General features: G+C 60.9%; 116 protein-coding genes, 2 tRNA genes, 1 pseudogene and 1 riboswitch (2 of these 120 cut by a window edge). Of the genes and pseudogenes, 54 read left to right on the plus strand and 65 right to left on the minus strand.

What is annotated here, in order from left to right; genetic code table 11:
* From ABK249_RS02480 to ABK249_RS02490, 3 genes are all read right to left on the minus strand, one after another.
* A protein-coding gene (locus tag ABK249_RS02480; RefSeq protein ID WP_348862102.1) for an FAD-dependent oxidoreductase crosses the window boundary here: on the minus strand, positions 1-1,685 show its 5' portion. 532 nt of this gene lie to the left of the window's left edge; the window shows 1,685 of its 2,217 coding nt (coding positions 1-1,685); it begins with the start codon at positions 1,683-1,685; its stop codon lies beyond the left edge, outside the window.
* 132 nt (positions 1,686-1,817) lie between these two features.
* A complete protein-coding gene (locus ABK249_RS02485) occupies positions 1,818-3,026 on the minus strand; it encodes an acetyl-CoA C-acetyltransferase (protein ID WP_348862103.1) in 1,209 nt (402 codons plus the stop codon).
* A 189-nt stretch (positions 3,027-3,215) separates the two neighbouring features.
* Positions 3,216-5,009, minus strand: coding sequence for an acyl-CoA dehydrogenase C-terminal domain-containing protein (locus ABK249_RS02490; RefSeq protein WP_348862104.1), 1,794 nt, complete (start codon positions 5,007-5,009; stop codon positions 3,216-3,218).
* A gap of 492 nt (positions 5,010-5,501) precedes the next feature.
* Here ABK249_RS02490 and ABK249_RS02495 point away from each other — a divergent pair, with 492 nt between their 5' ends.
* The 3 genes from ABK249_RS02495 to ABK249_RS02505 all read left to right on the plus strand — a co-directional run bounded on the left by ABK249_RS02495 (position 5,502) and on the right by ABK249_RS02505 (position 11,354).
* Positions 5,502-9,371, plus strand: coding sequence for a peptidoglycan-binding protein (locus ABK249_RS02495; RefSeq protein ID WP_348862105.1), 3,870 nt, complete (start codon positions 5,502-5,504; stop codon positions 9,369-9,371).
* A gap of 253 nt (positions 9,372-9,624) precedes the next feature.
* Positions 9,625-10,551: a sulfite exporter TauE/SafE family protein gene (locus tag ABK249_RS02500; protein ID WP_037159984.1), complete on the plus strand. Its 927-nt coding sequence runs from the start codon at positions 9,625-9,627 to the stop codon at positions 10,549-10,551.
* Positions 10,551-11,354 (plus strand): TIGR02186 family protein, encoded by an 804-nt coding sequence (locus tag ABK249_RS02505; protein ID WP_227701870.1) that lies wholly within the window; start codon positions 10,551-10,553, stop codon positions 11,352-11,354. The genes ABK249_RS02500 and ABK249_RS02505 overlap by 1 nt, the downstream gene beginning before the upstream one ends.
* A gap of 27 nt (positions 11,355-11,381) precedes the next feature.
* On the opposite strand, the gene ABK249_RS02510 is transcribed toward ABK249_RS02505, so the two are convergent.
* Positions 11,382-11,888, minus strand: coding sequence for a winged helix-turn-helix transcriptional regulator (locus ABK249_RS02510; protein WP_037158953.1), 507 nt, complete (start codon positions 11,886-11,888; stop codon positions 11,382-11,384).
* Between the two features lie 95 nt (positions 11,889-11,983).
* Between ABK249_RS02510 and ABK249_RS02515 the strand changes: the two genes are divergently transcribed.
* From ABK249_RS02515 to ABK249_RS02525, 3 genes are all read left to right on the plus strand, one after another.
* Positions 11,984-12,544, plus strand: a complete 561-nt coding sequence (locus ABK249_RS02515) for a dihydrofolate reductase family protein (protein WP_037158955.1) — start codon at positions 11,984-11,986, stop codon at positions 12,542-12,544.
* 96 nt (positions 12,545-12,640) lie between these two features.
* Entirely contained in the window at positions 12,641-14,428 is a 1,788-nt protein-coding gene (locus tag ABK249_RS02520; RefSeq protein ID WP_348862106.1) for a chloride channel protein, read from the plus strand.
* Between the two features lie 83 nt (positions 14,429-14,511).
* Complete coding sequence (locus ABK249_RS02525) at positions 14,512-14,949, plus strand: universal stress protein (RefSeq protein WP_348862107.1); 438 nt, start codon at positions 14,512-14,514, stop codon at positions 14,947-14,949.
* On the opposite strand, the gene pdeM is transcribed toward ABK249_RS02525, so the two are convergent.
* Positions 14,950-15,684, minus strand: coding sequence for a ligase-associated DNA damage response endonuclease PdeM (gene pdeM, locus ABK249_RS02530; protein ID WP_407720661.1), 735 nt, complete (start codon positions 15,682-15,684; stop codon positions 14,950-14,952). It abuts the gene before it with no gap.
* Between the two features lie 153 nt (positions 15,685-15,837).
* Entirely contained in the window at positions 15,838-18,414 is a 2,577-nt protein-coding gene (locus ABK249_RS02535; RefSeq protein ID WP_348862317.1) for a ligase-associated DNA damage response DEXH box helicase, read from the minus strand.
* Between the two features lie 95 nt (positions 18,415-18,509).
* Between ABK249_RS02535 and ABK249_RS02540 the strand changes: the two genes are divergently transcribed.
* Entirely contained in the window at positions 18,510-19,010 is a 501-nt protein-coding gene (locus tag ABK249_RS02540) for an RrF2 family transcriptional regulator (RefSeq protein WP_348862108.1), read from the plus strand.
* 45 nt (positions 19,011-19,055) lie between these two features.
* Complete coding sequence (locus ABK249_RS02545; protein ID WP_348862109.1) at positions 19,056-19,517, plus strand: carboxymuconolactone decarboxylase family protein; 462 nt, start codon at positions 19,056-19,058, stop codon at positions 19,515-19,517.
* A gap of 71 nt (positions 19,518-19,588) precedes the next feature.
* Here ABK249_RS02545 and ABK249_RS02550 read toward each other — a convergent pair whose 3' ends face one another.
* The 3 genes from ABK249_RS02550 to ABK249_RS02560 all read right to left on the minus strand — a co-directional run bounded on the left by ABK249_RS02550 (position 19,589) and on the right by ABK249_RS02560 (position 21,919).
* Positions 19,589-20,233, minus strand: a complete 645-nt coding sequence (locus tag ABK249_RS02550; protein ID WP_227701864.1) for a YitT family protein — start codon at positions 20,231-20,233, stop codon at positions 19,589-19,591.
* Entirely contained in the window at positions 20,233-20,886 is a 654-nt protein-coding gene (locus tag ABK249_RS02555; protein WP_227701863.1) for a YitT family protein, read from the minus strand. Before ABK249_RS02555 ends, ABK249_RS02550 begins: the two co-directional genes overlap by 1 nt.
* Before the next feature lie 103 nt (positions 20,887-20,989).
* The gene (locus ABK249_RS02560; protein ID WP_348862110.1) at positions 20,990-21,919 is read right to left on the minus strand and encodes a class I SAM-dependent DNA methyltransferase; all 930 of its coding nucleotides are present in this window, start codon (positions 21,917-21,919) and stop codon (positions 20,990-20,992) included.
* 136 nt (positions 21,920-22,055) lie between these two features.
* Here ABK249_RS02560 and ABK249_RS02565 point away from each other — a divergent pair, with 136 nt between their 5' ends.
* From ABK249_RS02565 to ABK249_RS02575, 3 genes are read left to right on the plus strand one after another with little or no spacing between them, the layout of a single operon-like run.
* Positions 22,056-22,322, plus strand: a complete 267-nt coding sequence (locus ABK249_RS02565; RefSeq protein WP_037158979.1) for a DUF6460 domain-containing protein — start codon at positions 22,056-22,058, stop codon at positions 22,320-22,322.
* A 1-nt stretch (position 22,323) separates the two neighbouring features.
* On the plus strand, positions 22,324-22,812 hold the full coding sequence (locus ABK249_RS02570; RefSeq protein WP_348862111.1) for a CAP domain-containing protein: 489 nt from the start codon (positions 22,324-22,326) through the stop codon (positions 22,810-22,812).
* A gap of 2 nt (positions 22,813-22,814) precedes the next feature.
* A complete protein-coding gene (locus ABK249_RS02575) occupies positions 22,815-24,158 on the plus strand; it encodes an MATE family efflux transporter (RefSeq protein WP_348862112.1) in 1,344 nt (447 codons plus the stop codon).
* Here ABK249_RS02575 and ABK249_RS02580 read toward each other — a convergent pair.
* The gene (locus ABK249_RS02580; protein ID WP_348862113.1) at positions 24,134-25,225 is read right to left on the minus strand and encodes a quinone-dependent dihydroorotate dehydrogenase; all 1,092 of its coding nucleotides are present in this window, start codon (positions 25,223-25,225) and stop codon (positions 24,134-24,136) included. The genes ABK249_RS02575 and ABK249_RS02580 overlap by 25 nt on opposite strands.
* Complete coding sequence (locus tag ABK249_RS02585) at positions 25,222-25,572, minus strand: DUF952 domain-containing protein (protein WP_415926416.1); 351 nt, start codon at positions 25,570-25,572, stop codon at positions 25,222-25,224. Before ABK249_RS02585 ends, ABK249_RS02580 begins: the two co-directional genes overlap by 4 nt.
* 76 nt (positions 25,573-25,648) lie before the next feature.
* On the opposite strand from ABK249_RS02585, the gene ABK249_RS02590 reads away from it, so the two are divergent.
* The 3 genes from ABK249_RS02590 to ABK249_RS02600 all read left to right on the plus strand — a co-directional run bounded on the left by ABK249_RS02590 (position 25,649) and on the right by ABK249_RS02600 (position 27,651).
* Positions 25,649-26,056, plus strand: a complete 408-nt coding sequence (locus ABK249_RS02590) for a hypothetical protein (protein WP_348862114.1) — start codon at positions 25,649-25,651, stop codon at positions 26,054-26,056.
* A gap of 88 nt (positions 26,057-26,144) precedes the next feature.
* Positions 26,145-26,792, plus strand: coding sequence for a response regulator transcription factor (locus ABK249_RS02595; protein ID WP_348862115.1), 648 nt, complete (start codon positions 26,145-26,147; stop codon positions 26,790-26,792).
* A gap of 193 nt (positions 26,793-26,985) precedes the next feature.
* The gene (locus tag ABK249_RS02600; RefSeq protein WP_037159993.1) at positions 26,986-27,651 is read left to right on the plus strand and encodes a S24 family peptidase; all 666 of its coding nucleotides are present in this window, start codon (positions 26,986-26,988) and stop codon (positions 27,649-27,651) included.
* Positions 27,652-27,749: 98 nt separating this feature from the next.
* Here the strand turns inward: ABK249_RS02600 and ABK249_RS02605 are convergent, their stop codons facing one another.
* Positions 27,750-28,634 carry a transporter substrate-binding domain-containing protein gene (locus ABK249_RS02605; protein WP_348862116.1) on the minus strand — a complete coding sequence of 295 codons (885 nt, stop codon included), beginning with the start codon at positions 28,632-28,634 and terminating at the stop codon, positions 27,750-27,752.
* Between the two features lie 60 nt (positions 28,635-28,694).
* Between ABK249_RS02605 and ABK249_RS02610 the strand changes: the two genes are divergently transcribed.
* The 4 genes and pseudogenes from ABK249_RS02610 (at position 28,695) to ABK249_RS02625 (ending at position 33,707) form a co-directional block, all read left to right on the plus strand.
* Complete coding sequence (locus tag ABK249_RS02610) at positions 28,695-30,620, plus strand: glycosyltransferase family 2 protein (protein WP_348862117.1); 1,926 nt, start codon at positions 28,695-28,697, stop codon at positions 30,618-30,620.
* A 186-nt stretch (positions 30,621-30,806) separates the two neighbouring features.
* Positions 30,807-32,798, plus strand: a complete 1,992-nt coding sequence (locus ABK249_RS02615; RefSeq protein WP_348862118.1) for a methyl-accepting chemotaxis protein — start codon at positions 30,807-30,809, stop codon at positions 32,796-32,798.
* Between the two features lie 128 nt (positions 32,799-32,926).
* Positions 32,927-33,195: pseudogene (locus ABK249_RS02620) on the plus strand (hypothetical protein).
* A 257-nt stretch (positions 33,196-33,452) separates the two neighbouring features.
* Positions 33,453-33,707: a hypothetical protein gene (locus tag ABK249_RS02625; RefSeq protein ID WP_348862119.1), complete on the plus strand. Its 255-nt coding sequence runs from the start codon at positions 33,453-33,455 to the stop codon at positions 33,705-33,707.
* A gap of 65 nt (positions 33,708-33,772) precedes the next feature.
* On the opposite strand, the gene ABK249_RS02630 is transcribed toward ABK249_RS02625, so the two are convergent.
* The 3 genes from ABK249_RS02630 to ABK249_RS02640 all read right to left on the minus strand — a co-directional run bounded on the left by ABK249_RS02630 (position 33,773) and on the right by ABK249_RS02640 (position 35,584).
* Entirely contained in the window at positions 33,773-34,192 is a 420-nt protein-coding gene (locus tag ABK249_RS02630; RefSeq protein ID WP_227701846.1) for a hypothetical protein, read from the minus strand.
* A gap of 132 nt (positions 34,193-34,324) precedes the next feature.
* Positions 34,325-34,576, minus strand: a complete 252-nt coding sequence (locus ABK249_RS02635) for a hypothetical protein (RefSeq protein ID WP_348862120.1) — start codon at positions 34,574-34,576, stop codon at positions 34,325-34,327.
* Between the two features lie 171 nt (positions 34,577-34,747).
* A complete protein-coding gene (locus tag ABK249_RS02640; protein WP_348862121.1) occupies positions 34,748-35,584 on the minus strand; it encodes a glycoside hydrolase family 108 protein in 837 nt (278 codons plus the stop codon).
* A 145-nt stretch (positions 35,585-35,729) separates the two neighbouring features.
* Between ABK249_RS02640 and ABK249_RS02645 the strand changes: the two genes are divergently transcribed.
* The 3 genes from ABK249_RS02645 (at position 35,730) to ABK249_RS02655 (ending at position 37,677) form a co-directional block, all read left to right on the plus strand.
* The gene (locus ABK249_RS02645) at positions 35,730-36,599 is read left to right on the plus strand and encodes a hypothetical protein (protein WP_348862122.1); all 870 of its coding nucleotides are present in this window, start codon (positions 35,730-35,732) and stop codon (positions 36,597-36,599) included.
* Positions 36,600-36,704: 105 nt separating this feature from the next.
* Positions 36,705-37,457, plus strand: coding sequence for an FkbM family methyltransferase (locus ABK249_RS02650; protein WP_348862123.1), 753 nt, complete (start codon positions 36,705-36,707; stop codon positions 37,455-37,457).
* A 7-nt stretch (positions 37,458-37,464) separates the two neighbouring features.
* Positions 37,465-37,677 (plus strand): hypothetical protein, encoded by a 213-nt coding sequence (locus ABK249_RS02655; protein ID WP_348862124.1) that lies wholly within the window; start codon positions 37,465-37,467, stop codon positions 37,675-37,677.
* On the opposite strand, the gene ABK249_RS02660 is transcribed toward ABK249_RS02655, so the two are convergent.
* A complete protein-coding gene (locus ABK249_RS02660) occupies positions 37,678-38,712 on the minus strand; it encodes an acyltransferase (RefSeq protein WP_348862125.1) in 1,035 nt (344 codons plus the stop codon).
* An 846-nt stretch (positions 38,713-39,558) separates the two neighbouring features.
* Here ABK249_RS02660 and ABK249_RS02665 point away from each other — a divergent pair.
* Entirely contained in the window at positions 39,559-39,762 is a 204-nt protein-coding gene (locus ABK249_RS02665; RefSeq protein WP_348862126.1) for a hypothetical protein, read from the plus strand.
* 2 nt (positions 39,763-39,764) lie between these two features.
* Here the strand turns inward: ABK249_RS02665 and ABK249_RS02670 are convergent, their stop codons facing one another.
* The 37 genes from ABK249_RS02670 to ABK249_RS02850 all read right to left on the minus strand — a co-directional run bounded on the left by ABK249_RS02670 (position 39,765) and on the right by ABK249_RS02850 (position 69,808).
* A complete protein-coding gene (locus ABK249_RS02670; RefSeq protein ID WP_348862127.1) occupies positions 39,765-41,834 on the minus strand; it encodes an SGNH/GDSL hydrolase family protein in 2,070 nt (689 codons plus the stop codon).
* Positions 41,835-41,881: 47 nt separating this feature from the next.
* Positions 41,882-44,146, minus strand: coding sequence for a phage tail protein (locus tag ABK249_RS02675; protein WP_348862128.1), 2,265 nt, complete (start codon positions 44,144-44,146; stop codon positions 41,882-41,884).
* Positions 44,068-44,475 (minus strand): DUF6950 family protein, encoded by a 408-nt coding sequence (locus ABK249_RS02680; RefSeq protein ID WP_348862129.1) that lies wholly within the window; start codon positions 44,473-44,475, stop codon positions 44,068-44,070. Before ABK249_RS02680 ends, ABK249_RS02675 begins: the two co-directional genes overlap by 79 nt.
* On the minus strand, positions 44,472-45,053 hold the full coding sequence (locus ABK249_RS02685; protein ID WP_348862130.1) for a transcriptional regulator: 582 nt from the start codon (positions 45,051-45,053) through the stop codon (positions 44,472-44,474). The genes ABK249_RS02680 and ABK249_RS02685 overlap by 4 nt, the downstream gene beginning before the upstream one ends.
* Position 45,054: 1 nt before the next feature.
* Complete coding sequence (locus ABK249_RS02690; protein WP_348862131.1) at positions 45,055-45,270, minus strand: hypothetical protein; 216 nt, start codon at positions 45,268-45,270, stop codon at positions 45,055-45,057.
* Positions 45,271-45,272: 2 nt separating this feature from the next.
* Positions 45,273-45,995 carry a hypothetical protein gene (locus ABK249_RS02695; RefSeq protein ID WP_348862132.1) on the minus strand — a complete coding sequence of 241 codons (723 nt, stop codon included), beginning with the start codon at positions 45,993-45,995 and terminating at the stop codon, positions 45,273-45,275.
* Positions 45,995-48,193 (minus strand): tape measure protein, encoded by a 2,199-nt coding sequence (locus ABK249_RS02700; protein WP_348862133.1) that lies wholly within the window; start codon positions 48,191-48,193, stop codon positions 45,995-45,997. Before ABK249_RS02700 ends, ABK249_RS02695 begins: the two co-directional genes overlap by 1 nt.
* The gene (locus ABK249_RS02705; protein WP_348862134.1) at positions 48,193-48,315 is read right to left on the minus strand and encodes a hypothetical protein; all 123 of its coding nucleotides are present in this window, start codon (positions 48,313-48,315) and stop codon (positions 48,193-48,195) included. The genes ABK249_RS02700 and ABK249_RS02705 overlap by 1 nt, the downstream gene beginning before the upstream one ends.
* Positions 48,312-48,740, minus strand: a complete 429-nt coding sequence (locus ABK249_RS02710; RefSeq protein ID WP_348862135.1) for a gene transfer agent family protein — start codon at positions 48,738-48,740, stop codon at positions 48,312-48,314. The genes ABK249_RS02705 and ABK249_RS02710 overlap by 4 nt, the downstream gene beginning before the upstream one ends.
* Entirely contained in the window at positions 48,740-49,192 is a 453-nt protein-coding gene (locus tag ABK249_RS02715) for a phage tail tube protein (protein WP_348862136.1), read from the minus strand. Before ABK249_RS02715 ends, ABK249_RS02710 begins: the two co-directional genes overlap by 1 nt.
* 76 nt (positions 49,193-49,268) lie before the next feature.
* The gene (locus ABK249_RS02720) at positions 49,269-49,460 is read right to left on the minus strand and encodes a hypothetical protein (protein WP_348862137.1); all 192 of its coding nucleotides are present in this window, start codon (positions 49,458-49,460) and stop codon (positions 49,269-49,271) included.
* Positions 49,460-49,876 (minus strand): DUF3168 domain-containing protein, encoded by a 417-nt coding sequence (locus ABK249_RS02725; protein WP_348862138.1) that lies wholly within the window; start codon positions 49,874-49,876, stop codon positions 49,460-49,462. The genes ABK249_RS02720 and ABK249_RS02725 overlap by 1 nt, the downstream gene beginning before the upstream one ends.
* Entirely contained in the window at positions 49,873-50,328 is a 456-nt protein-coding gene (locus ABK249_RS02730) for an HK97-gp10 family putative phage morphogenesis protein (protein WP_348862139.1), read from the minus strand. Before ABK249_RS02730 ends, ABK249_RS02725 begins: the two co-directional genes overlap by 4 nt.
* The gene (locus ABK249_RS02735; RefSeq protein WP_348862140.1) at positions 50,325-50,711 is read right to left on the minus strand and encodes a head-tail adaptor protein; all 387 of its coding nucleotides are present in this window, start codon (positions 50,709-50,711) and stop codon (positions 50,325-50,327) included. Before ABK249_RS02735 ends, ABK249_RS02730 begins: the two co-directional genes overlap by 4 nt.
* Entirely contained in the window at positions 50,711-51,274 is a 564-nt protein-coding gene (locus ABK249_RS02740; protein ID WP_348862141.1) for a class I SAM-dependent methyltransferase, read from the minus strand. The genes ABK249_RS02735 and ABK249_RS02740 overlap by 1 nt, the downstream gene beginning before the upstream one ends.
* Positions 51,261-51,491 carry a hypothetical protein gene (locus tag ABK249_RS02745; RefSeq protein WP_348862142.1) on the minus strand — a complete coding sequence of 77 codons (231 nt, stop codon included), beginning with the start codon at positions 51,489-51,491 and terminating at the stop codon, positions 51,261-51,263. Before ABK249_RS02745 ends, ABK249_RS02740 begins: the two co-directional genes overlap by 14 nt.
* Positions 51,485-51,883, minus strand: coding sequence for a hypothetical protein (locus ABK249_RS02750; RefSeq protein ID WP_348862143.1), 399 nt, complete (start codon positions 51,881-51,883; stop codon positions 51,485-51,487). The genes ABK249_RS02745 and ABK249_RS02750 overlap by 7 nt, the downstream gene beginning before the upstream one ends.
* Before the next feature lie 221 nt (positions 51,884-52,104).
* Complete coding sequence (locus tag ABK249_RS02755; RefSeq protein ID WP_348862144.1) at positions 52,105-52,446, minus strand: head-tail connector protein; 342 nt, start codon at positions 52,444-52,446, stop codon at positions 52,105-52,107.
* Positions 52,430-52,909, minus strand: a complete 480-nt coding sequence (locus ABK249_RS02760) for a hypothetical protein (protein WP_348862145.1) — start codon at positions 52,907-52,909, stop codon at positions 52,430-52,432. The genes ABK249_RS02755 and ABK249_RS02760 overlap by 17 nt, the downstream gene beginning before the upstream one ends.
* Before the next feature lie 375 nt (positions 52,910-53,284).
* Complete coding sequence (locus tag ABK249_RS02765) at positions 53,285-54,766, minus strand: phage major capsid protein (protein WP_348862146.1); 1,482 nt, start codon at positions 54,764-54,766, stop codon at positions 53,285-53,287.
* A gap of 34 nt (positions 54,767-54,800) precedes the next feature.
* A complete protein-coding gene (locus ABK249_RS02770; RefSeq protein ID WP_348862147.1) occupies positions 54,801-55,706 on the minus strand; it encodes a head maturation protease, ClpP-related in 906 nt (301 codons plus the stop codon).
* Positions 55,630-56,958, minus strand: a complete 1,329-nt coding sequence (locus tag ABK249_RS02775; RefSeq protein WP_348862148.1) for a phage portal protein — start codon at positions 56,956-56,958, stop codon at positions 55,630-55,632. Before ABK249_RS02775 ends, ABK249_RS02770 begins: the two co-directional genes overlap by 77 nt.
* Complete coding sequence (locus tag ABK249_RS02780; protein WP_348862149.1) at positions 56,958-58,709, minus strand: terminase large subunit; 1,752 nt, start codon at positions 58,707-58,709, stop codon at positions 56,958-56,960. Before ABK249_RS02780 ends, ABK249_RS02775 begins: the two co-directional genes overlap by 1 nt.
* Positions 58,688-59,158, minus strand: coding sequence for a hypothetical protein (locus ABK249_RS02785; RefSeq protein ID WP_348862150.1), 471 nt, complete (start codon positions 59,156-59,158; stop codon positions 58,688-58,690). Before ABK249_RS02785 ends, ABK249_RS02780 begins: the two co-directional genes overlap by 22 nt.
* Before the next feature lie 359 nt (positions 59,159-59,517).
* On the minus strand, positions 59,518-59,886 hold the full coding sequence (locus ABK249_RS02790) for an HNH endonuclease (RefSeq protein WP_348862151.1): 369 nt from the start codon (positions 59,884-59,886) through the stop codon (positions 59,518-59,520).
* Positions 59,887-60,014: 128 nt separating this feature from the next.
* The gene (locus ABK249_RS02795) at positions 60,015-60,815 is read right to left on the minus strand and encodes a hypothetical protein (protein WP_348862152.1); all 801 of its coding nucleotides are present in this window, start codon (positions 60,813-60,815) and stop codon (positions 60,015-60,017) included.
* A gap of 285 nt (positions 60,816-61,100) precedes the next feature.
* On the minus strand, positions 61,101-62,906 hold the full coding sequence (locus tag ABK249_RS02800) for a DNA primase family protein (protein ID WP_348862153.1): 1,806 nt from the start codon (positions 62,904-62,906) through the stop codon (positions 61,101-61,103).
* Positions 62,907-62,908: 2 nt separating this feature from the next.
* A complete protein-coding gene (locus ABK249_RS02805; RefSeq protein ID WP_348862154.1) occupies positions 62,909-64,150 on the minus strand; it encodes a primase-helicase zinc-binding domain-containing protein in 1,242 nt (413 codons plus the stop codon).
* Positions 64,147-65,025, minus strand: a complete 879-nt coding sequence (locus tag ABK249_RS02810) for a hypothetical protein (protein ID WP_348862155.1) — start codon at positions 65,023-65,025, stop codon at positions 64,147-64,149. The genes ABK249_RS02805 and ABK249_RS02810 overlap by 4 nt, the downstream gene beginning before the upstream one ends.
* Positions 65,022-65,360 (minus strand): hypothetical protein, encoded by a 339-nt coding sequence (locus ABK249_RS02815; RefSeq protein ID WP_348862156.1) that lies wholly within the window; start codon positions 65,358-65,360, stop codon positions 65,022-65,024. Before ABK249_RS02815 ends, ABK249_RS02810 begins: the two co-directional genes overlap by 4 nt.
* Positions 65,360-65,779, minus strand: coding sequence for a hypothetical protein (locus ABK249_RS02820; protein ID WP_348862157.1), 420 nt, complete (start codon positions 65,777-65,779; stop codon positions 65,360-65,362). Before ABK249_RS02820 ends, ABK249_RS02815 begins: the two co-directional genes overlap by 1 nt.
* Positions 65,772-66,749 carry a DNA-methyltransferase gene (locus ABK249_RS02825; protein ID WP_415926422.1) on the minus strand — a complete coding sequence of 326 codons (978 nt, stop codon included), beginning with the start codon at positions 66,747-66,749 and terminating at the stop codon, positions 65,772-65,774. Before ABK249_RS02825 ends, ABK249_RS02820 begins: the two co-directional genes overlap by 8 nt.
* Before the next feature lie 113 nt (positions 66,750-66,862).
* Positions 66,863-68,245 (minus strand): DEAD/DEAH box helicase, encoded by a 1,383-nt coding sequence (locus ABK249_RS02830; RefSeq protein ID WP_348862159.1) that lies wholly within the window; start codon positions 68,243-68,245, stop codon positions 66,863-66,865.
* Positions 68,245-68,778: a GcrA family cell cycle regulator gene (locus ABK249_RS02835; protein ID WP_348862160.1), complete on the minus strand. Its 534-nt coding sequence runs from the start codon at positions 68,776-68,778 to the stop codon at positions 68,245-68,247. The genes ABK249_RS02830 and ABK249_RS02835 overlap by 1 nt, the downstream gene beginning before the upstream one ends.
* Positions 68,778-69,008 (minus strand): hypothetical protein, encoded by a 231-nt coding sequence (locus ABK249_RS02840; protein WP_348862161.1) that lies wholly within the window; start codon positions 69,006-69,008, stop codon positions 68,778-68,780. The genes ABK249_RS02835 and ABK249_RS02840 overlap by 1 nt, the downstream gene beginning before the upstream one ends.
* Positions 69,008-69,475, minus strand: a complete 468-nt coding sequence (locus tag ABK249_RS02845; protein ID WP_348862162.1) for a phage regulatory CII family protein — start codon at positions 69,473-69,475, stop codon at positions 69,008-69,010. Before ABK249_RS02845 ends, ABK249_RS02840 begins: the two co-directional genes overlap by 1 nt.
* Before the next feature lie 120 nt (positions 69,476-69,595).
* Positions 69,596-69,808, minus strand: coding sequence for a transcriptional regulator (locus ABK249_RS02850; RefSeq protein WP_348862163.1), 213 nt, complete (start codon positions 69,806-69,808; stop codon positions 69,596-69,598).
* Between the two features lie 82 nt (positions 69,809-69,890).
* On the opposite strand from ABK249_RS02850, the gene ABK249_RS02855 reads away from it, so the two are divergent.
* The 13 genes from ABK249_RS02855 to ABK249_RS02915 all read left to right on the plus strand — a co-directional run bounded on the left by ABK249_RS02855 (position 69,891) and on the right by ABK249_RS02915 (position 77,396).
* Positions 69,891-70,583, plus strand: coding sequence for an XRE family transcriptional regulator (locus ABK249_RS02855; RefSeq protein WP_348862164.1), 693 nt, complete (start codon positions 69,891-69,893; stop codon positions 70,581-70,583).
* 408 nt (positions 70,584-70,991) lie between these two features.
* Complete coding sequence (locus ABK249_RS02860; RefSeq protein WP_348862165.1) at positions 70,992-71,222, plus strand: hypothetical protein; 231 nt, start codon at positions 70,992-70,994, stop codon at positions 71,220-71,222.
* Positions 71,219-71,458, plus strand: a complete 240-nt coding sequence (locus ABK249_RS02865) for a hypothetical protein (protein ID WP_348862166.1) — start codon at positions 71,219-71,221, stop codon at positions 71,456-71,458. The genes ABK249_RS02860 and ABK249_RS02865 overlap by 4 nt, the downstream gene beginning before the upstream one ends.
* Positions 71,459-71,460: 2 nt before the next feature.
* Complete coding sequence (locus tag ABK249_RS02870; protein ID WP_348862167.1) at positions 71,461-72,129, plus strand: hypothetical protein; 669 nt, start codon at positions 71,461-71,463, stop codon at positions 72,127-72,129.
* Positions 72,129-72,650 carry a single-stranded DNA-binding protein gene (locus ABK249_RS02875; protein ID WP_348862168.1) on the plus strand — a complete coding sequence of 174 codons (522 nt, stop codon included), beginning with the start codon at positions 72,129-72,131 and terminating at the stop codon, positions 72,648-72,650. The genes ABK249_RS02870 and ABK249_RS02875 overlap by 1 nt, the downstream gene beginning before the upstream one ends.
* 8 nt (positions 72,651-72,658) lie before the next feature.
* On the plus strand, positions 72,659-73,030 hold the full coding sequence (locus tag ABK249_RS02880; RefSeq protein WP_348862169.1) for a hypothetical protein: 372 nt from the start codon (positions 72,659-72,661) through the stop codon (positions 73,028-73,030).
* Positions 73,017-74,132 carry a DNA polymerase III subunit beta gene (dnaN, locus tag ABK249_RS02885; RefSeq protein WP_348862170.1) on the plus strand — a complete coding sequence of 372 codons (1,116 nt, stop codon included), beginning with the start codon at positions 73,017-73,019 and terminating at the stop codon, positions 74,130-74,132. Before ABK249_RS02880 ends, dnaN begins: the two co-directional genes overlap by 14 nt.
* On the plus strand, positions 74,132-74,815 hold the full coding sequence (locus tag ABK249_RS02890) for a hypothetical protein (protein WP_348862171.1): 684 nt from the start codon (positions 74,132-74,134) through the stop codon (positions 74,813-74,815). Before dnaN ends, ABK249_RS02890 begins: the two co-directional genes overlap by 1 nt.
* A complete protein-coding gene (locus ABK249_RS02895) occupies positions 74,812-75,534 on the plus strand; it encodes a hypothetical protein (RefSeq protein ID WP_348862172.1) in 723 nt (240 codons plus the stop codon). The genes ABK249_RS02890 and ABK249_RS02895 overlap by 4 nt, the downstream gene beginning before the upstream one ends.
* Positions 75,534-75,812, plus strand: a complete 279-nt coding sequence (locus tag ABK249_RS02900; protein ID WP_348862173.1) for a hypothetical protein — start codon at positions 75,534-75,536, stop codon at positions 75,810-75,812. Before ABK249_RS02895 ends, ABK249_RS02900 begins: the two co-directional genes overlap by 1 nt.
* Positions 75,809-76,150 (plus strand): HNH endonuclease signature motif containing protein, encoded by a 342-nt coding sequence (locus ABK249_RS02905; RefSeq protein WP_348862174.1) that lies wholly within the window; start codon positions 75,809-75,811, stop codon positions 76,148-76,150. Before ABK249_RS02900 ends, ABK249_RS02905 begins: the two co-directional genes overlap by 4 nt.
* The gene (locus ABK249_RS02910; protein ID WP_348862175.1) at positions 76,150-76,353 is read left to right on the plus strand and encodes a hypothetical protein; all 204 of its coding nucleotides are present in this window, start codon (positions 76,150-76,152) and stop codon (positions 76,351-76,353) included. Before ABK249_RS02905 ends, ABK249_RS02910 begins: the two co-directional genes overlap by 1 nt.
* Positions 76,335-77,396, plus strand: a complete 1,062-nt coding sequence (locus ABK249_RS02915) for a tyrosine-type recombinase/integrase (protein ID WP_348862176.1) — start codon at positions 76,335-76,337, stop codon at positions 77,394-77,396. Before ABK249_RS02910 ends, ABK249_RS02915 begins: the two co-directional genes overlap by 19 nt.
* A gap of 80 nt (positions 77,397-77,476) precedes the next feature.
* Here the strand turns inward: ABK249_RS02915 and ABK249_RS02920 are convergent.
* Positions 77,477-77,550, minus strand: a tRNA-Gly gene (locus ABK249_RS02920).
* 56 nt (positions 77,551-77,606) lie between these two features.
* Positions 77,607-78,701 carry a 2'-deoxycytidine 5'-triphosphate deaminase gene (locus tag ABK249_RS02925; RefSeq protein ID WP_348862177.1) on the minus strand — a complete coding sequence of 365 codons (1,095 nt, stop codon included), beginning with the start codon at positions 78,699-78,701 and terminating at the stop codon, positions 77,607-77,609.
* A 71-nt stretch (positions 78,702-78,772) separates the two neighbouring features.
* Positions 78,773-78,851, plus strand: a riboswitch (SAM riboswitch).
* A gap of 46 nt (positions 78,852-78,897) precedes the next feature.
* Here ABK249_RS02925 and ABK249_RS02930 point away from each other — a divergent pair.
* From ABK249_RS02930 to ABK249_RS02940, 3 genes are all read left to right on the plus strand, one after another.
* Positions 78,898-80,082, plus strand: coding sequence for an O-succinylhomoserine sulfhydrylase (locus ABK249_RS02930; protein ID WP_348862178.1), 1,185 nt, complete (start codon positions 78,898-78,900; stop codon positions 80,080-80,082).
* A 318-nt stretch (positions 80,083-80,400) separates the two neighbouring features.
* Positions 80,401-80,793: a Co2+/Mg2+ efflux protein ApaG gene (gene apaG, locus ABK249_RS02935; RefSeq protein ID WP_037159018.1), complete on the plus strand. Its 393-nt coding sequence runs from the start codon at positions 80,401-80,403 to the stop codon at positions 80,791-80,793.
* Positions 80,794-80,909: 116 nt separating this feature from the next.
* A complete protein-coding gene (locus ABK249_RS02940) occupies positions 80,910-82,484 on the plus strand; it encodes a tannase/feruloyl esterase family alpha/beta hydrolase (protein ID WP_348862179.1) in 1,575 nt (524 codons plus the stop codon).
* Between the two features lie 36 nt (positions 82,485-82,520).
* Here ABK249_RS02940 and ABK249_RS02945 read toward each other — a convergent pair whose 3' ends face one another.
* From ABK249_RS02945 to ABK249_RS02955, 3 genes are all read right to left on the minus strand, one after another.
* The gene (locus ABK249_RS02945; RefSeq protein ID WP_348862180.1) at positions 82,521-83,510 is read right to left on the minus strand and encodes an Hsp33 family molecular chaperone; all 990 of its coding nucleotides are present in this window, start codon (positions 83,508-83,510) and stop codon (positions 82,521-82,523) included.
* 176 nt (positions 83,511-83,686) lie between these two features.
* Positions 83,687-84,604 (minus strand): ornithine carbamoyltransferase, encoded by a 918-nt coding sequence (gene argF / locus ABK249_RS02950; RefSeq protein WP_037159027.1) that lies wholly within the window; start codon positions 84,602-84,604, stop codon positions 83,687-83,689.
* A gap of 52 nt (positions 84,605-84,656) precedes the next feature.
* Complete coding sequence (locus tag ABK249_RS02955; RefSeq protein ID WP_348862181.1) at positions 84,657-85,853, minus strand: aspartate aminotransferase family protein; 1,197 nt, start codon at positions 85,851-85,853, stop codon at positions 84,657-84,659.
* Between the two features lie 405 nt (positions 85,854-86,258).
* Here ABK249_RS02955 and ABK249_RS02960 point away from each other — a divergent pair, with 405 nt between their 5' ends.
* Positions 86,259-86,792 carry a GcrA family cell cycle regulator gene (locus ABK249_RS02960; protein WP_037159029.1) on the plus strand — a complete coding sequence of 178 codons (534 nt, stop codon included), beginning with the start codon at positions 86,259-86,261 and terminating at the stop codon, positions 86,790-86,792.
* A 186-nt stretch (positions 86,793-86,978) separates the two neighbouring features.
* Positions 86,979-87,413: a PACE efflux transporter gene (locus tag ABK249_RS02965; RefSeq protein WP_348862182.1), complete on the plus strand. Its 435-nt coding sequence runs from the start codon at positions 86,979-86,981 to the stop codon at positions 87,411-87,413.
* An 88-nt stretch (positions 87,414-87,501) separates the two neighbouring features.
* Here the strand turns inward: ABK249_RS02965 and phoR are convergent, their stop codons facing one another.
* Positions 87,502-88,740 (minus strand): phosphate regulon sensor histidine kinase PhoR, encoded by a 1,239-nt coding sequence (gene phoR, locus ABK249_RS02970; RefSeq protein WP_348862183.1) that lies wholly within the window; start codon positions 88,738-88,740, stop codon positions 87,502-87,504.
* Between the two features lie 218 nt (positions 88,741-88,958).
* Here phoR and ppk2 point away from each other — a divergent pair, with 218 nt between their 5' ends.
* A complete protein-coding gene (ppk2, locus tag ABK249_RS02975) occupies positions 88,959-89,840 on the plus strand; it encodes a polyphosphate kinase 2 (RefSeq protein WP_348862184.1) in 882 nt (293 codons plus the stop codon).
* A 2-nt stretch (positions 89,841-89,842) separates the two neighbouring features.
* Here the strand turns inward: ppk2 and ABK249_RS02980 are convergent, their stop codons facing one another.
* On the minus strand, positions 89,843-91,075 hold the full coding sequence (locus ABK249_RS02980; protein ID WP_348862185.1) for a hypothetical protein: 1,233 nt from the start codon (positions 91,073-91,075) through the stop codon (positions 89,843-89,845).
* 249 nt (positions 91,076-91,324) lie between these two features.
* Between ABK249_RS02980 and ABK249_RS02985 the strand changes: the two genes are divergently transcribed.
* On the plus strand, positions 91,325-92,281 hold the full coding sequence (locus tag ABK249_RS02985; protein WP_348862186.1) for an NAD(P)H-dependent flavin oxidoreductase: 957 nt from the start codon (positions 91,325-91,327) through the stop codon (positions 92,279-92,281).
* 129 nt (positions 92,282-92,410) lie between these two features.
* A tRNA-Thr gene (locus ABK249_RS02990) sits at positions 92,411-92,486 on the plus strand.
* Positions 92,487-92,554: 68 nt separating this feature from the next.
* Here the strand turns inward: ABK249_RS02990 and ABK249_RS02995 are convergent.
* Positions 92,555-92,809, minus strand: coding sequence for a DUF6074 family protein (locus ABK249_RS02995; protein WP_037159996.1), 255 nt, complete (start codon positions 92,807-92,809; stop codon positions 92,555-92,557).
* Between the two features lie 302 nt (positions 92,810-93,111).
* Between ABK249_RS02995 and ABK249_RS03000 the strand changes: the two genes are divergently transcribed.
* The 3 genes from ABK249_RS03000 (at position 93,112) to ABK249_RS03010 (ending at position 97,037) form a co-directional block, all read left to right on the plus strand.
* Positions 93,112-94,860, plus strand: a complete 1,749-nt coding sequence (locus tag ABK249_RS03000; RefSeq protein WP_348862187.1) for an acyltransferase family protein — start codon at positions 93,112-93,114, stop codon at positions 94,858-94,860.
* Positions 94,861-95,406: 546 nt separating this feature from the next.
* A complete protein-coding gene (locus ABK249_RS03005) occupies positions 95,407-96,114 on the plus strand; it encodes a ribonuclease activity regulator RraA (protein ID WP_348862188.1) in 708 nt (235 codons plus the stop codon).
* Positions 96,111-97,037, plus strand: coding sequence for a dihydrodipicolinate synthase family protein (locus tag ABK249_RS03010; RefSeq protein ID WP_348862189.1), 927 nt, complete (start codon positions 96,111-96,113; stop codon positions 97,035-97,037). Before ABK249_RS03005 ends, ABK249_RS03010 begins: the two co-directional genes overlap by 4 nt.
* A gap of 18 nt (positions 97,038-97,055) precedes the next feature.
* Here ABK249_RS03010 and ABK249_RS03015 read toward each other — a convergent pair whose 3' ends face one another.
* A complete protein-coding gene (locus ABK249_RS03015) occupies positions 97,056-98,168 on the minus strand; it encodes an NAD(P)/FAD-dependent oxidoreductase (RefSeq protein WP_348862190.1) in 1,113 nt (370 codons plus the stop codon).
* 106 nt (positions 98,169-98,274) lie between these two features.
* Here ABK249_RS03015 and ABK249_RS03020 point away from each other — a divergent pair, with 106 nt between their 5' ends.
* The 5 genes from ABK249_RS03020 (at position 98,275) to nadE (ending at position 103,060) form a co-directional block, all read left to right on the plus strand.
* Positions 98,275-99,225, plus strand: a complete 951-nt coding sequence (locus tag ABK249_RS03020) for a D-2-hydroxyacid dehydrogenase (RefSeq protein ID WP_037159044.1) — start codon at positions 98,275-98,277, stop codon at positions 99,223-99,225.
* 29 nt (positions 99,226-99,254) lie between these two features.
* Positions 99,255-100,100 (plus strand): GNAT family N-acetyltransferase, encoded by an 846-nt coding sequence (locus ABK249_RS03025; protein ID WP_348862191.1) that lies wholly within the window; start codon positions 99,255-99,257, stop codon positions 100,098-100,100.
* Between the two features lie 134 nt (positions 100,101-100,234).
* Positions 100,235-100,492 (plus strand): acyl carrier protein, encoded by a 258-nt coding sequence (locus ABK249_RS03030; protein ID WP_037160005.1) that lies wholly within the window; start codon positions 100,235-100,237, stop codon positions 100,490-100,492.
* A gap of 19 nt (positions 100,493-100,511) precedes the next feature.
* Positions 100,512-102,065, plus strand: a complete 1,554-nt coding sequence (locus ABK249_RS03035) for a class I adenylate-forming enzyme family protein (protein ID WP_348862192.1) — start codon at positions 100,512-100,514, stop codon at positions 102,063-102,065.
* Positions 102,062-103,060, plus strand: a complete 999-nt coding sequence (gene nadE / locus ABK249_RS03040; RefSeq protein ID WP_348862193.1) for an NAD(+) synthase — start codon at positions 102,062-102,064, stop codon at positions 103,058-103,060. Before ABK249_RS03035 ends, nadE begins: the two co-directional genes overlap by 4 nt.
* A gap of 6 nt (positions 103,061-103,066) precedes the next feature.
* On the opposite strand, the gene ABK249_RS03045 is transcribed toward nadE, so the two are convergent.
* A complete protein-coding gene (locus ABK249_RS03045; RefSeq protein WP_348862194.1) occupies positions 103,067-104,173 on the minus strand; it encodes a hypothetical protein in 1,107 nt (368 codons plus the stop codon).
* 100 nt (positions 104,174-104,273) lie between these two features.
* Positions 104,274-104,663 (minus strand): PRC-barrel domain-containing protein, encoded by a 390-nt coding sequence (locus tag ABK249_RS03050; protein ID WP_227701779.1) that lies wholly within the window; start codon positions 104,661-104,663, stop codon positions 104,274-104,276.
* 264 nt (positions 104,664-104,927) lie between these two features.
* Here ABK249_RS03050 and ABK249_RS03055 point away from each other — a divergent pair, with 264 nt between their 5' ends.
* The 3 genes from ABK249_RS03055 to pgi all read left to right on the plus strand — a co-directional run bounded on the left by ABK249_RS03055 (position 104,928) and on the right by pgi (position 109,738).
* On the plus strand, positions 104,928-106,625 hold the full coding sequence (locus ABK249_RS03055) for a long-chain fatty acid--CoA ligase (RefSeq protein ID WP_348862195.1): 1,698 nt from the start codon (positions 104,928-104,930) through the stop codon (positions 106,623-106,625).
* 141 nt (positions 106,626-106,766) lie between these two features.
* Positions 106,767-108,011 carry an alpha/beta hydrolase gene (locus ABK249_RS03060; protein ID WP_227701777.1) on the plus strand — a complete coding sequence of 415 codons (1,245 nt, stop codon included), beginning with the start codon at positions 106,767-106,769 and terminating at the stop codon, positions 108,009-108,011.
* 101 nt (positions 108,012-108,112) lie between these two features.
* On the plus strand, positions 108,113-109,738 hold the full coding sequence (gene pgi / locus ABK249_RS03065; protein WP_348862196.1) for a glucose-6-phosphate isomerase: 1,626 nt from the start codon (positions 108,113-108,115) through the stop codon (positions 109,736-109,738).
* Positions 109,739-109,802: 64 nt separating this feature from the next.
* Here pgi and ABK249_RS03070 read toward each other — a convergent pair whose 3' ends face one another.
* A protein-coding gene (locus ABK249_RS03070) for a carbohydrate kinase family protein (RefSeq protein WP_348862197.1) crosses the window boundary here: on the minus strand, positions 109,803-110,692 show its 3' portion. Its footprint extends 37 nt past the window's final position; the window shows 890 of its 927 coding nt (coding positions 38-927); the start codon falls outside the window, past its right edge; its stop codon occupies positions 109,803-109,805.

Consider the following 110,692-nt stretch of genomic DNA (forward strand, 5'->3'; position numbering starts at 1 on the left):
GAGAGATCGACGGCGACCTCGTCGTTCAGCGACAGCGGGCCGACCGGCATGCCGGCCATTTTCGCGGCGTTCTCGATCATCGCCGCCGGCACGCCCTCGATCAGCATGTCATAGGCTTCGTTGATGTAACGGAAGACGCAACGGTTGACATAAAAGCCGCGGGTGTCGTTGACGACGATCGGGGTTTTCCTGATCGCCGCGACGTAATCGAGTGCGGCGGCGAGCGCCCTGTCGCCCGATTTTTCACCGAGGATGACCTCGGTCAGCATCATCTTTTCGACCGGCGAGAAGAAATGCACGCCGATGAACTGATCGGGGCGCTTCGAATTTTCCGCAAGGCCGGTGATCGGCAGGGTCGAGGTGTTGGAGGCGAAAATGGTGGTTTCCGGGATCACCGCTTCCACCTGTTCGATGACCGCCTTCTTGACGGCGCGGTCCTCGAAGACCGCCTCGACGACGAGCGAAGCATCGGAAAGTGCAGCATAATCCGGCGTGGGCGTGATCAGCGAGAGCAGCTTTTCGCCCTCTTCCTTTGTCATCCTTCCCTTACCGATGGAATCCGCCACCAGCTTTTCGGAGACGGCCTTGCCCTTGTCCGCGGCTTCCTGATCCCGATCGATCAGGGTGACGGGGATGCCGGCGGCGGCCGTGACATAGGCGATCGAGGCGCCCATGAAGCCCGCCCCGACGACACCGACCTTTTTGAACTCCGTCTTCGGGATACCGGCAGGACGGCGGGCGCCCTTGCCGAGTTCCTGCATGGAGACGAAGAGCGAGCGGATCATCGAGAAGGCCTCGGTGGTCTGCAGAACCTGCGTGAAATAACGCTGCTCGACCTTCAGGGCCGTGTCGAAGGGAAGCTGCAGGCCTTCATAGACGCATTTGAGGATCGCCAGCGCGCCCGGATAATTGCCGCCGGTCTCGCGGCGCAGGATCGCGGGGGCTGCCGGGAAGAGCTGGGCCGCGGCAGGGGTCCATACGCCGCCGCCCGGCGCCTTGAAGCCCTTCTCGTCCCAGGGGGCGACGGGTTTCAGGCCGTCCTTGATCATCTGCTTCGCGGCCGGAACGAGCTGGTCCGGCTCGACCACCTGATGGACGAGGCCCATGGCCTTGGCGCGCTGGGCCGTCAGCGAGGAGCCGGTGGTCATCATCTGCAGGGCGTCCTGGGCGTTCGCCAGACGCGGCACGCGCTGGGTGCCGCCGGCGCCCGGGAAGATGCCGACCTTGACTTCCGGAAGCGCAATCTTGACCGATTTCGAATTGGCGGCGACGCGGCCATGGCAGGACAGCGCAAGCTCGAAGGCGCCGCCCATGCAGGTGCCGTTGACGGCGGCAACCCAGGGCTTGCCGCAGGTCTCGACCTTGCGCCACAGCCAGGACATGCGGCCGGCGGCATCGAAGAGCTTTTTCACCGCGGCTTGCGGGTCCCTCGCCTTTTCCTCGGCGAGCATCGAGAACATCGACTTGATCATGGTGAGATCGGCGCCGCCGGAGAAGGACGATTTTCCGGACGTGAAGACCACGCCCTTGACGGCGCTATCCGCGACCGTGGCGTCGACGATCTGTTCGATCTCGTCCATCACCTCCTGGGTGAAGACGTTCATCGACTTTTCCGGCATGTCCCAGGTGACGAGTGCAATGCCGTCGGCGTCGGTTTCGACGGTGAAGTTGTTGTAGGTGCTCATGGCGGGATTTCCTCTTCCCTTGAAATCTATCGGCCGTTCCGCTTCCTTCGTCATGCTCGGGCTTGTCCCGAGGATCCACCACCGTGGTTAGATGCTCGACAAGCCCGAGCATGACGGAGGGGCTGTTGCGGCTCAAACCCGTTCGATAATCGTCGCCGTGCCCATGCCGGCGCCGATGCAGAGTGTCACGAGCGCGGTGTTCAGGTCGCGCCGTTCCAGCTCGTCCAGCACTGTGCCCAATATCATCGCGCCGGTGGCGCCGAGCGGATGGCCCATGGCGATCGCGCCGCCGTTGACGTTGATCCGGTCGTGGCTGATCCCGAAAGCCTGCATGTAGCGCAGCACGACGGCGGCGAAGGCCTCGTTGAGTTCGAAGAGGTCGATATCGGAAAGCTGCATGCCGGAACGCGCAAGCAGCTTTTCCGTGACATCGACCGGGCCGGTCAGCATCAGCGCCGGTTCGGAGCCGATATTGGCGAAGGCGCGGATGCGGGCACGCGGTTTGATGCCCATCGATTCGCCGCCGGCCCTGGAGCCGAGGAGGACCGCACCGGCGCCATCGACGATGCCCGACGAATTGCCGGCGTGGTGGACGTAATTGATGCGCTCGACTTCCGGATGGGCCTGGATGCCGACGGCTTCGAAACCGCCCATCTCGCCCGGCATCTGGAAGGACGGATTGAGGGAGGCCAGCGCCTGCATGTCGGTTTCCGGGCGCATGTGCTCGTCGCGGTCGAGGATCGTGAGCCCGTTCTGGTCCTTCACCGGGATGACCGACTTCGAGAAATAACCGTTCTTCCAGGCATTTGCGGCGCGCTTCTGGCTCTCGACCGCATAGGCATCCACATCGTCGCGGGTAAAGCCGTATTTCGTGGCGATCAGATCGGCCGAGACGCCTTGCGGCATGAAATACGCGGGGAAGTTGACGGAAGGGTCCATGTACCAGGACCCGCCGGACATGCCCATGCCGACGCGCGACATGCTCTCCACCCCGCCGGCGATCACGATATCGTCGGAACCGGCGATGATCTTGCCGGCGGCGAGGTTCACCGCATCGAGCGCTGAGGCGCAGAAGCGGGAAATCTGCATGCCGGGCGCCCTGAAGGAGTAGCCGGCCTCGAAGGCGGCGGCCTTCGGGATGACGGCGCCGGCATCCATGACCGGATCGACGCAGCCCATGATGATGTCGTCGACCTCAGTCGTGTCGAGGCCGTTACGGTCGCGCAGCGCTTCCAGCGTCTTGGCGGCGAGGCGGACGGAGGGCACTTCGTGGAGGCTGCCATCCTTCTTGCCGCGCCCGCGCGGTGTGCGCACATGGTCGTAGATAAAGGCTTCGGTCATGGTGTCATCTCCCTATCGGCGTACGGACGCCGTTGAATTCCTGTTTCCTTCTCCCCAGCGGGGAGAAGTGCCGAGCGAATGCGAGGCGATGAGGGCTCCGGCGAAAGCCGTAGCTAAAAAAGACGCCTCGTCATTGGCGGCCCCCTCATCCGGCCCTTCGGGCCACCTTCTCCCCGGAGGGAGGGGAAATCAAAACGCTTCCGCCGCCAGTTCCATCAGGCTGTCGGCACCCGCCTCGATCCGGGCCTTGCGCAGCGCCGTTTCCGGCATGACCTTTTCCATGAAGAATTTCGCCGTGACCAGCTTGTTCTTCAGGTAATCGGCGCGGGCATCGCCGGCGGAAAGCCTCTCCTGCGCGGTCTTCGCCATCTTCGCCCACATGTAGCCGAGTGTCACGAGGCCGAAGAGATGCATGTAATCGGTCGCGCCGGCGCCGGCATTGTCAGGTTTGGCCATGGCGTTCTGCATGAACCACATGGTCGCCGCCTGCAGGTCGTTCAGGCCCTTCTTGAGAGCCTTGGTGAACAGGACCATGTTCTCGTCGGCGCGGTTCTCCTCGCAGAAATCGCCGATTTCCTTGAACATCGCCATGGCGGCGCGGCCGCCGTTCAGCGCCAGCTTGCGGCCGACCAGATCGAGCGCCTGGATGCCGTTGGCCCCCTCATAGATCATGGTGATGCGGGCATCGCGCACATACTGGCTCATGCCGTGCTCTTCGATATAGCCGTGGCCGCCGAAGACCTGCTGGGCCATGACGGCGTGTTCGAAGCCCTTGTCGGTCAGGACGCCCTTGAGGATGGGGGTCGCGAGGCCGAGCAGGTCGTCGGCGTTCTGGCGTTCCTTCTCATCTTCCGAGCGGTGAGCGATGTCGGATTTCAGCGCGGTCCACAATAGGAAGGCGCGGCCGGCCTCGTTGAAGGCGCGGATGGTCATCAGCGAACGGCGGATATCGGCATGCACGATGATCGGGTCGGCCTTGCCGGCGGGGTTCTTCGGGCCTGAGAGCGAGCGGCCCTGAAGACGCTCGTTGGCATAGGCGACAGCGTTCTGGTAGGCCGTCTCGGCGACCGCCAACCCCTGCAGGCCGACACCGAGGCGCGCCTCGTTCATCATCACGAACATGGCGGCGAGGCCCTTGTTTTCCGCGCCGATCAGGTAGCCCACCGCATCGTCGTAGTTCATGACGCAGGTGGCATTGCCGTGAATGCCCATCTTGCGCTCGATCGCGCCGCAGGCAACCCCGTTGCGATCACCAAGAGAACCGTCCCCCTTGACCAGGAATTTCGGCACGATGAAGAGCGAAATGCCCTTGGTGCCCTCCGGCGCACCCTCGATGCGGGCAAGCACCAGATGCACGATATTGTCGGTCATGCCGTGCTCGCCGGCGGAGATGAAGATTTTCTGACCGGAGATCTTGTAAGTGCCATCACCTTGAGGCACCGCCCTGGTGCGCAGCAGGCCAAGATCGGTGCCGCAATGGGGCTCGGTCAGGTTCATGGTGCCGGACCAGGTACCTTCCACCATCTTCGGCAGATAAGTCTGCTTCTGCTCATCGGAACCGTGCACGAGGATCGCGGCGATGGCGCCCTGGGTCAGGCCCGGATACATCATCAGCGACATGTTGGCCGACGACATGTATTCGCCGACCGCGGCATGCAGCGTGTAGGGAAGTCCCTGTCCGCCGAATTCCGGCGGTACGGCAAGGCCGATCCAGCCGGACTGGCAATACTGGTCATAGGCTTCCTTGAAGCCCCCGGGCACGGAAACGGTGCCATCGTCGTGGCGGGTACAGCCCTCCTGATCTCCGAAGAGATTGAGCGGAAAAAGCACGTCTTCCGCGACCTTGGCGGCCTCTCCGACGATCGCTTCCAGCATGTCCGGCGAAGCATCGGCAAAGCCCGGCAGGTTGCCGTAGCGTTCCAGCCCCAGCACATCGTTCAAGATGAAAAGCGTGTCGTTTACCGGCGCCTTGTACACTGGCATGGTCGAGCTTCCTCCTATCCTCGTCTGAATCCTCGCTCCGGCGCCTTCGGCTCCGCGGCAAGATCCGTATCCTGCTCCCATGAATAATTGACGTTTGCGTAAACGTCAAATGTGCTGGAAACGAAATTTTCCATCCACCGGCCGCCTCTTCTTCCCCGTTCAAGCCGACGCATCAACACGCGGAACAGATCCAGGCTCAAGACAAGCGGGAAGACTGCGCTCGCCAATCGAACGTCATGCCACATAAGAGCCCGAACCTGCCGGAAAAGGTTAAAATTTTCACTCCGGTTAACGACTTGTTTACCACGTTTCGGGAAATAGTGGGGCCTGGAGCGACGCAGAGCATTTACTTCAGAAATGCCGCGCCCGCCGGAAATGGCAAGTCTTGTGTAGGGGTATCCCAATAAACGGCCGATTTTGCGGGAGAAGCAGGCTCTCTCAACCTGGCCTTGGACGAGAGCCTACCGGACCAACGTCGAAACGAGCGAGCAAATGAACGGATCACGATCGACCCCTTACCGTCATGGCGACCGCTCTTCCCTGGATGCGCTGAACCGCACCATCGAAGGTCTCGAGGCGCGGATCGAGGGACTGATGTCGGGCGCCAGCCGCGAAGCTCGTCCGAGCGATCAGCGTCACGAACGCCGCGCCGTGCCGGCGGCAGGCGCTCATCGCGTCACCGATTTCTCCAGCGATCCGCTTGCCGAGATTCGGGAGCGCCAACGCGTGCTGGACTCCGACCGCGACCGCAGCACGCGAACCGAACCTTCGCGCATATCCGAGATGCGTCGCGGAGAGCCGCGTTACGGGGAAGCCCGCCGCAACGACGTGCGCCCGCCGGAAGCCTTGAGGCCGGAGGAACGCCCGGCCCCGTCTCACCTTGAAATGCCCCGTTATGCAGAAGCCCGCCGCACGGCTCCGCCGCACCGCGAAGACCTTCGCCGTCCGGTGGTGCAGGCACCTCAGCCTCCGCAGCCCGACGGCGGTGTGCAGGACATAGCCATGGCGCTGGTAAACCTGCGCCAGGAGCTGAAGCAGGACATTTCCGAAGGTGTGGCGAGAGAAATGAACGCGCTGCGCGCGGAAATCCGTTCGATCAAGTCGATTGCCGAGGACCAGCGCTTCACCGACGACCTGCGCAGCGATCTTGCCCGCCTCGCCGAAGGCATCGACCAGCTCGGCCATCAATCGACGCCGGAAGCGGCCGGCCTGCGCGCCGACTTCGAGGAATTGCGCACCGCCATGGACGGCCTTGCGCGGGAAGATTCCGTGCAGCGCATGGAAAGCCGGTGGCAGGGCCTGGCAGAACGGATGGGTGACCTCGATTCGGCGGCGCTGCGCGAGGAACTCGTCTCGCTCGCCTACCGCATCGACGAGATCAAGAGCCAGCTCGGCGAGATGAGCGACAGCCCCGTCATCCGGGCGCTCGAACAGAAGCTGATCGCCGTCGCCAGCGCCATGGAACAGCTCGGTTCTCGCATGCAGCCGAACGACGCAGCGATCGCCGAGCAGTTTGCGACCCTCGACCACCGGCTGGATGAAATCAGCCGGGCGATCGCCGCCGGCAGCCGCGCCGCCGCCTCGGCCTCGCTCGACCAGTCGTTCCTGCAAAGGCTGGAAGGCCGGATCGGCGTGCTTGCCGACCAGATCGACGCCATGAGCCAGGCAGCCCATCGACAAATCGATCCGACAGAGGCGCTATCGGCCCGCATCGAAGCCCTGACAGGCCGTATCGAGGAGCTGACCGACGAACAGGCAGCCATGCGCCTGGAAGAGCGACTGGAACAGCTCTCGCTCATCCTCGAACAGGCTCAGAAGCCTGTTCCGCAATCCGACCTCTCCGACCATCTCGCCGACATTTCCCGCAAGATCGACGGGCTTGAACATGGTGCGGTCAATGACCTGCTCGCCGAGCGCCTCGACTATCTTGCCCGGCGGATCGACGAGATGGATTTCCAGCCGCCGATCCAGCCGGTCATCGACCAGAACGCCTTCGGCCGCATCGAGGACCGCCTGGGCGATATCGCCACCCGCCTGGACGAGGCAGCGGCAGCACCGCGCAGCGACGAAAGCGCATTGCGCAACCTGGAAGACCAGATCGCGCATCTTTCGACCCTGATCAGCCAGCCGCAGCCAGCGGCCAGCGCGCTTCCCGCCGAATTCGAAAGCCGCATGACGGCGATCGAGAACTATATGGCGACCAATGACGAATACATCATCGAGGCCGCCCGCCAGGCGGCTGAAGCAGTGGTCGAGGCCTATTCCCGCGACACAGCCGCCGGCACTCCGGTCGCCGCTGCCGACATGGCGGTACTTTCCGCGCTTGCCGACGATCTCCGTCATCTCGAAGACCTGACGCGCAGTTCCGAAGAACGGACGCACCAGACCTTCGAGGCCTTGCACGGCACGCTGGTGAAGATCGCCGATCGTCTCGACGGAATGGAGGGGCGGATCACCGCCTCCGCCCATATCGAGCGCCACTACAGCGAGCCGGAGCGGCAAGAGTTGCATCGTCCGGCCCCTGCCATGCCGGTTGCCGCGCAGCTTTCCGCCTCTTCGCTTGAAGAGGCAATGCATGAGGAGAGCGCTGCCCTGGAAGCACCGGTCGCGACGTTCGGCACCCGCAACGAGCCGGCCAATGCCATGCAGGATACCGGCGAACTGTTTTCGGCAGCCCCTGCCGACACCCAGGCCCTTTCCAGGGCGAAGGTCGCCAAACCCAGCCTTCTCACCGAGCTGTCGCGCCGCTTCCTGCCGGGCGGCAAGGGAGACACGACCGCCGGCCGCACAATCGTGGAGCCGGCGCCGTCGATCGACCCGTCCGACGTCCTGCCGCCCGACCATGAAAACGACCTGCTGGAGCCCGGTTCCGGTGCGCCCGATGTGAAGAAGATCCTGGAACGGGTCCGTGCCAGCCAGGCGGCCGGCGAATTCGATAGCGACCGGACAGCGGGGGCGACGAAAGCGGACTATATCGCAGCCGCGCGCCGTGCCGCCAAGGCGGCCGCCCAGGAAACCGATCCGTCGCAGACCACCTCGTCGGCTAGGGACATGCGGAAAGCCGCCGCCACCGGCAAGGGCCTCGGCGCCATGCTCTCGAGCCATCGCCGGCCGATCCTGATGGCCGTCGGCGCCGTGCTTCTGGCTCTGATGGCCATGCCGCTTGCCAAGACGCTCATCAGCGGCGACAAGGCTCCGTCTGCGCCCCCTGCCGCGATCGAAGCACCGGCCGAGCCCTCCGCCCCCCCGGCCGACGAGACCGGCGAGCGCGAAACTCCGGCAATCGACAACCAGGCCGCGACCGACGGCGTCGACAGCAATGCGGACGTGGCAGGCACGCAGGCTGCTCCGCCCGCAGAGCCGCCGAGACAGATCAGCCCCGGCGATCACCTGACCGATCCGACACCGGGCGCAGGCGAGATTTCCGCCATGGAGCCGGCCGGAAGCGCCACCCAGGCTCAGGACGATTTCGTGCCCGCGCAGCAGGTGGATGCCCCTGCCCAGATCACCGTTCCGGCCGGCATCGAGCCAAAATCGCTCGCCGATGCTGCCGCGGCCGGCGATCCGAACGCGCTGTTCGAGATCGGCGCCCGCTTCACCGAGGGACGCGGTGTGGCGCCGGACCTGTCGGAAGCCGCAAACTGGTACAAGCTTGCCGCCGATCGCGGCTTGCCCCCGGCGCAATACCGGCTCGCCAACCTCTTCGAGAAGGGTTCAGGCATCACGCGTGACCTCACAAAGGCCATGACCTACTATAAACAGGCTGCCGAAGCGGGTAATGCGAGCGCCATGCACAATCTCGCCGTACTCTACGCTTCAGGCGCCGCCGGCCAGCCGGATTACACCGCCGCCGTCGAATGGTTCGGAAAGGCCGCCGATTTCGGCGTTGCCGACAGCCAGTTCAACCTCGCGATCCTCTATGCCCGCGGCAATGGGGTGAAGCAGGATCTGGAGGAGTCCTACAAGTGGTTTGCGATCGCGGCCAAGAGCGGCGACAAGGACGCTGCGCAGAAACGGGACGAAGTGGCGAACGCCATGCGCAAGGAACAGCTCGAAAGCGCCCGCGCCAAGGTGGACCTCTGGAAAGTGAAGCCGCTCGACCCGAAGGCCAATTCCATCAACCTGCCGGACGAATGGGCTTCGGGCAAGCCGCTGACCACGGCCTCCGTCGACATGGAAAAGGCGATCCGCAACATCCAGGCGATCCTCAACAAGAACGGTTTCGACGCCGGCCAGCCGGACGGCAGGATGGGCGCCAAGACGGTCGGCGCGATCAAGGCCTTCCAGACTTCCGTCGGCCAGGAGCCGACCGGCAAGATCAACGATGCGCTGGTGAAAGAACTGCTCGCCCGCAACAAGTAAGTAAGGCGACTTACCCGACCGATATTAGGGAGAAGCGGCATATTAATCACGCCGTCACAAAAAGGGTAAAATCGTCGCTTTATCTGACACTTGCGATTTGACTCGGCAGATGCCCGGGCGCATGACGGTATAACCCTTCATGCCCTGTTCAGGCGGCATGTGAGAATCATTTCCCATCACCGCAGTGGGCGGATCAGAGACATCGCGAACCGCCCGCGACGGTGTCGCTTTTTGCCTTTTTCGGGGTTCGATCGTGACTGTCTACCTGCCGATCGCAGAGCTTTCGGTGAACATCTTCATCATTCTCGGCATGGGTGCGGCCGTCGGCTTCCTGTCCGGCATGTTCGGGGTGGGCGGCGGCTTCCTCATCACGCCTCTGCTGATATTCTACAACATCCCTCCGGTCGTGGCGGTGGCGACCGGCGCCAATCAGGTCGTCGCCTCCTCGATTTCCGGCGCGATTACCCATTTCCGGCGTGGCACGCTGGATATGAAACTCGGCACCGTGCTGCTGGTCGGCGGTCTGGCGGGCGCCTCGGTCGGCATATGGATTTTCTCCTGGCTGCGCCGTCTCGGACAACTCGACCTCCTCATCTCGATCCTCTACGTCGTGCTGCTCAGCACCATCGGCGCCCTCATGCTGCAGGAAAGCCTGCGAGCCATGCGCCGTGCGAAACAGAACCAGCCGGTGGCGCTGAAGCGCCCGGGACAACACATCTGGGTGCACCGGCTGCCCCTGAAGATGCGGTTCAAGAAATCGAAGATCTACCTCTCCGCCATTCCTGTCGTGGCGCTCGGCTTCGCCATCGGCGTGCTCACCTCGATCATGGGTGTCGGCGGCGGCTTCATCATGGTGCCGGCGATGATCTATCTCCTGCGCATCCCGACGAATGTCGTTGTCGGGACCTCGCTCTTCCAGATCATCTTCGTGACCGCCTATACGACCATGGTGCAGGCGGCGACGAACTATTCCGTCGATATCGTGCTGGCAACGATCCTGATGGTGGCCGGCGTCATCGGCGCGCAATACGGGGTACGCGTCGGGCAGAAGCTGCGCGGCGAGCAGCTCCGCGCACTCCTGGCGCTCCTCGTGCTTGCGGTCGGCATCCGCCTCGCGATCGGGCTCGTGGTGACGCCCGACGACATCTATTCCGTTGCGGTGGGAGGCCTGTCCTACTGATGCGCCTGCTCCTCCACACCGCCTTCCTCGCTTTTCTCCTCGGCCTTTGCCAGCCGGCCCTGGCGCAGGTGCCGCTCGGGCAGGCATCGACGGTGAAGGAGGGGCTGGAAATCGGCGCCTCGACCAGTGAAATCGCCATCACCTCGGATTTCCGCGGTGCCGATCTGACGATCTTCGGGGCGCTCAACAACGCCGACGAGCTGTTCCTGGCGATCGGGCAATACGACGTGGTCGTCACGCTCGAAGGCCCGAAGGATTATGCGACGGTTCGCAAGAAGGAGCGGGTCCTCGGCATCTGGATGAACACACAGTCGATGACCTTCGAACAGGTGCCGGAAAGCTATTCGCTGGCCAGCACCCGCCAGATCGACAACATCGACCAGCCCACAAGCCTCAACAATATCGGCGTCGGCATCGATCACCTGGCGCTCAATCCGGTCGGCTACATTCCGAATTCCGGCCTGATCGGCGAATTCCGCGAGGCTTATCGGCGCCTCAAGCTGTCGAACGGGCTTTATCAGCGCGACACGGACGGCGTGCGCTTCGTCTCCACCAGCCTGTTCCGTGCCTCGCTGAGATTGCCCGCCAACATTCCGGACGGCATACACATGGTGCGCGCCTATCTCTTCAAGAGCGGCCAGCTCATCGTGCAGCGGGAGCTGCCGCTTCGGGTCGTCAAGACCGGCATCGAGCAGGCGATTACCGATGCGGCACATGAACGACCGATCGCTTACGGTTTCTTCTGCGTGCTGATCGCGGTCATCACCGGCTGGGGGGCCAGCCTGATCTTCCGCAAGGATTGATCACCGGAAACCGAGTATCAGGGCTGATCATTCGGCGGCTGCCTTTCGCGCTACCACTTCAAGGTAGGCGGCGTGCAGCCGATCGAAGACCGAAGGTTTCGAGGGATCGCGCGGGACGTGCAGATGCAGGACGCGCAGTTCCTGCATGAAATCCTCCCAGAGCGGCCGCCCGCCCTCCTCCAGCAGCTCGGCGCGGATCGAAAGCTCCTCCGAAACGGGAAGGAAACGGCGTCCCCAGGCCCCCATTTCCGCGAAGATCGGCACCAGCCTGATCGACATTTCCGTCAGGCTGTAAATCGCTTTCTGCTTGTGGCTCGGGTCGTCCTCACGGGTGAGCAGGCCCCTTTCCAGAAGCCGCTTCAGGCGGTCGGCAAGGATGTTGGAAGCAATGCCCTCCTCCGAATTCTGCAGGAGTTCGCGAAAGTGGCGGCGGTTGCCGAACATGATGTCGCGGATGACGATCAGGCTCCAGCGGTCACCCAGGACTTCCAGCGTGAGATTGATCGGGCAACCCGACCGATGCGCGTCTTCCATTTTTTTCTCCAAAAACCGCTTGCATTATAAAATCAGTTTCGCTAGCTTTCAACTGCTTGTTTATTGCAACTGGTTTCGACGTGATGGAGGATGACATGAGAAAGCTGGTAGCCTGGAACCTGATGACGCTGGACGGCTATTTCGAAGGCGAGAAGCCGTGGGACCTCGCCTTCCACAATTATGCCTGGGGACCGGAGCTCAAGAAGCTCTCGGAGCAGTTCGGCGAGGAGAGTGATCTTCTCGTCTTCGGCCGCAAGACCTACGAGGGCATGGCCGCCTATTGGCCAACCGCCGAAGGAGAGGGCAAGGTCAAGGATTACATGAACAGCTTCGCCAAGATCGCCGTCTCGAAGACGATGAAGGAGGCAGCATGGAACAATACGCGCGTCGTCAGCGATCCGGTCGCGGAACTCAACAAGTTGAAGGCTGAGGACGGCAAGACGATCCTCGTCTTCGGTAGTGCCGAGCTGATAGCATCGCTGATGCAGGAAGGCCTGGTCGACGAATACCGAATCTGCATCGCTCCGGTGCTGCTCGGCTCCGGCAATCCGCTTTTCAAGAAGGCGGCGCAGCAGACGACGCTGAAGCTCGTAAATTCCACCATCGCTGCGAATGGTGCGGTGATCCTCACCTATGAGGTGGGCAAGGCGGTCTGAGACCGCTTGCCGAAGACCAGAAAAACACCGCTGACGGTTGGACTGACAGGACATTTGCGCTAGACACGCGCTACCCCTCATTTCCGCAAGATGTCCATGTTCCGCCGGTTGCTTTCCCATCTGCCCTCCGCCCGTATTCTCCTCGATCCGGGTGGGCTGCGGGTGCTCATACGGCGCACGGAGTTCGGCCTCATCATCGCCGCCGCGATGGTCGGCATCCTGGCCGGCTTCGCCGTTGCGCTCATGAGCTGGATCTCCCAGCAACTGCACTGGTCCATTTTCCGGCTCGATGCCGGCGAAAGACTGAGTTCGGCCGCCGAGATCGACCGCATCCTGATTCTCACCGCACCGATTGCCGGCGGCATTCTCATGGGTGCGGTCTTCCTCATCCTGCGGAAATGGCGCAAGAAGCCGATGGTCGACCCGATCGAGGCCAATGCGCTGCACGGCGGCCGGCTTTCGCTGACCGACAGCATCATCGTCGCCATCCAGAACCTCATCTCCAACGGCTTCGGCGCCTCCGTCGGCCTGGAGGCCGGCTACACCCAGCTCTCCTCCGGCCTTGCCTCGAAAATCGGCCTCCTGCTGCAGTTACGCCGTTCCGATCTCAGGATCCTCGTCGGCTGCGGCGCAGCGGCGGCGATCGCCGCCGCCTTCAATGCTCCGCTGACCGGCGCGTTCTACGCATTCGAACTGATCATCGGCACCTACACGATCCTCAGCCTGGCGCCGGTCGTGGTCTCGGCACTGATCGCCGCGATCATCACCCGCCTGTTCGGCGATGCTACCATGATCGACGTCAGCCAGTTCGGCGCGGTCGTCCCGGCCGACTACGTGCCCGCGATCGTGCTCGGCATATTCTGCGCTTTCGCAGGCATACTTCTCATGCAAGGCGTAACCTTCGTGGAGGAACTGGCGCGCAGGAGTTCGATCTCGCCGGTCTTCAGGCCGGCACTCGGCGGCATCGTTGTCGGCCTGCTCGCGCTGGCGGATGCGCAGGTGCTGGGGGCCGGCCACGGCGCACTGCATCTCAATCTCGACCTCAACCTGACCATCCCGGCACTGCTGACGATCCTCGCCCTGAAATTCCTCGCCTGCGCGGTGTCGATCGGCTCCGGCTTTCGCGGCGGGCTCTTCTTCGCATCGCTGTTCATGGGCGCATTGCTCGGCAAGCTGTTTGCCTTCAGCACGCCCTATATTTTCGCCCACGCCACCGTAACACCCGTCATCTACGCCGTGGTCGGCATGAGCGCACTTGCGGTCGCCGTCATCGGCGGCCCGCTCACCATGACGTTCCTGGCGCTGGAAGTCACCGGCGACTTTCCCATCACCGTTCTTGCGCTGGCCGCCGTCATCACCTCCTCGGTGACGGTCCGCACCACCTTCGGCTACTCGTTCGCGACCTGGCGTTTTCATCTGCGCGGTGAAAGCATCCGCAGCGCCCACGATATCGGCTGGATCCGCAACCTCACCGTCGAGCGGATGATGCGCGCAGACGTGCGGACGGCATCCGCCAGCATGAGCCTCAGCGAGTTCCGTAAGGATTTTCCACTCGGCTCCACCCAGCGGGTCATCCTCACCGACGAGGCAGGAAAATATGCCGGCATCATTCTTCTTCCGGATATCTATGCGGCGCCTCTGGAAGATTCCGCCGAGCCGCGCACCCTCGCCTCCTTCGCGAAATACCACAACGATGTTCTGCTCGGCACGATGAACGCCAAGCAGGCCGCAGCGATCTTCGACAAGCTGGAGGCGGAAGCACTCGCCGTCGTCAACAACCAGATCGAACGCAAGGTCGTCGGGCTCCTAACGGAGAGCCACACGCTCAGGCGCTACAGCGAGGAACTCGACCGGCGGCGGCGCGAAATGTCCGGTGAAATCTGAGCGTTTCATCACGCAGTCTTGACGCATGTCAATGACCGCTTGCGCTACACGGCAAAGATGGTTGTCAGATATTGGAGGTACCCATGTACAAGCATATCCTGATCCCGACGGACGGATCGCCCATTTCCACCGAGGCGCTCAAGAAAGCCCTGGACTTTGCTCGTGAAATTGGCGCGAAAGCCACGATATTGGTGGTCATGGAGCCTCTGCAGGTCATGACGCTCAATCCGACCGGCATGGAAGTCGCCTACGCGGAATACGATCGTTTCAACAACGAAGCGGCCGACCGGATTCTTGCCGATGCCAAGGAAGCGGCAAAGCAGCGCATGGTCGCCTGCGAGGCGGTGAAACTCGACAGCGGCGACGTAGCGAAGACGATCGTCGAGACTGCAGAGAAGAACAATTGCGACCTGATCGCCATGGCCTCGCACGGCCGCTCCGGCTTCAAGGCCTTCATGCTCGGAAGCGTGACAATGAAGGTGCTGGCGAACTCCAAGACGCCGGTGCTGGTCTATCGCTGATTAGCCGATAAGATTGTTATAGCGAACGGAATAGATGCGGTCGCGGCCAAGCAGGTGCGCGACCAGCTTTTCATGGTCGAAGAGGCCGCGCATCGCCTTGTGGCGGAGATCGAGGCCGCCTGCCAGAACGCCGAAAGCGGGCATCAGGAGGCGCGAACCGTCACTCGCAAAACACGGACGGCGGACAGATTTCTCCCGCCGGCGGACGGTGGCTGCCGGATGCAGGTGCCCGGCGATCTCGCCCTTTCCGGAAATCAGGCTCGGCTCATGGCGGAAGGCAAGGCCTCCGTAAAACAGTTCATCGGCGCAGGTGCCCGGCAGATCGACGGTGCCATCCGGATCGTGGTTGCCGTTGATCCAGATCCAGTCGCGGCCACGCGCCATGGCGGTGATCAGCGAGCGTAGTTCTTCCGGCAGATGTTCCGAGCCCTTTCGGTCATGAAAATTGTCGCCGAGCGAGACGACGATCTTCGGATCGTAGCGGTTGACCACGGCAGCCAAGATATTGAGGGTGGCGATCGTGTCATAGGGCGGCAGCAGCATGCCGCGCCGGGCGAAGGCCGCCCCTTTTTCCAGATGCAGGTCGGAGACGACGAGCATGCCGGTTTCCGGCAAATAGAGACTGCCCAGCGGATCGCAGACGGCGACGACGCCGTTCACGACGATTTCTTCCGCCCCGCTGGCGGCTCCGGTCATCGATGTCGAGCGGGCGGCAAGCCCGAGGCGGTGCATCAAGTTCGTTTCGTCTTTCCGTTCCGGGCAAAAGCCCGGCATGATGTCTGTTGTATGTGGTCAGATCCTCGGGACAAGCCCGAGGATGACGACAGATGACGAAGAGCAGATGCCCAAAAACGCCGCAGCAAGCCGCAACAGTTCTTTTGGCAGATCTTAAACCCCAGGTTCGTCATCCTCGGGCTTGTCCCGAGGATCTAACCACGCATCTGATAGTCCGGCCTCCGCGATCAGTTCCTCGGCGGCTTCCTTCAGCACCGCATCCTGTGCCTCGCCCGGCACCGGCTCCTTGCCGATCTCCAGCATGATCGGGATGGCGAGCGGTGAGACGCGGTCGAGATCGCGGTGGGTGATGTGCCCCCTGATTCGCTTCAGCATATCGCCTAACCGGCCGAGATCCAAAAGCCCGGATGCCGCATCCCGCCTCGTCGCCTCCAGAAGCACATGGTCCGGCTCGTGGGTTCTGAGAACATCGTAGATGAGGTCAGTCGAGACCGTCACCTGCCTTCCGGTCTTTTCCTTGCCCGGATGGCGGCGCTCGATCAAACCGGAAATCACGGCGCAATTGCGGAACGTGCGCTTCAGCATATAACTTTCGTTCAGCCAGGCCTCCAGGTCGTCGCCCAGCATGTCCTCGTCGAAAAGATCGGAAAGGCTGAGGCGGCCGGAGCGGATCATCATGCCCATGTCATCGAGCCCCCAGATGGCGAGCGAATAATCCGTCGCGACGAAGCCGAGCGGATGGGCGCCGATGCGATCCAGCCTGCGGGTGAGCAGCATGCCGAGCGTCTGGTGCGCCAGCCTGCCCTCGAAGCAATAGGCGATCAGGAAAAAGCGCTTTCCCCTGGGGAATGTCTCGATCAGAAGTTCGTCCTGCTTCGGCACGATGGAGCGCTCCCGCTGGATGCTCAGCCAGTCGCGCACCTGATCCGGCAGGCCCCGCCAGCGATCCGGGTCGGCGAGCATGGAGCGGACCTGCGCGGCCAGATAGGTGGTCAACGGAAACTTGCCGCCGGCATAGGCCGGGATCTTCGGATCGAGCGAAAAGGCGTTGGAGACGAGGCATTCGTTTTCCCGGATGCCCTCGAAGCGCAGCACCTTGCCGGCGAACAGGAACGTATCGCCCTGCACCAGTTGTTCGAGAAAATATTCCTCGACCTTGCCGAGCGACAGCCCTCCCCGGCCGAGCGAACCGTTGTTGTTGCGCCGGACGAGCCGGACGTTGAGCTCGGTCGCTTCGACGATCGTGCCGAGGTTCAGGCGGTATTGCTGCGCGACCTGCGGATTGGAGATGCGCCAGCGGCCATCCTTGGTTTTCCTGATTTTCGCATAGCGCTCGTAGGAGCGCAGCGCATAGCCGCCGGTTGCGACGAAATCGACGATCCGCTCGAACATTTCCCAGGAGAGACCGGCATAGGGCAAAGCGGTGCGGATTTCCTCGTAGAGTTCGACCGGATCGAAGGGTTCGGCGCAGGCCATGCCGAGCACGTGCTGGGCGAGCACGTCGAGCGCGCCTTCGCCGACCGGCGGCGTATCCTGCGCGCCGAGATAATTGGCGTCGAGGGCTGCCTGACACTCCAGGACCTCGAAACGATTGGCGGGCACGAGGATCGCCTTCGAAGGCTCGTCCATGCGGTGGTTCGACCGGCCGATGCGCTGGGCAAGCCTGGAGGCCCCTTTCGGCGCACCCACGTGAACCACCAGATCGACGTCTCCCCAGTCGATGCCCATGTCGAGCGTCGATGTGGCGACGACGGCGCGCAATTTGTTGGCGGCCATGGCGGCCTCCACCTTGCGGCGCTGGCCGGCATCGAGCGAGCCGTGATGCAGCGCGATGGCCAAGTTGTCGTCGTTGATCGTCCAGAGCGTCTGGAACAGAAGCTCCGCCTGGAAGCGTGTGTTGACGAAGATCAGCGTCGTCCTGTGGCGCCTGATCTCATCGTAGACTTCCGGCATCGCATAGGTCGAAACGTGACCCGACCAGGGAATTCGGTCATCGGTCTTCATGATGGTGATGTTCGGCGCCGCACCGCCCGTGACATGCACGAGGCCGGCCGGCGGCGCCGGGTTCTCGCCTTGGGGCACCAGCCAGCGCTGCAGGTCCATCGGATCGGCGACAGTGGCCGACAGACCAATGGTCTGCGCCCGTGGAGCGTGCCTTCGGATGCGGGCGAGATCGAGAGACAGAAGATGGCCGCGTTTCGAGGTCACCAGCGAATGCAATTCATCGAAGACGACGTATTTCAGGTCCTTGAAGAAGCGCTCCGCCTCCTTGTTGGCGAGCAGCAGCGCTACCTGTTCCGGCGTCGTCAGCAGGATATCCGGCGGATTGAGCTTCTGGCGCTGGCGCTTGGCCTGCGGCGTGTCGCCGGTGCGATTCTCGACGGTGACGGACAGCCCCATTTCCGTCACCGGCTTCATCAGGTTGCGCTCGATATCGACCGTCAGCGCCTTCAACGGCGAGACGTAGAGCGTATGGATGCCCACAAAAGCGGAGCCCGGCGGGATCTTTCCGCGGCGCGTGAGATCGGTGAGCGACGGCAGGAAGCCGGCAAGCGTCTTGCCGGCGCCGGTCGGCGCAATCAGAAGCATGTTCTCGCCGGCCGTGGCGCGGGAAAGCAGCTCCAGCTGATGGGCGCGCGGCTGCCAGCCCTTTTCGGCGAACCATTTCAGGAACGGCCGGGGCAGGAGCGCGGCATCTCGGCCGGGAGGCTGGGTTTCGATCACATCCACGCCGCTCAAGATAAGCGGAAACAGCCGAAAAAGAAGAGCACTTGACGGCCGGATATAATCATGGATAAATACTATCCGCGATTAGGAGATGATTGATGAAACTCGGCGACGGCGTCGAACAGGCGATCCACTGTGTGACCATGCTTTCGCGCGTTTCGGAAGACGGCGTACTCTCGGCTGCGGCACTGGCGGAGTTTCACGGCGTCTCAACGAGCTATCTCCTGAAACACCTGCAGGCGCTTTCGGGCGCCGGTCTGCTTGGCACCGTGCCGGGGCCGAAGGGCGGCTATCGGCTGGCGAAGCAGCCGGAAGAGATCTCGCTGCTCGATATCGTGCTCGCCGTCGAAGGACCGGCTCCCGCCTTCCGCTGCGCGGAAATCCGCCAGCGCGGGCCGAACCCCTTGCCCGGGCGCTATTTCGCAAAACCCTGCGGCATCAATGCCGCGATGCTGAAGGCCGAAAGGGCCTATCGCGCCGAACTCGCCAAGGTGTCGATCGCCGACATCCTGGCGGACCTGGAGGCTACCGACGACGGCGGGATTGCCGCCCGCGGCTGCGCCTTCCTCGACATCCACGAACGCAAGACGGCCCGCTGAAGGTTGAAAGCTCAACCTATAGGCCACACCCCAAGGAGAAGATCGATGCAGCCACGCCTGAATTTCTACAAGGCCTCGCAGGAAGCCTACAATGCCGTCAAGAACCTCGAAAACTACGTCCAGGGGTGCGGCCTCGAACCTCGCCACATCCACCTCATCAAGCTGCGCGCCTCGATCATCAACCACTGCGCCTACTGCATCGACATGCATGTGAAGGAAAGCCGGCATGACGGTCTTTCCGAGCAGTGGATCAACCTGATGAGCGCGTGGGAAGAATCGCCGATCTACGACGAAAAGGAACGCGCGCTCTTAACCTGGGTGGATGCGGTCACCCGCGTTGCCGATACCCATGTTCCCGACAGCGCTTACGAGACGCTGAAGGCGCATTTCACCGAAGAGGACATGGTCAAGATCACAGTCGCGATCGGCGTGATCAACATCTGGAACCGGCTCTGCGTCGGCTTCCGCGTCATGCATTCGATCGACCAGCCGGCAAAGGCTGCGTGAAGAGGCCGGTTGATCTTTTTGTTTGGCGCAATTCCGGACGGAAACCCGCCAGGCACTTTCCCTGGAACTGCTCACCGGACGATGTAACGGTCCGTGCGGTGGTTGATGGCGAGCGTCAGGTTGAGCGTCACCGCGGCAAGGATCGAGCACAAGATGACATAGGGGCTGGCGACGAAGAAGGAGAGCGCCAGCACCACGCCGTCGAGGCCGAGCTGGACGAAGCCAGCCCGCCAGCCGAACCGATCCTGCAGATAAAGAGCAAGGATGCCGAAGCCGCCGAGGCTTGCCCGGTGGCGGAAGAGGGCCAGCATGCCGGTGCCGATCAGCAGGCCGCCGAACAGGGCCGCCACGACCGGATGGATATGGTCGAAGGCAATCAGGCCGGGCAGGAATTCCGTCAGTACCGAGGTGAACGCCACGGCCGCGAAGGTCTTGATCGTGAAGGCAAGGCCGAGCCGCTTGTAGGCAATCCAATAGAACGGCAGGTTGAGCGCGAAAAAGACGAGGCCGAAGCTCAAGCCGGTCGAATAGCGGATCAGGAAGCCGAGACCTGCCGTGCCGCCGATCAGGAGATGCGCCGACGAGAGCATGGTGACGCCGAGTGCCGCGAGCATGCTGCCGGCGGCGATCCCCTGCATGTCCTCCAGCGGGGAATGGCGGTCCGAACTGGAGGACCAGAAGCCGACCGGGCTTTTCTTCGCAGCAGCATCCGCCATCAGCGCACCACGATATAGCGGTCCGAGCGATGGTTGATCGCCAGGAACAGGTTGAGGACGACAGCACCGACCACCGACCACGCCACCGTCACGGGACTGACCACCGCGAAGGCGCAGAGCATGACGCAGAGATCGAAGGCAAGCTGGATCAATCCGGCCTGGATGCCGAAACGGTCCTGGATATAGATCGCCAGGATGCCTACACCGCCGAGGCTCGCCCGGTGACGGTAGAGCGCCAGCAATCCGTAACCGAGCAAGAGGCCGCCGAGCAGTGCTGCCCAGAATGGATGAAGATAATCGATCAGGAAAAAACGGCTCTCGATTTCCGAGATCACCGAAACGAGGCCGATGGCGATGAAGGTCTTCAGCGAGAAGGCCAGGCCGAGGCGGCGGAAGGAAAGATAATAGAACGGCAGGTTGACGATGAAGAACAGCAGGCCGAAGGAAATGCCGAAGGCGTAATGCAGCAGGAAGGCGACGCCCGCCGTGCCGCCGGTCAAAAGCCCGACCTTGTTCAGGAAGTAGAAGCCGAGAGCCGCAACCATCGCGCCGGTGACCAACCCCTGCGCGTCTTCAAGCAATGTGTGCTTCGACGGATCGATGCTGTAGAAGCCAAGGCTTCTTTTCTGAACCTGCTTCGGCTGTCCAGCCAACGTTTGCCCCTTTATTTTCGATAATATTGCACTGCAATAAAACCGTCATCAAGAGGGTTCAAGCCGCGATGAGCCGGCAAGGAAAAAAGCAAGAAATGGTCAATCAGGCGGGCTTGCGCGACAGAAACAGAATGCCGTGGACGGGTTTTCCGGCATCCAGACGAATTACGGTCTTCCGCATGTCCAGAAGCGCCAGGCCGTAACGGGCAAGCAGCGAGCGGATATAGGCCTCGGAATGAGCGTAGCGGAGGGTTTCCCGCAACAGGTAAGCTTCACCGTCGCCCGCGTCCTCGACTGAGAAAGCGAAGAAGCCGCCCGGCGCCAGAAGCTCCAGCACAAGCGGGAAGACGGTCTCCAGCGAACCGAGATACATCAGCACGTCGGCGGCGGAAACGAGATCGGCGCGATGTTTGGGAAGAGCATCGGAGAAGAGACCGGCTTCCTCGGAGAGTCGGCTGAGATCGGATTGGCCGAGATGGTCGTAAAGACCTTTCGCCTCGGCTCTCGCCAGCATGTTCAGGGAAAGATCGAAGCCTTCGAGATGGCCTGCCTTTCCGCGGATTTCCGCGCCGAACAGGCCGGTTCCGCAGCCGAGATCGACCACGTTGCGGAACGGCGCATGAGGCGCAACCAAGGCGGCGAGCTTGCCGGGCACGGAATAATCGAGCTTTTCGACCAGCGCCGTATCGAACCGGTCGGCATAGTCGTCGAACAGGCCTTCGACATAACGGCTCGGAGGCTGATCCGGTATTGCCTCCACGCCGAGCAGCGCAAGCTTCAAACGAGCACCGAAGACGTCTTCCGGTTCGAGCGCCAGCGCCTGCCGGTAGGCTTCATCGGCGGTTTCGAGGCCTGCCTTTTCCCGGAACTCGCCGAGACGGAACCAGCCGGCCGCCCAAGCGGGCACCAGTTCGAGGGCCTGCTCCATCAGTTCGGCGGCTGCGCCGAAATCACCCGCCTCCGACAGCATGCGGGCATAGTCGGCGCGGCGGTCGGCGATCACATCGCCGGAAGAAAACTGGCTGGGCAGCATTGGCGCATCTCAAGAGGGTGCGGGTTATTGGCCGAAGTCACAAAAAAACTCAAGTTCTATTTGAGGGAACCCAAAAGACTTGCGGCGGCTGCGGCTGCCGACTATCTCTCAGGGTGCAATTCGGAGAAGGAAAAGGATGGCGGACGGGGTCAACAGGTTCCTGGGCGACACACCAGGCCGCACGATCGTGAAGCTGATCGTCGTGTGCCTGATCGTGGGTTTTGTTCTCGCATTCTTCGGCTTCACGCCGGACAATATCGTGGACAGCATCCGCTATCACGTTCTCGACTTATGGTATAACGGCTTCAGGGCGCTCGGACGGGTGGGAAGCTACCTTCTGCTCGGCGCAATCGTCGTCATCCCGGTCTTCATCATCCTGCGCATCTTCAGTTACCGCCGCTGACATGACCGCCTTCCAGACTTCTTCGCGACGGGGTTTTCTCGTGCTTTCCGGAATGGGCCTGCTGCTCGCCGGCTGTTCCACCACGTCGGTTCTGACACCGACGGCAGGTGCGGAGGACGAGACGGAAGCCGCACTTCCAATGGTCAACACGCTGCGCCAAGGCCGCGGCCTGCCCACCCTGGCGCTCAATTCGCCTGCCCGCAGGGCAGCCGTCCAACAGGCGGTGCGCATGGCGAAAGCAAACGAGATGAAGCACCTGATCGGCTTCGGCGACGATTTCGGCGTGAGGATGAAGAAGAACGACGTGGTACTGCCGGCCGCTGAGAACATCGCCAGCGGCCAGAACACGGTCGAGGCCGCAGTCCGGGCCTGGATCGATTCCCCCAAACATCTTGAAAACATGCTCGGCTCCTACAGGGGTCTTGGCGTCGCCATGGCCCGCACATCAACCGGTGCCCCACCCTATTGGGCCATGGTCCTGTCGGGCTGACCATGGATAGCCGGGGGCAGGAGGTTCGGCCTTTCGACGTGACGCACCGGCTGGTGCTCGGCATCGCGATCCCCATGACACTCGGGTTCCTGACGACGCCTCTCCTCGGCCTGACCGATACCGCCGTGGTCGGCCGGCTGGGGCAAGCGGAGGCACTGGCCGGGCTGGCGATCGGCGCCATCCTGTTCGACCTGATCTATGGCAGCCTCAGTTTCCTGCGCACCTCGACCACCGGCCTGGTCGCGCAGGCCTTCGGGCGCGGCGACAATCGGGAACAGCAGGCGGTCTTCTGGAGGGCACTCCTCAGCGCGCTCTGTCTCGGGTTCGTCATGCTGGGGCTGTCGCCGCTTATCCTCGCCTTCGCGCCCGAACTCATGACCAGCGACCCGGCCGTCGCCGAGGTGACGCGGCAATATTTCGGCATCCGGGTGCTGACGAGCCCGGCGACCTTCGCCAATTTCGCCATTCTCGGCTTCGTGCTCGGGCGAGGCCAGGGTGTGCTGGGCCTGACCCTGCAGATCATCCTCAACGGGACCAACATCTGCCTGTCGATCTTTCTCGGCCTTGGTCTCGGCTGGGGGATCGTGGGGGTCGCTTGGGGAACGGCGCTTGCGGAAGTCACTGGTGCGGTGATCGGCTTTCTCGTCGTCAGCCGGCAGTTTTCGGCCGCATACCAGCCAAGCCGTGCGGATATTTTCGATACGGCCAAGCTGAAGCAGCTCTTCCATCTCAATGCGGACATCCTGATCCGCTCGCTCATCCTCAACGGCGCGTTTGCGCTGCTGACCCGCGTCGGATCGAGCTTCGGGGCGGTGACGCTTGCGGCCAATGCCGTGCTGATGAATGTCTTCATGCTGTCGGCCTTCTTTCTGGACGGACTGGCAGGGGCCGCCGAACAGCTCGCCGGCAGAGCGGTTGGCGCGCAGTACCGGCCCTCCTTCGACCGGACGCTGAAGCTTACCGGCTTCTGGTCCTTTGCCATGGCCGCCTTGGTCGGACTGTTCTTCATCAGCTTCGGCCAGCCGATCATCCATCTTCTCACGACCTCCGAAGAGGTACGGCAGGAGGCCTATACCTATCTCGCCTGGGCCGCGCTGACGGGGCTTGCCGGCGCGCTCGCCTTCCAGATGGACGGCGTTTTCATCGGTGCCACCTGGTCACGCGAGATGCGCAACATGATGCTCGTGTCGTTTGCGTGCTATTGCGCAAGCCTTGCCGTGTTCGTGCCGATGATCGGCAACCACGGGCTCTGGCTGTCGCTCAACCTGTTCCTGATGATGCGCGGCTTCTTCCTGGCGGCCATGGTGCCGCGCAAGGCGCGTCAGAGCTTCGTGTCAACCCACTGATCAAGCCGCGTGTCACGCAACTCCCGGATCGAGGAGACCTTTTCCCGGTCGAGAAGCGAGGACAAGCCCCTGACGATCGTCGCGGGCAGGCCCGGACCTTCATAGACCATGCAGGAATAGAGCTGCACGAGATCGGCGCCGGCGCGGATCTTTTCCAGCGCGTCCCCGGCGCTCGACACGCCGCCGACGCCGATGATCGGCAGGCCCGGGCCGACGCGACTGCGCATCTTCGCAAGAACCGCAGTGGAGCGCCTGAAGAGCGGCGCGCCGGACAGGCCGCCGGCCTCCTTCGCCTGGACCTGATCCTTCAGCCCGTCGCGGGAAAGCGTGGTGTTGGACACGATCAATCCGTCGAGCGGGTGGGAGGTCGCTTCCGCCGCGATATCGTCGAGCCCCTCCTCCGTCAGGTCCGGCGCGATCTTCAGAAAGACCGGCACGGATTTCCCGTGGCGCATCGCCTCCTCCATGCGCGCAGCGAGCACTGCATCGAGCAGTACCTTCAGGCTGCCGCGCGCCTGGAGGTCCCTGAGGCCCGGGGTATTCGGCGAGGAAATGTTGACGGTGAAATAGGTGGCGAGGCCGTAGAACTTGCGGATGCCGAGGACATAATCGGCGACGCGATCGGCCGTGTCCTTGTTCGCACCGATATTGACGCCCACAATCCCCCGGGCATTGCGCCGCGCGGAAAGCCTGGCAAAGGCGGCCTCGTGACCCTCGTTGTTGAAACCGAGCCGGTTGATGACGCCGCGGTCGTCCACCAGCCGGAAGATGCGGGGCTTGTCGTTGCCCGCCTGAGGCTTCGGCGTCACCGTGCCGACCTCGGTGAAACCGAAACCGAGCTTCAGGATCGCATCCGGCACCTCGGCGTTCTTGTCATAGCCGGCGGCAAGGCCGATCGGATTCGGGAAGGGGATGCCGGCAACCGTTTGCGCAAGCCGCGGGTCGGCAGGCACCCGGCAGGCAGGCACGACGCCGGTCTTCAGCGCGGCGATCGAAAGTCCGTGGGCGGTTTCCGGATCGAAAACGAAGAGGCTGCGGGAGGCAAGCCCGGCAAACGGGCCGATCATGGCATCTTCTCCGGAAAGGCGTGGAGGCCGTCGACGCCGATCAAGAGCGGCATTTCCCAAAGGACGGCGGAGAAAGGCAGCGTCCCATAGAGATGCGGGAAGAGATCGCCGCCACGCGAAGGCTCGTATTTCAGCGCTTCGCCAAGCGTCAGTGCGTTGACCGCGACGAGCAGCAGGCCTGCGACGCCTGAAAAATGCAGCCGCGCCGTTTCGCGCGCCTGTGTGCTGGTCGAGAAATGGATATAACCGTCCTTGAGGTCGATCTCGGCCCCTTCGAAAACGCCTTTTTCCTTGGCCCGACGCCAGAGCGTTTCCGGCACGATCTTGTACACTATATCCGTCATCATGGACTCTCGATGATCTGTTACTCTTCGAGAGTTTGCCGCAAAGCTCGCCACTTGTCCACCGTGGGAGGACGATAAGATGAAGGTTCTTGCATTAGCGACTTCGGCGCTTTTCGTCGCCGGCCCGGCCCTGACGCAGCAGCCGCAACCTAATCGTTTCCAGCTCGAGCGCACCGAAAGCGGCATCGTCCGGCTCGATACCCAGACCGGCGCAATGACGCTCTGTCACGACGAGAATGGCACGCTCGCCTGCCGCATGCAGCCGGATGAAAGGGCAGCCTACGAACAGGAACTCGACCGGCTCGAGAAACGCGTGACCGCACTGGAGGAAAGGCTGAGCCATACGCCGCCGAACACGCTGCCCAGCGACGAGGAAGTGGACCGGTCCCTCTCCATCATGGAGAGATTCATGCGGCGCTTCATGGCAATTGTCGGCGAATTCATAGACGAGCGGGAAGACAATAAGCCGCAACCCAATCGTACGTAAAATCCAGCACTTGTTTCCGCCTCTCGAGAGGTTTACAACTTTCAAAGATTTGAAAGGCACGACTATGCTCTTGGGAGGGAGCGTGGAAATGCAGACACTGACAATCATCATCGCAGACGATCATCCGCTCTTTCGCGGAGCTCTCAGCCAGGCGGTCAAAGGCATTGCGGAAGAGCTCGTCATCATCGAGGCGGGTGATTTCGAAGTCGCGCGGCTTGCCGCCGAGAAGACCCCCGATGTCGACCTGATGCTGCTCGATCTTGCCATGCCGGGTGTCAGCGGCTTTTCCGGACTAATGTCGCTCCGCGCGGAGTTCCCCAGCCTGCCAATCGTCATCGTCTCGGCAAGCGACGACGGCGCCACGATCCGCCGGGCACTGGAACTCGGCGCTTCCGGTTTCATTTCAAAATCTTCTGGACTCGACGATATCCGCGCCGGCATCCAGGCGGTGCTGGATGGCGACATCTGGGTGCCGAAGGGCGACTTCACCGCGCCAGAGGAAGATCCGGGACTTGCGGAACTCATCGACCGGCTGAAGACGCTCACTCCGCAGCAGAGCCGGGTGCTGAGCATGCTCGGAGAGGGCCTGCTCAACAAACAGATCGCCTATGAGCTCGGCGTCTCCGAGGCGACCATAAAGGCACATGTCTCGGCGATCCTTTTGAAGCTCAATGTCGACAGCCGCACCCAGGCCGTGATCAAGCTCAGCAAGATCAACATGGCCCTGGTGGCCTGAACGCAGAGCCGGAACAGGATTTTATTCCTCTCCTCTCTTTACGTGAGGTCGCGATTCCGTTAAAATTAGGGGGTGTCTGCGCGGGCTTGATGATGCTTGAAAGCTGCGCGAAAGGGGTTTCGATCGAAGGGTGCCGCCGAGCGCCGGGGCTGTCCGGCTTCCGTCTCGCGCGCCGGTCACGGGTACGGGCAAGATGCTGTCACATGAAACGATCTGGAACGCGATCGACACGCTCGCCGAACGCCATCAACTGACGCCCTCCGGGCTTGCGCGTCGCGCCGGTCTTGATCCCACCTCCTTCAACAAGTCGAAGCGGCTGGGGCCGGACGGGCGGCTGCGCTGGCCTTCGACGGAGTCCATCGCCAAGGTGCTGGAGGCGACAGGTGCCACGGTCGACCAGTTCATGAGCTATCTTCCCGCCTCCTCCAGTCGCTCGACGCTTCCGGAAGGCAATTTCCCGCCGCAGGGCGGAACCATCCCGCTGCTTGGTTTCGCACAGGCTGGTGCCGGAGGTTTTTTCGATGATGGAGGCTTTCCGGCCGGACAGGGCTGGGATGTGGTGGAATTTCCGGTCGACCCGTCCCGCAAAGCCGGGGTCTATGCACTGGAGGTCCAGGGCGATTCGATGCTACCGCTCTATCGCGACGGCGACGTGCTGATCGTCGAGCCCGGCGCGCAGGTGCGGCGCGGCGACCGTGTCGTGCTCAAGACCAAGGAGGGCGAGGTGATGGCCAAGGTGCTTGCCCGCCAGAGTGCCCGGACGGTGGAACTGACGTCGCTCAATCCCGACCACCCCAACCGGGCCTTCGACATCGCAGACGTCGAATGGATCGCGCGGATCATCTGGGCGAGCCAGTGAGCGGGAAATAGCGAATAGCGAATAGCGAATAGCGAATAGCGAATAGCGAATAGCGAATAGCGAATAGCGAATAGGAAAGAATTCGTAATCCACGAAGGTCAGTAAAGGCCGTTCGGGAAATAACGCAGGTAGATATCCTGCAGGCGGCCATTGCGTGACAAAGCGCTGAGCGCCTGGTCGAAAGCGGCAACGAGTATCGGATCGCCCTTGCGCAGCATGACGGACAGGCCCTCGCCCAGGAATTTTTCCGAAAGATAAGGGCCGTCGAAGAGCGCGCAGCATTTTGCGGCGTCCTCGCCCGCCACCCAGAAGGGAAGCCGCAATCCATCGGAGAAGACGGCATCCACCTTGCCCGTCTTCAGCGCCTCCAGCATGGCGTCGTAGCTATCGAGGGGTGTGGCGGATACATTCGGAAAAAAGGCCTTCAGCATCAGCTCATGGGCTGTGCCCCTGACGACGCCAACCGGCCTGCCGGCAAGCGCTGCGGCCGTATCGCCATCGATCTTTGCGGTGAGATTGCGGGCAAAACGGGCCGGGACACCGAGATACGGCCTTGAAAAGGCAAAACGCTGGCGCCGTTCCTGTGTCACCGCAATGCCGGCCATCGCCGCCTCGCCGGCGCCGCTTTCCAACGCCTTTTCCAGTTCATCGAACGGAAGCGCCTGGATCTGGCACTTCGCCTCGATCTCCAGTTCGGCGCAGATCTCGCGGGCGAGGTCGACATTGAAGCCTGAAAGCCGGCCGGTCTGATCGGCAAAATTGAAGGGCGGAAAATCGACCGTCGTCAGAATCCGCACGCGTATGATCGCCGAGAGATCTGGCCGCGACAATCGCTCGCGGGCATCGAATGTCAAAGGGAACGCATTGTCGCTGCCGGCCGCCTGTCCCGGCACAGCGCCAGCAAGCAGCCCGCCTGTCACAAGGCAAAGCTGCAGAAGGTTGAAAAACCCCTTGATTCTCGGGGATGCAATCAGAAGACGCATCGCTATGATCCAAATCGGGACAGGTTGGGGACATCCGCTTGCGGGCGGTGTAGCAGAGTCATGCGTTTAGGGGAATATCCGCCGGCATCGCCGACGGCGCAAGATGATGCGTGGCAAACGCCGGCCCCACCCGGAACCGGGCCGCAAGAACATGTCCGCGATCCCGTCGATGATCCGGAACTGGCCGCCCTTGCCGCGCTTGGTTTCTCCAAACCGTTGCTGTCCATGCTCTCCGACAGGGCGCGGCGAAACGGCACCCGCGCCGAAAGCGAACTGTTGCATAGCGGTCAGGTCAGCGAGGCCGCCTACTACGGTGCAATCGCCCGCTTCCTGCGCCTGCCTTTCGTCGAGACGATCGATCCGACCCTTATCACCGACGCACCCCTACTCGACATGCAGTTGCAACGTCCGAACCAGATCCGCATCAACCACCGGCATCGGGCTCCGCAGGTGGCCGTGGTGCCGGAAGCCGCCAGGCTTGCCGATCTCGGGGCGGCCCTCTCCGCCATGCCGCAGCTTGGCCGGGATCTTGCGATCACGACACCTTCGGCAATCCGCCGGGCGGTCTGGCAGGCCGGAGCCGGACGGCGCGTGCGCGATACGGTCAACGAACTCTTCGACCGCTTCCCTTCCTTCTCGGCGCGCATCGTCCTTTCGGGTCACCAGGGTTTCTATGCCGGGCTCGGGCTCGCAGCGCTCCTCTCCGCACTGATCATCGTGCCTTCGACAACGCTGATTTTCCTTCATGTCCTGCTGTCGCTCATCTATCTGGCGTCCCTGCTTCTCAGATTTGCAGCGTTCACCCGACAGCATTTCGGGCAGCCTATGCGGCCGGCCTTGCCGGCACCAGAGGGAACGCTTCCCTGTTATACGGTCATGGTGGCGCTTTACCGCGAGGCGGCGGTGGCCGAGCAACTGATCGCCAGCCTGAAGCGGCTCGACTGGCCGGACGCCCTGCTCGACATCAAGCTTGTCTGCGAAGCTGACGACCACGAGACCATCGCGGCGCTGAAGGCGCTCTCCCCCGGCGCCCATTTCGAAATCATCGAAGTGCCACCTTCGAGCCCGCGCACCAAGCCCAAGGCGCTCACCTATGCGCTCGGCGCTGCGCGCGGAGAATTCCTGGCGATCTACGACGCGGAGGACCGGCCGCATCCGCAACAATTGCGCGAGGCCTATGCACGCTTCAGGGCGATGCCCGCCGAACTCGCCTGCCTGCAGGCGCCGCTGATCATCACCAATGCGAAGGAGTCCTGGATCAGTGCGCTGTTCTCGCTGGAGTATTCCGGCCTTTTCCGCGGATTGCTGCCGATGCTGGCAAGAGTGCGAATGCCGCTGCCGCTCGGAGGCACTTCCAATCACTTCCGCACCCGATCCCTGCGAGAGGCCGGCGGCTGGGATCCCTTCAATGTCACCGAGGATGCAGACCTCGGGCTGCGCCTCTATCGCCTCGGTTACCGGTCCGATGTCATCGCAAGGCAGACACTGGAGGACGCGCCGACCACCATCCACATCTGGATGGGGCAGCGCAGCCGGTGGTTCAAGGGCTGGCTGCAGACCTGGCTGGTGTTGATGCGCGATCCGCGCCGGCTCATCCGCGAGATGGGCCTGCTGGCCTTCTGTACCTTCCAGCTCATGATCGGCGGCATGCTGATTTCCTCACTCCTGCATCCGCTGATCATCATCTTCATGGGCATCGGCGTCTACTCCATGCTGGAGGCGCCTGCCGATGACGTCCCCGCCGGCGTGCTCTCGCTATTCGTCATCGACAGCATCAACATCCTTGGCAGCTATCTGATCTTCCTGGGACTTGGGATGGGTTCGATGATCCATCACGAAAAGCGGCAGATCGGCTGGCGCTGGACCGGTGTCGCCCTCTACTGGCTGATGACCTCGGCTGCCGCATGGCGGGCGGTGCTGGAGCTGCGCTCGAAGCCTTTCTTCTGGAACAAGACGCCGCATGTCCCCGCCCGCAGAAGGACATGATCCCCTCCGCTCATGCGATTTGCCGCCGTCCGATGTTAGCCCTACGTTAAACTTTCTGCAATTTTATAGTATTGTATGACAAAGGTCGATTAAGACCGGCCACATGATGCGGGCTGTCGCACCTCTCAAGCATTTCCCCCTCTCACTTCCACAAGGCGGCGGTAGACCCGGCGCGGGCAGGACTCCATGTTGCAGAATATGAAAATCCGGACGAAGATCCTTTCGGTCGTCGTTCTTCTCGGGCTCGTTTCGGTGGCGGGCCTGATCTACATCGTGCAGGAATTCAAACACGCCGACGGGAGCTACAGCACGTTCATCGACCATGAAGCGTCGGCCGCCATGCAGGCTTCCCGCGCAAACGCATCTGTGCTGTCGTCGGTCCTTCAGGCGAGCTTCTCGCTGAACATGCCGGCCGGATCGAAGGAGGCGGAGACGGCCGCCAAGGCGGCATCGAAGTTCGGTCAGGCCCGGGAACGCCTGCAGCAGGCGGCCGAGCTCGTGCCGAGCCGGAAAGCGGCGGCGGATGAGCTCATCGCGGATGTCACCGCTCTCGAGCAGGTGACCAAGAAAGCGCTCGACCTGCACAGAGCCGGCGATGAAAAAGGTGCAGCGGACGCAATGGCGCAGATCAGTGCGGGTATCGCCGCCATTACGCCGAAGATGATCGCCAACAACGACGCATTGATGAAGCTTCTGGACGACGGCGGCGATGCGCTCTCCGATACGGTCAACCAGCGCATCAATCTCTGCTTCGCCATCATCGGCATTGCTACCCTCGCGCTGATCGGATTCGGCATCTACGTCGCCCAGGTCGGCCTTGCGGCACCGATCAATAAGCTGAGCGAGCGAATGAAGCTGCTGGCGGAGGGTGATACGGTCAGCGACATCATCGGCCTCGATCGCCGGGACGAAATCGGTTTCATGGCGCAAGCAGTACAGGTCTTCCGCAGCAACGAAATCGAACGCGTCAATCTAGAAGTGCGCGCCACCGCCGATCGCGACCTCAGCGACCGTGAACGCCAGGAGCGCGACGCACAGCGTGCGGCGGAAGCCGGCGAACTGGAACGTGCCATGCGCTCGCTCGGCGAAGGCCTGCGGCGCCTCGCCTCCGGCGACCTCATCTCGCGCCTGGAAACGCCCTTCGCTCCGCATCTCGATTCGCTGCGTGTCGACTTCAACAATTCGGTCGGCACGCTCAACGAGACGATGATCGCGGTCGGCGCGAACGCCACGGCGATCAATGCCGGCGCCAGCGAGATCCGCTCCTCCGCCGATGCGCTTTCCAAACGCACCGAGCAACAGGCCGCTTCGGTCGAGGAGACTGCAGCCGCGCTCGAGGAAATCACAACAACCGTGAAGGACGCGGCAAAGCGGGCCGCGGAAGTGAGCCAGCTTGTGACCCGCACCCGCACCGGCGCCGAAAAATCCAGCGACGTGGTGCGCAAGGCGGTCAATGCGATGCAGGAGATCGAAAAATCGTCCGGTGAGATCTCCAATATCATCGGCGTGATCGACGACATCGCCTTCCAGACCAATCTTCTGGCACTCAATGCCGGTGTGGAGGCGGCCCGCGCGGGTGACGCCGGCAAGGGTTTTGCGGTCGTGGCCCAGGAAGTGCGCGAACTCGCCCAACGTTCGGCCCATGCGGCGAAGGAGATCAAGGCGCTGATCACCACGTCCGGCACGCATGTCCAGACCGGTGTCGCGCTCGTCGATGAAACGGGCAAGGCGCTCGAAACCATCCTTCACGAAGTGCAGGAGATCAACGGCCACGTCCATGCCATCGCGGACGCCTCGCGGGAGCAGTCCATCGGCCTGCAGGAGATCAACACTTCGGTGAACGCGATGGACCAGGGCACGCAGCAGAACGCAGCCATGGTCGAGGAAACGACCGCAGCGAGCCATAGTCTGGCGACCGAAGCGACGGCACTCACCAATCTGCTCGGCCAGTTCAAGCTGACCGGCACGGGCGGATATGCAGCAGCGGCGGCGTCCTTGACCCCGCAGCCGGCTTCGCCGACCACCGCGGCGGCAGCCAAGCCGGCAGTCCGGGCTGCTTCCGATAGCGAGCCATGTCCGGCTGCATCGCCAGCGCGGGCGCTTGCTCAGACCCTTGCCGGCGCCTTCGGCGGCGGTTCGACAGCAGCAAGCCAGAAAGCCGGATGGACGGAACTCTGAACCGAAGTACGGCAAAGCATCAGTCAGCACGATCAAGGGCGACCCAAGGGCCGCCCTTCCTCTAGAAATACAGGGAACATTTCACACTTCCGCAGGTCAGGTAGAGGTACTGACAATGGAGGGAAAAAATGCACACTTATTATCGTTACCGCGGCGGCGAACCGGCGCCCGGCGCCTTGATCATCAGGTTCTATCATTCCGGAGACCAGATCCGCGGCTATATCAGAAGAGTTGCCGATCCAGCCGAGAACGACACGATCTTCCCCGGCGAAGAGATGGAGCCGGATGACGCCTTTCGGATGGCGGAGAACAAGACCAGGGACCGGACAAGCAACCGATCTTCGTGGAACTTTCAGAGGGAGTAGAATGGAACCCTGCCTGGGGCAAGCTGATGTGATTGTCGGAAAACTGGAGCGGGTGAAGGGAATCGAACCCTCGTATTCAGCTTGGGAAGCTCGGAGTATTTGAGCGATTGCCGGCACTTCGCTGTAAAACTCGGCAAATTCCGCAGGAGAAAACAGAATGTGTTCAATGCGGGTGTAAAACCATCTTGAAGTTCCAAAGCGATTGAGGAATCTATCCGGCGATCCGTGGCGGCGGACCTAATTAACATATGACCGATGCGGCCGGTCCCAATAACGAGGACGATACCGCATGGACGTCGAAGGCCGCAGATTTATTGAACATCCACCGCTTGGCGGGTATAAGACCACGCTCAACGTCATCCCACGCATCGTGGACTTCGTGGCCAAATGCAATGCCTGTGGGCATATGAAGGAAATAGAGCGACACAAGCTTGAGGAGGTCGCATCCGGCCAATGGCTTCCGGAGATCTCGCGGCGGCTCCGTTGTTACGCCTGCGGCAAGAAGGATTCGAAACTGCTGACGGGATATTATGCGTCTGAGTAGCTGGGCAATCTTCATCATCCTCGCCGCACTGATCGCGCTGCAGGTCGTGGTGATGGTCTTGCGGTTTATCTGAGGAGCAGTTTCCCAAGCCACGGTCTGACGGTATCCCACATAGTGAAGAAGACCCCGCCAGCCGTGAAACCAAGTCCGACGAAGATCAATGAGGCCGTTTTTCCCAGCCTCTTGATATCCTTCACCTCCTCGATCGTCGGAGAGATATCCTCGTCGATCGTCTTTTTGAGCCCGACAATCACGTCCCTCTGCTGGGCCACGGTCTGGCCGCTGAGAACGACGGTCGTCTCCAGATGGGAAATATCGCTCTGTTGTTTGTCGAGCCGTTCATGAATGCGAGAGCGCGATTCCCTCGCCCTCTTCTCCTCGACCTCCAGCTTCTTATTGATGTGGCCGATCGCGGTTTCTTGGCGTTTCATCCCCTCGCGCAGTTCTCCAAGCATGAGGATGATTTCATTCTCGAGTCCCGCCATAAGCCCCATTGCCCCTTTTGATGCGTATGCGATTTTCGGAATGCCGCAGCTACCAGAACCACGATGCGATGGTGATCAGCACAAAGGCCACGATGCAGAAGACCTTGAACGGCTCGGTTTGGAGGAAGCGCATCAGCGGGCCTCATCATGGGCGGCGCATTCCTCAACCGTCCATGCGCGGGCGCCGCATAGCCCCGCCACGGTATCGTCGATCTTCTCCTGATCGCGCGCGGTCTTCCCTCGGGCCCCGATCAGCGATGTTCCGACGATCGACCTAGCCGTCGACTGGAGCTGCACTTTCGATGCACTCACCTGTGCGGTTTGAGTACAGGAGGCCACGCTCAATGCAGAGGCGGCGACGAACGCGAGCCTTGTCAGCTTCATTGGTCAATTCTCCGATGGCTTTGGTGGTTGCGGCCTGCATGGAGGCCCGTTCGGCTTCCCTTGCTTCTCGTTCGGCCGCAGGAGCCCAGAGAAGCGCGTTGATGGTCAGGCAGGCGACGAAGCCTATCCCGGCCCCGCCGGCGATATTGAGCCAGTCAAGGAGGCCGAACATCACTTGCCCTCGCGAACCCGGTGGACGAAATACCAGAGGCCGACACCGACAGCAGCGACCATGGCGAAGGCGAAGGCCCATTGGACCGGCCCGCTTCCGGCCGTGAGCGCAGCGCCAGCAGACAGGAGGCCGCCAAGCGGACCCCATGCCTCTGGCTTTTTCACGATCTCAATTACGCCGGTATCGCGGACGTCCGCCTTGGCGTCCGCTTCAGGCGGCGCATCGATCGGCAGCGCCGGAGGCGTTGGAATCGTGGCATGCGCTGCGTTGGCGAGCCGGATGGCATTTCCGACCACGCCAGGCTGATCTTTCCACTGCCCCTTTGGATCCTTGCCGGTGACGCGGATCGTCCAGCCACGGCCGTTCGCGGGGAAGCCGGTCTTCGCGTTGGTGAGGCTGCGCAGGTACCGCATGCGCTCATCGCAGTAGTCTCGGATCAGCTTCTGGACCCCCCCGGGATACGCAGATACAGCGGCTGCCGTCTGCTCGCCCACGTGGCCGTCTTCACGAATGCCCAGCACCTTCTGGAGATTCTTCACCGCCGTCGTGGGTCCAGAGTTCACGCCGAAATCGAAGGCCGCATAATCGAGACCGGCCGGAAGAATGTCGCCACCAGACTGAGACCAGTAGGAACGCCGGTAGATCGCCTCGGCTTCCTGCAGCGTCATCCGCCTGACCTGGTCGGCCGTGACGGAAGAAACGCCGCGATGCGCTGCAAGCGTGGTATGCGTGATCCCGTATTTTGTCGGGCCACCGCGATCAGACTTGACATTCACGTATCCGCCCTCGTGACCAAACATAAGGTCAAGAGCGACGGGAAGGGTTTCCCGAGCCATATGTTTCTCCTATGGGCATGGAAAGGCGCCGCCGCGGATGCGTCGGGCCAGATTTCGTCCGAATTGATGGGGACGGGTTGACGAGTTAGGTACTCGACAGGCACAACAGCCCGCTCACAATGAGAACCGATGGAGAGGCGCGCTCATGTTGAATTGCATCGTCAGGCACCAGCCGATCGACCGCCGGAAGAAAGAGTCAATCTGGCTGGACGACTTCAAGAAGAATGTCGTTTCCAGAGGCGGCGAAGACGGGATCAGCGAGAAGATTTTCGAGGTTATCGGCGCCAAGAACAAGATCATCGTGGATTTCGGCGCGGCTGACGGATACCAAATCAGTAACTCATACAATCTGATCCAAAATCACGGCTGGGGTGGTGTCCTAATCGAACCTGGCTATCAGTACGAAAAGCTTCAAAACCTACACAACGGCCGGAAAAACGTAGTAACGATAAAGGACATCGTTGGCTTCGAGGACAGCAACAAGCTGGATACCCACCTTTCCGCTGCCAAAATCGATATCCCTAGAGAGTTCGACTACCTGTCAATCGACATCGACGGCAACGACATTCACGTCTGGCGAGATATTCAGAAATACCATCCCCGGGTAGTCTGCATCGAATTCAACCATGCGCTTCCGAACGACGTCTATCTTCTCCAGCCGAAAGACTTGAACGTCAATATCGGCTCATCCCTAGCTGCCACAATTGAGGCTGGCAAAGAACTCGGCTATGAACTGGTATTCGTTACTGGGCCGAATGCTTTCTTTGTGCAGCAAGAACTATTCCCGCTGTTTAACATCGCGGACAATTCAATCGACGCGATGCATTTCAATGGGCAAAAGGAAACCAAAATCTGCCAAGCGTATGATGGCAGCTTGATCATCGCCGGGATGGCAACTCACCCTTGGAAGGGGTTCGCCATCGATGAAGAGCGAATTCAAGTGCTGCCGTCGAATATGCGCAAGTGGAAGTTCTCTGGCGGATGGATCTGGCCGAAGCGACCTGGCTTCGACTGACAATCTTTCAACACCATCGGCGGATATGTGCGGGCCTTTTTCTTCAGGGTTGCCAATCGTCGTTACCGCATGTGTAATACTCATGAAAAACCAATGGATGGGACAATGGCAGACGAATTTGACGCACTGGAAACGGCAATCGCCCCGCTACGCGCTAGCGGTCTCGATGTCTCATTGTTCGACTCAGCAGTAAACGACATAAAGACGCGCTACATCAAGAAGCTACCTGAATACTTCCAGCGTATTGGTTACCTCCGGTACCTCGCTACCGACCCGAAAACCATCATCGACATAGGCGTTTCGACAGGGACGCCAAAGCTCTATGAAGCTTTCAACCACCTCCCATTCCTCCTCGTTGATCCACAACGGAACAGCGAGCAGAAACTGAAATACAAGCCTGCCAAGTACACCTTCGTGGAAAAGGGTCTGGGAGCGGAACGTGGAACACTCACTCTCAACGAAAGCGCCTCTCAATCATCTTTCATCGAACGAGACGGCGTTTTCGTGGGCGACTACAAGGTGGAAAGTCAGTATGAAGTGGACGTTATCACCTTCAAGGATATGATCGACAGCTATAAGCCGGAACCGCCCTATGGCGTGAAGATCGACACGGAAGGTTTCGAACTGGAAGTCGTCAAAGGAATGGTGGGGGCTTTTGACGACATCGATTTCCTGATCTGTGAAACATCCATCCGGCGCGTCTACCGGGACAGCTACCAATTCTCTGAACTGGTAGCATTCCTGGCCAACCATGGCCTGTTATTCTACAACATCCTGAACGATGTCAGCCCTTGGCCGCGATATTATGACACCGTCTTTTTACGCAAGGATAACCCGAAGTTCACCTCTGTGACGTGAGGCCGTCATGATCAGGAAAGACGTCAGCTTTGGCATGAGCAGCGATATAGCTGCAGGAGAATATCTTGCCTACGACGAGGACGGCGAGGAGCACCGCCTACGCTTTCCTCAAGACCCTATCCCGCCATGGGCTAAGACCGTTCAGCTTTCGCCCATGGACTACTTTACGATGATGGCCATTGAGCTGGGCAGCGCGGAGAAGAAGGATAAGCCACACTAACTATGACTTATTCGCGAGACGGATACGCATCTTCTGCAATCTGCTCAATCCCTCGTATCTGAGATCGTCGGGAAGAAAGACCACTACCGTTGGTGCGGAAAGGAATGATGCGAGTGCATCGATAAGGCCAAGAACTTCGGCAACCCGCTCCGTCGGAAACTCCATGTCGGACATTCTCGCCAATGCCGTTACGAGACCGGAAAGACATGTCCCGACGTATTCCGGCATCCGGTATTCCGGCTTATCGAGGATAACTCTTATGAGCTTCGCCTCAGTGGTCAAATCCAGCGCCACGCCGCGCATTCTTACCGCGTCTTCAGATTCTTTGCTCGCAACCGCCAAAGAGGCATTCTCTTTCACCTTCGGCACGTAAGACAATGCCTCGTGTTTTTCGGCATCAGACGGGTTGCGGCTGCGCGACCAGGCCACATTCCGGCGTAGTAACTTCGCTGGGGCTCCCCCGACAGCGCAAGCGGCTGGCACAGACTTTGCCACAACTGATCCCATGCCGACGATAGAGCCCGAGCCTATTTCGACGCCCTTAAGTACAGTCACACGCTGACCGATCCACACGTGATCATGCAGGATGATTGGTTTCGACCTGTTGATGATCTTCCCATTTTCATCGAATATAGTGTGCATGTCGTTGGGACGAAACATGATTTCCGAAGAAAACATGCAGTCTCTACCGATTACTATACTATCGTCTTGGACGAATTCCGCTCCCATTCCGTTACATGTGGATCCAATACCGAAAACGAACCTATTGCGATCGCTCCAGAAGTTGAGGTTGATCTTTGCATCTTTTTTGGGTGTTCCACCGACTACAACTTGGTTGTGCGATCCAAAAAAACTGAAGAGCCCGTCTACAGGGCAAAGTAGAATGATCTCATTGTTCATTCCTCCTGCCCGAAAACGAGGAAGCTTTTTCATCGCCGCTTCGTTTCCATAGACAGTGCCCCACGGAAATTCCTGCTTCTGTAAATCTTCCTTCTTTGCCCAGCCGTACTCTGGGTGAGTGTGTTCAATCGTCATTTTGAGCCGTAGAGTGTTCTAGCATACGTCTCCCATACCTCAGGCAGCTTCTTGTTCACTGCAGGCTCGTATCGGTCATAGAATACTATATCAGTTATAAGCCCCCTCCACGGTTGGGCGCCCCTTCCGTCCGCCCCGACAACCGCTCTGGTTTTCGACCAAACGGCGGTTTCCGTCTTGACATCTGGCAGTAGATCGCCGTCAACCCACGCTCGAATGCATCCGCCAGGATAACCACAAAACAAACTGACGCCGCTGTCGTGGTCTACAGGAACGGCCATCTCATAGCGGCCGGCGTACCGCAATATCAGGTCATTCGAGTTAGCCGGAATGCAGATATCGAATGGGCCTGCGGCAAGGAGATACTGGTCTCTATCGCACTTTGTGTTCGGCACAAAGACGAACCCGAATGCCCATCGCGCCGAATAATTCTGTTCCAGCGAGTGGATATATCCGTCAGATTCCCTGAAATCTGCCACTTTCGCGCCGTTTGGGTATACTGACAATTTTGCTGGTCTACCAAAGGCGCGCAGCTCGCAACCGCTGCCGTCCTGGCTCACAAATTCCGATATTCCGCTCTCGGAACGCCCGCAATGAAGAGATGAATAAAACCCCTTCGCTCCATCCGTGGCAATCAGGTCGATCAGTCTAGCGTCACTCAACATGACTCAGACAATAACCACGTCGCCTTCCAAATCGCAAGGTCGTTAACGGTCGTACCAGTGGCGCTGACTTTCAGCCATTAGCGCCGTGGTCAACGAATTAGGAACACGCTTTGGGTTGAGAACTGTGTTGCCTCAACTATGCATCCATAATATCCTAGTTTACACCTTTGAGGATAGTTAGATGTTGGGAAAGACCAGATATTCACTCAAGCAAATGGAAGACGGTAGTTGGTCAGTAATCGACACCGAGACAGGGCAGACAGCCAGATTCAACGGTTCTCTTGCCAATGACTTCATGGATCGTGACGAAGCGGAAGAAGTGGCGCTGAAGTTGAATTTCATTGCCACCCCATTGAAGCGCGGTTCGCGATCCATAGCGAGTTAGGCTTATACGGCATAAACCTCAAGGTACGTGTGCGCGGCATTGCCTGAGACGGTCTTGTCGCCAGTTCCAGTTATATTGAGGTCAACGACGATGTAGTCCCCGACACCGTTGAACTCCAACACCTTGTCAACACTGATGCTAAAGGCAGATGTGTTCTTAGTTCGCATTCCTGTTTGGATTACAATTCCGCTCGGCTGGCGAGCGCGCATGATCGCAATCTGATTGTCTTCGATCCCGGCGGTGACCATAATCTGAGAATGCACGCGGTATTTGCCTTTCGGCGGATACCAACGATTGTTCGTGGTGTCGAAGTAGCCGCCGCGCATATCGATGTTTTGCCACGAAATCGTAACCGACGAAGCCGCGGCAATGCCGGTCTGATCTGCGCTCTTCGATGCGAATAGGCGAGATCGGTTGATTGCGTTCGGAGAAAGCCAACTGAGCGCTGACTCCCCTTTTTCCCATTGATCGCGCGTCGACCAACGCGCTACCGGTTCAGGATATCGATAGATTCTGCGTGGGTCGATCGATCCGTGATTGTCGGCTAGCTGATGACCATTGTCATTTAGATGGACTCCGTCTGAAGTGATGGCCACACCGGAGTCAGCAACCTTCCATATACCGCTATCCCGGATGGATTCAACGTCATCAGCAAACTCGAAATTGCCTTTGACGCCAGACCGTATGGCGCGCAAACCGTCGTTATAGATAACTCGCTGTGGGTTTGACGCGTCGACGGTTTGCCCTCCACCGGTGGTCCACCCGTCGCTTGAAACGGGAGTATATGGCTCGATTGTAGCCGTCCAGACATTCTTGTCTGAGAAATATCCGATGATCGAATCTACGCTGCTTAGCGCCGTGGCTCCGCTGGCGCCTGCGCTTATGTCGTTGATGCCGTGCTGGATAACGACATCTGTGCAGTACGTCTTGAGTGCGACAATACGAGTATGAGACGCAATAAGCTGCGCCATCGTAGAGCCGCCCTTGGCGCAGTTGATGTAGCCGAACTGCCCACCGATCGCATGCGCGATGTTGCCGCGGTTAGATTGAGCGTCCAGATGCACCGCACTAGGGGCGGCGTGGTTGCGGCTGTCCCCCAGGATGAGAATGCTTGGCTTGTGCGTCTCACCGACGATTGCCAACGGCCCGTAACAATAGTATTGCGACGCGCTATTGGTGATCGTACCGCTCGCAGATTTGTCGGTGAGTTCGCCAGATCCGTATTCCGCGAGATCGCCGCCGACGCTGTCTTTGACTTCGCAGACTGTGCACCCCTCTGCCAGGGTCATGAACGTGCGAACCCAGAATTCAGCCCCATCAGGGATGGAGACGAACGCCGGATCAGTCAGTGGCGCGTTATCTCCTGGCCCAATTACAACAGATGGGTTGGTGCTCCACTGAAGCGGTATGATGCGCCCCTTTGGATATTCGATCGCCGCCGTGAGCGTCATATTCCCAAGACCTGGGCTCTCACCAGTCGAGAAGTACCAGTTACCGAAAAGGAACTGCACACGGTTGATGTTGTCCCGCGCAAAATGGCGCGTGCGCGAATTCATCTGCGTGAACGCTTGGAATCCGGTAGGCATCATGCCCCGGCTGCCGACCAGACCGGTGAGCGCGACAGGCGGGCTAGCTCCGATTGCCGACGCCGCCGCATCAGCAGCGCTTTGAGCCGCGTTGTATTCGGAGATCGCAGCGGCATCAGCAGACCCCTGCGCATCATCCGCCGCGTCTTCCGCAGCTGCCTGTGCTGCCTGGGCAGACGCCGCATCAGGTAGCCCCGACCTCTTAACCCAAATACCCGCAGCTTTCTCATAAACACCTTGGAGGCTCGTATTGGGATCGAGCACGACCAGCCCGATATCGCCATCCTCATAATCGGAGACGACAGCGTCCAATTCAGCCTTTGTGCCGCGGACGACTGACGCCGACAGTAATTGCCCGAGATTGTTGAGCGATGCCTCGACTTCCGTCCCCCATACGCCGACCTCCTGCTCTGAGATCGTGCGCGGATTGCCAGTCTCATCGACAGACGCGAAGATCTGTTGAGCAAGCTTCGTGAAGATACCCATGAAGGATGTTTCCTGATTTGAAGTTTGATGGTCAGGCTCGATAAGAGCTATTCGGGTATGGTCTCGTCGAAGGTTTGTGCGTTTCCGGCCGTCCCGTCGCTGGTGAGCGATTGCACCCGCCATTCGATTTCGGCCCCGGCGGAGCCGATGAATTCCTCGTCTTCGAAATTGATGCTTGTTCCGGGCCGCACATTGGATTGCGAAACCGTTGTCCATCCGCTCCACGACGATCCGGAGTCCGGCCGCGTCCTGCGCTGCATACGCAAGGCCACGGCACGGATTTCCGGTGCCGAGAACGTCCCGCTGATACTGGCGGAACCGGTTGGCGAAGCGCTCGTCGTGGCAGAGCCGGATGGCGCATTCGTCGTGGAATTGTCCACTCCGACCACGGTATGAAGAGGGTCCGAGAAATAGGAGCCGTCATCACCGTTGAAAACGCGCACCCTTGCATCGATCGTCACGCCGAGAACATCGACGCCGTCATAAGCGCCGGTTGATCCGAACTCTGTCATGCCCTGCCACGCATTGGGCAGATCGCCGGTATAGGTCCGGTAGCTCGCCTCCACGACGGTATAGGGCTGCGCCGGCAGGCTGTAGCTGATCCGCAGCTCCTTGCTGCCGCTCGGATAGGTAACCTGCAGCGCCTGGTTGGGCGGGTTTGGCGTGATCATGTCTGTCTGGTAGCCGAGCTCCGGAACCACGTCCGGGGCGGGCGCTTCGTCGGTTGCGGGGTTCCAGGGCGTGAGCGTCGGCCACACCGTGAAGGGTATTTCCACCGAGCCGTTTTCATCATCGATCCGCGGCGGGTCCATGCGAACGTTCATGAGGTCGCCAAGGTCAGGCTCCTCGATCTCGGCATAGAGCAATCCCCATGCGGCAAGCCCGACCATGTTTGCGACCATGCGCCCGCGATCGGCGCGAGCGATGGCGAACTTCCGGCGCGCGATCCGCTGTGCCTGCGATGCGGAGGGACAGAACGGCAGTTCCAGGTCGAAGACCTTCGGCCCGTACCTATCCACCTCGTCGGTTATTTTTGCCCAGGCAACGACGCCTTCAAGCGTCAGATCGGCGAGCTCGTAATTCCGCTCCGGAGAGTAGTATTTCAACCGGCAGATGTTCGGCCGCTCGACCGCTTCTGGCCCGGACTGCCAGGTGTAGTCGTATATGTCCTCCGGCGTGAAACCGATCTCAGGCGTGATCTCGTCGTCGATGAACTCGAAATAGATCAGCCCGTTTTCGTCCAGCCGGATTTCGAGACCCGCGGAATCGAGGAACTGCTGCATGGTCTCGCCGCGTTCGCTCTCCCATGCCCACGGTCCCCATATGCGGCAACGCTTTTCCGTTCCCGTCTTCGTCGGCACCAGGGCATCCGCGAGGTCAGCCGCGGCGGCAATCTTCGCCCAATTGAAGCGGCCGGCCGTAAAGGCGGGATCGCGGCGCAAGACGTGCGCGCAATACAACGGGCCATTGTCGGACCACTTCCATGTCGAAACGTCGGTGGCGATCTGCGCCTCATCTCGCGGATCATAGATCAGTGATCCGCGCACAAGCTGCTCGGAGTTCGGCGCTCCGTTCTGGTAGAGGCTGAGATATTTGTCGTTCGAGAGCCCGGGGTTGTAGAAAAGCAGTTGAGATTGAGCGATGCCGCGAACACGATGGGCGCTCGTCCAGAGCGTCGGAAACAGCGACATGAGGCCAGCCCATGCCGTCTCGCTGCCCGTCCCTTTTTTGTCCTGCCAGTTGCACCACGAACCGCCGACACGAGCCCAAGGAGGCGAGCTGACATCGCCATTGCTTTCGACGGTGACTTCGCGGCCACCGAGATAGTAGGCTTCGACCGCATCGATAGGCCCAACTGCACGACAGACGAGCCGCGCTCTCGTGCTGCCGTCCGTGTTTCCAAAGGCCTGAAGCCCACCCATACGGCCACGGCCAGCAAGTTCGATGGCGGAACTCTCCCCGCTTTCGAACGTGCTCTTGGCGTCGGAGGGCTTGATTGCCCCGCCGCGCGGACGCTGGCCACCGAGGGCGAGAGTCGCACCGATGGCGGCTCCGGCGACGATCACATTGGCGGCGATCGTCGCAATCGTCCCTGCTGCCGTCGCGGCGACGGCCGTGCTGGACAGCAGAAAGCCATGGATCGCCGTCGCGATGATCGAGACCGGGTCAGCATGCGCATGCGCCGCCATGGCAACGTAGGAAGCGCTGCAGCCGAGCAGGAGCCTTGTCAGCTTCATTGGATAGACCAGACCTTCACGATCGTATTCTGCCGCGGTCTGAGAATGCGGTATCCCTGGGGTTCCGCCCGCCATGCGAAATATCCGCCGTCGATGAAGATGCCGCCCGCCTGCCCATGCGCATGGCTTAGGATCACCCCGACATCGCCCGTTTCCGGACCACCGGTTTCAAAGATGCCGCATTCGCCTAAAGCTTCTTCCCAAAGCGCGGCCAGCGATCCGGCCTCACGCATCAGCGCATGCGCCTCGTCCCGACTCGACCACTTCGGAAGAGGGATTTTAATTCCCCTCACCCGCTCCACCCATAGCGCCGGCCAGGTACTGCAATCGCTCTCGCCCCAGACCATGGGAGCGCCTTCGGCCTCCGCGAGGAAGGCCTTGAGCTTGTCGGAGATATCGGTCATGCCTTGATGATCTCCTGCACCTTCACGCCCACGAACTCGAGGCCTTTGTCGCCCGGATATCGCCGCTGTTGTTCGGCCGTCGTCCACTTCCCTCCGAACGGAAAGTTTTGGCTTTGCCAGAGCGTTTCCACGGTGAAGGAGACGATGCGAACGCCGATGCCCGTGCTCTGCCGCTTCGGCGCCGAGAGATAGCCTGGAAAGAGCTTCTTCAGGCCTCCGGACCAGATTTCTTGCGTCTCCTGATCGAAGGCGCACCAATAAAGATCGGCAAGCGCCCCTTCCGTCTCCCGCGCCTGATCCTTGACCGATCGAAGGAATTCGACATTGACGCCGGAGAGGACGATATCGACCTTCGCCGCCTGTCCGAAGCGAGGATCCTCGACGGCCGACATGGACACGAGCTGCCGCCCGGCCGGATCGGAGACACCCGACCATTCATGACCGCCGACGGTTTTGCTCCCGACGCCGTTGTGAAGACGCCATGTGCCGGACGGCAGGCCAAGCTCCGCGAACCATGCGCGCGCGATATGTGGCCGACGCAGGAACGCGCGATCAGCTTCCGAGAACACTCCGGCCATGTCAGCTATTCGCCTCTTCCCACATGGCCAGTTCCCGGCGGTGGAGGGCGACTGTCTCTGTCACGCTCAACTGGATTTCGGCCTTCTCATCCTGCGGGATGGCGTCGTCATGCCGCCCGGGCTCCGGGAAGAGAGCGGCGCTCAACTCGTTCGCATGGAGACGTGCAAGATCACGCCGCGTCATGGCGACGATGTCTTCTCTGGTGCGTTCTGGCATGGTCAATCCGTGAAATACTGCCGCGCGTCGGCATCGAATACTTCGAAGAGTGATATCGTCAGCCCTTCGAGAAACGCCGGACCACGCTCCGCATCCGGAAGGTTGGAAGAAAGCAGGCGCATCGCCATGACCGGGTAGAGTGTGGCAAAATCGTCCGTCAAGACAGCCTTTCGAAGCGGCGGCCATATGCGGTATTCACCGTCCGCAACCACTTCCGTGATCCCGTAGAGACCGAAGTGCAAGGGAAAGAAACCAATCCAGTCACCTATCCCGAGATCATGACCCCAGAAGGACGGCTGAAGTTTTATGATGGTCGCATCTTCCGCCGCCGGTGCGGCTACTGCCACGTTCGGTTTGGTGATTTTCCAGTTTTTTCCATTGGCCCATGGCATGCCGTTCGACCATGGTATCCCAGTTCGCTTTTGCTGTTCGGTTATGGTCACCCCGGCTTCTGAAAACGTCAGACCGTCCCAGTCGCAGATGGAGACGCGCACGGCATTGGCGCCCATATGCAGGCTCTCCACCAATCCGCGCGCGCGCCGCGCTACACGGCCGCGCATGGGAGGAAACGAAAACTGCAGATATCTTGCGCCGAAAGGTGACGCCACAGTTTGCGTCACATCGCCGATCGTCGTCCCAACTCCTGCGCTGATCGACTGAGGCCCATTCAACGGCTTCCATCGGTTCCAGCGCAGCCCGATCGGCCAACTGAGGAGCCGAGCCATCAGGGACGAACCCTTCTCGTATCCCGGGCTTTCAGCCGATCATCGACCATCTTACCGATATTGTTTGCCATATCCCTCTGGTTCCGCTCAAGTCGTGCAACCGCCGCCTGGTCGGCGCCGCGCAAATCGATGGTCGGCTGATAGTTCAGGATCAGGTCGCTACTGCCGCCACTCGTGGACGGTCCCCTCAGATCGACCGGAATGCGGCGGCCATCCGGCAAGGGAACGGCAGCTTCCGCCCTTCCTGTTTCGCCAAAGATGGCCGCCGTTTTTGACACGCCGCCGTTTGCAAAGGTCTTCATCGGCCTCCCGTTGCGCGCGATGCCGCCTTTCGCGAAAGGAAAAATCGCGCCGATGATGCCGCCAATTATCCCTCCGGAAGCGCCTCCGCCGGCGCCGCCGAGCGGGCCTTTGCCGAGCAGAGCCGCCTGCGCGACCGCCTCGATCAAAGTGTTCAGGAAGTTGTCCAGCGCCTTGTTGCCGGTCTCAATCTTCGGAATCAATTCGGAGAACGCGTCAAAAGCCGCGTCACCAAAGAATTCAGCCTGCTCTCGCACCTTGTCCTGTGTAGCGCTCAGCCGCTCTGCGGCCGACGTGGCATTGGCGTAGCCGGAGGCCATTGCCTCGATGCTTTTCTCGATCTCCGGCGTAACCTTGACACCGGCCTGTTGCGCGGCTGTAAGCAGATCTTGTTTCGCGCGAGCAAAATCGAGCGAATATCCGAAGTCATCGATGAGCGGGTTGATCTGCGCCATCGCGGCCGTTTCGGCCTGGACCGCCGCAGTCCGCTCCTTGATCTGCTCGATTTCGCGCTGGTATTCGTTCTGGCGAGAACCGCCACCGCGCCCACGTCCGCCGGATCCCGATCCTGGCGGCGGCGCGAAATCGCTGGTCGATACCGGCTTTACGACACGGCGGCGAGCGCCGCCGCGAGTGGACGATCCGCCCATCTGTCCGTTCGTGGTTCCGGTGATCGGCTCAATGCCGTTCTCGCCGACCTGGTATCCGTCGACGAAATCGGGCATCGCCGCCGCCGCAGCGCGAACCTGGGCGAGCGCGGCCTGAACCTCGCCGAGACGCGCCAGTGCTTCCGTGTTGTCGAAACCAAGTTCGGTGTTGAGCTTGATGCGCTGCTGCAGGAGTTCAACATCGCGCTCCAGCGCGACGACGTCGTCTTCCGCCTTTTCCTTGTCGACGTTGATCACGTTTCCGGCGGCGTCGGTCGTGCCGGAAATCCGGTTCAGGGTGTCGAGGACCGCATTCAGCGTTTCATCATTGGCGAGAAGATCCCTGAACGCTGCATCGGCATCCCTGATCTTCTGTATCAATCCGGAGACATCGAAGTCCCCGATCGCATCTGCGGCCGAGTTGATCCCTTTTGCGAAATTTTCGCTGGCGCCCGTCGAATTGTTGAACTCACGTGTAACGTCGACCAGCGCATTCCAGAGATTCGTCGTTGCTTGCGCAACTGTAAACGTGGCCCTTGATGCCTTCTCCTCCAGTATGACCGAACCGGCTTCAAACGCCCTGAAAAATGCCTCGCTGGAAATCTGGCCGTCGACGACAAGGGCCTTCAGCCTGGATACGGAACCTCCTGCTTCTTTCAGTCCGGCCGCCGCGGCTTGCGCGATGGTCGGAGCGCCTTCGAGGATCGAATTGAATTCCTCTGCTTGCACCTTTCCACTGCCGAGCGCTTGCCCGAGCTGCAGGAGTGCTCCGCTTGCGGTTTGCGCATCAGTGCCGGCAACACGTAGCGCCAGCGCAACATTGTTCGTGAATCCCAGCAATTCCTCGGTGGAGACACCCAATTCGTTCTGGGACTGGGCCGCCTTGCCGTAGAGCGCCGTGAGCGTCTCGATGGGAGCGCCGTTGGCCTTCGCCGATGCTGCCAGGCGCTGATAGACTTTCTCCAACTCCTGACCGGAAAGGCCAGCGACCTTCAGCGAATTGTCGATCCGCGTTCCAGCCTCCGAGAGCTGGACGAGTTGCCGGGCGATTGCGCTGCCTGCCAGGCCGGCGACAATGCCGCGGCCGAGCCCTACGAAATCAGCGGAAATGTTCTTGTTCAGCGATGTGAAGCGTTTTTCGATCGCGCGAGCCTGTTTGTTTGCCGTCGAGTTCGCCCGGATGAGCGCGTTCTCGAAAGCCTTGGTGCGAGCTTCGAGGGCGACGATCAGCCGTTCAACATCAGTTGCCATCAGAAACCCTCGATGCCCAGCTCGGCCAGACGCTCATCGCTCATCGCAGCCGCCGTTTCCTTCTTGCTGCCGTACGCCTGATCCCATCCCTGCCGGGCGCATGCGAATTCCCAGACAGTCATCGTTCCGATGTCTCTGTGGATAACGCCGCCCCATGCGTAGAAGCTGGCGAAGCGCCATTTTCCTCTCGGGAGCGGGTTTGGATCTTGTTTTCCATCCCCGCTTTCCGCTCCCCCGGCATATCGTCCGCGTGACCGAAGAGAGCGACCGTCAGCACCGCCATGGCGGTCATCACGGATTCCGTGAGTGGCCGATCCTCGACATATCGGCGGACGAGCTTCCGCGCCTCTTCCTTGGGCGTGCCGCCGCCTTCCAGACCGAGCCGGATCGTCTCGGTAACGTCGTTGACGAACCATCTCCGGGAAGAAAGCCGTTCAAGGATGAATTGCGGGCCCGCGTCGCACTTGTCCTGCAGTGCCCGGAGGAGGTCGATGGTCAGCAGGAAGGTATGCTCCCCTCCTGCCCATGTCAGGTCGACGCCGCGCATCAGGTGCCGCTTTCAGCCGCAGTGCGCGTCGGCAGACCATCGAACTGGATTTCGATCTCTGCGGTGACCTTCGTGCCGCGCTCTGCCGTGTTGTTCAGATTGACGAGATAGGCGGGACCAGTTTCATATTCGGTATCACCGGGCTCCGCCTTGAGATGACCAACGCGAATGTTCTTGGTCGCGCCCGAATACCACCAGTCCATCATCGTGCCATGGCTCTGGGCTGCCCACACACCGGTTCCGGAGATCGTCACTTCTTGAGACTGCACATCGCGCTCGACGGCCGCCGGTAGCGCTTCGCTATCGCAGTCAGGCACTTCTGACGTGCTCATGTTCGAGGAGCGGTTGACGGTGCGGGAAGTCAGGCCGCACAGCTTCGCATAGGTACCCGGCGTCTCGGTTTCGACCTCCACGACCATTTCGTGGAAGTTTTCTGTCACGGCTCTGGCCATGGTCTTTCTCCATATGAAAACGGGCCGGAAATCATCCAGCCGATAAGGGCTTGCGGCCCGGTTTCAGGTGATCGGGCTATCCTGCCCGGCTTGCGATTGCCTTCCTCCTGCGGGGAGGATCGACACGTTCTGCCTTGCCTTGCGACACGGCATAATCAACCACGTCCTGCGGCCACGATTGCGCCACCGGACCGGGCTTGAAATTGAAGGAATATTTCGAGTTCGGACGGCGGAAGTTTCCCTCCCGGTAGACGATCATCCAGGCCATCACGTGCCCTCCGGTATTTCGACCCTTGCGATCACCTGCACGATGCCATGGATGGTAAGCTCGTCGGGATCGTCGAAAACGCGCGTCAGGCCGACCCTGATGCCGGCGAGTGCGTTTTCGGAAAGCTGGAGATCCCGCTCGTCCAGCGCCTTGCGAACCGCCTCGACAATCTCATCACATGACCAACGGTCCGTCTTGCGAGACCAGATGTCGATCTGGATCGTGAACTCCTGCCCGTCGATGCAGTCGGCTCCATCATCGACCGCATAGAAGGGTCCGCGGCTGATATAGGCACGCTTTGCCTTCCATGGATTATCCGGCACCTTGTCGAAGATGGAATCGACAAGCTCCATGACGGCCGTGTCCGCCTTGAGTGTGTCGCGGATCAGCATCCAGAGTTCGGCGCCAGGGCTCATGCCGATGCCTCTTTGATCGCCTTTTTGATGTTCCGGGTAACGCGGCCCTTAACCTTGCGGCGAACGAGCCGCCACCCCGGATAGAAAAAGGGCTGCGCAGGCGTTCCGGGATGCATCGACCCTGCAAATAGCCCCTTGTTTGGATGCGGCGACGTGCCGAACTCGACGAACCTGGCGTAATAGGCGTCACCGCCTCCGGCATAGATCGTGATGCGAAGGTCGCCAGCTTTCGCTGTGCTTGTCGCCAGGGCGATTGCTCCCTTCGGGGCATCTCCCCAAGTCCAGGCGATGCTGTCGCGAAGTTCACCGCTATCGACCGGAACCAGGCCTTTCATCACGGCAATCGCTTCGTCGGCGCTCTGCTCAAGCGCCTCCTTCACCCGCCTGTAGGCCGCCTCCGGGATCGTCTTCGTCAGCTTACGGTTCAACCGGTCAAGGCCTTCGATCGTCATGCCGCAACTCCGCTTTCCACCATGACGTCAATGAACATGCGGTCTTCGGTGGGAGCGACTGAACGCACTGCATAAACCGGACCATCCCACCATGGATCCTCTCCAGATGAGCCCTGCCACGAGCCGTTCCGCAGATCGCGCATACGCCAGTCCGGCTGGATGCGACGCGTACTGCTGTCGGCACGGACGCGAACGACGATCGGCTGACGGCCCTCAAGCCGACCGGCGATCACAGTTTCGCCGCCGCGCAAAAAGGTGAAGCCGGCGCGCCGCTGGAACTGCTCGACGAAATCGCCGCGTTCATTTCCAAATCCATCGCTTTGGATGGCGCGCTCGTCGAAGGCAACCTTTTCACGAAGCTGGCCAGCGCCGCGATCAGCCATCACACCCTCGCAAACCAGGTGTAGTTGAGATCCGTCTCGATCACACGGCCGGCGGCGTCGGCCCATTCGTCGACAGCCTGGCAGACACCGAACCGGAAACGCGGATCAGGGTTTTCGAAATCGTGGCCGCCAATCCATCCTCCGGCTTTTACCTTCGGAAGCCATGCGGAGAGATCAGCGCGGACTGCATCATAGGAATGATCGGCATCGAGAAACACGAGATCAAGAGATCCGTCCGCGATCGTTGTCGCTGCCTCGATCGATGACACCGGCACGATGATCGCGCGACCTGCAAACCGCTTTGCCCGGCTCTCGGCTTGCGACCGATGGGATGCAACACGAGCCGGATCGGCGTGCAGCGCATGATCATCGCCCGTCGCCTTGTATGCCGCCGGCTGCTTGTCGGCCGTCTGCCAGTTGTCGACCATGAAAATCTTGATGTCTGGGCGCCTGCTAAGCAGGTATTCCGACAGGACACCCATTAGAACGCCGATTTCCGCGACAACGGCATTCTTCGGGAGACGCTTGAGAATGGCGTGTCCGCGCTGCTCAAACGGCTTCACTGGCGACATCTCCGGAAATGACGCTAAGCTTCATGCCCTCATCCAGGATGAGCAACGGGAACCGATCTGCATCACTCCCGACAAACAGCTCCCAAACCTCCTTCATATGAGCGCACCGCTCCATCGAGATGCGGCCGGAGACGCTGAGCACGAATTTATCACCAGGTCGCAATTCAAGCCGCCTGAGGTTTTCAATCTGAATTTCCATCATCACCATCCAATATCCCAGGGTCGCGGCTTGCCATGGAAGATTACCAGGCGGGCACCTTCCGGTACGGTTCCGTTCCCGATTTCACGATCCTTGCGCAGCGCTTCCCGCACATGCACCTTGTAGGAGACAACCTGCCCCGGCAGCACGTCCTGCCATCGGTCGGCCCGATCGAGCCAGAAACGCTCCAGAAAGGCCTGATCGCCACCGCGCGCATACACGCGCATCCAGTGCTCAGGTCTGTCGATCCAGTGTGACCAGACCTGATGCCGCGCCGCCTCCGGCAGGAACATGATCGACGACTGCAAGCCTTCTGGCCGGTAGACGTCCCGCATGATCGTCAGCCGATCGACTGCAATGATGTCCCCGAGGCTGCCGACGATCGAGGTGTCAAGGTCCATGAACAACATCGGCCCGGAGATTGATGGCCGGAACAGTTCCATCTTGCTCCACCATCCAGACCAGCCGAACTTGAGTGGCAACCGGTCCACATCGGTAATTTCGATGTCCGATAGACATCGAAAATCAGCCTCAGGCAGATGGGAGAGGACCTGACGACGCAGTCGGATGACATGTTCCTGCCGGTACTCCCCGCCAGAGCGCAAGACGCAATAGACAGGCGTCACGTTCCGCTGCCCTCGCTGGCGGTCAGGCAGTCGGGGCAGAAATCACGATATGGCGCAAGAAGCATACGAACTGTGGAAGGCAGGACCATCGGCGGCACATCGACATGCTGTTCTTCGCGGTCGCGATAAAGGGTCGCGACGAGGATGAGAACCGCCGCAACAACGGCCGCAGGCGCATCGGTCTGTCCATCCGATCCGCTGACCGCCTCGGTGTATGTGCGGTTCAGGTATTCCTCGCACAGGCCAGAGGCGGCCTCGATGAATGTGGTAATCAGGTCATCATCGTCATTGTGCTCGACGAGAATGTGTTTCTTCGCAAGATCAAGCGTGACGAGCATGATGATCGAACGCCTCCATGAGCGTCATTTTCGGATAGCGCTCCAGCGCTGATGAGTGCGAGGCATTGATCACTTCGACGCCGACTGCATCGAGTGTGTCCGCCGCAGCATCCAGGCAACGGCGCCAACGAGCGATATTGCCGTCATGAGGATTGTTCATCCCCTTTGGGTGCTTTCCGTGCCAATGAACGCCGTTCTTCAGGCTCATGTCGTAACCGACCAGGATGATGCGGCGACACATGAACTGGACCGCGACATTCAGGGCCTGAAAACCGCTGTTGCCGCCCCATCCGACAGTGCCGAACTTCGAAAGTTCCAGTTGGTCGCTCTTCTTATCGACCGCGACCGGCTGAATGCCCCATTTATGCAGAAGCGGCGACTGATCGGCCGTAAGTTTGATCCCCTTGAATTCAGGACAGCCCCCGAACTTTTCCCACCATGCTCGGTCGCAGGCGTAAAGCACATCGGCCCACGGTGCGATCTGCCAGGAATTGTTTATTCCGATGAATCGGGCTCTGCCTTTGAGCCTTTCGATCGGCGCGTCGACGGCGGACGGTCCGGACGCAACGATGACGCAGATTTCGTTTCGCCAGTCTTGCCACCAGTCCGGCGTTCCGAAGGGCGTTTGGTTGCCGTCCCGGCCGCCTCCATCATCACGGGAGTGACCAGACCTCGCTTGACGAGTTGCTGGCCACGGAAGTCCGCAACCTCGATAATCTGTCCACGTCGAACAGAGCCGTAGTCGCCGACGAGGCCGCGAAGGGCTCGCACATGCATGTGACTATCCTCCAGAAATCCGCCGGGCTTGAAGCGCCCGGCGGTTTTTAGTTCAGGTCGATCAGCCGGAGACGTTGCCGAAGTCGCCGACGACGAGCGCCGCAGGGCGCTTGATAGCGAGCGCAAGACGCTCTTCGGCGCGAACCGTGATCATGTTCTTGATGAAGTTGTCACGATCTTCGGACGAAGCGACCACTTCCGGATCCATGCGGTCATAGATCGTGCCGGCCATGCGGAAGGCGCCGACAAGGAATTCATCCTCGTCCATCGCCTGGGTATCGACCACCGGCCTGCCCCAAAGTTGCGGGCCGGCTAGCTGCATGACGTTGGCGAAGATGTAGCGGAACTCGCCATCCTTCGTCAGCTCGATGCGCGCCCAATCGGTCGGATGCAGAACGATTCCGTCCGCCGGATATTCGGCAAGAGACGCCTGCAGGATTGCAAGGCGCAGCGTGTCAATCATCGTTTCTCCGGTGACGGAGAAGGCCGGGACGAAGGCGGTCGCAGCCGTAACTAGGCCTTCGAGGTTCTGGCCAGTGCCGTCGCCCTTCAGGAGCTGGTTTTCTTCTGCCAGCATCAGACCATACCGAAGTTCGGTGTCGATCTCAGTCTGGAGCTGTGCCGCGTCTTCCATTGCCTGGCGCGAGACGTGTACGAAGTGCGCGATCGTGCGGACGGCCGTCGTTTCCTGAGCCCATTTGTAGTCGGACTCGGGCTTCTGAACGCCTTCCGAAACCACCGCAGCATTATTCGTGCGGACGCTCTGGCGAGCATACTCGATCGCATTCGAGCCTGTGCGGCCCTGCGACAGCAGGTTCCTGATCGTCATCGTGCGACGCGGCATGCCGACGATCTCGGTTTCACGATCAGACCAGATGATGCCGCCACCGCCAGGCGTCACGGACGTGATCGCCTGCTTGACGTCGACGGCGATCCGCATCGTGCCCTTGCAGCCGCGGGCCGCGAAGGCCTTCACCTCGTCGTGCTCGGCGACCATCTGGCCGAAGCTCTTCCGCTCCTCCTGGCCATTGCCGCGACGGGATGCGACCTGCTGTTCCAGATCGTGATTGCGGGTTTCCAGGGCTTCGAGCTTCTGCTGAAGCTTTTCCTGCGCATCGGTGAGCTTTTTCTGGTTGATCAGCAGTTCGTCGGCCTTCTGCTTCACATCCTTGGAAACGTCGCCCGCATCCTTGGACTGCTTCAGCGCCTCCTCGGCGGTCTTTTTCACATCGCTGCCGATGCGATCCAGTTCGTTTTTCACGTCCTGAAGCAGGGCCTCGATCTTGCCGGGATTGGCTTCGTTGCGGACAGCACCGACGATGCCGCGCGGCTGACCTGCCATCAGTGCGGCGACAGATACCTCCGGCATGACAGATTTGCGCAATGCCGGCGATCCGACGAGCGCGACCATCGCAAGAGCGGTATGGCCATCACCTGCGAAGGGTATGGAATGATAAGTGATATCGAATGCCGGCAACGCGCCAGCGAACATCAGGGCGGCAACCATGCAGGTGACCGCCACGAGAGCTGCAATCAGCTTCATGGTCTTGTTCCTTTGATGAACCGATTATCTTCGGTCAGATTGACTTCATGGAGGCGAGCAGGTTTTCGACGTCGCCCAGAATTTCATCCGCATCGCGCCGGATGGTTGCAGCCGCATCGCGCCGGCCGCCCTTCAATGCCGCAACCAGGTCGTTACGCCTGGATCGCGGGCAATTCGCTTTTTTGAGATAAGTCTCCAGTTCGCGAAGCGCGAACAGTTCCTTTGCCTCCGAGGAGTTCTTCGCAGCTACCGCGTCGGATGGCAGCAGACTGTCGGCAAATCCGTCTTCGACCGCCTTGGCCCCACCGATCCATGTTTCGCGGTCAAGCATTGTCGCAAGCTTCTTTTCTTCGAGACCTGTTCTGGCCGCATAGATATCCACCGCCATCTGATCAAATGGCTCAAGCCAGTCGGCAACATCGCGCATCTCATGACGATCACCCATCGCAACAACCCATGTATTGTGGATCATGATGAAGCCGGCGCGGGCAATCTGTATTTCATCTCCTGCCATGGCGATCACGGAAGCGGCCGATGCTGCCATTCCGAGGATCTTGACGGTCACCTTGGCAGGATGTTCGCGGAGCATATTGTAAATCGCCAAGCCCTCGAAATAACTTCCCCCTGGAGAGTTCACATTGACAGTGACATCTTTCTTTCCGATCGCCCGCAAAGCGGCGGCGATACGATTTGATGTCACTCCCTCTCCGAACCAGTCCTGACCGATCACATCGAGGATCGAAATGGTGTTGTCTTCTTCCGTATCCGATGCAGACTGAACGCCAGGGTTCCACCTGTCGAGTGCCGATGGAACTATCTCACAACGTGTTCCTGGCCGAGCGCCGACAGACGCGGATGGCAACTTACGAACGGTCATCGCGGCTTCCTTCCGTGGTGATGCCGAGCCAATTGCGAATGGCGGCGCGGGCTGCATTTCCATCCGATCCGGCTCCAAGCTGATCGAGGGGCGCCAGGTTCGTCTGCGCGGTCAGCCGATCTGCGCCATCGCGGTTACGAAGGTTGAGCTTCTGCCGCCCTTCGTTTCGATCCATCAGGCCATTCTGGACCATGCTGGACAGGAACTCGGCCTTGGCCTTCGAATCCATCTGCAGGAAGGCCTCTCGGTTGAACTCCAGGAACAGTCTCGGATTCTGACTGGAACGGATGATCTGTTTCCAGACCGCCCACTCGATACGGTTCAGGATTGGATCGATGCCGAGAACGCGCCACGCAAGGAATATCTGCTCGACGCCGGATCCCCACATGGTCTGTCCTTCGCCGGCGTGGCCGATGATAATCGGCGGAGTTCCCCACCAGCGGCAAACGTCCTCGACGCTGAAGCGCCTGGTTTCGAGCATCTGCGCGTCGTCTGGCGCAAGCGAAAGTTGCTGATATGTCAGGCCGGCCTCAAGGATCATCAATTTTCCGGCGCGCGATGATCCGGCATAGGCTTCCATCACCGCCTGCAATTGCTTCCTCTGATCCGGCTTCAGCGTCTGATCGGCCGATAGGACGCCGCTCATCTGCATGCCGTTACCGAACATCTTCCCGGCGGCCTCATCAGCCGACATGGCGGATCCGATGGAATGAACGCCGTAGGCAATCGGAGACAGACCGAGGTCGCGATTTCGGAGACCCTGGCCGAAACCTTTCAGATGAAACACCTTTTCACGCGGCAGCGTTTCCATTTTGCCGCGATCCGAGAACCGGTAGAAAAGCCTGTTTTCACTGTCGCGATATGGCTGCGGGTCAAAAAGGTTTAAGGGCTCGACCGACGTCAGCCGCCGGCCTATCGTGCGCTTTTCTGCATAAGCATTCCCGCGCGTGACGAGCCAAGCTGCCATCTCTTCCCAGAACTCAATCGGCGACTGGTCCTGATTCGGGCTGCTGCACAAAACCTCACCGATATCGCCGCCATCGACGGGCGCATGATCATTGTCCGCGCGCTTCTCAAACATCGCTGACGGCAGGCTCGATACCGCCTGTGCGGTGACACGGATGCAGGCCCATACGGTCGCAAGCGTCATGGCCTTGTTCATGGTGACGGTCTTGCCGGAATGGCTTGCCCCGCCACCGAGTTGGCTCCAGCCTAGACCATCCTGCAGGCTCAGGCGCCGCTCTTTCGCGACTTCATCAGCGATGGACTGGTATAGCTTGAACGGCGCGGCCATCGCCTTGACGAAAAAGCTCATCAGATCACCATCACCGGATTGTTGAGGAAGTCGTCGAGGCGTCCGCCGCGCGCTTCGGGATTGCGGCTCATCAGGGTGACCGCGTTGAAAAGCGCGATCACCGGGTCGATCTTCGCCTTTCCGGCTGCCTTCTTGGTGATCAGTACGGCGTTCCCGCTCTGCTCGGCTTTCGCGTTTCCGACGCACCAGGAGAGAAGCTTGGATCCGCAATGTTTCAAGGTTCCGTCCTTCAGCTTGCGTTCAGCGCCCCAGATCGCAGCGGAAAGCCGGAACCCCTGAGAAACTGCGACAAGGGCATCGTCCGGAATGCTGCGACTGGTGATCTCGTCGACGAGGGCCGCAACCGCCTGAGGATCGAGACCGATCGCTCCCTTTTCCGGCATGAGGCCCGTCTCCCAGATGTGCTGCAGGATATCTGCCACTTCGACGATGTCTTGCGTTGCGCCTTTGCAGACGATCAGGTCGCCGTCCTTCTCGAAATCCCTCAACCGCTCGGCGATCTCCTTGCGACGGCTGAAGACATCTTGCTGCGCCCAGGCGCGTCCCCATGTCAGCCACCGCCGCGTGACCTTGTGCCGACCCGTCAAATTCAGCCCGAGGAGGTCGTCGAGGCCACCGCCGTCGATACCAGCAACGATGCAATCGCATTCCTTGATCAGGTAATCGATTGTGATGCGTTTATCCGAGGCTCCAGGCCAATAATCGGAACCGATCCATCTGCCGCCGTGGAGCGCAAGCCCCACCTGGACATTGAGATGCTGCGATGCCCAGATTTGGATCGCGTCGTCACCCTTCTCGCGTTCAGCCTCGAAATCCGCCACCATGCTTTCGAGATGCAGAGATCGCCCCAGGTTCGGCATGACCATCGGCCAGTGACGCGGATCCATCCACGGCTTGTTCTCGTCGATCTGCATCGCTTCCGGAAACTCGTAGAGGATCGGTAGCATCCGGACATTGCCCTTGATCCGGCCGTCGCGAACGCCGCGAGCATATTCCAGCTCTGCCTTGAACGCGCCGGCCGGTTCCTCGTCGCTTTGCGTCGTGATGATCACGAAGAGGCTATCGCGACGCCGAACGAGAGCGCCGCGGATCTGGCGGATGACGCGCGTGGCGTAGCTGATCGATCCCATGATGTGCAGCTCGTCGAGAAGCACAATGACCGGTTTCGATCCTGTCATGACCTTCATGTCGAAGGTTTTGATCTTGATGAAGGCCTTCGTCACACGGTCCCGGATGGCTTTGCGGTGATCCTGAACGTGGAAACGCTTCTGTAGATATCCTTCCTCGTCCTCTTCGATCATCCCGACCGCCTGCTGGAAAGCGGTGTCCGCGATCTCCTGCGTCGGGCCAACGAACAGGATCTCGGCGCGTGGGATCTTGTTGGCGAGCAGGCAGGCGAGTATCAGGCCGCCGGAGTATGTCGTCTTGGAGTTCTTCTTGCCAACCAGCGCGAAGATCTCCGCGACGTGCCGAACCCCATCATCGTCGACAGACCCGAAGATCGTGCGAACGATATCCTTGAACCACGGACCGCAAGCCTCGCCGAGTGTCGGCTTGTCGTCGATATCCGGAACCCGCAACTTCTCGAATATGCGAAGGCCCTTTTCCGCCTTCTCCTGATCGATAGGAAGATCCGGGATCAGCGAGCGTCCTTGCTGAAGGCGCTCGAACCAGTCCGGGCAGGCGAAATTCCAGCTGCCTTCCAGATCGTCAGGTTGCACCGCCAGGCTCATTGCAGGACGCTGCCCCATCCGTTGTTTTCATGACCGGAGCGGGCATCGACGACCGCCTGCTCTTTCTTGCCGAGCTTCTGCGGCTTTTGCTCCTTCGCCGGCTGACGCCGTTGCGGGGATTCCAGCTGCGTCTTGTCAGCGAGATCGAGGATACGACCGGTGGCGACGGAGTTGCCCTGGCGCATTTTCCGATATGTGACCATCAGCGCTTCCGCCTCAACGATGTCGGCGCCAGCTTCAAGCTCGCGGGAAAAATGTTTGCGCAGCGTCTTCTCATCGCATCCGATGTAACGAGCAATCCGCTCGTGGTTCCAGTTTGCGCAGCGAAGGACTGTGACAAGCTCCTGATTTTCCAAACTTTTCCTGTACGAAGGGCGGCCGCGCCTATCCTTGATAGGCAAAATCGGCATGCCGAACAGGTCAAGCTCGACGCCATCGATCTCTTTGTCGTCTGAAAAGTCGCTCATGGCGGAAATAAAATCTCTGCGTGAGGGGGGCGCGGGTCCAGAAGGAGAGGCCTTCCGGACTTTTGACCCACCCCCCCCCCTATCGACGAGTAGGGGCGGGCTGGGCACCCGATCCGGTGGTGATGGGCATGCCGTAGCGGCGTCTCTGATCTTGCTCGAACCTGCTCGGGTCTGCCGTCCGTGCCTCGCCGTCCTTCATCCAGAACCAGCGACGACGTTGAACAACAATCCAACTGGACCCGTATGCCGACATGACGCCGATCGCATTCCATCCGTCTTCAAGGCGGACGACACGGTTTGGTTTCTGCGTCGATGAGATCGGACCGAACCCATCGCACGACACGAGCTTCATCTCGTTTCTATACAGACGCATGCCGCCGTTCCTCTTTCTGCTTCTCGCTGTCGTGATACGCCTTGCTGACGCAGTGCAGGTTACCCGGATCCCAGAACAACCGCTCGTCACCGCGATGCGGTGTCTTGTGGTCAACGACCGGGCTATTGCCTGCAGGGTACTTGCCGATGCAGAGAACTCCGGTCCGCTGGCAGGTATAGTGATCCCTTGCAAGGATCTCCTGCCGGAGCTTCTGCCATCGTTGCGTCTTGTACCAGCTGCGCCATCCGACTGTCTGGTCACGCTCACGCAACCGAGCCTGCTCATCCCCGGGCGCTCTACCGAGGCGGGGAGCGAGCGTCGCAAGCTTCGGCTTCAATGTCTTGAGCCTGCCCACGATACCGCCTCGAACCCCGGAAATGCGAAACCCGCCGAGCGTTTCCGCCAGCGGGTTCGAATGTGATCTTTTTCACTGTGCACAAGATGCACCAAATCCGTGGCGCGCGTCAATCTGCCAATTGGAATTTATTCCGCTGCGATATCAATGTCTTGATTTACCGCTTCGCATTTTCGGATGGTCATCCATGGCTGCATGTTCGGCCGAAAGGGCAGCAAATCATGCCCATGCAGGCGCCCTGAGAGCGAGTCGCGAAGCTCGGAAAGCGCCGATTGCCAGATCTGCCATTCCATACGGGATACGATGGCGGCACGCAGCGACTGCTTCAGACGGTACTTCCGATAGGCACCCTTCACCGGCTTGTGCCTGCGCTTGTCAAAGCCATTGTCCTCATACTCGACCAGCCGACCAAGGCTATCTCTGCATTTGCGCTTTACGAACCACGCCGGCTTGCCTGCATTCATGACCATAACCGCGCGCGGCTCTTCGGCCGTCCAGTCAGGTCCGCGCCGGAGGACGGCAGCGCTGGTTACGAGCGTGGCGACATGCCTGCCGTTGATGCGGCCACCACGTTCACGATGATAATTTGCGACGCTCTCCACTTCCTCGCGGATCAGGCCGTGCTCGTCCTCCCACTCAGGGAACGGGTTCCAGCCGTCGCCGATATCAAGATCGCGGTCATCGAGCTCGCGAACGGTAGCGCCAACGATCAGCGCATCAGGGTGCGGCTCGCCCTCCCAAACATAGCCGGAGATCACGCCATAGACGTTCGGGGATTTGTCGACCATCGTCCCCAGCGTGATCACGTCCGACAGAATGCCCCAGGTCGACGGAGCGGCGCTCGGCCCGCTGCCTTCCGATGTCCCGACCTTTGGCAGTTCCATCGTAAAAGCCCAGGTCAACAGTTCCTCAATCGATATCTTTTTCATGTTTGACCTTCTGACCAGTTCTGTATGGTTCTGTAGGGTTTATGGTTAGTTATATGTATAGTTTTCTCTTTAGAAATCAGAGGCTTGTATAGTTCTGCATGGTTTGCTTTCCATACATATGAACAATCCTCCCGACCTCCAAACCTCCTATATGTATAGGCGCGCTAAACCCTGCATGACCCTACATCCTCATTGATTTCATTCACTTTTACGCCACTTTTGACCCTACAGTAGACCCTACAGAACTGGTCAGTCATGCCGATGTCGGAAGGGGTTTCGGGGTTATCACGGAAGGTCATCTGGCCATTCCTCGCGCGGTGGAGGGCGGTTCTCGTCTGAATTGGAGACCTTGGATGAGGGAAGATTGACGAGGCGGATGCCCTGATAGACGACGCCGCGATCGGTACGCTCCTTGCGGAATTTCTTGCCCATGATCTTGCCAAAGGCGGTGTTGCTCATGGGCTTGCCGCCCTGGTCGACGGTATCCTCAACATACCACTGATAGAGCACTTTGCCCTCCAGAGGCTCCGCCTTGTCGTCCTTGACGATACATCGCATGACGAAGCCGGCCGTCCGGTCCATTTCGTCGCGGTATTCCTGCGTGGCGTGCTCCACCGCCTTGGGGATCACCAGACCTTCCTTCAGGAAGATGTGCACGCCCTCGATCAGCCAGTTGAGGATGCCGGGATATTCGGGCTCGAAGGATGAGACGATCTCCTCGAATTCGCGCCTGTCCTCCTTCGCGATCTTGTTCGGCCAATGCACGACGGCCATGCGCCGCCAAATACCGTCGTCCGTGCCGGTGATGCGTGGGTAGCCGTTACCGCTCATGATCGCGATGAAGATCGGCAGGAAGTCCGTATATCCGGAGAAGAGATCGCGCGCGGTGATCGTCTCGCCGCCGGTCAGCTCCTTCACGAGATTTTCGCGGAGATCCTCGCCCTCCGGCAGCTCCTTTACCCGCAGCAGCCTGCGGCCATAAAGGCGGGCAAGGTCGGGGCTGGCGCTTCCTGATCCTCCTCCCTCGCCGATGAGACTGGTGGCCGGCAGTGTGACGGATACCTCGCCGAGCAGCCGGCAGAGTGTCTCCATATAGACCGACTTTCCGTTCGCTCCGTCGCCATAGTGGAAGAAGAGATATTGCACCGTGATGCCGAGCAGACCGAGACCGGAGCTGACCTGCACCAGCCGCCGCACTTCCGGATCCGGAAGCTTGCTTTCGAGGAAGATCATCCATTTCGGGCATTTGGCATCAGGCCTGTAGGTCACCGGCACGATATGGGTAATCATGTCCTGGCGGCGATGGCCGGGGATCACCTCAAGGGCAGTGTCGACGCAGAAATCGATATACTCCGGAGCGTCCGGCGTCTCCGCCGGGCTCTTATGCCTGGGATTGCGCCTGCGCTCTGTCTTGCGGCTGAAACGCAGCGTCGCGTTCTTCGTCGCTACCATCATGCGGTCTGCGTTGAAATCGTTCGGGGCCTTCATGATGTGCGGCGCAAGGCAGTCCAGGGCGGCCCGCATCTTGGCGACATTCTTCGACGTCACGGCGTGATCTAGCCTGCGCTTCACGCGCTTTTCGTGCTTCTCTTTGGCCTTGTCGGCAGCCAATATCAGGCGCTTGTCCTCCGGCGACTTCTCATTGTCCGGCTTCTTCATCGCCTCTTCCGCGCGCTCCATCAGGAGCTTTTCGAAACCGCTCGGCACGATATACGCTGACTCGGCCGCGATCCTGTCTCCCAGTCGCTGCGCAATGGCGAGCGCTTTCGGGCCGCCGTTGGCAACATCCCAATGGGTTCCGGTCCAGACCGAGAACATCGGAGTCTTCGCCTTCTCCTGGGCGACGACGAGCACGTCTGATCCAAAATGGACGAGCATGCGTTTGCCGTTGTCGGTGTCGGAGTGATCGAATTCCGCGCAATATTGCACGGCCGCATCCTCCGGAATGATATCCGTCGAAAGGTGCGGTGGCGGTTCGTCCGAAGGACCGAGAGGGGTTTCGGGGTTTTGCCCGGACCGCTGCTCGGCCGCCTCGGCCATCTTCTGCGCCACCGCCTCCGGCAGCTCGATTTTCTTTTTCTTCCCCGCCACGTTCATCCCGCCATCAGTTTTGAGAAATCGATTCCATGCGGCGGCCACCACGTCTCGATCGACCGCCCGTCTCGTGAAAACCGCCTTTCGGCGCGCGCCATGCAGGACGCGGTAAACACCGGTTCGCTGTCGCCATCGGCAAGCAGTATCAGCTCGTCGACGTGATCCGGCACCTGCATGGCGTCATCCGGCCCCTGGTCCGGATGCGGCTCAGGTCCCTGCACCCTGACGGCGCGGACCCTTCCCGCCTTGTCCTGATAGGTATCGTGCGGATGCGGAAAGGCCGATTTCGGATCGGCTGGACCGGCAAGATTGCCGAGATCGCCGGCCGCGAAATAGAAGGTGTCTGCGCGGAAATCCTCCGCGCCGGCGATCGCCAACCCGTTCTCGATCCCCTCGCCGCCAGCCCACCGCCGTGACGTCATCAGTCCAAAGAGCGGTATGAGCCCGCCTTTCTTCGTGCCGCGCATCTTCTTGGACGGTAGCGGCTTTCCCTTCTCGTCGAGGCCGAGATCGGCGCGGAACTTCGGCCCGTTGCGAAGGTCGATCCATGTCTGGTGGCACCCGATGATGCGGCCATCGAGATTGACGAAGGGCGCCACCTGTGTCGGTCCGGAATAGATGCAGAGCGGATTACCGCGCTCGTCCTGCCCTTCCCAATAGGAAAGGTTAGGCGCAAGGCGCAGGTTGAAAAAGACGGCCTCGTGCATCTCATAGCCTGTCCTGCGCTTCAGATATTCACCGAGGATGGGCGAGATCGGCCGTTCCGGCGCATGCAGGTAGATGCCGCGCGCCTGGTTGATCTCACGCTCGCGCCATCGGTTCTCCGATTTCTCGGCTTCCCGACTGCGCTCCTCGTTATCGCGCCGGCGCTGCTCGATCCTCTCGAGTCGTGCCCGTCGCTCTTCTTCCGTCTCGCGCTCGGCATCTTCCGGAACCGGCTGTCCAAGCGCGTCGGCGCAGGCCTCCAGGAAGCCTGTCCGGGTCGAAACGTTATGGCCGTTGGCAAGCGCCATCAGCGAAATCCCGTCACGCCCCTTGCCGCCGCACTGGCGGCAATTGAATGCACCGAGGCGCGGATTGATCGAGAACCGGTCATCGCCGCCGCAGGAGGGGCACGGGCCGGCGTAATTGCTGGTGGTGATCGGCACGTCGCCCTTGTGGCGAATGCCGATTTTAGCAGCGGCCTCGATGACGGTGACCGCGCGCGCTTCCTCGATGAAGAGATCGACGGCCGAGGTCATAAGCCGCAACCTCCTTCGCACTCCAACAAGAAGTCGTATTGGCCACGCTCAAAATCTGTCGAAAGATCCAGCTCGCTGAGTGGCGTGAGGGATCGATGCAAAAACAACCTGCCGGTCGATGTCCCTTTGTCGTTACGCTTCAGGCCAGGCCGAATAATACTGTCAACTTCCACGGCTTGAGCAAATCCGGCCACATCCGTCTCTCGTAGATTCCTCCATTCAGAATTCGTGCGATAGGGGCAGAACGTGCATGCGCTCTTTGTCGGGACTGGATAGTCGTTTTGCTTAAGCCAAAGCTCGCAGTCGTAGCGCGACATCCGTTTTTCAAGGAGCGGATATCTATTGACGATCCATGGTACGAAACTGGACCCGGCTCGGGCGACTTCATCAGAACTGATGCCGATGATCATTTCCACCGAAAATGCAGGTATGCGCTGGCGGGCTTTGAAGCCCATGATTTCGCGTATTTTCCGTTGTATAGGCTCAATTTTGTAGTGGCTGGTGCATTGGCGCCTCAAAGGCGCGCCGCGCCCGTCACGACCCGAAGTGTAAAACGGAGCGCACGGCGCTCTCCCCTGATTTCGAACAGGGTTCCCGGCAACTTGTTGCCTCAGGTCGTCGAGGATACTCCCAGCAGAAACGGTGATGATCTCGAATGGCTGCACCTGAGAATTGGAAAGCCATTTCAGATGTTCATATACAACACCAGGCTCGGCACCAGTGTCGGCAAAAATCACAACGTCAGGCTTTTCGATTTCGCCATGAGCAGCCATCAACAAGAGGGTCGTAGACTGTATTCCGGCCCCGAGAGACAAGACACGCAATCGAGCGTCCTTTACCGGCCCCCAAGAGAGGCTGCCTTTTCTCTGCTTCATCTTGCGACAGCCTCCCTCAACGGCACGCCGTCATAGGCGCGGTGATTGGCGAGATCATCGTCCTGTGCGATCCGCACGAGGCCTGCCCGCTGCACCACGTCCAGCGCCGTATCGAGTTCGTACCCTTCCGGCGTCGCGACCCAGCTCTTGCGGTCGATCGATATGAACGGCGTTCCGGGCGTCACGCCGCGCAGCTGGATGGCGCGCGTCACGTTGCGGAAATTCTCGATCTGGCCGGGCACGAGCCCCCAGGCCTCAGCCGTCTTCGCGCACTGATAAAGCGAAGGCGCGACGATCAGCAGGATGCGCGGGCGCTTCATGATCTTGATCATCATCAGGTCCACCTTTGAGAGAGGATGAGGTTCTGTAGTTCCGGCTGCGGGTGCGGAAGGACGCTCGGCTTGTCGTCTTGCTGAGGCCTGGACGGCAGCGCCGCGTCGACGGTCTCTCCGCGCATCCGGGCCTTGTTCCGCTCGATCCATGACGCGATGCGCCGATGGTCGTCGTCGGTCAGGAACTCAAGCCCTCCCGCCATGCGACGCTCGCGCCAGGCAAGTTCGGCGCCGGAGAGGTGCTTTCGCCCCGAGTACCAGAGGCCCACGCATTTCGTGCCGTTCGGCAGCTTCAGAACGTCGATCGGATCGGAGACGACGCGCACCCATTTCGGCTTGTTCGTCATCGCGCAGCAGAGTGCGTCCGCGATCGCTTCATCTGGATCGTTGGTCACGATGGTGAGGAAGATCTGGTCAGGCATCCTCCGCCTCCGCTTCCGGCTCGGCCGTCTCACTCTCGAACAGCCGCTGTTCCTTCGGCCTGTCGAGCTCGGCGATGTTGCGGACGGCCTGCCGGAAATATGTGTCCTTGATTTCGAAGCCGATGCCTTTCCGCCCCATGTCGACGGCCGCATAGACCTCGGAACCGATCCCGAGGAACGGCGTCAGCACCGTCTCGCCTGGCGCCGACCAGAGATCGAGGCATCGCTCGATCACGTCGAGCTGCAACGGTGAGATATGCTGCTCGTCCTTGTGGTCACGCGCCGAGCGATATTGCAGCGTCCGGTACTGGCGGATGTCCGACCAGACCGGCGAAGCGTATCGCTGCCAGACGAGGATCGATCGCCACGTCTCGATCGGCCATGGCTTGAAGGTGGGATCCTTGGCGCTCTCCTCGCGGCAATAGCGGGCGTAACCGTCCTGGCTGATGTCCAGCCCGTCACCGTGGAAGACGTCGAACATGCCGGAGATCGGCTCGGCATTGTCGCCGGGCTTGCGGAAGGTCACGATATAGTCCGCGAGCCCCATGCCGGAGAGCGACGAATCCTTCACCACCTGCTTGTGCAGCAACCGGATCGATTTCGTCCGCTGCTGCGCTGTGACGGGGTCTTTCCAGATGCAGACTTCCGAATGCAGGATCCATCCCGCCGCTTGGTAGGCCCGCACGACTTCGCCGCGGAAGTCGCGCATGCCGATGAAGCCGTCACGGTTCTTTGAGGTCGGCAGCTGCATGACATGCACCGAGTGCAGTCGCCCAGGCTTGGTGACGCGCAGCAGTTCCGGGATCAGGAAGCCGTAATGCTGCCAGAACCCCTCGCCTTCGTTGTTCGAGATGTCTCGGTCGTGGTTCGAGAACTTGTAGAGCCCTTCGAAGGGCGGCGAGTGAATGCCGAAATGCACGCTGGCATCCGGCAGCGCGCGGATCAGCTCGCAGCAATCGCCCTGATAGATCGCGTACCGGTCGTTGACGACCTGATCGACGGTCCTGGTGCCTGCGCTGACATCTGCGGGAGCCGGATCGACCGCCTTCTTCGCAGCACCTTTTGCTTTTTTCGTCACGGCTTTCACGCTGCTTCTCCTATCCAGTTCGGAATGGTCATCGGCTGCTCTGGCCGGTAATCGGGCACGTCGCGGGCAAGGCCGCGCACCGCTTCGGAGGAAAGGTCTGCCATGTGGCGGACCATGGCTTCCGCCATCCGCTCCGCGTCGGCGTCCTTGCGGCGGAAGTTCTGCACCACGTTGCCCTCACGCTCGTCGGCGATGAAATGCGCGTGGACTGGCATGGTCTGGCCGAAGCGCCAGAAGCGGCGGATCGCCTGGTAGATCTGCTCCCAGCTGTCGTTCATCCCGACAAAGCCGGTATCCCGGCAGTGCTGCCAGTTCATGCCGAACCCGGCGATCGAGGGCTTGGTGATAAGATGCGTGATCCGGCCGTCGCTGAAGGCCTTCATCTTCCGCTCCTTCTCGCCGTCGCTATCTGACCCGGAGAGATTGATGGCGCCCGGAATGGCGCGCGCCAGTTGCTCGGCCTCGCTGTTGAGATTGCACCACCAGACGAACGGACGGTCTGCGGGCGTGATGGAGGCAGCAAGCCTGACGCGCTCCCCGACGCTTTCGCGACGCACCGCCAGCCGCTCGGAAAGCGAGCGCGCCGGCATGGGGAAGAGGAAACCGGTTTCAAAGCTCGGACGATAGTCCGCCTGCACCACATGGTTATGATAGTGGAGCGGCGGGAGGTCGTATCCGTCGTCGGAATAACCGAGATCGGATGGCTTGCGCAGCATCACGGCCCAGGAAGCCATCCAGCGCCAGAATTCGTCTTCGGCATGGCCTTTCAGCCGCCACTTGCGGGTGTCGCCGCCATCATGGACGAAGAAGGTGGCGAGCATGTCGGTATAGCGCATGACGCCCAGGAACTCGGCATGGTTTCCGAGCTCCATGAAGTCGTTCGGAGCCGGCGTCGCCGTCGCCGCAAGACGGAAGGGAATGCGGCTGCATTCGGAAATCAGCCGCGTGCGATAGTGCCCGTCGACATTCTTGAGGATCGAGCTCTCGTCGAGCGCCACGCCGCCGAAATCGGAAAGCTCGAAGTGATCGAGCTTCTGGTAGTTGGTGATGTCGATCGACTGGTCGCCGCGTGCCGAGACGACCTGCGCGCCGATCCCGAACCTGCCGGCTTCGTCCATATGCTGGTGACTGACGGCGAGCGGGGCGAGCAGCAGCACCGGCTTGCGGGTGAACTGCGATACCCTGTGCGACCAGACCAGCTCCATCAGCGTCTTACCAAGGCCGGTTCCCGCGAAGATCGCGGCTCGGCCGCGCCGGAGCGCCCATCTGGTGATGTCGCGCTGATGCGGGAAAAGAAACTCCGGCAGTTCGATCGTGCCGGTGATCCCGGTTTCGGGATCCTTGACCCGTTTGTTTTCGAGGAAGGTCGCGTAATCCATCAGCAGAACCCTCCCGACATGACGAGGCGATGTGCCTCGCAATAGCTCTGCAGCTCCTCTGTCCTGGCGCCGCAGCACGGCGTCGCCGGCCCGGATCTGGTCTCCATGCATTCGAAAGGGAAACGGCACTGGTTGTGGCCGAGATCGACGAAGGCGATCGATGCCGTGCCGGCAAGCTGGAATTTCGACAGGTCGTAACGCTGCGACGTCTGCGCCTCTTCCACGAACTGCGGCACGATCACCATCTTCGCCGGCTTGGCGATCTTCGCCTTACGGTCTGATGCAGGCTTGGCGGCCGCTTTCTGCCGCTGGCGCTGCATGACGGCCGCCCTGCGCCTGATCGGATCCATGGTTTTGGAATTCAGCGGAGCGCGCTGCGGAAACCGGTCTCGGTTGCGATGTGCAAGCCCGAGCACGGCGCTGCGGGAGACCTTGAAGTGCCGCCCTATCGCCGTCGACGACAGGCCATCGGCCCACATCTTCGCAGCCTTGGTGACGTCGTCTTCGGACCAGATGAAATTGATGATCCCCATCACAGCCTCCCGAGACGCTTGGCATTCGGGTTGCGGAAGCAGATCTGGCCTTCGACCTGCATCATGGCGTCGCGGTCGGTGTAGTGCTTGTCGAACCAGGCATCGATCTGGTTCTCACCGCGAAAGGTCTCGAAGGCGATGCCGGCCATGATGTATGCTTTCGGATTACGCCGATCCATCCGCCTCTCGATCCCGTCGGTGCGATCCTCGATGGTCTTGAGGGCTTGCATCAGTGCGCCTCCATCTTGCGGAGCGCCTGTTTCATGGCGCGCAAAGCCTCGTCGATCTCGCGCGTGATCTCCTTGCGGTCGGCGGCGCAGATATGCCCGTCCGCGAGCCCTTCGGTGATCGCCCGCACCACGTCGGCCGCCTCGTTGGCGATGTTCAGCGCGTCGACGATATTGATCCGCTCTCCGGTTTCAGCTTTCGCGCCGGCAATTGGCACGAGCTGGTAGCCGAGCATTTCCGCCATGGTGGAGAGGATCGTCGGAGATCCGGCCTCAATGTCGCATTCGACGGCGACGTCGATCGGCATGAAGGTCTCGGCATTATCCTCGTTCGGCGATCCGTATTTGGAGAGGTTGCCGGCCTTGATGCGGGTGGCGTGCGAAAACGCTTCGCCGCCGCCCGCCATGTCGATCGCGCGGCGGGTGGCGGCCTTGAGTGTCAGTGCCTGTTTGTCGGAAATAGTGCGCAAGATTTCCTCCCTGAAAAATCAAGGAAATTTTTCAGCTTCGAATTTCAGTGAATGGCGGGCGTCGCGCCCGTAAGGTCAGCCCATCAGATCACGGGGGACCGCATGACATCTGAGACCAATTCATTCCGCAGCCTGCCTTTCAGGGCCGTAGATGTCTGGCCTGAGACGATGGCGAGAAACGCCCGAAATCTCCTCGACGGCAAGCACGCGCGTTGGAGGAACCTGATCCCACTGCAGAACGGCGGCAGGCGTAATACCTAGCCGACGCGCCAGTTCGCTGGCGCTTCCAACTGCTGAGATGGCTTCATCAAGAGCGAGAGTGTTCGTCGTCATGCTGCGATATAAGCATAACTTAGAAAATCAAACAAGTGATAATTGCGTAGACGCTGATGGAAGCGGCAGGCCATTTATAAGCATGGCTAAGAATGACATGAAACAGAGGGTCGGTGCGGCTATCCAGACGGCGCGCAAGCGGCGTGGGCTGGTGCAACGGAATATCGCTGATCCTTTGGGGACGACTGTCGCGGCAGTCGGCATGTGGGAGAGTGGGAAAAATCTCCCGAGTACAGAAAATTTGATCAAGACAGCCGAGATCTTGCGTGTCGATCCTGCAGCGCTCGGGCGCGGCGAAGTCGTCTATTTGGATGATGTCGGGCTAGCCGACGCAGAAGTGATCAGTGACCCAGGGCCGCCACCATCAGGCCCGATGGACGTCAAGGTCATGGGCGTCACCTATGGTGGCGATGACGGCGACTTCACGTTTAACGGAGAGATTGCCGGATATGTGCGCCGACCTGCGGGGATTGCCACTGTTCCGAATGTGTTTGCACTCCACGTCCTGAGTGACAGCATGGTGCCGAGGTATGACCCGGGAGAGGTGATTTACTGCGGTGGTCGCGACCCTATCCCCGGTGACCACGTCGTGATCGAGACCTTCCCGGATCAAGAAGGACAGGTAGGCAAGTCATTCATTAAAAAGCTACTCCGAAGAACGGGAAGTGAAATTATTGTTCAGCAATACAATCCACCCGCGGAACTCACATTTGACCGCTATGCCGTCAAAAACCTCTGGCGCGTCATCCCGCTGAAAGAGCTGATTGGTTTCTAAGGACGGCAGCCTCTGCCCTCTGCCTATCAATATCACGGCTGAAGAACGCCTGGACTGAAACGTTCTTTCCGGGCAATCCCTCGTCCATGCAGGCTGAGCAACTGAGCCTAGTAGCGACGCGGTCAAGTGGTGTGTGAAGAGTAACTCGCCCCCGCACAAGCTGCGCAGGCGCCAGCCATCTATTCCTTCCGCAGTCACCGCATTCGATGCTCAACCTGTTTGCGTGACCAAGCAAAACATCCCCGTTCATGCCTATTCTCGCCTTTTTGTTCTCGTTCGGTTCTCATAATTGATTCTTTTTTCCCGTGAGTCGAGTCCCCTCGTGCAAGCGGCGCTTATAATTTTCGCTTGTGCTCAAATGTAATTTTTGCTTATATCGATTGCATTCCGATCTAAGGAGGTGCAGCGATGATCCGCTTTGAGCCAATCCCCCAACCGAAACTCTGCATGCCGCCGCGCATCGTCCGCTCGCTTGAGGAGCGGATGGCAGACGACATGCGCGAGCTTCATTTCTCCGATCGCCCGGTAAACGAGGAAACTCTGATCGAGCGCGGCTGGACGAAGCCGACCATCAAGCGCCTCGCGCCGACCGCCACCGAGATTGCCCGCCGCAAGTCCATCCGTCAGGTGTCGGCATGAGCACGGTCGTTGCTTTCCCGAAGGCGGCATTGCGCGCACCGCGACACGATCGCTTTATCTCGAACACCCGCGAAGACGTCGAAGCAGCCGTAGCCGCCGATCCGAATGAGCAGACGCCGCGCACGCTGGCAGACATCCTGCAGGAGCGTGTCGGCATCTGGAATGACGTGATCGCCTTCTGGCTGCTGGCGGCGATCATCTTCTGCCTTGGCTTTTTCGCCGCGACGGTGGTGTGACGATGACGCTCGCGCTCTCCACCACCCTCCCCCGCCTGGCAAACAAGGCCGTCTGGTCGTTCAACGACGACGGCACGCTCATGGATCTTGCCGCACCCGATCCGAAGGTCGTTCGTTTCGACGAGATGGCGAAGCGCCTTGCCGGCATCCGCCGGTTCAACGGGCGTGGCATTCCTGTCGCGCAGCATTCCGTCATGGGTGCCCAGGCGATCATCAATGAAGGCGGCACTTCCATGGAGGCCGCCTTTTTCCTTCTTCATGACGGGCACGAATACGTGCTCGGCGATATCGTCAGACCCGCAGAGGACCTGCTTTCCGGAATTCTGGGGACCATCGCCGTAAGGGAGGCCGTGAAGCTCGCCAAGGCCCAATGGGACGAGGCGATATATACCGCCGCGCGCCTTATCCCGCCGTCGCTCTGGACCATGAAGCATCGAAAGCTGGTCAAGAGCATGGATGATCGCATGTGCCGGGCCGAGGCGATGGCCTTTTTCGGCGCGGCGGCCGCCCGCCAGTTCCCCGACATGCCGATCCCGAAGACGACGGGAGCATTCCGCTGCTGGGGCGAGGCCAAGGCCGAGGAGGCTTTCTTCGAGATGGCACGGTCTCTGATCGGCCGCGACAACATCGAGGCGCAGCACGGCATTGCCGCCTCCGCAAGGAGGCGCTGATGTCCGGCTATCTCAACAAGGTCCAGCTGATCGGCAACCTCGGCACCGATCCGGAAATCCGCCGCACCCAGGACGGACGGCCGATCGCCAATATGCGGATCGCCACCAGCGAGAGCTGGCGCGACAAGAATACCGGCGAGAAAAAAACCAAGACGGAATGGCACACCGTCGTCGTCTTCAGCGAGGGTCTTTGCAAGGTCGTCGAGCAGTATGTGAACAAGGGCGACAAGATCTTCATCGAAGGTCAGCTCGCCACCCGCAAGTGGCAGGACCAGAGCGGTCAGGATCGCTGGTCGACGGAAATCGTCCTGCAGGGATTCGACGCCAAGCTGATCATGTTGCCGAGCTCGTCCGGCTCCGGTTACCGCGCCGGCGGCGATGGTGCCGGAGATTATGGCTACGACGACGATCGCGCCTCCGGCCGCTCTTCATCCTCATCATCTTCGGGCTCGACCCGAGGCCAATCCTCATCGTCGGGCGGCAGTTTCAGCCGCGACCTGGACGATGACATTCCGTTCTGAGGTCAACCATGCCCGTCATCACCATCAATACGGAAATCTCGTTCGACATCGGCGATGTCGAAGACGACGTCATCGAACGCGAAGTCCATCGGCGCAAGGGCGTTCACGACAAGCTAAAGGATGATTGGAAGGACAATCTTGATCCGCCAAGCGCTTCCGATTTCTCCACCGCGGAGCTGATGGACGTTCTCGAAGATCGCGATGTCGACCTGCGCCCATGGATGGAGCGCTGCTATCGCCTGATCGCCATGGGCGAGAACGACGAGGCGATGGACCTGATCTATCGCGAATACCAGGGAGGGCTTGCCCCCCCGTCCACCGAAAAGCGCATCGCCGCCCGCCTCTCCGGCAAGAAGGTTCCCGCCCATGCTGAAAACTGAAAAACCTGCGCTGCAGGCGGCGCTTTCCGCCGTCATTGAAGCCGTCAAGGCGAACAGCCAGAACCCGGTCATGTCGGATTTCTTGATCGAAAGGGCCGGCGACGGCATTTCGGTGACCGGCGGCAATCTGGATATCGAGATCCGCAGCACCTGCGACGCCGTGCTGACGGATGACTTTCGCGATTTCACATGCCCGGCGCATCGACTGGTCGATATCGTCAAGAACGCGCCGGAGGCGTCGGTCTCGATCGAGCTGATCGACGAAGGCCGCCAGGTGCAGATCCGCTCCGGCCGGTCGAAACTGAAACTGCCGGCGATGGCAGCCGCGGACTATCCGAAGCTCAACGTCGCGCGGCTGCAGCATTCCGTCAGCCTCTCCTCGGAAGTCCTTGCCAGGGCGCTTTCAGGCGTCGCCTTCGCGGCCGAGACCAGCGACGCCAGGGCGCATCTCTGCGGCGTGCATGTCCGGCCGATGAAGGAGGGCATGGACGTGGTCGCCACGAACGGCCGGATCGTAGCCAAGCGGATGATCGAGGCGATCGCCTTCGACGAGGACATTTCCGGGCTGCCGGCAATCACCATCCCGAACAAGGCTGTCCGGCCGATCGAGAACCTGCTGTCGAACGGCGAGGACGTCGAGATGCAGTTCTCGAAACAGATGATCGTCTTCACGGTCGGCCGCACCACGCTGACGACGAAGCTCGTCGAGGGCATCTATCCCGACTACCAGAAGATCTTGCCGGCCGCCGATTCGGTGACGTCGAAGTTCAGCGGCGCGGCTCTCGGCGGCGCCGTCACGCGCGTGCTGATCGCCACGCCGGATGCTGGCTACGGCATGAGCTTCAAGTTCACCGCCAACTCTCTCGCGCTCTCCGCGCGCGACATGAAGGCCGGCGAAGGAGAGGACGAGGTTCCGATCGAGGCGAGCGGCGAGATCACGACCGGCTTCAACGGCCGGTTCGTCCTGTCGGCGCTCGCCCATCTCGACGAGGACAAGCTTGAACTGACGGTCGGCCAGGACGCCGCCCCCGCCAGAATTCGCGCTGAGGGCGACGAGCACAATTACATCATCCTGATGCCAACCAGAGTGAGGGCCGCGTGATGAACTTCCAGAAACGGGTACAGAAATGGATGCATGCCTGCTTCGGCGAGGAGATCTCCGCCGATCGCCTGGAGCGCGGTGACCGCTTCCTGGAGGAAGTGATCGAGCTCCTGCAGTCGGTCGGCTATCCGCGCGAGCGCATCTCGGCACTGGAGGATTATGTCTATTCCCGCCCGGTCGGGCATCCTCCGCAGGAAGTCGGCGGCGTCATGGTTACATTCGCCGCCTTCTGCGAACCCCACGGCCTCGATATGACCAATGCCGGCGAGGATGAGCTGTTTCGCTGCTGGAGGAAGATCGAGGCCATCCGAGCGAAGCAGGCGTCCAAGCCCGTCGGGTCGGCGCTTCCTGTCGCCATTGCACCCCCACCACCCCAGACACATGTGGAGCGGGATTGCTGTTGCTTCTATCCCACCAAATGCGACGGCACATGCGTTGCTTGCGATGACCCCGCGCCCGTTACGCATTTGGTGGGTGGCGAAGTTTACGCTACCGCGCCAATCGTCCTGACCGAATGGGAGCGAACTCGCCTCTCGCAACATGTCGCGTCCAATGCGCTGACGTATATGGGCCATCATGCTCGCGGCGGCTTGCGGCCTCACGAGATCGAGGAGATGGAGCGCTGGAATGCGCTATCCGACAAACTGAAGGCCGCCCTCGCATCGGAGGGACAGGCAGAATGAGCGAGCAAGACGAAAAGATCATCGACGACATGCGAGCCGGCGTCATCCGCAAGGCGATCGGTCCAACCATACTGCTCGGCTCCGGCACGTATTTCGATTTCGAAGATCCGGAGAGCAGTGAAATCACTATCGAGGATATCGCCTACGGGCTGGCCTTCGAAGGTCGGTGCGCTGGCCAGTGCTTCAGCCGTCTCTTGCAGCGCCGCGTCTTCTATTCCGTCGCGCAGCATTGTGTCCTGATGAGCCTCATGGTGCCGCCGGAGCTTCGGCTGCAGGCGCTGATGCACGAAGTTGGGGAAGCTGTTTGCGGCGACATGACCGCTCCGCTCAAATCCTTGAACCCGTCGTTCAAAGCGATTGAGAAGCGTTGCGAGGCGGCGATCCTCAAAAGGTTCGGCATCACCATGACCGACCCCGTCGCGCTGAAACATGCTGATGTTCGAATGCTCGCCACCGAGCGGCGCGATCTGCTGCTTTGGCGCGGTGAGAAATGGTCGCTGACAGACATCGAGCCATACGATTTCCACATCACGCCGTGGGCGCCAGAGCAGGCAGCAGAGGCTTTCCTTGCGCGGTACGCTGAACTGACCGGCTCCCCAGCACCCTCGCCGAGGGAGGTGGGGAGCAAGCCACACTGCGAACACCGGCAAATCTGCCCCGATGTTGCCAGTGGAATCGCGTGTCGTGGGCAGTGCGCAACATTGAGGGAGGTTGAGTGATGGCTTTCCCCGTTCAATTCGATGGCGCCAATACTCTGATGAAGGCCCCTGAGGGCGCGGAGAACGTGCAGGATATGTACGTTTTCCGCAATGCTCATGCTGCCGTCTCATGCTGGGAACTCTCACCGGAGGAGGTCGCCGAAATCAGCCGGACCGGAAGAGTCTTCCTGTCCGTCCTGATGGGCGGCGCTCAGCCTCCTGTTTATGTCGGGTCAGAAGATGCCGTCCGCAGCGTCGTCGTCGACTTCGGACCTGTTTGGCCGAGATACCCAAGATGACACGCCGCGACCACATCCGCGAAAAGATCATGGCGCGCGTCAAGGTCGACGAGGTGACCGGCTGCTGGATCTGGACCGGTCCGACGTCCGGTTCGGAAGGCCGCGGCGCCGGTTATCCGCGCATGTCCTTGGGGGGGCAGACCGTTGCAGTGCACCTGGTCATGTGGACCAACGAGCACGGCTACATTCCCGGAAAGAAGGAACTGGACCACGTCTGCCGGAATCGCCTCTGCGTCCGGCCGGATCCGAAACATCTCGAGCTCGTCACCCGCAAGCGCAATATCCTGCGCCAGTGGGAGGCGCGACGCGCCGCAATGGTGTGTGAGGAGGTGGGCTGATGGCACGCCGCGCCGGCATCCGCGCCGCCGACATCAAGACAACGCTCGCCGCCCTCAAGGAGAGCGGCCTGACGCCTTGCGCATTGGACACCTTGCCGGATGGCGGCATGCGGTGGCATTTTGTCCCCCTGAAAGCGTCCGAAGAGGACGAGATCGATCGCGAAATCAGGGAGAATGAGGCCAGGTGGTCCAAGTCGAGCTAAAAGGCATCCACACCGTCAAGATCAGGAAGAGCGGTCGCATCTTCGTATATTACTATGCCTGGCGAGGTGGCCCGCGGCTGGAAGGCGTCCCGGGAACGGCCGAGTTCATGGCCTCCTACAATGAAGCGATCGAGAGCCGGCACGCCGTTGACGACACGAAACTCCAATCCGTCATCAATCATTACAAGAAGACGGAATTCCCGAAACTTTCCGATTCCACCAGGCGCGTCTGGTCGCCATGGCTCGACAGGATCTCCGCGCACTTCGGCCAGATGCGGACGGCGATCTTCAATCACCATGAGAAGATCAGGCCTTCTATCCGGCGCTGGCGAAACCAGTACGCCAAAACGCCCCGCACCGCAGACCTCGGCATGCAGGTCCTGTCCCGCATCCTCTCCCATGGAGTCGACCCTCTGGGAAAGATCGCCTCCAATCCCTGTGATGGCATCAAGCACCTCTACACCAGCTCACGCGCCGAGATCGTCTGGACCGATGACGATATAGCCCAGATCAAGGCGGTCGCCTCCGATGAAGTCTGTTTCGCCGTCGACCTCGCGGCCCATACCGGCTTGCGTGTCGGCGATCTCGTGCGCCTCTCGTGGTCGCACGTCGGCGAGGATGCGATCGTCATCACGACGGGGAAGAGCAAACACAGGCGGGAGGCAGTCGTCCCGCTCTACGACGATCTTCGCAGTCTGCTGGGCAGGATCCCGAAGCGATCGCCGGTCATCCTGACGAACAGCCGAAAGAAGCCGTGGACGAACGACGGCCTGGCAAGTTCCTTCTGGACGGCGAAGGTCGAGGCCAACATGCAGGAACGGGATCTGCATTTCCACGACTTGCGCGGCACGGCTGCGACAAAATTCTATATCGCCGGCCTGTCCATCCGCGTGATCGCAGAGATCATGGGCTGGGAAGAGGAATACGTCGAGAAGATCATCAAGCGCTATGTCGCGCGAGGAGCGGCGACGCGCGAGGCGATTCGGCAGATCAACGATGCGCGCCAACGCCGCTCAGATCAGGCGAAAAAGAACGAGGGATGAACAGGCGGGTGTAAAACTGTCTGTAAAACCACGGTTTGTTCTGAAGCCAGAAAAATGCCGGAAGTGCCTGTGGATCAAGGTGGAGCGGGTGAAGGGAATCGAACCCTCGTATTCAGCTTGGGAAGCTGCTGCTCTACCATTGAGCTACACCCGCTTGCGGGTTGAGACTTTCAACAGATGGGGCTGCGTGTCAAGCGTTCCCGCTTTCGATCATGTACGAAAATGTTTGGAGAGCTTCAGGCCTTGTGCCTGATAGTTCGAACCGACACCCGTCCCGTAAAGCCCTTCCGGCTTTTCCTGCATATGCTCGTAGACGAGGCGTCCGACGATCTGGCCATCCTCCAGGATGAAGGGCACTTCATGGCTGCGCACTTCGAGCACCGCCCGGCTGCCGCGGCCGCCTGCGGCTTCATGGCCGAAGCCCGGATCGAAGAAGCCGGCATAATGGACGCGAAATTCGCCGACCAGCGGGTCGAAGGGTGTCATCTCGGCTGCATAGAGCGGCGGCACATGCACGGCCTCTCGCGAGACGAGGATGTAGAATTCATCCGGATCGAGGATCAGTTCGGTGCGACCGCGGCTATAGAGCGGCTCCCAGAAATCGAAGATGTCGTGCTGGGCTTTCTTGTCGACATCGACCACCGCCGTGTGGTGCTTGCCGCGATAACCGATCAGCCCCTCTTTGTCGCCAGTGAGATCGATCGACAGCGCGATGCCGCCGCCCGAAACGTTCGGCTTGGTGGCGGCGACGAGAACCTGGTCATTGTGGAGTTGCAGCAGCTCCGGCTCGCCGAGCAGGGCATTCCCCACCCGGAAGCGTATCTGCGACAGGCGCGAGCCGCGGCGCACGACGATCGGGAAGGTGCGCGGCGAGATTTCGAGATAGAGCGGACCGGAATAACCGACCGGGATCTTGTCGAATTCCTGCGCGTAGTCGGTGATGACGCGGGTAAAAATGTCCAGCCGGCCGGTCGAGCTCTTCGGGTTAGCCGAGGCCGACATGCCGGCCGGCAGGTCGAGCCTTTCCATCAGCGGCACGATATAGACGCAGCCGGTTTCGAGGACCGCACCTTCCGAAAGATCGATCACATGCAGTTTCAGACGGTCGAGCTTGTCGGATACGAGGTGCGTGGGGCCAGGCATGAAGCTCGCGCGGACGCGGAAGGCTTTCGTGCCCAGGCGCAGGTCGAGACTTGCGGGCTGGATCTGATCGAGGTCAAGCTCCCGCTCGGAGGTGAGCCGTCCATTTTTGAAAAGCGCCGCAATCGCGCGGTCCGCCAGAATGCCTGTTTCGCGAGCCATCATGTCTCTTCCGTATTTCAGGTGACAAAACCAAATCGAGACCATTGACGCAAGAAGGCAGCGGGCGTATGGCAGCTTTATCCCGTGGTGATTTGGCCGGTCGGCTTGCAGCCACGTTAAATAAGTGGCTAAAAAGACCGGGTGCCAAACCGGTCTGCTTTTGCGGCCGGTTTTTTTGTTGTTGAAGGTGGGAACTAACATGACCAAGACATGGCGCCCGGCAACCCAGCTCGTTCACGGCGGCACGTTGCGCTCGCAATATGGCGAAACCTCGGAAGCGATCTTCCTGACCCAGGGCTTCGTCTACGACACGTCGGAAGCCGCCGAAGCCCGTTTCAAGGGCGAGACGGACGGCTTCATCTATGCACGCTACGGAAGTCCCACCAACGATATGTTCGAAAAGCGCATGTGCATGCTGGAAGGTGCGGAAGACGCGCGCGCCACCGCCTCCGGCATGGCTGCCGTCACCGCTGCAATCCTCTGCCAGCTGAAGGCCGGCGACCATATCGTCGCGGCACGCGCCCTCTTCGGCTCCTGCCGCTGGGTGGTCGAGACACTCGCTCCGAAATACGGGATCGACTGCACGCTGGTCGACGGCCGCCATCTCGAAAACTGGGAAAAGGCGATCACTCCGAAGACCAAGGTCTTCTTCCTGGAAAGCCCGACCAACCCCACACTGGAAGTGGTCGATATCGCCGGCGTCGCCAGGCTTGCCAACCAGATCGGCGCGAAAGTGGTGGTCGACAACGTCTTTGCAACCCCGCTCTTCCAGAAGCCGCTGGAGCTCGGCGCGCATATCGTCGTCTATTCGGCAACCAAGCATATCGACGGCCAGGGCCGCTGCCTCGGTGGCGTTGTGCTGTCCGACAAGGCCTGGATCGACGAGAACCTGCACGACTATTTCCGCCATACCGGCCCGGCCATGTCGCCGTTCAACGCCTGGACGCTTTTGAAGGGGATCGAGACCCTACCGCTGCGCGTCAAGCAGCAGACGGAGAGCGCCTCGAAGATCGCCGATTTCCTGGCCGAGCAGAGCCAGGTGGCGCAGGTCATCTATCCGGGCCGCAAGGACCATCCGCAGGCCGATATCATCGCCAGGCAGATGACAGGCGGCTCGACGCTCGTCGCCTTCGAACTGAAGGGCGGCAAGGAAGCCGCCTTCAAACTTCAGAACGCGTTGGAGATCGTCAGAATTTCCAACAATCTGGGCGATTCCAAGAGCCTCATTACCCATCCGGCCACGACGACGCACAAGAACCTGACGGACGAGGCCCGTGCGGAGCTCGGCATTTCGCCCGGCACCGTACGCTTTTCCGCTGGCATCGAAGACACCGAGGACCTGCTCGAGGATTTCGCGAAGGCGCTTTCCGAAGTTACGGCCTAACGACCCGGCATGGTGAGTCCGGTCTTACCGGATTCACCATATCAGTTATCCCTAATTTCAAGAAACGCTCACACTCCGTTGTTCAAACCGTGAGAATTCTTGACGTTTCAGCAGCCCTGTACAATATCGGCCAGTGTGGTGGATTTGAAATTCGCAGTATTGTTCGCGGCAAGCGCTGCGGCGAACTTCAAATCCGAAACCACACGGGAATTATAAAACTGCTCATGTTCTTTGGATTCGGAAGTTCGCTCCAAAGTTGCTGCGAAGTATGACGAACTTCGAAATCAGAAACGCAAGTGAGCATTGTTGAGGTGCCGCATGTATCGCGCCCGGACACGAGATATCGAAGTCGCTGTCGAACCCTACTACCTGGAGGAGCAATCCAATCCGGAGGAAAGCCGCTACGTCTGGGGTTACCGCATCGTCATCGAGAATCATTCGCCGATTTCCGTGAGGCTGGTCCATCGTTACTGGCACATCACCGATCAGAACGGTGTGGTGGACGAGGTCGACGGTCCCGGCGTGGTGGGCGAACAGCCACGGCTGAAACCCGGCGATTCCTACGAATATTCCTCGGGCTGCCCGCTCGACACGCCGTCCGGCATGATGTTCGGCCACTACGACATGCAGACAGACGAGGGCGAAACCTTCGAAGTGACCATCCCCGCCTTCTCTCTGGATTCGCCCGGCCTCCTGCGCGTACTCAACTGAACCCGCAGCCGCGGCGACAACCCCGAGGTTATGGGTTGTGCCGTTTTTTCTATTTGTTGCTCCTTTCCTCCTCCGGCATTCTCAGGCCGTCAAAACGGTCTTTGGGAGGAGCCTTGATGACACGTCCTCTTCTGCTGGCGTCCTGCGCCCTTCTGACGTTGGCGGCCTTCACACCCGCGCTGGCGCAGAACAAGAGCAGCTTCATCGACATGAAGGACAGGCCGGATTTTTCGGCCGCCACCGTCTCGCCGCAGATCGCCTGCGGGATGCTGAACGGCCAATCCCTCCCCGAGGTAACCATGCTGAAGGCCACGCATGTGGCAATGGCCGGCACCCTGCCGGGCCATTGCCAGGTGACCGGATATATCCAGCCGCAGATCCGCTTCGAGATCACCCTGCCCGACAACTGGAACCGGCGGCTCTACATGTTCGGCAATGGCGGTTATGCAGGCGAGAACCTCGCCGCGCCATCACGCATCGCCACGCGCGATGCCGCACTTTCGCGAGGTTTCCTGACAGTCCAGCAGAATACCGGACATGACGCAGCCACCTACAAGCTCGGCGATTTCGCCCAGGACCTCGATCTCCTGATCGACTACGGTTCACGTGCCGTGCATGTGACGGTCGAGACGGCGAAGGCGATCGCCGCACGCTATTACGACCGGCACCCTTCCTTCTCCTACTGGGATGGCTGCTCGACAGGCGGGCGCCAGGGGCTGATTTCAGCGCAGCGTCATCCCGGCGATTTCGACGGCATCCTGGCCGGTGCGCCCGTCCTCGACCTCACCAACACGCAGATATGGGGTGTCTGGAACGCCCGGGCGCTGCTCAAGGCGCCGATCAGCAAGGCGCAGCTTCCCGTGCTGGCCAAGGCCGTTATGGACAAATGCGATGGGATCGACGGCGCCGAGGACGGGCTGATCGCCGACCCGCGTCAATGCAATTTCGATCCTGCCAAGGACCTGAAGACCTGCGAGGCCGGTGGTTCCGACTGCTTCACCAATGCGCAGGTGGAAACGCTGAAGACATTGGCCGGCGGCGTGAGGATCAAGGGCGAGACGATATTTCCCGGCGTGCAACACGGAACCGAGGGCGTCGATGCCTCCGGCACCAGCGGCTGGGACATGTGGATGGTCTCCGAAGAGGGCCCGAGCCGGCAGCTCGCCTATGGAGAAACCTTCGTAAAAAACATGGCCATGCTGCCCGCCTCCGGCAAGGCGATCGACTGGAAGACCTTCGACTTCGACACGGAATATCCGAAGATCGGCATGATCCGGGAGATCGTCGATGCGACCAATCCCGATCTCAGCGAATTCGAAAAGCGCGGTGGACGGATGATCACCTATTTCGGCTGGTCCGACCCGGCGCTCAACCCGATGATGGGCGTCAATTACTACGAATCCGTCCGCAAGCAGATGGGCGCCGAGCGGACTGCGGAATTCTACCGCCTCTTCATGGTGCCCGGCATGTACCACTGCAGTATGGGCTACGGCACGGACGTCTTTGACGCCTTTACGCCGCTGATGGATTGGGTGGAAAACGGCAAGCCGCCGGAGGTGATACAGGCCGCTCAGGTGAAGGACGGCAAGCCTGCCATGACACGGCCGCTCTGCCCCTATCCGCAGGTCGCAAAATATTCCGGCAGCGGCGACCTCAAGGACGGCACCAACTTCCAGTGCAAGATGCCATGAGACGAAAAAGGCGGGAGGAAACTCCCGCCTTCGACTTCAAGCCTCGGCGAATTCGGCCGCTTCGTAGCGATACGTGGTCGAGCAGAACTCGCAGGTGACGGCGATATGGCCATCTTCCTGGCTCGCCTCGATCTCCTCGGCGGTAAAGCCGTTCAGCACGCTCTTGATCTTCTCGCGCGAACAACTGCAGCGGTCATAGACGGTCTGCGGTTCGTAGACCCTCACCCCGCGCTCGTGGAACAGCCGGAACAGCAGCCGCTCGATCGGGACCTGCGGGTCCGTCAGCTCGTCCGTGTCGATCGTCTCCACCAACGTACGCGCTTCCGTCCAGGCATCGTCCTCCGTGAAATCGAGCTCGCGCTCGTCGCCGTCACCGCCATGCAGGTCCGGCTGGCGCATGCGTTCCGGCGCCTGCGGCAGGAACTGGGCGACCAATCCGCCAGCCCGCCAGTTGTGGCGCGGCCTGCCCTCGGCATCACGGTCGAAAAGCTCGGCAACACCCAGACGAACCCTGGTCGGAATCTGCTCCGACTGGCGGAAATAGACGTCGGCAATTTCCTCGAGCGAGGAACCGTCGAGCGGCACGATGCCCTGATAGGGCTGCATGCCCCTGCCCTGATCGATGGTGAAGGCAAGTACGCCGTTGCCCAGGAGATCGGGCGGAAAGGTCCGATCTTCCTCGATGGCCTCGGCAAGCGCCTCTTCGTCATAGCGGGCATAGGCGCGCAGAGCATCGGGCGTGGAAAAGTCAGCGACCAGCAAGTCGACCGGACCGTCGCCTTTGGTCTGGACGGTGAACTTGCCATCGAATTTCAACGAGGTGCCGAGCAGCGCGGTCAGCACGATCGCCTCGGCAAGCAAACGTGCAACCGGCGCCGGATATTCATGGCGGCCGAGAATGGCGTTGAGCAACGGCCCAAGCTGAACTGCCCGTCCACGTACGTCCAAGCCTTCCACCTGGAAGGGAACGACGCGGTCATCTCCGGCAAAATCGAGATCGTTCAGTACCACAGTCGCTTCCGCCATGACTTCACTCCTTCGCGCCAACAGTCTTACACAAGCGCCAGCCCGAGCGGAACCGCTGGCTGGAGGAAAAGACGTGACGATGTATGTTGAAACGCCGCTTCTTAAAAACGCGGCGCGATTGACAGCCGGTAGATGGGACCGGCTGCATTGAAAATCAAGGCTGCGCGCAACGAGGCTCAGACAGCGCCAAAGCACCAGGCGAGAATGGACTTCTGGGCATGCAGGCGGTTTTCCGCCTCGTCGAAGACGACCGACTGCGGACCGTCGATCACCTCGTCGGTGACTTCCTCGCCGCGATGAGCGGGCAGGCAATGCATGAAGAGCGCGTCCTTGTCCGCCCGTTTCATCAGCGCGCCGTTGACCTGGTAGGGCTGGAAGATGTTGTGGCCCCGCGCCTTGTGCTCCTGGTTCATGGAAACCCAGGTGTCCGTGACGACGAGATCGGCGCCGGCGACCGCGCGTTCGGCATCGTGGCAGAGCATGATATCGCCGCCGTTGTCACGCGCCCAGTTCAGGAACTTGTCATGCGGTTCGGAACCCATCGGCACCGCCATATTCATGCGATAGCCGAAACGGGCCGCGCCTTCCACGAAAGAATGCAGGACGTTGTTGCCGTCGCCCGTCCAGGCGAAGGTCTTGCCCTTCACCGGACCACGATGCTCCTCGAAGGTCATCAGGTCGGCCATGATCTGGCAGGGATGGGTGTCGTCCGTCAGGCCGTTGATGACCGGCACGGTCGCATGTTCGGCCATCTCCATAAGGCGCGAATGATCGGTGGTGCGGATCATGATCGCATCGACATAGCGGGAGAGGACTTTTGCCGTGTCGCCGATCGTCTCGGCGCGACCGAGCTGCATTTCAGTGCCGGAAAGAAAGAGCGTCTCGCCGCCGAGCTGGCGCATGCCGACATCGAAGGAAACGCGGGTGCGCGTCGAAGGCTTTTCGAAGATCATCGCCAGCATCTTGCCGGCAAGCGGCTTTTCCGCCGTGCCCGCCTTGGTCGCCTGCTTGCGGGTCTTGGCATCGTCGAGGATCGTCCTCAGATCCGCCGAGGACATGGCGGAAAGATCGAGAAAATGTTTCGGTGCGGCCATCTTACGGTTCCCTATAGAGAGGGAACCATCAAATGGCGCCCCCTTCTGCCCCTCAGGCTGATTTCTTCAGTTCGGCGGAGGAAAGCTTTTCCGCCGCCTTTTCAAGACGGGCAAGCCCCTCGCGGGCCTCCTCGACGGTAACGGTCAGCGGCGGCAGAAGGCGCACCACATTGTCGCCGGCCGGAACGCCCAGCATATGTTCGCCGCGCATCGCCGCAACGAGATCACCCGCCGGCACCTTCGCCTTGATACCGAGGAGCAGACCTTCGCCACGGATTTCCTCGATGACATTGGGGAAGCGATCCTTGAGGCCGGCAAGCCCCTGGCGGAAGATCAACGATACGTCGCGCACGTTTTCCAGGAAACCGTCGGCGAGGATGACATCCAGCACGGCATTGCCGACCGCCATGGCGAGCGGGTTGCCGCCATAGGTCGTACCATGGGTACCAGCCGTCATCCCCGAAGCCGCATCCGCGGTCGCGAGGCAGGCGCCGAGCGGGAAGCCGCCGCCGATTCCCTTGGCGAGTGCCATGATATCCGGCGTGACGCCCGACCACTCGTAGGCGAAGAGTTTGCCGGTGCGACCGACGCCCGTCTGCACTTCGTCGAAAACCAGGAGCAGGCCATTGTCGTCGCAGATCTTGCGCAGCGCAGCCAAGAATTCCTTCGGAACCGGACGGATGCCGCCCTCGCCCTGGATGGGCTCGATCAGGATCGCAGCCGTCTTTTCCGTGATGACCGCATTCAACGCGTCCAGATCGCCGAAGGGCACCTGGTCGAACCCTTCGACCTTCGGCCCGAAGCCTTCCAGATATTTCGCCTGGCCGCCTGCGGCGATGGTCGCAAGCGTGCGGCCGTGGAAGGCGCCTTCGAAGGTCACGATATGGAACCGCTCCGGATGGCCCTTCACATACTGATAACGGCGGGCTGTCTTGATGGCGCATTCCAGCGCCTCCGCACCGGAATTCGTGAAGAACACCTTATCCGCGAAGGATTTCCCGACGAGGCGGCGCGAGAGGGTCTCCTGCCCGGGCACTTCATAAAGATTGGAGGTATGCCAGACCTTCTCGGCCTGCGCCTTCAGCGCTTCGACGAGATGCGGATGGGCATGACCAAGCGAGTTGACCGCGACACCCGATCCGAAGTCGAGATATCGCTCCCCGCCTTCCGTCACGAGCCATACACCCTCGCCACGCTCGAAACGCAACGGGGCCCGGGCAAAGGTGTCGAAAAGCGCGGCTTCAGCCATGGCGACATCACTCCTCTAGGCAATCCAAAAAGCCGTGGAACCGGCCAAAAAATCAAAAATGCCGCCCACTGGGCGGCGGTGGCACTATCGATGTTTAGGCTATGAATGTCAACAAACCGCGGTATTTTGCGTGACCTTGGCTAAGAAACAGGCAGGCGCCTTCAGATGTGACAAAAATGACTCTCCCGAACAGCAAGTTGGGGAAAACCACGAAATCGATTCCTGCAGATTCCTCCGACTCTTGCCACGGAGTCAGCCTCACACTAGGTTAATCGTCAATTACTAGACTGCATGCGGCGGAACTAGTCACCTCAAGCATAGATGTAGTGGGTGCTGCGGAATGATGTCCTCAGCAAAGGTGGAAGGATTCTGCATGCCTGCAACGTTCAACGGCGGAGAACGGGCATGAACTGGACAGACGAGCGTGTCGAGAAACTCAAGAGATTGTGGTCGGAAGGCCTTAGCGCCAGCCAGATCGCTGCGCAATTGGGGGGCGTGAGCCGCAATGCCGTGATCGGCAAAGTGCATCGCCTCAGCCTGCCGGGCCGGGCGAAGGCCGGCGGCACCGTGGCAACCGGTCGCAGCACCACCAAGCGCACGACGTCTGCCCCAAGGGCTCCGAACTACGCCTCCCGGGTTACGACCCGGACCGTCGCCCGTGCTGTCGGCGCGACCGTCATGAAGGAGGAGATCGAGGTCGACTCCTTCCAGGAGATGGAATACGTGCCGGCCGGCAATGTCGTGGTGCCGATTTCCCGCCGCCTGGCACTGACGGAACTCACCGAGCGCACCTGCAAATGGCCCGTCGGCGATCCGCTCAAGGAAGACTTCCACTTCTGCGGCTGCGACTCCCCGGATTCCTCACCTTATTGCAATTACCATGCCCGGCTCGCCTATCAGCCGGTGCACGACCGCCGCAGAGCCGCCGCCCGGGCCTGAAAAACCGGCACGAGGATGAATTGAAGGCGGGCTTCGAGGCCCGCTTTTTTCTTGCGCATGGCAGCCATGCCTTCCAAGACTTGCCGAGTGGTTCGAAAGCACCTATCTCAACGGAGCGAGGACGGCCTCCCCCATATTGGGCCAAGACTTCGGGACGACCCGGAACCAACCCATTCGGGGAGTATCATGCGCTCGACCAGCGACCGTATCCGCCACGCCATCAGCTTCGAAATTATCGCGCTGCTCATCGTCACGCCGCTCGGTGCGCTTGCCTTCGGCAAGCCGGTCTCCGACATCGGCATTATCGCGATCGGCGGTGCGACGATCGCCACCGGCTGGAACTACCTCTACAATCTCGGTTTCGACCACCTGATGCGGCGACTGACCGGAGGCACCCAGAAGACGCCGGCAATTCGCGCAGGGCATGCCATCCTTTTCGAGGTGGGCCTGCTCATCGTGCTTCTGCCGTTCGTTGCCTGGTATCTCGATATCAGCCTGTGGGAAGCGCTGATCATGGATCTCGCCTTTGCCGCCTTCTACGTCGTCTATGCCTTCGTCTTCAACTGGGCCTATGACCGGCTTTTCCCGCTGCCGGAATGGCAGAAGGCAGAGGCGCGTTAATGCGCGCCTCTTTTTCAGCCGTCAGGATTCCATAAGACAGGCTGTGAGTGCGAAAAGGACCATCCGCTGCCTTGGCACCCGGTTCAGATCAGAACCTCACGGTGAATTCGCTTCCCTTGCCGACTTCCGACTTCACAATCAGGCGCGCCCGGTGACGAGTAAGGATATGCTTGACGATCGCAAGCCCGAGACCGGTGCCCTTCTTTGAGCGGCTGTCGGCAACGCTGACCCGGTAGAAACGCTCCGTCAGCCGCGGAACGTGCTCGGCGGGTATGCCTGGCCCCTGATCCACGACGCTCACCTCAACCGGCTTCGATGGTCCGTTCTTAAGATAAACATCGACGAACTTGCCTTCCTGACCATATTTGCAAGCATTCTCGATCAGGTTCTCGAAAACCTGGACGAGTTCGTCGCGATCTCCCAGCACCTCGACCTTGCCCTCGGGCAGGTGCGTGCGAATTTCCACCCCGAGGTCTTCGGCAAGCGGCAGAAGTGCATCCCGCACGTGACCGATCAGGGGCCTCAGATCGACGGTCTGGTCAGGGGCGATATGGGATTTGAGCTCCAGGCGCGAAAGCGACATCAGGTCGTCGACGAGGCGGCTCATCCGCGTCGCCTGATCGAACATGATGGCAAGGAACCGCTCCTGGGCTGCCGGGTCGGACCGCGCCGGTCCTTGCAGCGTCTCGATAAACCCCCTCAGCGACGCAAGCGGCGTGCGCAGTTCATGGCTCGCATTGGCGACGAAATCCGAACGCATCCTGTCGATGCGGCGCAATTCCGAAATGTCCTTGAACGACAGAAGGTAGAATTTCTGCACCTCGTCTTCCGGGGTCTCGGGCGCCCGCTGGCCGAGATCGATCGGCGCGACGCGCAGCATATAGACGCGTTCGGAAGGCAGGCGTTCGGAATGCTCGATCTGGTTCGGCTCGTCCGTGGCGATGGTCTCGCGCACCATGTCGAGAATGCCGGGCGAGCGTAATTTCGCGGAAAGATGCGAACCGGTGGGCAACGCACCGAAAGCCTTCTCTGCCGCCTTGTTCTGAAAAAGGACGGAGGCATCCTGCCCGAGCACGAAAGCCGGAATATCCAGCGCTCCGAGGGTTGCAGCCACCTGCGGCAAAGGATCGAAAACCGGTTCCTCCTCTTCGACAACCTCCGGCTCCTCGACCGGCAAGACGGCCGGCTTGCGGGCCACCACGACGAGGACCAGCAGCAGCCAGCCGGCAAACACACCCGGCCATGCCATACCGGCCAGAAGAGCGAGGGAGGCGACGAGCGTCAGGAGCAATAGCAAAGGCCGTTCCTGGCGAGCCCGGACAACCATCTCGCCCAAACTCCGCCACCATTTTTCCAATACCGACTCCACGATCCGACTCGCCGTTCTCACAAGTTGAACACGCGCACATATATGCCTTGCGTGACAGATATACATCGCCTCCAATGGACCGATGAAAAAAACCGCGCTCACATGACGGTAGCCGGATTTCGAACCTGCGTTACATTTGAAAGTCGCTCTGTCTGCAACATTGAAGGAAGGAAATCATGGTGGATGTGACAGGAAGCCGGGCAGTCGACCTCAGGATCGGTGACAAGATCAGGCGGTTCGACATCGATGATCCGAAGCTGCCGAATTGGGTCGAAGACAATGCACTGGGCTCCGGCCGCTATCCCTATGACGACAAGATGGATGAGGACAAATACGAGAAGCAGCTCGAAAAGCTGCAGATCGAGCTCGTGAAGGTGCAGTTCTGGCTGAAGGCGACGGGCAAGCGGCTGATGGCGCTCTTCGAGGGCCGTGACGCCGCCGGCAAGGGCGGCACGATCTTCTCCATCCACGCCTATCTCAATCCGCGTTCAGCCCGGGTCGTGGCGCTCAGCAAACCGACCGAGACCGAAGCGGGGCAGTGGTATTTCCAGCGCTATATCGCGCATTTCCCGACTTCCGGCGAGATCGTGCTCTTCGACCGTTCCTGGTACAACCGCGCCGGCGTCGAACCGGTCATGGGTTTTTGCACGCCGGAACAATACAAAGACTTCATGAAGGCGGTACCGCGTTTCGAGGACACCATTTTCGATGAAGGCATCATCTTCTTCAAATTCTATCTGGATATCGGCCGCGAGATGCAGCTCAAGCGTTTCCATGAGCGCAGGCACGACCCGCTGAAGATCTGGAAGCTCTCGCCGATGGATATCGCCGCGCTCAACAAGTGGGACGACTATACCGAAAAGCGCGACGCGATGCTCGAAAAGACGCACGAGCAGGAAACGCCCTGGACGATCGTGCGGGCGAACGACAAGCGCCGCGCCCGCATCAATGTCATCCGTCATATGCTGCAGTCACTCGACTACGACGGCAAGGACAAGAGCGCCATCGACGAGGTCGATGACAAGATCCTGGGCTTCGGGCCGAAATTCCTGAAATAGGACTATTGGCCCGGCAGGATGCGCACCGAATAAAGCAGCACCGGCCGGTCGGCGCCGTCGAGGCCGCTGTTGACGATCAGGCGGCCGGGGCTATTGGGCGCCAGCGACCGTTCGAAGGTGACGCGGAAGAGCGCATCCTGCTTCTCCTGCGTTGCCGTGAACCGATGGCGGCTGCAATTGCCGAGACTGCCGAAATCACAGCGCACCGACAGTTGCACGGAACTATCCTGGGCCGATTGCAGCGTCAGCGCCACCGTCGAGCTCTTGCCGGCCATCTCACGCAACACTTCCGGCGGTACATCGATTGCCACATCGCCGCCTTCGCCGGGCGTGGCGGATACGATGCGGACGGCCTGTCCCTCGGCCCCCGCCACGGCCTCCACCTGCGCTTGGTCCCCAGGTTTCAATTCCGCAACCCGGGAGGGAACGAAGATTTCCGCCCAGTCATCGGAAAACCCGCTGCGCGGATCAAAGGCTATCGGTCCCTCTCCCGATCCTGCGGCGGTGGCCCGGTCGGCCGCCTTCATCGCCTCCTCGATAAACGACTGCACCATGCCGGACTGGTAAAACCACCAGCAGGCGCCACCGACGACGGCGAGCGTGATCAGCCATGTCATGAGATGCGAGAGGAAACCGCGGCGCCGGCGCGGCTTCGCAGCACGCTCCGGCGGAACGTCCAGGGTTGTGCCGGAAGGTGGTGCCGGCGCCTTCTTTGCTTTTGCGGCCTTGGCGGGCTTCGCTTCCGGAACGGCCTCGAGGCGCTCTGCACGGGCAGCACCGAGACCGCCGAGATCGCCGGAAGACCCCATCGGCGCGGCTGCGGCCGCCTCAACCGGGGGAGCCGTGGAAGCAGCAGGCGCGGTCGTCGCCGATCGCGTTTCGCCATCGAGCATGACCTCCGGCTCCCGCCTTGCCGGCTCAGAAGCGGCGGTCGTCTGGACAGGCGGATCCACACGCTGTGGTTCCTGATCATAGGGAAGTTCGGTATCGAGTTCGAGGACAGGCATCGGCGCCGGTTGCTCCAGGCGCCGAAGTTCCTCCGCCTCGATCTCCTGAATTTTCCGCTCCAGCAGTTCCTGCTGCTGCATGATGGTCAGCCGGTCGGAGACGCCCTGCTTGCGAAGACCGGCATCCAGCGCCTGTCGTGCCGACTGATAAATACGGGCCCTGACATCCCGGTTCACCCGATCCGAGCGTTCCAGTGCGTTCCTGATGGCCGTTTCCAAACCGCTCACTGCCGGTCCTTCTTCCTTCTTGTTCCCGACACACGGGGTTCACGTTTCGGTAACCTCTCCGCAGAAGAACTGCAAGCGCCGCCTGCCCGCTGCACCATGGCGAAAAATAAGGTGAGCTTATGTTCCGGCCTGCCCCTGGCGATTTCAGGATGCCACGGTTGAAAAATTTTACACCGACTTTTCGCGCCCTGCAGCATCTGCTAGGGAGATTTACGTTTGCGTAAAAGTAAATCGGGAGGGACTTACCGCATGCTTCCAGCAATCCTCAAGGACAGGCTGCGCCTGCCCGTGGTCGCGTCGCCGCTTTTCATCATCTCCCATCCGGAACTGACCCTGGCGCAGTGCAAGGCCGGCGTGGTCGGCGCCTTTCCGGCCCTCAACGCCCGGCCGGAAAGCCAGCTCGACGAATGGCTGGCGATGATCACCGAGGATCTGGCCGCCTACAATGCCGCGAACCCGGAAAGGCCCGCAGCTCCCTTTGCCGTCAACCAGATCGTGCACACCTCCAACAAGCGGCTGGAGCACGATCTCATGATGTGCGTGAAATACAAGGTTCCGATCGTCATCTCCTCGCTCGGTGCGGTGCCGGAGGTCAACGCCGCAGTGCATTCCTATGGTGGCGTCGTACTTCATGACGTCATCAACAACCGTCATGCCAATTCAGCAATCCGCAAGGGCGCGGATGGGCTGATCGCGGTCGCAGCCGGCGCCGGAGGCCATGCCGGCACGTTATCGCCTTTCGCCCTGGTGCAGGAAATCCGCGAATGGTTCGACGGTCCTCTGCTGCTTGCGGGCGCAATCGCCACCGGCGGGGGAATTCTGGCCGCCGAAGCCATGGGAGCGGACATGGCCTATATCGGCTCGCCCTTCATCGCCACCCATGAAGCGCGCGCTTCCGAAAGCTACAAGCAGATGATGGTCGATTCGAACGCCGCCGACATCGTCTATTCGAATTATTTCACCGGGATTCACGGCAATTATCTCAAAGGCTCCATCCGGGCCATGGGCATGGATCCGGATGCCCTGCCCGCCGCCGACCCGTCGAAGATGGATTTCGACAAGGCGGTGAGCGGGCCGAAGGCCTGGAAGGAAATCTGGGGTGCGGGACAGGGCGTCGGCGCAGTCAAAGCGGTGGTTCCCGTGGCCGAACTCATCGATCGGCTGGAGAGCGAGTACCGAACGGCACGGAAGCGCCTCGCGCTTTGAGCCCGGCCCTCGACGAGGAAGGCGCATTTCAGGAAAATCGCAGAGCGGATCAAATCCCGGCTTGAAATCGCAAGTTTTTGCCTGTATCAGCCGCATCACTTGCAGCCGGCCAAGCCGCCCGCTGCCCGTGCCGCTTTAGCTCAGTCGGTAGAGCACATCATTCGTAATGATGGGGTCACGTGTTCGAGTCACGTAAGCGGCACCATTTTTCTTCAAGCACGTGGAAATTTCCATTCCCAGGCCGGCCGGCATCGGGCTGCCGAGCATGGCGTCTCATCCCGCTGCGGCGTCCGAATCCGCCTCCGCAAAGAGCGCCTGCAATTCCATCTGAACCGCATGCATGAACAAACCTGCCTGCCGCGATATCTCTTCCTCCGCCATTCCCTGCCCCCTGAGCGCTGCGGCGAAGCCTGTGATCTCCGATCGCCAGAAATGGTTTGCGGCCTCCCCATGGAGCCGCCGGAGGGCTTCTGCGCATCGTCTTACATCGCCGGTGCGCCGATCGGCCGGGAACTGCAGAACCGTCATTTCATCTCCATCACTGTCACGCGAATCGCCTCAGAATGCAGGCACCATCGCCGCCGATCCTTCACAAAGGGTGAACCGGTCCACCGGGCGTATTTCCCGCCGCCTCTCGCCGCAGCCACCCGGCAAGGCCGTCGAAGCACGCCTCACCAGGCCGGGGAGCGAATTTTTTCCGGGAAACTCGCGAAAATACGCCTTTTTGTCAGGTCGGGCGTCCGATCAGGCGAATAGCCGAGATCGAGTGAAAATGGTCACTTTCCGGCATTCACCAACCAGACGCTCGATCCATACGTCGGAACATCCAGATGAAATACAGACCAGAGATAGATGGTCTTCGCGCAATCGCCGTGGTCTCGGTCATTCTGGCGCATGCCGGTCTTCGCCTGACGACTGGCGGGTTCATCGGCGTGGACGTCTTCTTCGTCATCTCCGGATATCTGATCACAAAGATCATCCATGACGACCTGACGAACGGGAAATTTTCGCTCTGGAAATTCTACGAGCGGCGAGCGCGACGAATTCTTCCGGCCCTGCTTGTCGTTCTCGCTGCATCCTCCGTTTTTGCGTGGATGTGGATGCTTCCCGACTATCTGGAGAATTTTGGCCAAAGCGTCGTCGCTACCCTGCTGTTCTCCAATAATATCCTGCTCGCCCTGACGAGCGGTTACTGGGAACTGGAAAGTTACTTCAAACCTCTCCTTCACACCTGGAGCCTCGGGGTCGAGGAGCAATTCTACATAGCGTTTCCGCTTCTGATGTTCCTGCTCAGGAAGCAGACGAAACAAGTGATCCTGGGTTTCTTCTGCATTCTCGCGCTCGCCAGCATCGCGTTCGCACAGGTTGGCTCTGTCCAATTTCCGTCCGGAAACTTCTACCTTCCATTCGGAAGGGCGTGGGAACTGCTGCTGGGAAGCATCTGCGCCTTAACGCCACTTCGACCAAGACGCCACGACGGCTTGCTGGCACTCCTGGGACTGGCGTTGGTGCTGGGGTCCGTGGTTTTTTTTGATGAGAAACTTCCAACGCCATCGGTTTTCCTCTTGCCGCCCGTCGTTGGCGCTGTGCTGATCATTCTTTTCGCCAACGGGCAAAACCGCGTAGGGCAGCTTCTCTCGACCAAGGCATTCGTCATGATCGGGCTGATCAGCTACAGCGCCTATCTGTGGCACCAGCCGATATTCGCATTTGCCCGCATCCGAAGCCTGGATCCGCCTTCGCCCGCCCTGATGGCGGCTTTGACACTGTCGATTTTTCCGGTCGCCTGGCTTTCCTGGCGCTTCATCGAGCTGCCTTTCAGGAAACCGGCCTTGAAGGTGAGGCCCTTCACAGCGATCTGTACCGCTGCTGCGGCCCTTATGGTGACTTTCGGACTCTATCTTCACTCAACCCAGGGACGGCCGGACAGGGTATTCCCAAACGCCAAGCAGGGCGATCTTTACATAGCCTACAATGAGCGGATCAGGACTTATACCGCAGATACTTTCCCCGCCAATGCGCAGGAAAATGTTCTGGTGGTTGGCGACAGCTTCGCGCGTGATGTGGCAAACGCGCTGTTCGAAGGCGGCTTTCTTGCCAGCCGAAATCTCGTTTACAGAGAAGACCTTCCCGCCTATTGCCGGCAGGGCGAAATGCAGTCCCCGGTCCATGACGTCCTTTTCCAACAGGCCGACTACATCGTTCTCACCGGCATTGACGATTGCGCTTCGCTGCTGGTCTCCCGCGCGAAGCAGCTCGAAAGGAGAGCCCTGGTGATTGGCCCGAAGCATTTCGGCTACAACCTCAACCCGTTCATCGGGATGCCGATCGAAAAAAGAGCCTATGCCCTGACCACCCCGATCGAAAGCGTCCGCGTACAGAACGAGACTCTCAGAAAACAGCTTCCTCCCGAAAACTATTTCGACCTTCTGGCCTCTCTCGAAGGCAATAGAGGCGGACTGCCGGTTTTCGATGATCGCGGCCAGATGATCTCGCAGGACAGAATGCACTTCACGAAGTTCGGCGCGATCTATGCGGCTCCGATGATTGTCTCCGCGGTCAGATCAATCAGCCCGTGAAGACGGGATTTGCCGGACCATCCTAAGCGGATCTGTGCCGCCCCGGCACAGGAGCTGTGGAAAATAAAGGTCCGTTTAGCTCGATTCTTAACGGCACTGGAACCAAGAGCAGGACTCGAAAAACGTCAGGCCCGTCGCGCCGGGCGGAGTCCTCCCCGCTTGGGCAGCGGCCGGAGGCTCGGTGCGGCGGATCACGCGTCAGGCGGGCGCCGGGCCTCCAGAAGGTTGACATCACGATCGCCGGAAAACGATCCGCTTAATCAGAACATTTGTTCGATCGGGCCGCTTCGCAAATTTGCGGCGCATGATCCTGGCTCCTTCGACATTGGCACTAAAGCGAGGCGGATGGTCGACGACCACCCTCCGGGGTCTCGACGCTCATATCTGAAAAATCAATGACAGCGAGCATCAGAGCCCTGCCGGCGACGGGATCGCTCTCATGTCAATAAAGGAAGCCATCAGTTTCCTTGACGAACGGGAGCACGCGAAGGAATATCGCGCCCGCCGCCAGCCCTGGCGGCTCAAGAAATTTCCCGAGGAGAATTCATGTCGCTGGACCCGGAGATCATCGAGACACTCAAAGGCGTTTCCACCGCCACGCTAACCACGGTGCTTTTGAAGAAGGGCCTGCGAAACGTCTGGATGCGCGGCACCAAGCCGATCAGGCCCGGCCAGGACCGTGTCGTCGGCAGGGCCTTCACTCTGCGCTTCGTGCCTGCCCGCGAGGACCTGGCGACGCCGGAAAGCTGGTCTTCGCCAATCTCGACCCGTGCTGCGATCGAGGCGATGCCGGAAGGCTGCGTGGCGGTCGCGGACGCCATGGGCGTCACCGATGCCGGCATTTTCGGTGACATTCTTTGCGCCCGCATGGCCAAGCGCAATGTGGCGGCTCTCGTTACCGACGGCGTCATGCGCGACGCGGAAGGCGTGCTCGGCAGCGGCATGAAGGTCTGGTGCAACGGGGTCGCAGCCCCGCCGTCCGTTGCCGGGCTTACTTTCGTCGGCTGGCAGGAGCCAATCGCCTGCGGCGGCGTCGCGGTCTTCCCGGATGATATCGTCGTGGTGGACGAAGACGGTGCCGTGCTGATCCCCGCGAAACTCCTCGACGCGGTGCTTGCGGAAGCTCCCGAGCAGGAACGCATGGAAGCCTGGATCATGACCGAGGTCGATCGCGGCGTGCCGCTGCCCGGCCTCTATCCGATGAACGCAGAAACGAAAGCCCGCTACCAGGCCTGGAAGGACAGCCAGAAATGACATTCGGAGCCGATTCCAAAGGCGTCTATGCCATCGCCACCACGCCCTTCCTTGAAGACGGCTCGATCGACTTTGTCTCGATCGACCGGCTGACGGATTTCTACGAGGAAAGCGGCTGCACAGGCATCACTATCCTCGGCATCATGGGCGAGGCACCGAAGATGGAGCCCGACGAGAGCCGCGCCATCGTCAAACGCGTCCTCTCGCGTGCCAAGGTGCCGGTGATCGTCGGGGTTTCGGCGCCCGGCTTTGCCGGCATGCGGTCGCTGGCACGCGATGCGATGGAGATGGGTGCGGCCGGAGTCATGATCGCCCCGCCGCCTTCGCTGAGAACCGATGACCAGATCGTCAACTATTTCGCCGGCGCCGTCGAGGCGGTTGGCGAGGATGTGCCATGGGTGCTGCAGGACTATCCGCTGACGCTGACCGTCGTCATGTCGCCCGGCGTCATTGCGAAGATCATGACCAACCATCCGTCCTGCCTGATGCTGAAGCATGAAGACTGGCCGGGACTCGAGAAGATTTCAAAGCTGCGCGCCATGCAGAAGGCGGGCGAACTGCGTCCCTTCTCGATCCTGTGCGGCAATGGCGGACTGTTCCTTGATTTCGAACCGGAACGCGGCGCCGACGGCGCGATGACCGGCTATGGTTTCCCGGACATGCTGACCGAACTGATCAGCCTTTTTGCAGCCGGTAAGCGGGACGAGGCGCATGATCTCTTCGATGCGCATCTGCCACTCATCCGCTACGAGCAACAGGTCGGCGTCGGCCTTGCGATCAGGAAGCACGTGCTGAAACGGCGCGGGGTTATCGCCACGGATGTGCAGCGCAAGCCGGCGCAGATGCTTTCGGCAACTGCGAAGGCGGAAGTCGACTACCTGCTTGCCCGCCTCGCCAAGCACGACAAGCGGGCGGCGCTCTGAATCCGGTAGCGCCTCCCTTCACAAAGCGAGGCGCGCCACCCTTTCGGCAATCGCCATGGAGGCCGTGAGGCCGGGGCTTTCGATACCGTAAAGCGCGACGTAAGCGGTATGACCGGTCGCCTCAGGTCCCTGAATGACGAAGTCGCCGCCACCTCCCCCGTTAGGCCCAACCACCTTGGGACGCATGCCGGAATAGGCAGGCTGCAATGCTCTATCAGCCAGGTCCGGCCAATAGCGGCGGATGGCTGCATAGAACCTGTCCGCCCGGCGCGGATCGACATCGTAATCGATCGTCTCGACCCATTCGACATCCGGTCCGAAACGCGCCTGACCAGAGAGATCGAGCGTCAGGTGGACGCCGAGGCCGCCCGGTTCCGGCACTGGATAGATGAGCCGCTCCGCCGGTGCACGGCCGGCGAGCGAGAAATAGCAGCCCTTCGCATAGTGGCGTTCCGGTATCGTCTTTGGGTCAAGGCCGGTCAAGCCCTCCGAGACCGCCCAGGCATTCAGGCCCGCGGCATTTACCACCAACTTCGCCTCGATCTCCACCGGATCGCGGCCGCCGACCAAAAGCCGGACGACGTCGTCCAGCAGCTCTCCGCTCAGGACGGGCGAGTTCAGCACGATCGCGCCGCCATGCGCCTCGATATCGGCGACGTAAGCCTCCATCAGCCGGTGGCTGTCGATGATGCCGGTCGAGGGCGAAACGAGTGCGGTGAAGCCTTTGATCCGCGGCTCCATGCCCGCAAGCTCGGCGCCGCCGATCAGGTAACAATCCTCGACCCCGTTGGCTTCGGCCTGTTTCAGGAGCTTTTCGAGATAGCCGACCTCCGCCTCGTTGGAGGCGACGACCAGCTTGCCGCATCGCCTGTGCGGGATATCTCTTTCACGGCAATAGTCGTAGAGCCGGGACCTGCCGGCGACGCAGAGTTCGGCCTTCAGGCTGCCGGTTGGATAATAGAGACCGGCGTGGATGACTTCGCTGTTACGGGCGGATGTGACGCTGCCGGTCATCGGCTCCGCTTCCAGGAGTACGACCTCGCGGCCGGCAAGCGCCAGCTCACGCGCCACCGCGAGCCCCACCACGCCGCCGCCGATGACGACACAATCGAGCTCCGGCACCTCGTTCATTCCGTTCTCCGCGCTCTTCCGATTAGCAGGCAGAATGATATACGAGAAATCGGCTGCGGCCAGACTTCGGCTGCGAGGGAGGATTTATCATGCAGGATTTTTCTCAATGAAGGTGGTGTTTCTCGACCGCGACACGATCGGCCCCTCGGTGACGATCACAAGACCCTCTTTTGCGCATGAGTGGGTGGAATACGGCAAGACAGCGCCGGAGGACGTCGCCGCGCGTATTGCCGACGCCGATATCGTCATCACCAACAAAGCGCCGGTTCGCGAGCAGGCAATAGCCGCTGCATCGAAGCTGAAGATGATCGCCGTCGCCGCCACCGGCTATGACGTGATCGACCTCGCTTTCGCCAAGGAGCGCGGCATCACCGTGTCTAACGTGCGCGGCTATGCGGTCAACACGGTGCCTGAGCATACATTCGCGCTCATTTTCGCGCTGCGTCGCTCGATCGTCGGTTTTCGGCAGGACGTGATCGCCGGCGAATGGCAGCGCGCCAACCAGTTCTGCTTCTTCAACCACCCGATCCGCGACCTTGCCGGTTCGACACTCGGCATTTTCGGCCGCGGGGCACTCGGCAAGTCAGTGGCGAAGATTGCCGAGGCCTTCGGCATGAAAGTCATCTTTGCGGCCCGCAAGGGTACCGAGACGATCGAGCCGGGTTACACAGCTTTCGATGACGTGCTGAAAACTGCCGACATCATCACCTTCCATATGCCGCTGACGCCGACGACGCGAAACCTGATCGGGATCGAGGAATTCCGCAGGATGAAGAAGCGCCCGCTGATCATCAACACGGCACGCGGCGGGCTGGTGAACGAGGCGGACCTGGTCACCGCTCTCAACGAGGGGCTGATCGCCGGTGCCGGCTTCGACGTTCTGACGAAGGAACCGCCGGCGCCGGACAATCCGCTGCTCGCCGTTCTCGAACGGCCGAACGTCATCGTGACACCGCATGTCGCCTGGGCGAGCGACGAGGCGATGCAGACGCTCTGGGCGCAGGTGATCAGCCATATCGAGAATTTCAAAAAGGGCACGCCCACCAACGTTCTTTAACGTCATCGCGGCCTCAAGGAGCGCAATCGATGGACCTCAGCACCCCCACCATCCGCCGCCCGCTTTCGGCCTGCCCGCTGGAGGTGGCGGCGCAGGCCTATACCGAAGGCTTTGCGGGTTATGTCGTTCCGATTAACGTCACATCGCAGGCCTTGGCGCTGCGCATCCAGCGGGAGGACGTCGATCCCGACATCAGCCAAGTCTTCTTCGACGGTGAAAAACCCGCGGGCATCCTGCTCGTTGCAAGACGAGGCGACCGGTCGCGCATCAGCGCACTCGGCATCGGCCCGACGATCCGCGCCAAGGGGCTTGGACGCAACATCATGCGCGAAGCCATCGAGGCGGCCAGGGCGCGCGGCGAGGCGAAACTCATCCTCGAGGTGATCAATTCCAATGTCCGGGCGCGCGACCTCTATCTCTCGCTCGGCTTCGAAATCACCCGAAAGCTGGTCGGCTTCAGCCGCAGCCACGAGCTCGCCGCCCCGGACGTGATGCCGGCAACGGAATGCGATCTCGCGACCGCCGTCGAGATGCTGTCAAAATTCTCGGATGCCGACCCGACCTGGCAGACGGACCCGATCTGCTTCCGGCAGGCCGGGCCGCCGCTCAAGGGCTTTGCGCTCGACGGAAAGGCGGCCGCATTGGTGGATGACAGCGGCCGCGACGTGCGGCTTTACGGCCTTGCCGTCGATCCGGACTATCGCCGCCGGGGATTGGGCCGGTCGCTGACGGATGCACTGGCGGCGCGCTATTCCGGGCGCAAGCTCTACGTCGTCGAAAATGTACCGGAGGGCGTGCTCGATCGTTTCATGCGGCGCGTCGCCTGGCGCAAGAGCAGGCTGACGCAGTCGGAAATGTCGCTGGAGCTCAAGTAAATTCGTCCATTACGACACATAGATACAAAAGTATTTCCGACTTTAGCGAAACATTTAGGGGTGATGCTGAAGATGGACGCTTGACTTCCGCGCCTTATCTGCGCTGGGATTTCAGGACAAAGAGGGGTTGGGCGATGGCAAATGCATTCGAAAATGCGGTGCGCGAATTTATTGCGGAAAATTTCCTTTTCCGCGCCGATGCCGACGTGACGAACAGCCAGTCGCTGCTCGATACCGGCGTGATCGACTCGACCGGTGTGCTCGAACTCATCGCCTTTCTGGAGCAGACTTACGGCATCACGATCGCCGACGAAGAGATCGTGCCGGAAAACCTCGACAGCATCGACAACATGACCCGATATCTCGCCTCCAAGCTTCCCGCGGCGGCGTGAGCGGCGGAAAGGTCATGCGATGCGCCTAGAGGCACGGCTCCGCGACAGCGCCCGACGGTTCGGCAACAAGATCGCGCTTGTTGCGGGTGACGTCCGGCTGACCTATGCGGGCCTCGATGCGCAATCCGACCGGTTGGCGGCGAGCCTCGCCCGCGCCGGCGTCAAGCCCGGAGACCGGGTACTGATGCTGCTGGATAACGGCCACGAGGCCGTCACCAGCTTCTTTGGCGCCTGGAAGGCCGGTGCGGTGCCCTGCCCGCTCCATCCTTCGATCAAAGCGGACAAGCTCGCCATCATCCTGGAAAGCACCGAGGCGGCTGCGATCCTCACGCAGGCGCGCCAGCAGATGGTTGTCAATGCCGCGGTCGCCGGCGCGAAGAGCCGGCCTATAATGATCGTCGCACAGGCGGATGCGGGAAGAGATACCGGCGAGGCCTTGCGGTTCGAGGAGGCCGTGGCGCGCGAGCCGAAGGCGCCGCCGCGGGAATTCCGAAACGAGGAAGCGCTTGCCCTGTTGATCCATACCTCGGGATCGACCGGGCGACCGAAGGGCGTCATGCTCACGCATGTCAATGTCCAGGCCGCCTGCGACGCAATCGCCTCCTATCTCGACAATACGGCGGACGACATCGTGCTGAGCGTGCTGCCTCTCTCATTCGGCTATGGCATTACGCAGATGGTCACGATGGTGACGGTCGGCGGCACGCTGGTTCTGGAAAAGAGCTTCGCGTTTCCGCGCAAGATCCTGGAGCGGCTGGCGGAGGTAAAGGCTACCGGCTTCCCACTGGTGCCGCCGATGGCGGCACTCATTGCCGGCATGAAGGATCTCGAGCCCGGCTTTCTGCCGCAGCTGCGCTATATAACCAGTGCGGCCGCCGCCATGCCGCCTGCTTTCACCGAACGACTGCAACGTCTTTTCCCGGCAACACGGCTTTTCCTGATGTACGGTCAGACCGAATGCCTGCGCGCCACCTACCTGCCGCCGGATGAAATTGCCCGCCGGCCTCTTTCGGTCGGCAAGGCCATTCCCGGCACCAGGGCCTTCGTCATCGACGAGGACGGGTTCCCGGCGCCGCCCGACGTGGTCGGAGAGCTCGTCGTCGAAGGGCCGCACGTGATGTCCGGCTATTGGGGCGACAGCCTGACGTCGCTGCGCGCGCTTTCTCCCGTGGCTGATGGCCGGCGGCTGCATACCGGCGATCTGTTCCGCACCGATGCGGACGGGTTTTTCTACTTTGTCAGCCGGCGCGACGATATCATCAAGACGCGTGGCGAAAAGGTGAGCCCCCAGGAGGTCGAGCGGGTTCTCTATGCGCTGCCGGGCATACGCGAAGCGGTCGTCGGCGGCATTGACGACCCGGTCTTCGGTCAGGCGATCCGCGCCTATGTGGTGATCGAGGATGGCGCGGTGCTGACGGAACGCGAGATCATCCGCCACTGCGCGGGCCAGCTTGAAGATTACATGGTGCCGAAAAGCGTCGAATTCCGCGATGCATTGCCGCGCACGACGACCGGCAAGATCCGGCTCGGAGCCGGCGAGACCAACGAAATCATACGGGAGAATGTGGCATGATCCAGAGTTTGAAGCGTGCCCGGGTTGCGGAGAAATTCTCGGCCGAAACACTGAGGCTCGACGCGGAAGCGGAGATCGAACGCATCTGCGGTTGGATCCGCGAAACGGTGCTCAAGGATCTGCGCAAGCGCGGCGCCGTGCTGGGGCTTTCCGGCGGTATCGATTCCAGCGTGACGGCTGCACTCTGCGCCCGTGCGCTCGGGCCCGCCAAGGTTACCGGCATCTTCATGCCGGAGCACGATTCCGATCCGGAAAGCCTGCGCCTCGGCAAGGCGCTGGCCGAAGCGATCGGCATCGAAACAGTGCTGGAGGATATCGGCCCGGCGCTCGCCGCCGCGGGCTGCTACACCCGCCGCGACGGTTTCATCCGCCAGATCGTGCCGGAATTCGGTGACGGCTGGGGCTGCAAGGTTGTGCTGGAAAATGCGCTCTCGAACCGAGGCTACAACATTTCCTGGCTGGTCGTCGCCAGTCCGGCCGGCGAACAGAGCCGCCACCGCATGCCGCTCGATGTCTATCTCGGCATGATCGCTGCCGCCAACATGAAGCAGCGCACCCGCAAGCAGATCGAATATTACCACGCCGACCGGCTGAATTTCGCGGTTGCCGGCACGCCGAACCGGCTGGAATACGACCAGGGCTTTTTCGTCAAGAACGGCGATGGCGCGGCCGACTTCAAGCCGATCGCGCATCTCTACAAGAGCCAGGTCTACCAGCTCGCCGAAGCGCTCGGCGTGCCCGCCGACATTCGCCGCCGCCCGCCGACAACCGATACCTGGTCGCTGCCGCAGGGCCAGGACGAATATTACTTCTCGCTGCCCTATGACCGGATGGACCTTTGCCTCTACGGGCTCGAAAACGGCATTTCGCGGGAAGACGTGGGGGAGGCCGTGGGAATCACCCCGGATCAGGTCGAGGCCGTCTGGCGCAATATCGCCTCCAAACGCAAGGTTGCGGAATACCTGCACGCCGAGCCGTTGACGATGATCGGCTGACGAAAGTCAGTCGAAGCGGTCGCCGATCAGGCGCGTCCAGCCTTCGCCGGCCAGCCCGCTGATCAGCGCCTGGCCGGACCTGACCGGCTCCAGCAGCGCCTTGTCCCGCGCATGTGCGACATAGAAAGAGCGGCTGTAGAAGAAGGTGCGGCGGGTCATCAGCGCCGGAATCAGCCAAGGATGTGCAGCACCGCGCAGCCCGGCGCAGCCGAGCCCGTAGGCGTGGGTGAAGAGATCGTCGACGAGATCGCCCGCCATGGCCGGTGCGGCAAGCGCCTGAAGCACCCAGCCGATGCCTCCCGGCTCCGTGAAATAGGCGTAGGCGGCAATCGGCCTGTTGTCGGCAGCATAACCGACCCGCCATTCCGGATAGCCGAAATTCAGCTTCTGCTCCGCCTGACGGATGAACCAGCCGAGGCTGTCCGCGTCCCAGCGCGGCCTCAGGGGATAGAAATCCTTGAGCGTCAACAGCGCATCGCCGAACACGTCCGGCGTCACATCGCGAAAGGTGAGCTTGCCATTGTAGGCCGGATGGAAGGGCGATTTGCTGACCAGCGACACCATGCGGTCTGTAAGCCGGCCGAACGGACGCAGGAGCCGGGCCGGGCCAAAGCGGCGTTCCAGCAGTTGCACGCCGATCGCGGCCGGTCGCAACACGCGCAGCCAGTTCAGGCTGTATCCCGGGTCGAGTGGGTGACCGGCCTTCTGCCACATACCGAGCGCTGTCTGGTTGGCCGTCTCCGTCAGAGAGATATCCTGCGGCCCCGACAGAAAAGCGCGAACGAGGCGCGCGCCGGCGAGCGGATTTTCCTTCGGATTTTCCACCATCAGCGAACTTGCAAAAGCCGCACGCAGCAGACGGCCATCCAATTCCAGGCGCGAGGGAAAAACGCCGACGAAACCCGATATCCGGCCATTCCCCTCGACGAAAACCTTCGAGCGGATATCCGGCTCCGTCCAGGGATGATCGAAAAAGGCCTGTTTCAGATAGGTGACGAGCGAAGGCGATGGCGTCTTCGTGTCACGGAACGTCCTTTGAAAAAGCTGTGCGACGGCATCTACGTCGCCACGTTCAAAGTCGCGGACCGTACCCGCTTCCGTCCTGCCCGCCATGATCATCCCCTTGTTGGGGAAAGAACTTGCATGATGAGAATTAAATAAACGAAAAGAGGCTCGCTGATCGCGAGCCTCCCAAAAACGAATACTCTACCGGTTACATCCAATAGGGCGGAACGCCGTAATAGTCGTAGATCGACCGGCCGTCATTGTACCAGGTCTCGTCGTCCAGATCGCGATACCGCGGGGCGCCGACGATCTGGTCCTTCGTCAAGTCGATACGATAGCCATCGAGCTCTTCATCGTAGCGCAGCTTTTCCCAAGGCAGCGGATAATAGTCGTCGCCGATCCCCAGGAAGCCACCGAAACTCAGCACCGCATAAGCAACTCGGCCGCCGCGCTTTTCAAGCAACACGCGCTCGATAGATCCAATACGCTTGCCATCGGCGCCGTAGACGCGCGTGCCTTCCACCTTGTCGCTGGCGATCAGCGACGGCGTATCCTTGACATAGGGGTCCTGTCCAGCTCGCGGTTCGTGATGCAACATGACGCACCTCCTTGTTTTCCTGGTGTATTGTTACGTCTGGAAAACTCCGGCCCTGGCGCTTTGTTCCCCGACCTGCGGACATCAGAGAGAGCGCATCACGGCTCAATTGACGTTTACGTTAAAGTTATATAGCTCTTTTAAACTCCCTATGGCTCAAGGTCATGGTGGCGTGGCATAATCTGTTTCTCGCGGCGAGGTGGAGGACCTTGCCGCTACGCGTCGATAAAAGCGCGGGCAGCAGGAACACAAACGGAGGAGGCTTTCATGAACGAACTGTCCGCACGAATGGGCGCAAACCCGGACAAAATCTGGCTGGCCTCCTATCCTCCGACCGTACCGGAAGAGATTCCTCCCCTCGCCCATCATTCGCTCGGAGAGCTTTTCGAGGAAAGTTGCGCGCGCTACGCGGACCGGCTTGCCTTTTCGAGCATGGGCAAATCGCTGACATTCAGGCAGCTCGAAGCGGAAAGCCGCAAGATCGCCGCCTGGCTGCAGGCGCAGGGGCTTGATAAAGGCGACCGCGTCGCCGTCATGCTGCCGAACATCCTGCAGAACCCGGTGATCGTCTACGGCATCCTCCGCGTCGGCCTGGTCGTGGTCAACGTCAACCCGCTCTATACGCCGCGCGAACTGGAGCATCAGCTCAAGGACGCCGGTGCAAAGGCCATTTTCGTTCTCGAAAATTTCGCCCATACGGTCGAGCAGGCGCTGCCTCACACCGACGTCAAGCATGTTGTCGTCGCGACCATGGGCGATATGCTCGGCCTCAAGGGCCATATCGTCAACCTGGTCGTGCGGCGAGCCAAGAAGCTCGTACCGAAATGGTCGCTGCCTTCGGCCAAAAGCTTCAAGCAGGTCATCGCCGAAGGCGCACGGCTGACGATGAACCCGGTCGAGGTGCATGGCCGGGATATCGCCTTCCTGCAATATACCGGAGGTACGACAGGCGTCTCCAAGGGCGCGATCCTCACCCATTCGAACCTGCTCGCCAACAAGGAGCAGATGGGGATCTGGCTGGAAACGGCCTTCCTCACCAAACCCCGGCCGGAGAATCTGCAATTCCTCTGCGCGCTGCCGCTCTACCACATCTTTGCGCTGACGGTGAATTCGCTGATGGGCATTGCGACCGGCAGCCACAACATCCTGATCGCCAACCCGCGCGATATTTCGGCGCTGGTGAAGGAGCTGCATAAATACAAGATCCACGTCTTTCCGGGCCTCAACACGCTGTTCAACGCGCTGATGAACAACAAGGATTTCCAGAAGCTCGACTTCTCCTCGCTGCTTCTCGTCTTCGGCGGCGGCATGGCGGTTCAGCGACCGGTGGCGGAACGCTGGCTGAAGATGACCGGATGCCCGATCACCGAGGGATACGGACTTTCCGAGACCTCGCCGGTCGCCACCGCCAACCGGCTCGACACGACCGAGTTCACCGGCATGATCGGCCTGCCTCTCTCTTCGACGGAAATTTCCATTCGGGACGATGACGGTGACGAGGTCGAGCCCGGCGACGTGGGCGAGATCTGCATCCGCGGGCCGCAGGTCATGGCCGGATACTGGAACCGTCCGGACGAGACCGCCAGGGCGATGACGCCCGACGGCTTCTTCCGTAGCGGCGACATGGGCTATATGGACCGACAAGGATACACGAAGATCGTCGACCGCAAGAAGGACATGATCCTGGTCTCCGGCTTCAACGTCTATCCGAACGAAGTCGAAGAGGTGGTCACCATGCATCCCGGCGTGCTGGAATGCGCGGCGATCGGCGTGCCGGACGAGCATTCCGGCGAAGCGGTGAAACTCTTCGTGGTGAAGAAAGACCCGAACCTGACGGATGTGGACATCAGGACCCATTGCGCCGCCAACCTGACCAATTACAAGCGGCCGCGCTTCATCGAATTCCGCGCCGAGCTGCCGAAATCGAATGTCGGCAAGATCCTGCGGCGCGAGCTACGCGGCTGACCGATCGTTGCATTGCCGTGACAGGCTGCCTCCAAGCGCCGGCCCTATTTGCGGAATCCCGGCATTCATGGTGGACGCTCGGGCATTCCTTGATTAGTGCTTTGCAATAATAGGCTGGACAAAGAGCATGTTGGAGTTCGCTTGCAGAGCCGCACCGGGTTTTCGTTTCACCTGATCATTGTCGTCACGGTCCTGGCCGTTCTTTCCGGCTGCGCCGGACGGCCCGAAGGCGTGCTCGTTCCAACTGAAGCGCGGGCAGCCCAGACATCGAAGGTCGATGTGCTGGTCGCGACCACGCGGCGCCCTTCCGAAACGCCGGGCATGCTGTTTTCCGGTGAACGCGGCAAGGATCTGCAGGTCACCGAGATCGGCGTCTCGGTTCCGCCGGACAGCGCCCGCGAGATCGGTCAGGTGCAATGGCCGAAGAAACTGCCCGCCAATCCGGCCAAGGAATTTGCGACCATCTCCGTCACGCCGATGGCGCCGCAAAGCGCCCAGGGCTGGCTGAAGCAGCATCTGCCGAAAAGCCGGCGCGTGCTGGTCTTCGTGCATGGCTTCAACAACCGCTACGAGGATGCAGTCTATCGCTTCGCCCAGATCGTTCACGACTCGAAGGCGGACGTGGCGCCGGTGCTTTTCACATGGCCGTCGCGCGGCAGCATTTTCGCCTACAACTACGACAAGGAAAGCACGAACTATTCCCGCGAGGCGCTTGAGGAGATGTTGCGCCGGTTGTCCCAGGAGCCAACCGTCGGCGAAGTCACCATCATGGCCCATTCCATGGGGTCCTGGCTGACCGTCGAGGCGCTTCGGCAGATGGCAATCCGCGACGGCCGCGTGGCACCGAAGATCCAGAACGTCATCCTCGCCTCCCCGGATCTCGACGTCGATGTCTTCAGCCATCAGCTTGCCGAGATCGGCGAGAAGCGGCCGCATTTCACCCTGTTCGTTTCCCGCGATGACCGGGCACTCAGCCTGTCACGCCGTATTTCCGGCAATATCGACCGGCTCGGCCAGGTGGACCCGACCGTCGAGCCCTATCGCAGCGAGTTCGAAAAGGCCGGCATCGTCGTCCTCGATCTGACGGCGCTCAAGACTGGCGATCGCCTGAACCACGGGAAATTCGCCGAAAGCCCGGAAGTCGTGAAACTGCTCGGAAACCGGCTGATCGCCGGACAGACAGTGACCGATTCCAATGTGGGTCTCGGAGAGCGGCTCGGCGCCGTCGCGGTCGGCACGGCCCAGACGGTCGGAAGCGCCGCAAGCGTTGCGGTCAGCGCCCCGATCGCGATCTTCGATCCGGCAACACGCCGCACCTACAACGAACAGGTCGACCGCTTCGGCAATGCCGTGGGCAACACGGTTACCACGGCTGTCGGGCAATAAAACACATCGTCTCCTGAGCCGCGCTTGATTTGACATGCTTGATTTGATGGGGAAAGCGAATAGGTTCCCGTGCATCCCTTTCCGAGCGTGAGGACATATCCATGCGGGCCATCATCCAAGACCTGAAATCCGCCGTCGCGAGAGCCAATGCCACGAATATCCGTGCTGCATTCGCGGCCGATCCCGATCGTTTCGAAAGGTTCAGCGCCAGCTTCGGCGACCTGCTGATGGACTATTCGAAGACGGCGGTGAACGAGGAAATCCTGCTGCTCCTCGAAAGGCTCGCCGAAGTTGGCGGCGTCGCGAAGAAGCGCGAGGAAATGTTCTCGGGCGTTCCGATCAATTTCACCGAGGGCCGCGCGGTGCTGCATACCGCGCTTCGCAACCGGTCCAACACGCCGGTCCTTGTCGAGGGCAAGGACGTCATGCCGGATGTCAACGCCGTACTTGCCGCGATGGGTGCGTTTGCCGACGGCATCCGCTCCGGCGCCCTGAAGGGCGCCACCGGCAAGCCGATCACCGATGTCGTCAATATCGGCATCGGTGGCTCCGACCTTGGCCCCGTCATGGCGGCGCTGGCGCTGGCGCCCTACCATGACGGCCCGCGCGCGCATTTCGTCTCCAATGTCGACGGCGCGCATATCGCCGATACGCTGAAACTGCTCGACGCTGAAACGACGCTGTTCATCGTCGCGTCGAAGACCTTCACGACCATCGAGACGATGACGAATGCCGCCTCGGCCCGCGCCTTCATCGCCGACAAGCTCGGGGAAGCGGCCGTGAAACATCATTTCGCCGCGGTCTCCACGGCGCTCGACAAGGTCGCCGCCTTCGGCATCGAAAGCGGCCGCATCTTCGGCTTCTGGGACTGGGTCGGCGGCCGCTATTCGATCTGGTCGGCGATCGGCCTGCCGCTGATGATCGCCATCGGTCCGGACAATTTCGGAAAGTTCCTCGATGGCGCCCATGCGATGGACAAGCACTTCCGCACCGCGCCGGCGCGCCAGAACCTGCCGATGCTGCTCGGCCTGATCGGCTACTATCACCGCAACGTGCTGGGTTACCCGTCTCGCGCCATCCTGCCCTATGACCAGCGTCTCCTGCGCTTCCCGGCCTATCTTCAGCAGCTCGACATGGAATCGAACGGCAAGGGCGTGACGATCGACGGCACGCCGGTCGAGGGCAATTCAGGCCCGGTCGTCTGGGGCGAGCCCGGCACCAACGGCCAGCACGCCTTCTATCAGCTCATCCATCAGGGCACGAGCATCATTCCGGCGGAGTTCATGATCGCGGCCAATGGTTTCGAGCCGCACTTGCGCCACCAGCACGAGCTCCTGATCGCCAATTGCCTGGCGCAATCGGAAGCCCTGATGAAGGGCCGTACCCTAGACGAGGCGAAGGAACAGCTCACCTCCAAGAGCATGGACGAAGCGAAGGCGGATTTCATCGCGCCGCACCGCGTCTTCACCGGCAACCGGCCATCGATCACCTTCGTCTACGACAAGCTGACACCCTTCGCGCTCGGCCGGCTGATTGCGCTCTACGAGCACCGCGTCTTCGTCGAAGGCGTGCTCTTCCGCATCAATTCCTTCGACCAGTGGGGTGTCGAACTCGGCAAGGAACTGGCGACCGGCCTGCTCCCCGTCGTGCAGGGCAAGGAGAGCGTCGCAGGGCATGACAGCTCGACGCAGGGACTTGTGACGGCGCTGGCGGGCCTAAAGGCATAACGCCCGCGACGCGATAAGCCCTCCCCGCCAGAGCGCCGGGAGGGATCCGTTCATTGCTTTGAAATTACAAACCGATCTCGTGGGCGAAAGGCGGATTGGCGCCGGCGCGCGAGACGGTGACGGCGGCAGCCTTGGCGCCCAGCGCCAGGGCCTTGCGAACCTGATCCTCGGTCAGTGCCGCGACCTTTTCCTTGGTCAGAAGGCCCTGCTTCTTGAACGAAGCCAGAATGCCGGCATCGAACGTGTCGCCCGCACCGACCGTATCGACCACCGCCACGCGCTCGCTCGGCACCGAAACCTTGAAGCTCTTCGTATAACCGGTCGCGCCCTCCGCGCCGCGGGTCAGCACGACGAGCCTTGCTCCCTCGTTCAGCCAGTGGGCGGCGAGCGCGTCGTGATCGCCCTCCATGCCGAACCAGTCGAGATCCTCGTCCGAAAACTTCACAATGTCCGACATGCCGGCCATGCGGCGGACACGATCCATATGCTTCTGCTTGTCCTTGATGAAACCCGGACGGATGTTCGGATCGAAGGAGATGACGCGCGTCCTGTATTCGCGGGCCATCAGCGCTTCATAGGTGCTTCCGCAAGGCTCCGGAATGAGGCTGATCGCGCCGAAATGCATCGCTTCGCAATCGTCGCCCAGCACCGGCAGGTCGGCCTCGGTGATCATCCGGCCAGCCGTGCCCTCGTCATAGAAGGCATAGCTCGCCTGGCCGTTGACGAGCTTCACGAAAGCGATCGTCGTCGGGCGGGAGGAGACGGCCGCGAGACTGTGGTCGACGCCGCTGTTTGCCAGCGTCTCGCGCAGGATGTCGCCCATCATGTCGTCGGAAATGCCGGTAAACAAGGCCGTCGGCTGACCGAGGCGGCCAAGCGCGATCGCCGTATTGAAGACCGCGCCGCCCGCATAGGGCGCAAAACCCCTCTCTCCAAGCGTCGTCTCGCGCGGCA

The organism is Neorhizobium phenanthreniclasticum, assembly GCF_040066075.1.
In the GTDB taxonomy this organism is placed as follows: domain Bacteria; phylum Pseudomonadota; class Alphaproteobacteria; order Rhizobiales; family Rhizobiaceae; genus Neorhizobium; species Neorhizobium petrolearium.

What these genes read in the sequence shown, in the direction of transcription:
- ABK249_RS02485 (WP_348862103.1), bottom strand. Translation starts at nt 3,026, where the DNA reads ATGACCGAAGCCTTTATCTACGACCATGTGCGCACACCGCGCGGGCGC.
- ABK249_RS02490 (WP_348862104.1), bottom strand. Translation starts at nt 5,009, where the DNA reads ATGCCAGTGTACAAGGCGCCGGTAAACGACACGCTTTTCATCTTGAAC.
- ABK249_RS02495 (WP_348862105.1), top strand. Translation starts at nt 5,502, where the DNA reads ATGAACGGATCACGATCGACCCCTTACCGTCATGGCGACCGCTCTTCC.
- ABK249_RS02505 (WP_227701870.1), top strand. Translation starts at nt 10,551, where the DNA reads ATGCGCCTGCTCCTCCACACCGCCTTCCTCGCTTTTCTCCTCGGCCTT.
- ABK249_RS02510 (WP_037158953.1), bottom strand. Translation starts at nt 11,888, where the DNA reads ATGGAAGACGCGCATCGGTCGGGTTGCCCGATCAATCTCACGCTGGAA.
- ABK249_RS02515 (WP_037158955.1), top strand. Translation starts at nt 11,984, where the DNA reads ATGAGAAAGCTGGTAGCCTGGAACCTGATGACGCTGGACGGCTATTTC.
- ABK249_RS02520 (WP_348862106.1), top strand. Translation starts at nt 12,641, where the DNA reads ATGTTCCGCCGGTTGCTTTCCCATCTGCCCTCCGCCCGTATTCTCCTC.
- ABK249_RS02525 (WP_348862107.1), top strand. Translation starts at nt 14,512, where the DNA reads ATGTACAAGCATATCCTGATCCCGACGGACGGATCGCCCATTTCCACC.
- ABK249_RS02540 (WP_348862108.1), top strand. Translation starts at nt 18,510, where the DNA reads ATGAAACTCGGCGACGGCGTCGAACAGGCGATCCACTGTGTGACCATG.
- ABK249_RS02545 (WP_348862109.1), top strand. Translation starts at nt 19,056, where the DNA reads ATGCAGCCACGCCTGAATTTCTACAAGGCCTCGCAGGAAGCCTACAAT.
- ABK249_RS02550 (WP_227701864.1), bottom strand. Translation starts at nt 20,233, where the DNA reads ATGGCGGATGCTGCTGCGAAGAAAAGCCCGGTCGGCTTCTGGTCCTCC.
- ABK249_RS02560 (WP_348862110.1), bottom strand. Translation starts at nt 21,919, where the DNA reads ATGCTGCCCAGCCAGTTTTCTTCCGGCGATGTGATCGCCGACCGCCGC.
- ABK249_RS02565 (WP_037158979.1), top strand. Translation starts at nt 22,056, where the DNA reads ATGGCGGACGGGGTCAACAGGTTCCTGGGCGACACACCAGGCCGCACG.
- ABK249_RS02570 (WP_348862111.1), top strand. Translation starts at nt 22,324, where the DNA reads ATGACCGCCTTCCAGACTTCTTCGCGACGGGGTTTTCTCGTGCTTTCC.
- ABK249_RS02575 (WP_348862112.1), top strand. Translation starts at nt 22,815, where the DNA reads ATGGATAGCCGGGGGCAGGAGGTTCGGCCTTTCGACGTGACGCACCGG.
- ABK249_RS02580 (WP_348862113.1), bottom strand. Translation starts at nt 25,225, where the DNA reads ATGATCGGCCCGTTTGCCGGGCTTGCCTCCCGCAGCCTCTTCGTTTTC.
- ABK249_RS02585 (WP_415926416.1), bottom strand. Translation starts at nt 25,572, where the DNA reads ATGATGACGGATATAGTGTACAAGATCGTGCCGGAAACGCTCTGGCGT.
- ABK249_RS02590 (WP_348862114.1), top strand. Translation starts at nt 25,649, where the DNA reads ATGAAGGTTCTTGCATTAGCGACTTCGGCGCTTTTCGTCGCCGGCCCG.
- ABK249_RS02595 (WP_348862115.1), top strand. Translation starts at nt 26,145, where the DNA reads ATGCAGACACTGACAATCATCATCGCAGACGATCATCCGCTCTTTCGC.
- ABK249_RS02600 (WP_037159993.1), top strand. Translation starts at nt 26,986, where the DNA reads ATGCTGTCACATGAAACGATCTGGAACGCGATCGACACGCTCGCCGAA.
- ABK249_RS02605 (WP_348862116.1), bottom strand. Translation starts at nt 28,634, where the DNA reads ATGCGTCTTCTGATTGCATCCCCGAGAATCAAGGGGTTTTTCAACCTT.
- ABK249_RS02610 (WP_348862117.1), top strand. Translation starts at nt 28,695, where the DNA reads ATGCGTTTAGGGGAATATCCGCCGGCATCGCCGACGGCGCAAGATGAT.
- ABK249_RS02615 (WP_348862118.1), top strand. Translation starts at nt 30,807, where the DNA reads ATGTTGCAGAATATGAAAATCCGGACGAAGATCCTTTCGGTCGTCGTT.
- ABK249_RS02625 (WP_348862119.1), top strand. Translation starts at nt 33,453, where the DNA reads ATGGACGTCGAAGGCCGCAGATTTATTGAACATCCACCGCTTGGCGGG.
- ABK249_RS02630 (WP_227701846.1), bottom strand. Translation starts at nt 34,192, where the DNA reads ATGGCGGGACTCGAGAATGAAATCATCCTCATGCTTGGAGAACTGCGC.
- ABK249_RS02635 (WP_348862120.1), bottom strand. Translation starts at nt 34,576, where the DNA reads ATGAAGCTGACAAGGCTCGCGTTCGTCGCCGCCTCTGCATTGAGCGTG.
- ABK249_RS02640 (WP_348862121.1), bottom strand. Translation starts at nt 35,584, where the DNA reads ATGGCTCGGGAAACCCTTCCCGTCGCTCTTGACCTTATGTTTGGTCAC.
- ABK249_RS02645 (WP_348862122.1), top strand. Translation starts at nt 35,730, where the DNA reads ATGTTGAATTGCATCGTCAGGCACCAGCCGATCGACCGCCGGAAGAAA.
- ABK249_RS02650 (WP_348862123.1), top strand. Translation starts at nt 36,705, where the DNA reads ATGGCAGACGAATTTGACGCACTGGAAACGGCAATCGCCCCGCTACGC.
- ABK249_RS02655 (WP_348862124.1), top strand. Translation starts at nt 37,465, where the DNA reads ATGATCAGGAAAGACGTCAGCTTTGGCATGAGCAGCGATATAGCTGCA.
- ABK249_RS02660 (WP_348862125.1), bottom strand. Translation starts at nt 38,712, where the DNA reads ATGACGATTGAACACACTCACCCAGAGTACGGCTGGGCAAAGAAGGAA.
- ABK249_RS02665 (WP_348862126.1), top strand. Translation starts at nt 39,559, where the DNA reads ATGTTGGGAAAGACCAGATATTCACTCAAGCAAATGGAAGACGGTAGT.
- ABK249_RS02670 (WP_348862127.1), bottom strand. Translation starts at nt 41,834, where the DNA reads ATGGGTATCTTCACGAAGCTTGCTCAACAGATCTTCGCGTCTGTCGAT.
- ABK249_RS02675 (WP_348862128.1), bottom strand. Translation starts at nt 44,146, where the DNA reads ATGGCGGGCGGAACCCCAGGGATACCGCATTCTCAGACCGCGGCAGAA.
- ABK249_RS02680 (WP_348862129.1), bottom strand. Translation starts at nt 44,475, where the DNA reads ATGACCGATATCTCCGACAAGCTCAAGGCCTTCCTCGCGGAGGCCGAA.
- ABK249_RS02685 (WP_348862130.1), bottom strand. Translation starts at nt 45,053, where the DNA reads ATGGCCGGAGTGTTCTCGGAAGCTGATCGCGCGTTCCTGCGTCGGCCA.
- ABK249_RS02690 (WP_348862131.1), bottom strand. Translation starts at nt 45,270, where the DNA reads ATGCCAGAACGCACCAGAGAAGACATCGTCGCCATGACGCGGCGTGAT.
- ABK249_RS02695 (WP_348862132.1), bottom strand. Translation starts at nt 45,995, where the DNA reads ATGGCTCGGCTCCTCAGTTGGCCGATCGGGCTGCGCTGGAACCGATGG.
- ABK249_RS02700 (WP_348862133.1), bottom strand. Translation starts at nt 48,193, where the DNA reads ATGGCAACTGATGTTGAACGGCTGATCGTCGCCCTCGAAGCTCGCACC.
- ABK249_RS02705 (WP_348862134.1), bottom strand. Translation starts at nt 48,315, where the DNA reads ATGACTGTCTGGGAATTCGCATGCGCCCGGCAGGGATGGGATCAGGCG.
- ABK249_RS02710 (WP_348862135.1), bottom strand. Translation starts at nt 48,740, where the DNA reads ATGCGCGGCGTCGACCTGACATGGGCAGGAGGGGAGCATACCTTCCTG.
- ABK249_RS02715 (WP_348862136.1), bottom strand. Translation starts at nt 49,192, where the DNA reads ATGGCCAGAGCCGTGACAGAAAACTTCCACGAAATGGTCGTGGAGGTC.
- ABK249_RS02720 (WP_348862137.1), bottom strand. Translation starts at nt 49,460, where the DNA reads ATGGCCTGGATGATCGTCTACCGGGAGGGAAACTTCCGCCGTCCGAAC.
- ABK249_RS02725 (WP_348862138.1), bottom strand. Translation starts at nt 49,876, where the DNA reads ATGAGCCCTGGCGCCGAACTCTGGATGCTGATCCGCGACACACTCAAG.
- ABK249_RS02730 (WP_348862139.1), bottom strand. Translation starts at nt 50,328, where the DNA reads ATGACGATCGAAGGCCTTGACCGGTTGAACCGTAAGCTGACGAAGACG.
- ABK249_RS02735 (WP_348862140.1), bottom strand. Translation starts at nt 50,711, where the DNA reads ATGGCTGATCGCGGCGCTGGCCAGCTTCGTGAAAAGGTTGCCTTCGAC.
- ABK249_RS02745 (WP_348862142.1), bottom strand. Translation starts at nt 51,491, where the DNA reads ATGGTGATGATGGAAATTCAGATTGAAAACCTCAGGCGGCTTGAATTG.
- ABK249_RS02750 (WP_348862143.1), bottom strand. Translation starts at nt 51,883, where the DNA reads ATGGACCTTGACACCTCGATCGTCGGCAGCCTCGGGGACATCATTGCA.
- ABK249_RS02755 (WP_348862144.1), bottom strand. Translation starts at nt 52,446, where the DNA reads ATGCTCGTCACGCTTGATCTTGCGAAGAAACACATTCTCGTCGAGCAC.
- ABK249_RS02765 (WP_348862146.1), bottom strand. Translation starts at nt 54,766, where the DNA reads ATGAAGCTGATTGCAGCTCTCGTGGCGGTCACCTGCATGGTTGCCGCC.
- ABK249_RS02770 (WP_348862147.1), bottom strand. Translation starts at nt 55,706, where the DNA reads ATGGAAATGCAGCCCGCGCCGCCATTCGCAATTGGCTCGGCATCACCA.
- ABK249_RS02775 (WP_348862148.1), bottom strand. Translation starts at nt 56,958, where the DNA reads ATGAGCTTTTTCGTCAAGGCGATGGCCGCGCCGTTCAAGCTATACCAG.
- ABK249_RS02780 (WP_348862149.1), bottom strand. Translation starts at nt 58,709, where the DNA reads ATGGGGCAGCGTCCTGCAATGAGCCTGGCGGTGCAACCTGACGATCTG.
- ABK249_RS02785 (WP_348862150.1), bottom strand. Translation starts at nt 59,158, where the DNA reads ATGAGCGACTTTTCAGACGACAAAGAGATCGATGGCGTCGAGCTTGAC.
- ABK249_RS02795 (WP_348862152.1), bottom strand. Translation starts at nt 60,815, where the DNA reads ATGAAAAAGATATCGATTGAGGAACTGTTGACCTGGGCTTTTACGATG.
- ABK249_RS02805 (WP_348862154.1), bottom strand. Translation starts at nt 64,150, where the DNA reads ATGACCTCGGCCGTCGATCTCTTCATCGAGGAAGCGCGCGCGGTCACC.
- ABK249_RS02810 (WP_348862155.1), bottom strand. Translation starts at nt 65,025, where the DNA reads ATGAAGCAGAGAAAAGGCAGCCTCTCTTGGGGGCCGGTAAAGGACGCT.
- ABK249_RS02815 (WP_348862156.1), bottom strand. Translation starts at nt 65,360, where the DNA reads ATGATGATCAAGATCATGAAGCGCCCGCGCATCCTGCTGATCGTCGCG.
- ABK249_RS02820 (WP_348862157.1), bottom strand. Translation starts at nt 65,779, where the DNA reads ATGCCTGACCAGATCTTCCTCACCATCGTGACCAACGATCCAGATGAA.
- ABK249_RS02830 (WP_348862159.1), bottom strand. Translation starts at nt 68,245, where the DNA reads ATGGATTACGCGACCTTCCTCGAAAACAAACGGGTCAAGGATCCCGAA.
- ABK249_RS02835 (WP_348862160.1), bottom strand. Translation starts at nt 68,778, where the DNA reads ATGGGGATCATCAATTTCATCTGGTCCGAAGACGACGTCACCAAGGCT.
- ABK249_RS02840 (WP_348862161.1), bottom strand. Translation starts at nt 69,008, where the DNA reads ATGCAAGCCCTCAAGACCATCGAGGATCGCACCGACGGGATCGAGAGG.
- ABK249_RS02850 (WP_348862163.1), bottom strand. Translation starts at nt 69,808, where the DNA reads ATGACGACGAACACTCTCGCTCTTGATGAAGCCATCTCAGCAGTTGGA.
- ABK249_RS02855 (WP_348862164.1), top strand. Translation starts at nt 69,891, where the DNA reads ATGGCTAAGAATGACATGAAACAGAGGGTCGGTGCGGCTATCCAGACG.
- ABK249_RS02860 (WP_348862165.1), top strand. Translation starts at nt 70,992, where the DNA reads ATGATCCGCTTTGAGCCAATCCCCCAACCGAAACTCTGCATGCCGCCG.
- ABK249_RS02865 (WP_348862166.1), top strand. Translation starts at nt 71,219, where the DNA reads ATGAGCACGGTCGTTGCTTTCCCGAAGGCGGCATTGCGCGCACCGCGA.
- ABK249_RS02870 (WP_348862167.1), top strand. Translation starts at nt 71,461, where the DNA reads ATGACGCTCGCGCTCTCCACCACCCTCCCCCGCCTGGCAAACAAGGCC.
- ABK249_RS02875 (WP_348862168.1), top strand. Translation starts at nt 72,129, where the DNA reads ATGTCCGGCTATCTCAACAAGGTCCAGCTGATCGGCAACCTCGGCACC.
- ABK249_RS02880 (WP_348862169.1), top strand. Translation starts at nt 72,659, where the DNA reads ATGCCCGTCATCACCATCAATACGGAAATCTCGTTCGACATCGGCGAT.
- dnaN (WP_348862170.1), top strand. Translation starts at nt 73,017, where the DNA reads ATGCTGAAAACTGAAAAACCTGCGCTGCAGGCGGCGCTTTCCGCCGTC.
- ABK249_RS02890 (WP_348862171.1), top strand. Translation starts at nt 74,132, where the DNA reads ATGAACTTCCAGAAACGGGTACAGAAATGGATGCATGCCTGCTTCGGC.
- ABK249_RS02895 (WP_348862172.1), top strand. Translation starts at nt 74,812, where the DNA reads ATGAGCGAGCAAGACGAAAAGATCATCGACGACATGCGAGCCGGCGTC.
- ABK249_RS02900 (WP_348862173.1), top strand. Translation starts at nt 75,534, where the DNA reads ATGGCTTTCCCCGTTCAATTCGATGGCGCCAATACTCTGATGAAGGCC.
- ABK249_RS02905 (WP_348862174.1), top strand. Translation starts at nt 75,809, where the DNA reads ATGACACGCCGCGACCACATCCGCGAAAAGATCATGGCGCGCGTCAAG.
- ABK249_RS02910 (WP_348862175.1), top strand. Translation starts at nt 76,150, where the DNA reads ATGGCACGCCGCGCCGGCATCCGCGCCGCCGACATCAAGACAACGCTC.
- ABK249_RS02925 (WP_348862177.1), bottom strand. Translation starts at nt 78,701, where the DNA reads ATGATGGCTCGCGAAACAGGCATTCTGGCGGACCGCGCGATTGCGGCG.
- ABK249_RS02930 (WP_348862178.1), top strand. Translation starts at nt 78,898, where the DNA reads ATGACCAAGACATGGCGCCCGGCAACCCAGCTCGTTCACGGCGGCACG.
- apaG (WP_037159018.1), top strand. Translation starts at nt 80,401, where the DNA reads ATGTATCGCGCCCGGACACGAGATATCGAAGTCGCTGTCGAACCCTAC.
- ABK249_RS02940 (WP_348862179.1), top strand. Translation starts at nt 80,910, where the DNA reads ATGACACGTCCTCTTCTGCTGGCGTCCTGCGCCCTTCTGACGTTGGCG.
- ABK249_RS02945 (WP_348862180.1), bottom strand. Translation starts at nt 83,510, where the DNA reads ATGGCGGAAGCGACTGTGGTACTGAACGATCTCGATTTTGCCGGAGAT.
- argF (WP_037159027.1), bottom strand. Translation starts at nt 84,604, where the DNA reads ATGGCCGCACCGAAACATTTTCTCGATCTTTCCGCCATGTCCTCGGCG.
- ABK249_RS02955 (WP_348862181.1), bottom strand. Translation starts at nt 85,853, where the DNA reads ATGGCTGAAGCCGCGCTTTTCGACACCTTTGCCCGGGCCCCGTTGCGT.
- ABK249_RS02960 (WP_037159029.1), top strand. Translation starts at nt 86,259, where the DNA reads ATGAACTGGACAGACGAGCGTGTCGAGAAACTCAAGAGATTGTGGTCG.
- ABK249_RS02965 (WP_348862182.1), top strand. Translation starts at nt 86,979, where the DNA reads ATGCGCTCGACCAGCGACCGTATCCGCCACGCCATCAGCTTCGAAATT.
- phoR (WP_348862183.1), bottom strand. Translation starts at nt 88,740, where the DNA reads ATGGTTGTCCGGGCTCGCCAGGAACGGCCTTTGCTATTGCTCCTGACG.
- ppk2 (WP_348862184.1), top strand. Translation starts at nt 88,959, where the DNA reads ATGGTGGATGTGACAGGAAGCCGGGCAGTCGACCTCAGGATCGGTGAC.
- ABK249_RS02985 (WP_348862186.1), top strand. Translation starts at nt 91,325, where the DNA reads ATGCTTCCAGCAATCCTCAAGGACAGGCTGCGCCTGCCCGTGGTCGCG.
- ABK249_RS02995 (WP_037159996.1), bottom strand. Translation starts at nt 92,809, where the DNA reads ATGACGGTTCTGCAGTTCCCGGCCGATCGGCGCACCGGCGATGTAAGA.
- ABK249_RS03000 (WP_348862187.1), top strand. Translation starts at nt 93,112, where the DNA reads ATGAAATACAGACCAGAGATAGATGGTCTTCGCGCAATCGCCGTGGTC.
- ABK249_RS03005 (WP_348862188.1), top strand. Translation starts at nt 95,407, where the DNA reads ATGTCGCTGGACCCGGAGATCATCGAGACACTCAAAGGCGTTTCCACC.
- ABK249_RS03010 (WP_348862189.1), top strand. Translation starts at nt 96,111, where the DNA reads ATGACATTCGGAGCCGATTCCAAAGGCGTCTATGCCATCGCCACCACG.
- ABK249_RS03015 (WP_348862190.1), bottom strand. Translation starts at nt 98,168, where the DNA reads ATGAACGAGGTGCCGGAGCTCGATTGTGTCGTCATCGGCGGCGGCGTG.
- ABK249_RS03020 (WP_037159044.1), top strand. Translation starts at nt 98,275, where the DNA reads ATGAAGGTGGTGTTTCTCGACCGCGACACGATCGGCCCCTCGGTGACG.
- ABK249_RS03025 (WP_348862191.1), top strand. Translation starts at nt 99,255, where the DNA reads ATGGACCTCAGCACCCCCACCATCCGCCGCCCGCTTTCGGCCTGCCCG.
- ABK249_RS03030 (WP_037160005.1), top strand. Translation starts at nt 100,235, where the DNA reads ATGGCAAATGCATTCGAAAATGCGGTGCGCGAATTTATTGCGGAAAAT.
- ABK249_RS03035 (WP_348862192.1), top strand. Translation starts at nt 100,512, where the DNA reads ATGCGCCTAGAGGCACGGCTCCGCGACAGCGCCCGACGGTTCGGCAAC.
- nadE (WP_348862193.1), top strand. Translation starts at nt 102,062, where the DNA reads ATGATCCAGAGTTTGAAGCGTGCCCGGGTTGCGGAGAAATTCTCGGCC.
- ABK249_RS03045 (WP_348862194.1), bottom strand. Translation starts at nt 104,173, where the DNA reads ATGGCGGGCAGGACGGAAGCGGGTACGGTCCGCGACTTTGAACGTGGC.
- ABK249_RS03050 (WP_227701779.1), bottom strand. Translation starts at nt 104,663, where the DNA reads ATGTTGCATCACGAACCGCGAGCTGGACAGGACCCCTATGTCAAGGAT.
- ABK249_RS03055 (WP_348862195.1), top strand. Translation starts at nt 104,928, where the DNA reads ATGAACGAACTGTCCGCACGAATGGGCGCAAACCCGGACAAAATCTGG.
- pgi (WP_348862196.1), top strand. Translation starts at nt 108,113, where the DNA reads ATGCGGGCCATCATCCAAGACCTGAAATCCGCCGTCGCGAGAGCCAAT.